Source organism: Mesorhizobium robiniae (assembly GCF_040545535.1).
Taxonomy (GTDB): Bacteria; Pseudomonadota; Alphaproteobacteria; order Rhizobiales; family Rhizobiaceae; genus Mesorhizobium; species Mesorhizobium robiniae.
This window is the reverse complement of the sequence record NZ_JBEPMC010000001.1, coordinates 395,069-506,974: the sequence shown is the minus strand read 5'-3', so window position 1 is coordinate 506,974 and position 111,906 is coordinate 395,069. Positions and strand designations below refer to the sequence as shown.

The 111,906-nt window shown below is 63.2% G+C and carries 109 protein-coding genes, 1 pseudogene and 1 riboswitch (2 of these 111 only partly in view); of the genes and pseudogenes, 53 read left to right on the top strand and 57 right to left on the bottom strand.

Annotation, left to right across the window (positions count from 1 at the left end):
* The 13 genes from ABID19_RS02400 to ABID19_RS02340 form a co-directional block, all read right to left on the bottom strand.
* Positions 1–413: the beginning of a serine hydrolase gene (locus tag ABID19_RS02400; RefSeq protein ID WP_354487708.1), read on the bottom strand. It extends 1,144 nt beyond the left edge of the window; only the first 413 of its 1,557 coding nucleotides appear in the window; it begins with the start codon at positions 411–413; its stop codon lies off the left edge, out of view.
* Positions 414–539: 126 nt separating this feature from the next.
* Positions 540–1,298: an ABC transporter permease gene (locus ABID19_RS02395; protein WP_352937869.1), complete on the bottom strand. Its 759-nt coding sequence runs from the start codon at positions 1,296–1,298 to the stop codon at positions 540–542.
* Positions 1,295–2,071, bottom strand: coding sequence for an ABC transporter ATP-binding protein (locus ABID19_RS02390; RefSeq protein ID WP_435528675.1), 777 nt, complete (start codon positions 2,069–2,071; stop codon positions 1,295–1,297). Before ABID19_RS02390 ends, ABID19_RS02395 begins: the two co-directional genes overlap by 4 nt.
* Positions 2,071–3,117, bottom strand: coding sequence for an ABC transporter substrate-binding protein (locus ABID19_RS02385; RefSeq protein ID WP_354487705.1), 1,047 nt, complete (start codon positions 3,115–3,117; stop codon positions 2,071–2,073). The genes ABID19_RS02390 and ABID19_RS02385 overlap by 1 nt, the downstream gene beginning before the upstream one ends.
* A gap of 67 nt (positions 3,118–3,184) precedes the next feature.
* A complete protein-coding gene (locus ABID19_RS02380) occupies positions 3,185–3,421 on the bottom strand; it encodes a VOC family protein (RefSeq protein WP_354487703.1) in 237 nt (78 codons plus the stop codon).
* Positions 3,422–3,436: 15 nt separating this feature from the next.
* Positions 3,437–3,622, bottom strand: a complete 186-nt coding sequence (locus ABID19_RS02375; protein ID WP_354487702.1) for a VOC family protein — start codon at positions 3,620–3,622, stop codon at positions 3,437–3,439.
* A 2-nt stretch (positions 3,623–3,624) separates the two neighbouring features.
* Complete coding sequence (locus ABID19_RS02370) at positions 3,625–4,356, bottom strand: FadR/GntR family transcriptional regulator (RefSeq protein WP_354487700.1); 732 nt, start codon at positions 4,354–4,356, stop codon at positions 3,625–3,627.
* Positions 4,357–4,366: 10 nt separating this feature from the next.
* The gene (locus tag ABID19_RS02365) at positions 4,367–5,815 is read right to left on the bottom strand and encodes an FAD-binding oxidoreductase (RefSeq protein ID WP_354487699.1); all 1,449 of its coding nucleotides are present in this window, start codon (positions 5,813–5,815) and stop codon (positions 4,367–4,369) included.
* A gap of 271 nt (positions 5,816–6,086) precedes the next feature.
* Positions 6,087–7,076, bottom strand: coding sequence for a DUF2332 domain-containing protein (locus tag ABID19_RS02360; protein ID WP_354487697.1), 990 nt, complete (start codon positions 7,074–7,076; stop codon positions 6,087–6,089).
* 102 nt (positions 7,077–7,178) lie between these two features.
* Entirely contained in the window at positions 7,179–7,754 is a 576-nt protein-coding gene (locus tag ABID19_RS02355; protein WP_354487695.1) for a dihydrofolate reductase family protein, read from the bottom strand.
* Between the two features lie 127 nt (positions 7,755–7,881).
* Positions 7,882–8,406 (bottom strand): SRPBCC family protein, encoded by a 525-nt coding sequence (locus ABID19_RS02350; RefSeq protein WP_354488275.1) that lies wholly within the window; start codon positions 8,404–8,406, stop codon positions 7,882–7,884.
* Between the two features lie 5 nt (positions 8,407–8,411).
* Positions 8,412–8,801 carry an ArsR/SmtB family transcription factor gene (locus ABID19_RS02345; protein ID WP_354487693.1) on the bottom strand — a complete coding sequence of 130 codons (390 nt, stop codon included), beginning with the start codon at positions 8,799–8,801 and terminating at the stop codon, positions 8,412–8,414.
* Positions 8,802–8,904: 103 nt separating this feature from the next.
* A complete protein-coding gene (locus ABID19_RS02340) occupies positions 8,905–9,594 on the bottom strand; it encodes an ankyrin repeat domain-containing protein (RefSeq protein WP_354487691.1) in 690 nt (229 codons plus the stop codon).
* Between the two features lie 169 nt (positions 9,595–9,763).
* Between ABID19_RS02340 and ABID19_RS02335 the strand changes: the two genes are divergently transcribed.
* The 4 genes from ABID19_RS02335 (at position 9,764) to ABID19_RS02320 (ending at position 17,675) form a co-directional block, all read left to right on the top strand.
* Entirely contained in the window at positions 9,764–10,156 is a 393-nt protein-coding gene (locus ABID19_RS02335) for a VOC family protein (RefSeq protein WP_354487690.1), read from the top strand.
* A gap of 241 nt (positions 10,157–10,397) precedes the next feature.
* The gene (locus ABID19_RS02330; protein ID WP_354487688.1) at positions 10,398–11,423 is read left to right on the top strand and encodes an Lnb N-terminal periplasmic domain-containing protein; all 1,026 of its coding nucleotides are present in this window, start codon (positions 10,398–10,400) and stop codon (positions 11,421–11,423) included.
* Between the two features lie 116 nt (positions 11,424–11,539).
* Entirely contained in the window at positions 11,540–12,370 is an 831-nt protein-coding gene (locus ABID19_RS02325; protein ID WP_354487687.1) for an aldo/keto reductase, read from the top strand.
* Positions 12,371–12,737: 367 nt separating this feature from the next.
* Positions 12,738–17,675, top strand: coding sequence for a putative Ig domain-containing protein (locus tag ABID19_RS02320; RefSeq protein ID WP_354487685.1), 4,938 nt, complete (start codon positions 12,738–12,740; stop codon positions 17,673–17,675).
* A 40-nt stretch (positions 17,676–17,715) separates the two neighbouring features.
* Here the strand turns inward: ABID19_RS02320 and ABID19_RS02315 are convergent, their stop codons facing one another.
* The 3 genes from ABID19_RS02315 to ABID19_RS02305 all read right to left on the bottom strand — a co-directional run bounded on the left by ABID19_RS02315 (position 17,716) and on the right by ABID19_RS02305 (position 19,362).
* Positions 17,716–18,021, bottom strand: a complete 306-nt coding sequence (locus ABID19_RS02315; protein WP_023799134.1) for a hypothetical protein — start codon at positions 18,019–18,021, stop codon at positions 17,716–17,718.
* A 141-nt stretch (positions 18,022–18,162) separates the two neighbouring features.
* Positions 18,163–18,969 carry a class I SAM-dependent methyltransferase gene (locus ABID19_RS02310; RefSeq protein WP_354487682.1) on the bottom strand — a complete coding sequence of 269 codons (807 nt, stop codon included), beginning with the start codon at positions 18,967–18,969 and terminating at the stop codon, positions 18,163–18,165.
* Positions 18,970–19,173: 204 nt separating this feature from the next.
* Entirely contained in the window at positions 19,174–19,362 is a 189-nt protein-coding gene (locus tag ABID19_RS02305) for a hypothetical protein (protein WP_354487680.1), read from the bottom strand.
* A gap of 717 nt (positions 19,363–20,079) precedes the next feature.
* Between ABID19_RS02305 and ABID19_RS02300 the strand changes: the two genes are divergently transcribed.
* Complete coding sequence (locus ABID19_RS02300) at positions 20,080–22,278, top strand: sensor domain-containing diguanylate cyclase (protein ID WP_354487678.1); 2,199 nt, start codon at positions 20,080–20,082, stop codon at positions 22,276–22,278.
* 73 nt (positions 22,279–22,351) lie between these two features.
* Here ABID19_RS02300 and ABID19_RS02295 read toward each other — a convergent pair whose 3' ends face one another.
* From ABID19_RS02295 to ABID19_RS02270, 6 genes are all read right to left on the bottom strand, one after another.
* The gene (locus tag ABID19_RS02295; RefSeq protein WP_435528674.1) at positions 22,352–24,136 is read right to left on the bottom strand and encodes an ABC transporter ATP-binding protein; all 1,785 of its coding nucleotides are present in this window, start codon (positions 24,134–24,136) and stop codon (positions 22,352–22,354) included.
* The gene (locus ABID19_RS02290; RefSeq protein ID WP_354487676.1) at positions 24,136–25,242 is read right to left on the bottom strand and encodes a glycosyltransferase family 2 protein; all 1,107 of its coding nucleotides are present in this window, start codon (positions 25,240–25,242) and stop codon (positions 24,136–24,138) included. Before ABID19_RS02290 ends, ABID19_RS02295 begins: the two co-directional genes overlap by 1 nt.
* Before the next feature lies 1 nt (position 25,243).
* On the bottom strand, positions 25,244–26,347 hold the full coding sequence (locus ABID19_RS02285) for a glycosyltransferase family 2 protein (protein ID WP_354487674.1): 1,104 nt from the start codon (positions 26,345–26,347) through the stop codon (positions 25,244–25,246).
* Positions 26,348–26,349: 2 nt separating this feature from the next.
* Positions 26,350–27,546 (bottom strand): acyltransferase family protein, encoded by a 1,197-nt coding sequence (locus tag ABID19_RS02280; protein WP_354487672.1) that lies wholly within the window; start codon positions 27,544–27,546, stop codon positions 26,350–26,352.
* 549 nt (positions 27,547–28,095) lie between these two features.
* The gene (locus ABID19_RS02275) at positions 28,096–29,298 is read right to left on the bottom strand and encodes an MFS transporter (RefSeq protein ID WP_354487670.1); all 1,203 of its coding nucleotides are present in this window, start codon (positions 29,296–29,298) and stop codon (positions 28,096–28,098) included.
* Positions 29,299–29,467: 169 nt separating this feature from the next.
* Complete coding sequence (locus tag ABID19_RS02270; RefSeq protein ID WP_354487668.1) at positions 29,468–29,959, bottom strand: hypothetical protein; 492 nt, start codon at positions 29,957–29,959, stop codon at positions 29,468–29,470.
* A gap of 115 nt (positions 29,960–30,074) precedes the next feature.
* Here ABID19_RS02270 and ABID19_RS02265 point away from each other — a divergent pair, with 115 nt between their 5' ends.
* A complete protein-coding gene (locus ABID19_RS02265) occupies positions 30,075–30,506 on the top strand; it encodes a VOC family protein (RefSeq protein WP_354488271.1) in 432 nt (143 codons plus the stop codon).
* 69 nt (positions 30,507–30,575) lie between these two features.
* Here the strand turns inward: ABID19_RS02265 and ABID19_RS02260 are convergent, their stop codons facing one another.
* Positions 30,576–31,469: a LysR family transcriptional regulator gene (locus tag ABID19_RS02260; RefSeq protein WP_354487666.1), complete on the bottom strand. Its 894-nt coding sequence runs from the start codon at positions 31,467–31,469 to the stop codon at positions 30,576–30,578.
* Positions 31,470–31,566: 97 nt separating this feature from the next.
* Here ABID19_RS02260 and ABID19_RS02255 point away from each other — a divergent pair, with 97 nt between their 5' ends.
* Complete coding sequence (locus ABID19_RS02255) at positions 31,567–32,316, top strand: SDR family NAD(P)-dependent oxidoreductase (RefSeq protein WP_354487664.1); 750 nt, start codon at positions 31,567–31,569, stop codon at positions 32,314–32,316.
* 8 nt (positions 32,317–32,324) lie between these two features.
* Here ABID19_RS02255 and ABID19_RS02250 read toward each other — a convergent pair whose 3' ends face one another.
* Entirely contained in the window at positions 32,325–32,786 is a 462-nt protein-coding gene (locus ABID19_RS02250) for an Lrp/AsnC family transcriptional regulator (protein WP_354487663.1), read from the bottom strand.
* 158 nt (positions 32,787–32,944) lie between these two features.
* Here ABID19_RS02250 and ABID19_RS02245 point away from each other — a divergent pair, with 158 nt between their 5' ends.
* Positions 32,945–33,952 carry an ornithine cyclodeaminase family protein gene (locus ABID19_RS02245; RefSeq protein ID WP_354487661.1) on the top strand — a complete coding sequence of 336 codons (1,008 nt, stop codon included), beginning with the start codon at positions 32,945–32,947 and terminating at the stop codon, positions 33,950–33,952.
* Positions 33,953–34,081: 129 nt separating this feature from the next.
* Positions 34,082–34,540 carry a GNAT family N-acetyltransferase gene (locus ABID19_RS02240; RefSeq protein ID WP_354487660.1) on the top strand — a complete coding sequence of 153 codons (459 nt, stop codon included), beginning with the start codon at positions 34,082–34,084 and terminating at the stop codon, positions 34,538–34,540.
* A gap of 36 nt (positions 34,541–34,576) precedes the next feature.
* On the opposite strand, the gene ABID19_RS02235 is transcribed toward ABID19_RS02240, so the two are convergent.
* On the bottom strand, positions 34,577–35,509 hold the full coding sequence (locus ABID19_RS02235; RefSeq protein WP_354487658.1) for a dimethylarginine dimethylaminohydrolase family protein: 933 nt from the start codon (positions 35,507–35,509) through the stop codon (positions 34,577–34,579).
* Between the two features lie 21 nt (positions 35,510–35,530).
* Positions 35,531–37,126 carry a zinc-binding metallopeptidase family protein gene (locus tag ABID19_RS02230; protein WP_354487656.1) on the bottom strand — a complete coding sequence of 532 codons (1,596 nt, stop codon included), beginning with the start codon at positions 37,124–37,126 and terminating at the stop codon, positions 35,531–35,533.
* Positions 37,127–37,201: 75 nt separating this feature from the next.
* Here ABID19_RS02230 and ABID19_RS02225 point away from each other — a divergent pair, with 75 nt between their 5' ends.
* The 5 genes from ABID19_RS02225 to ABID19_RS02205 all read left to right on the top strand — a co-directional run bounded on the left by ABID19_RS02225 (position 37,202) and on the right by ABID19_RS02205 (position 42,315).
* Positions 37,202–38,089, top strand: coding sequence for a LysR substrate-binding domain-containing protein (locus tag ABID19_RS02225; protein WP_354487654.1), 888 nt, complete (start codon positions 37,202–37,204; stop codon positions 38,087–38,089).
* A gap of 277 nt (positions 38,090–38,366) precedes the next feature.
* Complete coding sequence (locus ABID19_RS02220; RefSeq protein ID WP_354487652.1) at positions 38,367–39,461, top strand: ABC transporter ATP-binding protein; 1,095 nt, start codon at positions 38,367–38,369, stop codon at positions 39,459–39,461.
* A 75-nt stretch (positions 39,462–39,536) separates the two neighbouring features.
* Positions 39,537–40,652, top strand: a complete 1,116-nt coding sequence (locus ABID19_RS02215) for an ABC transporter substrate-binding protein (RefSeq protein ID WP_354487650.1) — start codon at positions 39,537–39,539, stop codon at positions 40,650–40,652.
* A 23-nt stretch (positions 40,653–40,675) separates the two neighbouring features.
* Positions 40,676–41,509 (top strand): ABC transporter permease, encoded by an 834-nt coding sequence (locus ABID19_RS02210; RefSeq protein ID WP_354487649.1) that lies wholly within the window; start codon positions 40,676–40,678, stop codon positions 41,507–41,509.
* Complete coding sequence (locus tag ABID19_RS02205; RefSeq protein ID WP_354487647.1) at positions 41,509–42,315, top strand: ABC transporter permease; 807 nt, start codon at positions 41,509–41,511, stop codon at positions 42,313–42,315. The genes ABID19_RS02210 and ABID19_RS02205 overlap by 1 nt, the downstream gene beginning before the upstream one ends.
* Before the next feature lie 68 nt (positions 42,316–42,383).
* On the opposite strand, the gene ABID19_RS02200 is transcribed toward ABID19_RS02205, so the two are convergent.
* From ABID19_RS02200 to ABID19_RS02185, 4 genes are all read right to left on the bottom strand, one after another.
* Positions 42,384–42,692 (bottom strand): HigA family addiction module antitoxin, encoded by a 309-nt coding sequence (locus ABID19_RS02200; RefSeq protein WP_354487645.1) that lies wholly within the window; start codon positions 42,690–42,692, stop codon positions 42,384–42,386.
* Between the two features lie 25 nt (positions 42,693–42,717).
* Entirely contained in the window at positions 42,718–42,996 is a 279-nt protein-coding gene (locus ABID19_RS02195; RefSeq protein WP_354487643.1) for a type II toxin-antitoxin system RelE/ParE family toxin, read from the bottom strand.
* 194 nt (positions 42,997–43,190) lie between these two features.
* Positions 43,191–44,270 carry a glycosyltransferase family 2 protein gene (locus ABID19_RS02190; protein ID WP_354487641.1) on the bottom strand — a complete coding sequence of 360 codons (1,080 nt, stop codon included), beginning with the start codon at positions 44,268–44,270 and terminating at the stop codon, positions 43,191–43,193.
* 492 nt (positions 44,271–44,762) lie between these two features.
* Entirely contained in the window at positions 44,763–46,094 is a 1,332-nt protein-coding gene (locus ABID19_RS02185; protein ID WP_435528673.1) for a dicarboxylate/amino acid:cation symporter, read from the bottom strand.
* A gap of 238 nt (positions 46,095–46,332) precedes the next feature.
* Here ABID19_RS02185 and ABID19_RS02180 point away from each other — a divergent pair, with 238 nt between their 5' ends.
* Both ABID19_RS02180 and ABID19_RS02175 read left to right on the top strand, forming a co-directional pair.
* Positions 46,333–48,189: a sensor histidine kinase gene (locus ABID19_RS02180; protein WP_354487637.1), complete on the top strand. Its 1,857-nt coding sequence runs from the start codon at positions 46,333–46,335 to the stop codon at positions 48,187–48,189.
* A gap of 13 nt (positions 48,190–48,202) precedes the next feature.
* Positions 48,203–49,558 (top strand): sigma-54-dependent transcriptional regulator, encoded by a 1,356-nt coding sequence (locus ABID19_RS02175; protein ID WP_354487635.1) that lies wholly within the window; start codon positions 48,203–48,205, stop codon positions 49,556–49,558.
* Between the two features lie 30 nt (positions 49,559–49,588).
* Here ABID19_RS02175 and ABID19_RS02170 read toward each other — a convergent pair whose 3' ends face one another.
* Together ABID19_RS02170 and ABID19_RS02165 are read right to left on the bottom strand one after the other, a co-directional pair.
* Positions 49,589–50,116 (bottom strand): carboxymuconolactone decarboxylase family protein, encoded by a 528-nt coding sequence (locus ABID19_RS02170; RefSeq protein WP_354487634.1) that lies wholly within the window; start codon positions 50,114–50,116, stop codon positions 49,589–49,591.
* A gap of 251 nt (positions 50,117–50,367) precedes the next feature.
* The gene (locus ABID19_RS02165) at positions 50,368–50,799 is read right to left on the bottom strand and encodes an OsmC family protein (RefSeq protein ID WP_354487632.1); all 432 of its coding nucleotides are present in this window, start codon (positions 50,797–50,799) and stop codon (positions 50,368–50,370) included.
* Between the two features lie 310 nt (positions 50,800–51,109).
* Here ABID19_RS02165 and ABID19_RS02160 point away from each other — a divergent pair, with 310 nt between their 5' ends.
* Complete coding sequence (locus tag ABID19_RS02160) at positions 51,110–51,835, top strand: 3-keto-5-aminohexanoate cleavage protein (protein WP_354487630.1); 726 nt, start codon at positions 51,110–51,112, stop codon at positions 51,833–51,835.
* A 48-nt stretch (positions 51,836–51,883) separates the two neighbouring features.
* Here ABID19_RS02160 and ABID19_RS02155 read toward each other — a convergent pair whose 3' ends face one another.
* The gene (locus ABID19_RS02155) at positions 51,884–52,714 is read right to left on the bottom strand and encodes an NAD(P)H-dependent oxidoreductase (protein ID WP_354487627.1); all 831 of its coding nucleotides are present in this window, start codon (positions 52,712–52,714) and stop codon (positions 51,884–51,886) included.
* Positions 52,715–52,807: 93 nt separating this feature from the next.
* Here ABID19_RS02155 and ABID19_RS02150 point away from each other — a divergent pair, with 93 nt between their 5' ends.
* Positions 52,808–53,731, top strand: coding sequence for a LysR family transcriptional regulator (locus ABID19_RS02150; protein WP_354487625.1), 924 nt, complete (start codon positions 52,808–52,810; stop codon positions 53,729–53,731).
* Positions 53,732–53,819: 88 nt separating this feature from the next.
* On the opposite strand, the gene ABID19_RS02145 is transcribed toward ABID19_RS02150, so the two are convergent.
* Positions 53,820–54,548 carry a class I SAM-dependent methyltransferase gene (locus ABID19_RS02145; protein ID WP_354487623.1) on the bottom strand — a complete coding sequence of 243 codons (729 nt, stop codon included), beginning with the start codon at positions 54,546–54,548 and terminating at the stop codon, positions 53,820–53,822.
* 261 nt (positions 54,549–54,809) lie between these two features.
* On the opposite strand from ABID19_RS02145, the gene ABID19_RS02140 reads away from it, so the two are divergent.
* The 6 genes from ABID19_RS02140 to ABID19_RS02115 all read left to right on the top strand — a co-directional run bounded on the left by ABID19_RS02140 (position 54,810) and on the right by ABID19_RS02115 (position 59,571).
* Positions 54,810–55,346, top strand: coding sequence for an Lrp/AsnC family transcriptional regulator (locus ABID19_RS02140; RefSeq protein WP_127292998.1), 537 nt, complete (start codon positions 54,810–54,812; stop codon positions 55,344–55,346).
* Entirely contained in the window at positions 55,343–56,506 is a 1,164-nt protein-coding gene (locus ABID19_RS02135) for a saccharopine dehydrogenase family protein (RefSeq protein ID WP_354487621.1), read from the top strand. The genes ABID19_RS02140 and ABID19_RS02135 overlap by 4 nt, the downstream gene beginning before the upstream one ends.
* 107 nt (positions 56,507–56,613) lie before the next feature.
* Positions 56,614–57,402: an ABC transporter substrate-binding protein gene (locus ABID19_RS02130; RefSeq protein WP_354487619.1), complete on the top strand. Its 789-nt coding sequence runs from the start codon at positions 56,614–56,616 to the stop codon at positions 57,400–57,402.
* 68 nt (positions 57,403–57,470) lie between these two features.
* A complete protein-coding gene (locus ABID19_RS02125; RefSeq protein ID WP_354487618.1) occupies positions 57,471–58,142 on the top strand; it encodes an amino acid ABC transporter permease in 672 nt (223 codons plus the stop codon).
* Positions 58,139–58,813, top strand: a complete 675-nt coding sequence (locus tag ABID19_RS02120; protein WP_354487616.1) for an amino acid ABC transporter permease — start codon at positions 58,139–58,141, stop codon at positions 58,811–58,813. The genes ABID19_RS02125 and ABID19_RS02120 overlap by 4 nt, the downstream gene beginning before the upstream one ends.
* A gap of 29 nt (positions 58,814–58,842) precedes the next feature.
* Positions 58,843–59,571: an amino acid ABC transporter ATP-binding protein gene (locus ABID19_RS02115; RefSeq protein WP_354487615.1), complete on the top strand. Its 729-nt coding sequence runs from the start codon at positions 58,843–58,845 to the stop codon at positions 59,569–59,571.
* Positions 59,572–59,604: 33 nt separating this feature from the next.
* Here ABID19_RS02115 and ABID19_RS02110 read toward each other — a convergent pair.
* Positions 59,605–60,605: pseudogene (locus tag ABID19_RS02110) on the bottom strand (NADP-dependent oxidoreductase).
* Positions 60,606–60,721: 116 nt separating this feature from the next.
* Here ABID19_RS02110 and ABID19_RS02105 point away from each other — a divergent pair.
* Complete coding sequence (locus ABID19_RS02105; protein WP_354487613.1) at positions 60,722–61,324, top strand: TetR/AcrR family transcriptional regulator; 603 nt, start codon at positions 60,722–60,724, stop codon at positions 61,322–61,324.
* Complete coding sequence (locus ABID19_RS02100; protein ID WP_354487611.1) at positions 61,321–62,187, top strand: alpha/beta fold hydrolase; 867 nt, start codon at positions 61,321–61,323, stop codon at positions 62,185–62,187. The genes ABID19_RS02105 and ABID19_RS02100 overlap by 4 nt, the downstream gene beginning before the upstream one ends.
* A gap of 121 nt (positions 62,188–62,308) precedes the next feature.
* On the opposite strand, the gene ABID19_RS02095 is transcribed toward ABID19_RS02100, so the two are convergent.
* The 4 genes from ABID19_RS02095 to ABID19_RS02080 all read right to left on the bottom strand — a co-directional run bounded on the left by ABID19_RS02095 (position 62,309) and on the right by ABID19_RS02080 (position 66,353).
* The gene (locus ABID19_RS02095) at positions 62,309–62,710 is read right to left on the bottom strand and encodes a GFA family protein (RefSeq protein ID WP_354487609.1); all 402 of its coding nucleotides are present in this window, start codon (positions 62,708–62,710) and stop codon (positions 62,309–62,311) included.
* A 25-nt stretch (positions 62,711–62,735) separates the two neighbouring features.
* Positions 62,736–63,794: a Gfo/Idh/MocA family protein gene (locus ABID19_RS02090; RefSeq protein ID WP_354487608.1), complete on the bottom strand. Its 1,059-nt coding sequence runs from the start codon at positions 63,792–63,794 to the stop codon at positions 62,736–62,738.
* Between the two features lie 73 nt (positions 63,795–63,867).
* Positions 63,868–64,653, bottom strand: coding sequence for a ThuA domain-containing protein (locus ABID19_RS02085; protein WP_352931433.1), 786 nt, complete (start codon positions 64,651–64,653; stop codon positions 63,868–63,870).
* A gap of 233 nt (positions 64,654–64,886) precedes the next feature.
* Positions 64,887–66,353 (bottom strand): DUF2778 domain-containing protein, encoded by a 1,467-nt coding sequence (locus tag ABID19_RS02080; protein ID WP_354487606.1) that lies wholly within the window; start codon positions 66,351–66,353, stop codon positions 64,887–64,889.
* Positions 66,354–66,854: 501 nt separating this feature from the next.
* Between ABID19_RS02080 and ABID19_RS02075 the strand changes: the two genes are divergently transcribed.
* Positions 66,855–67,280: a hypothetical protein gene (locus tag ABID19_RS02075; RefSeq protein ID WP_354487604.1), complete on the top strand. Its 426-nt coding sequence runs from the start codon at positions 66,855–66,857 to the stop codon at positions 67,278–67,280.
* A gap of 149 nt (positions 67,281–67,429) precedes the next feature.
* Here the strand turns inward: ABID19_RS02075 and ABID19_RS02070 are convergent, their stop codons facing one another.
* Positions 67,430–68,869 carry an FAD-binding oxidoreductase gene (locus ABID19_RS02070; RefSeq protein WP_354487602.1) on the bottom strand — a complete coding sequence of 480 codons (1,440 nt, stop codon included), beginning with the start codon at positions 68,867–68,869 and terminating at the stop codon, positions 67,430–67,432.
* A 253-nt stretch (positions 68,870–69,122) separates the two neighbouring features.
* On the opposite strand from ABID19_RS02070, the gene ABID19_RS02065 reads away from it, so the two are divergent.
* On the top strand, positions 69,123–69,386 hold the full coding sequence (locus tag ABID19_RS02065) for a hypothetical protein (protein WP_352931426.1): 264 nt from the start codon (positions 69,123–69,125) through the stop codon (positions 69,384–69,386).
* 269 nt (positions 69,387–69,655) lie between these two features.
* Here ABID19_RS02065 and ABID19_RS02060 read toward each other — a convergent pair whose 3' ends face one another.
* The 3 genes from ABID19_RS02060 to ABID19_RS02050 are packed head-to-tail and all read right to left on the bottom strand — an operon-like array spanning position 69,656 to position 72,644.
* A complete protein-coding gene (locus ABID19_RS02060) occupies positions 69,656–70,870 on the bottom strand; it encodes an NAD(P)/FAD-dependent oxidoreductase (RefSeq protein WP_354487600.1) in 1,215 nt (404 codons plus the stop codon).
* Positions 70,867–71,580, bottom strand: coding sequence for a methyltransferase domain-containing protein (locus ABID19_RS02055; RefSeq protein ID WP_354487598.1), 714 nt, complete (start codon positions 71,578–71,580; stop codon positions 70,867–70,869). The genes ABID19_RS02060 and ABID19_RS02055 overlap by 4 nt, the downstream gene beginning before the upstream one ends.
* Positions 71,577–72,644: a type III polyketide synthase gene (locus ABID19_RS02050; protein ID WP_354487596.1), complete on the bottom strand. Its 1,068-nt coding sequence runs from the start codon at positions 72,642–72,644 to the stop codon at positions 71,577–71,579. The genes ABID19_RS02055 and ABID19_RS02050 overlap by 4 nt, the downstream gene beginning before the upstream one ends.
* 808 nt (positions 72,645–73,452) lie before the next feature.
* Between ABID19_RS02050 and cueR the strand changes: the two genes are divergently transcribed.
* The 3 genes from cueR (at position 73,453) to ABID19_RS02035 (ending at position 75,191) form a co-directional block, all read left to right on the top strand.
* A complete protein-coding gene (cueR, locus tag ABID19_RS02045; protein WP_354487594.1) occupies positions 73,453–73,851 on the top strand; it encodes a Cu(I)-responsive transcriptional regulator in 399 nt (132 codons plus the stop codon).
* Positions 73,848–74,399, top strand: coding sequence for a cytochrome c (locus ABID19_RS02040; RefSeq protein ID WP_354487592.1), 552 nt, complete (start codon positions 73,848–73,850; stop codon positions 74,397–74,399). The genes cueR and ABID19_RS02040 overlap by 4 nt, the downstream gene beginning before the upstream one ends.
* 123 nt (positions 74,400–74,522) lie before the next feature.
* Positions 74,523–75,191, top strand: a complete 669-nt coding sequence (locus ABID19_RS02035; protein ID WP_354487590.1) for a phytochelatin synthase family protein — start codon at positions 74,523–74,525, stop codon at positions 75,189–75,191.
* A gap of 38 nt (positions 75,192–75,229) precedes the next feature.
* Here the strand turns inward: ABID19_RS02035 and ABID19_RS02030 are convergent, their stop codons facing one another.
* Positions 75,230–76,120 carry an AraC family transcriptional regulator gene (locus tag ABID19_RS02030; RefSeq protein WP_354487588.1) on the bottom strand — a complete coding sequence of 297 codons (891 nt, stop codon included), beginning with the start codon at positions 76,118–76,120 and terminating at the stop codon, positions 75,230–75,232.
* A 138-nt stretch (positions 76,121–76,258) separates the two neighbouring features.
* Here ABID19_RS02030 and ABID19_RS02025 point away from each other — a divergent pair, with 138 nt between their 5' ends.
* The 12 genes from ABID19_RS02025 (at position 76,259) to ABID19_RS01970 (ending at position 90,493) form a co-directional block, all read left to right on the top strand.
* Positions 76,259–77,023 carry a phytanoyl-CoA dioxygenase family protein gene (locus tag ABID19_RS02025; protein ID WP_354487586.1) on the top strand — a complete coding sequence of 255 codons (765 nt, stop codon included), beginning with the start codon at positions 76,259–76,261 and terminating at the stop codon, positions 77,021–77,023.
* A 210-nt stretch (positions 77,024–77,233) separates the two neighbouring features.
* Positions 77,234–78,256, top strand: coding sequence for an ABC transporter permease (locus ABID19_RS02020; RefSeq protein WP_354487585.1), 1,023 nt, complete (start codon positions 77,234–77,236; stop codon positions 78,254–78,256).
* A gap of 59 nt (positions 78,257–78,315) precedes the next feature.
* Positions 78,316–79,281 (top strand): sugar ABC transporter substrate-binding protein, encoded by a 966-nt coding sequence (locus tag ABID19_RS02015; protein WP_354487584.1) that lies wholly within the window; start codon positions 78,316–78,318, stop codon positions 79,279–79,281.
* 62 nt (positions 79,282–79,343) lie between these two features.
* Positions 79,344–80,861: a sugar ABC transporter ATP-binding protein gene (locus tag ABID19_RS02010; RefSeq protein WP_354487582.1), complete on the top strand. Its 1,518-nt coding sequence runs from the start codon at positions 79,344–79,346 to the stop codon at positions 80,859–80,861.
* Between the two features lie 11 nt (positions 80,862–80,872).
* Positions 80,873–81,853, top strand: coding sequence for a ribokinase (locus ABID19_RS02005; RefSeq protein ID WP_354487580.1), 981 nt, complete (start codon positions 80,873–80,875; stop codon positions 81,851–81,853).
* Entirely contained in the window at positions 81,850–82,311 is a 462-nt protein-coding gene (gene rbsD / locus ABID19_RS02000; RefSeq protein WP_354487577.1) for a D-ribose pyranase, read from the top strand. Before ABID19_RS02005 ends, rbsD begins: the two co-directional genes overlap by 4 nt.
* A 1-nt stretch (position 82,312) precedes the next feature.
* Positions 82,313–83,143 (top strand): 3-methyl-2-oxobutanoate hydroxymethyltransferase, encoded by an 831-nt coding sequence (locus ABID19_RS01995; protein WP_354487575.1) that lies wholly within the window; start codon positions 82,313–82,315, stop codon positions 83,141–83,143.
* 117 nt (positions 83,144–83,260) lie between these two features.
* Entirely contained in the window at positions 83,261–84,163 is a 903-nt protein-coding gene (locus ABID19_RS01990; RefSeq protein WP_354487574.1) for a helix-turn-helix domain-containing protein, read from the top strand.
* 121 nt (positions 84,164–84,284) lie between these two features.
* The gene (locus ABID19_RS01985; protein ID WP_354487572.1) at positions 84,285–86,450 is read left to right on the top strand and encodes a TonB-dependent siderophore receptor; all 2,166 of its coding nucleotides are present in this window, start codon (positions 84,285–84,287) and stop codon (positions 86,448–86,450) included.
* Positions 86,451–86,528: 78 nt separating this feature from the next.
* Complete coding sequence (locus ABID19_RS01980) at positions 86,529–87,407, top strand: iron-siderophore ABC transporter substrate-binding protein (protein WP_354487571.1); 879 nt, start codon at positions 86,529–86,531, stop codon at positions 87,405–87,407.
* The gene (gene fhuB / locus ABID19_RS01975; RefSeq protein WP_354487569.1) at positions 87,400–89,400 is read left to right on the top strand and encodes a Fe(3+)-hydroxamate ABC transporter permease FhuB; all 2,001 of its coding nucleotides are present in this window, start codon (positions 87,400–87,402) and stop codon (positions 89,398–89,400) included. Before ABID19_RS01980 ends, fhuB begins: the two co-directional genes overlap by 8 nt.
* Complete coding sequence (locus ABID19_RS01970; protein ID WP_354487568.1) at positions 89,393–90,493, top strand: siderophore-interacting protein; 1,101 nt, start codon at positions 89,393–89,395, stop codon at positions 90,491–90,493. Before fhuB ends, ABID19_RS01970 begins: the two co-directional genes overlap by 8 nt.
* An 18-nt stretch (positions 90,494–90,511) precedes the next feature.
* Here ABID19_RS01970 and doeB read toward each other — a convergent pair whose 3' ends face one another.
* The 10 genes from doeB to ehuR form a co-directional block, all read right to left on the bottom strand.
* Positions 90,512–91,522, bottom strand: coding sequence for a N(2)-acetyl-L-2,4-diaminobutanoate deacetylase DoeB (gene doeB, locus ABID19_RS01965; RefSeq protein ID WP_354487566.1), 1,011 nt, complete (start codon positions 91,520–91,522; stop codon positions 90,512–90,514).
* Positions 91,519–92,697 (bottom strand): ectoine hydrolase DoeA, encoded by a 1,179-nt coding sequence (gene doeA / locus ABID19_RS01960; RefSeq protein WP_354487564.1) that lies wholly within the window; start codon positions 92,695–92,697, stop codon positions 91,519–91,521. Before doeA ends, doeB begins: the two co-directional genes overlap by 4 nt.
* 38 nt (positions 92,698–92,735) lie before the next feature.
* Positions 92,736–93,728, bottom strand: a complete 993-nt coding sequence (locus tag ABID19_RS01955) for a cyclodeaminase (RefSeq protein ID WP_354487562.1) — start codon at positions 93,726–93,728, stop codon at positions 92,736–92,738.
* A complete protein-coding gene (gene eutB / locus ABID19_RS01950; protein ID WP_354487561.1) occupies positions 93,725–94,723 on the bottom strand; it encodes a hydroxyectoine utilization dehydratase EutB in 999 nt (332 codons plus the stop codon). Before eutB ends, ABID19_RS01955 begins: the two co-directional genes overlap by 4 nt.
* 4 nt (positions 94,724–94,727) lie before the next feature.
* Positions 94,728–95,504: an ectoine utilization protein EutA gene (gene eutA / locus ABID19_RS01945; RefSeq protein WP_354487559.1), complete on the bottom strand. Its 777-nt coding sequence runs from the start codon at positions 95,502–95,504 to the stop codon at positions 94,728–94,730.
* 6 nt (positions 95,505–95,510) lie between these two features.
* The gene (gene ehuD, locus ABID19_RS01940; protein WP_352931375.1) at positions 95,511–96,170 is read right to left on the bottom strand and encodes an ectoine/hydroxyectoine ABC transporter permease subunit EhuD; all 660 of its coding nucleotides are present in this window, start codon (positions 96,168–96,170) and stop codon (positions 95,511–95,513) included.
* 16 nt (positions 96,171–96,186) lie between these two features.
* The gene (gene ehuC / locus ABID19_RS01935) at positions 96,187–96,846 is read right to left on the bottom strand and encodes an ectoine/hydroxyectoine ABC transporter permease subunit EhuC (protein ID WP_354487557.1); all 660 of its coding nucleotides are present in this window, start codon (positions 96,844–96,846) and stop codon (positions 96,187–96,189) included.
* Positions 96,847–97,087: 241 nt separating this feature from the next.
* A complete protein-coding gene (gene ehuB, locus ABID19_RS01930; RefSeq protein WP_354487555.1) occupies positions 97,088–97,939 on the bottom strand; it encodes an ectoine/hydroxyectoine ABC transporter substrate-binding protein EhuB in 852 nt (283 codons plus the stop codon).
* 115 nt (positions 97,940–98,054) lie between these two features.
* A complete protein-coding gene (gene ehuA, locus ABID19_RS01925) occupies positions 98,055–98,840 on the bottom strand; it encodes an ectoine/hydroxyectoine ABC transporter ATP-binding protein EhuA (RefSeq protein WP_292502755.1) in 786 nt (261 codons plus the stop codon).
* A 125-nt stretch (positions 98,841–98,965) separates the two neighbouring features.
* Entirely contained in the window at positions 98,966–100,351 is a 1,386-nt protein-coding gene (gene ehuR / locus ABID19_RS01920) for a MocR-like ectoine utilization transcription factor EhuR (RefSeq protein ID WP_354487553.1), read from the bottom strand.
* 92 nt (positions 100,352–100,443) lie between these two features.
* Between ehuR and ABID19_RS01915 the strand changes: the two genes are divergently transcribed.
* The 3 genes from ABID19_RS01915 to ABID19_RS01905 all read left to right on the top strand — a co-directional run bounded on the left by ABID19_RS01915 (position 100,444) and on the right by ABID19_RS01905 (position 103,964).
* A complete protein-coding gene (locus ABID19_RS01915) occupies positions 100,444–100,926 on the top strand; it encodes an Lrp/AsnC family transcriptional regulator (RefSeq protein WP_354488269.1) in 483 nt (160 codons plus the stop codon).
* Between the two features lie 129 nt (positions 100,927–101,055).
* Positions 101,056–102,549, top strand: a complete 1,494-nt coding sequence (locus ABID19_RS01910; RefSeq protein ID WP_354487551.1) for an NAD-dependent succinate-semialdehyde dehydrogenase — start codon at positions 101,056–101,058, stop codon at positions 102,547–102,549.
* A 35-nt stretch (positions 102,550–102,584) separates the two neighbouring features.
* Positions 102,585–103,964, top strand: coding sequence for an aspartate aminotransferase family protein (locus ABID19_RS01905; RefSeq protein WP_354487549.1), 1,380 nt, complete (start codon positions 102,585–102,587; stop codon positions 103,962–103,964).
* Between the two features lie 138 nt (positions 103,965–104,102).
* Here the strand turns inward: ABID19_RS01905 and ABID19_RS01900 are convergent, their stop codons facing one another.
* Complete coding sequence (locus tag ABID19_RS01900; protein ID WP_354487547.1) at positions 104,103–104,711, bottom strand: YkoF family thiamine/hydroxymethylpyrimidine-binding protein; 609 nt, start codon at positions 104,709–104,711, stop codon at positions 104,103–104,105.
* Positions 104,702–104,814: riboswitch (TPP riboswitch) on the bottom strand. It overlaps the preceding gene by 10 nt.
* Before the next feature lie 88 nt (positions 104,815–104,902).
* Positions 104,903–106,279 carry an aspartate aminotransferase family protein gene (locus ABID19_RS01895; protein ID WP_354487546.1) on the bottom strand — a complete coding sequence of 459 codons (1,377 nt, stop codon included), beginning with the start codon at positions 106,277–106,279 and terminating at the stop codon, positions 104,903–104,905.
* A gap of 135 nt (positions 106,280–106,414) precedes the next feature.
* Here ABID19_RS01895 and ABID19_RS01890 point away from each other — a divergent pair, with 135 nt between their 5' ends.
* The 7 genes from ABID19_RS01890 to ABID19_RS01860 all read left to right on the top strand — a co-directional run bounded on the left by ABID19_RS01890 (position 106,415) and on the right by ABID19_RS01860 (position 111,221).
* Positions 106,415–106,549, top strand: a complete 135-nt coding sequence (locus ABID19_RS01890; RefSeq protein ID WP_354487544.1) for a hypothetical protein — start codon at positions 106,415–106,417, stop codon at positions 106,547–106,549.
* Between the two features lie 303 nt (positions 106,550–106,852).
* Positions 106,853–107,725, top strand: coding sequence for a hypothetical protein (locus ABID19_RS01885; RefSeq protein WP_354487543.1), 873 nt, complete (start codon positions 106,853–106,855; stop codon positions 107,723–107,725).
* Positions 107,722–107,940 (top strand): hypothetical protein, encoded by a 219-nt coding sequence (locus tag ABID19_RS01880; protein ID WP_354487542.1) that lies wholly within the window; start codon positions 107,722–107,724, stop codon positions 107,938–107,940. The genes ABID19_RS01885 and ABID19_RS01880 overlap by 4 nt, the downstream gene beginning before the upstream one ends.
* Positions 107,941–108,085: 145 nt before the next feature.
* Complete coding sequence (locus tag ABID19_RS01875) at positions 108,086–108,934, top strand: hypothetical protein (protein WP_354487540.1); 849 nt, start codon at positions 108,086–108,088, stop codon at positions 108,932–108,934.
* A gap of 54 nt (positions 108,935–108,988) precedes the next feature.
* Complete coding sequence (locus ABID19_RS01870) at positions 108,989–109,348, top strand: YybH family protein (RefSeq protein ID WP_354487539.1); 360 nt, start codon at positions 108,989–108,991, stop codon at positions 109,346–109,348.
* Between the two features lie 99 nt (positions 109,349–109,447).
* Positions 109,448–109,945 (top strand): hypothetical protein, encoded by a 498-nt coding sequence (locus tag ABID19_RS01865; RefSeq protein WP_354487537.1) that lies wholly within the window; start codon positions 109,448–109,450, stop codon positions 109,943–109,945.
* 85 nt (positions 109,946–110,030) lie between these two features.
* On the top strand, positions 110,031–111,221 hold the full coding sequence (locus ABID19_RS01860) for an NADH-quinone oxidoreductase subunit D (RefSeq protein ID WP_354487535.1): 1,191 nt from the start codon (positions 110,031–110,033) through the stop codon (positions 111,219–111,221).
* Between the two features lie 124 nt (positions 111,222–111,345).
* Here the strand turns inward: ABID19_RS01860 and ABID19_RS01855 are convergent, their stop codons facing one another.
* A protein-coding gene (locus tag ABID19_RS01855; protein ID WP_354487533.1) for a metallophosphoesterase family protein crosses the window boundary here: on the bottom strand, positions 111,346–111,906 show its 3' portion. The gene runs 192 nt beyond the window's last position; the window shows 561 of its 753 coding nt (coding positions 193–753); the start codon falls outside the window, past its right edge — the gene reads right to left on this strand; its stop codon occupies positions 111,346–111,348.

Below are 111,906 nucleotides of genomic sequence, written 5' to 3'. Positions count from 1 at the left end.
TCGCTGGTCGGATAGGGCTCCGACAGCCGGAAGCCCGGATCGAGGTCGGCGATCTTCGCATCCCAGGAAACAATCTCGTCGCTGACCAGCGCCGCCACTATCGTGGCCGAGACCGGCTTGGAGAGCGAGGCGATCTGGAACACCGTGTCGACGTCGACGGCCTCCGGTTTGCCAGCCTCGCGATGCCCGAAACCCTTGAGGAAGATCACTTTGTCGTCATGGACGACCCCGATGGCGAGACCAGGCACCCCACCATCCGCGACGACGCCTTCGGCGAGCGCCTCGAGCTTCGACAGGGCGGCAGCGATGCGGTCGGGCGTAATGGTGTCGGCCGACGCCGCATGCGGCGAAAGCACCATGACGGCGATGAAGGCCCACATCCCCCAACGGCGGAGAGTCCGATCCAGTCGCACGCTCCAGTTCCTCCCCTGCATTTACCAGTTCATAGTACAGGGCCGCGCAGGAAAGGCCAATCCTCGCCTGAGCGGTAAAGCCAAGTCCGCTGCGCTGCCCCAAGCGCCGTCCCTGGAACCAGCCGGTCAACGGTATCGAACCGACCACCGCTCAGCGGCAACGACCGTCATGAAGAACCCGATCGACAACAGCGATGAGAGCACGATAGCGGCGTAGAGCCGGTCGGACTGATAGTTGAAGGTCGCCTGGATAATCAGCGCGCCGAGACCTTTGTCGGAGCCGATCCATTCGCCGACGATCGCGCCGATCACCGCGGTCGCCGAGGCGATCCGCAGCGAAGCGAAAAGCATGGGCAGTGCGCGCGGCAGGCGCAGGCGCCAGAATATTTCCCAGCGCGTTGCCGACAGCACCCGGAACAGCTCATGCTCGCTGGCGCTCGCCGATTCCAGACCCCGGATCATGTTGATGAGCGTCGGGAAGAAACAGATCACCGCCGCGATCACGATCTTGGGCAGCATGCCGAGGCCGAAAATGAGAATGACGACCGGGGCCAGCGCCAGGACCGGGATCGTATTGAAGAACAGCACGACCGGAAAATAGGCCGCCTGAAGCGTGCGGCTGTGAACGAAGACGATCGCCAGCAGCACTGCGGCGAGGTTGCCGAGGACGAAGCCGGAGAGCGCCTCAATGGCCGTCGGCCAGAGGTTCGACAGGAGAAGCGATCCGTTCCTGGCAAACACGCCCGCTATCGCGGTCGGCGTCGGAACGATGTATGCGGGCACGCCGGCGAGCGGCAGCAGAACCTGCCATGCAAGAATGAGCGAGCCGGCGCCGAGGATCGGCAGCACAGTCTGTGCGAACGGCGAAAGCGGGCCGCGATTCACGAGGCCGCTCCAAGGGCCGAGCGCATCGTGGCCATTGCCGCGACGATCGCCGGATCCTCGCGCGAGCATCTGTTGTCAGGCCCCTTCAGCGGACGAAGGTCGTGGTCGGCGACGATCCGTCCCGGATGGGCTGCAAGCACGATCACGCGCTGCCCGAGATAGACGGCTTCTGCAATGGAATGCGTGACGAAGAGCACGGTCGTTCCGGTCCGCCGCCAAAGGTTCAGCAGTTCGTCGTTGAGGCGATCGCGGGTGATTTCGTCAAGCGCGCCAAAGGGCTCGTCCATCAGAAGCAGACGCGGCTCGCCAAGCAGCGCCCGGGCGATCGCCAGCCTTTGGCGCTGTCCGCCGGAAAGCTGATGCGGCAGGCGCTCAGCGAGTGCCGACAGGCCGACGAGTTCGAGCAGCTCGTCGGCCCGGTCGTCAATCATGCGCGACAGGCTGCGGCGGCCCACCTGGATCGGCAGCCGCACATTCTCGCGCGCCGTGCGCCAAGGCAAAAGGGTCGAGTCCTGGAAGACGAAGCCCACGCCGCGGCCGGAGCGCACAGCCGACGGTGTTTCGCCCATCACGCGTATCGTGCCCGCGAGTGGCGCCAAAAGATCGGCGACAACCCGCAGAAACGTCGACTTTCCGCACCCCGAAGGCCCGAGGATCGACAGGAACGTTCCGGCCTCGACTGTCAGGTCGAGACCGGAGATCACCGTCACGGGCGAGTGCCGGCCGGGATAGCCGACGTCGAGCCCGGAGGTTTCGATAGCCGGCGCGGCCATCAAGAGGCGGGCGCGCCGAGCTTCGGCCGATCAGCCGCACTGAGTTCGAGCACCTTCGTCGTATAGACGTCCTCGGCCTTCGGCCTGCCGTTCGGATACTGGCCAATTTGGTCAAGCAGCGCGATCTGGCTCTCGATCGAGGCAGGATCGAACGTGCCCCAGCCATCCTTTTTCGTGTTGTCGTCGAACGACAATTTCAGCACCAGTGGGATCGTCTTCTTTTCCCAGCCCGCGTCGATCTCGGGATAGGCCGCGACAAGCTTGTCGACGGCCTGCTCGGGATTGGCGTGGACCCAGCCCCATCCCTTGGCGACCGCGCCGATGAATTTCGCCAGGGTCTCGGAATCGGATTCGATGGCGCTGTCGGTCGCGAAGTACACGTCGGCATAGGACGCCAGGCCCAGTTCCGACAACAGAAGATCGATGCGATCATCGCCGACGACGCTGAGCGCCTGCGTGTTGGTGATCCAGCCGCCGATCGCATCCACGTCGCCACGGACGAGCGGGGCCTTGTCGAACCCGACATTGACGATAGTGACCTCGGAAGGGTCGATCTTGTTCTTCGCGAGCATCGCGTCGATGGCGAAGCGCGCGGTCGGCTGCGTGCCGATCCGCATGCCCTTCAAATCCACCACCGACCGGATCGGCTTCGCCGGTTTCGACGTCAGCGCATAAGGCCCGGTGCGATAGCCGCAGGCGATGATCTTTATCGGAACGCCGCTCGCCCGCGCGGCATAGAGTTGAGGCGATTCCGAGAATTGGCCGAGCTGAGCGGCACCGGACACTACCGGTGGCACGGTGGCGGCGTTTGGTCCGCCGGGGCTGAACTCGACTTCGAGCCCGGCCTCTTTGAAGTAGCCATTGGCGATTGCTGCGACGTCGCCGATCTGGCCGTTCGACATCAGCCAGTCATATTGGACGACGAGCTTGGCAGCTGCCGAGGCGCTGGCGCCAAACAGCTGAAGTCCCGGCCCGAAAGCCGCCAGGCTAGCAGCGCCGGCCTTCAGGATCGATCTGCGATTCCACTGCGATGTGTTCCCACTCATCTTCTTGCTCCGTTGTTGGACTGTTTTGATGCGGCGCGGCCCTTCTTGCGAGGCCGTCGCGATCGGATCATCCTTGGGTGTCGTGATAGTCGCCCGGTCCCGCGCCGGTCCAGGCGTAGAGCTCCCACAGCGTCCCGTCCGGGTCGTGGAAATAGGCGCAGCGCGCGTTCCAGACATAGTCGCCGGGAGGCCCGACGAACGGAACTCCCTTGTCCGACAGTTCGGCGTAGAGCCGGTCGACCTCGCCGGCGCCGCGCCGAGGGATTTGTCGATTTTCATTCCGAGCGCGTGACGCTCGCCGCATGGGAATTGGATCACATCAATCGCCACTGCGGCGTCTCGAATGTCCGCTCTCCGAAGCAGGCGCATAAGGCGTGCGTTGCCATGGAGCTCGAAAGCGTCTGATCCGGTAGCCGAGCTTCTGCGTGTAGAAGTCGATGGTGCGGTCGATATCCTCCACAAGGAGGCAGATGTCGGTGATTGCCTTGGTCTGCCCGAGCGACATGGTCATTTGCCTCGATTGATCTTCGCGGTGAGTTCGACGCCTACGCGCGATGCCGCGCCATCGATGTGCCGGCGCATCGCCTCGCCGGCAGCCTGCGGATCATGCGCGGCGAGCGCGTCGTAGATCCGCACGTGCTCGGCGACGTTGACCTCGACCAGGTCGTGCAGCGGGTTGGTAAGGCGGGCATAGTGGATCGACTGGCGGATCTGCTCGCAGACGAAGGAAATGAAGGTGTAGATGTAGCTATTGCCCGTGGCCCGGGCGATCGCCCGATGGAAAAGGAGATCGGCCTCGATGCTGCCATCCTCCCAGCGCTCCTCGCCGCCCATGCGGTCCAGCGCAGCCTTGATTGCGTCAAGATCATCGGATGCGCAGCGCGCTGCGGCCAGCGTGGCGGATTCGGTCTCCAGAATGCTGCGCAGCTCAAAGAGCTGCTCCATGTTGCGCTGGTCTTTCAGCGCTTCGCGGTCGATCCGGATGGCTGTCCGCTGTTCCGGCGCCATCACGAATGCGCCTATGCCCTGACGCGCCTCGACCATGCCATCGGCGCGAAGCTGCGCGATCGCTTCCCTGACAACATTGCGGCTGACGCCGAATTTGTCGGCGAGCTGGCTTTCGGTGGGTAGCCGGGCTCCCGGGATGATATCGCCGCCCTCGATCTCGCGGCTCAGATGCGAGGCGACACGATGCGGAAGCGCCTCCACGCTGCCTATGATGGACGAACGCTGCTTCATGCGGCTTCCCCTACAAATCGCCTCGATCAGGCATGAGACATCCGGGATTGAACAGGCCTGCCGGATCGAAGGCTGCCTTGATCGCGGTATGTAGCTGCCGCTCGCGCTGGGACAGACCGGCCCAGAACACATGGCTGCGGCTGCGGCCGACGCCATGCTCGGCGCTGAACGAGCCGCCGAGCGCTCCGACCAGTTCATAAAGTTGGGTCAAAACCGCCTGGCCCACGTTCCTCGCTTCGCCGGGCTCGCAATCGATGGGAGGCAGCACGTTGAAATGGATGTTCCCATCGCCCGCGTGACCATAGGTTAGGGATGTCCAGCCTGGCCACTCGCGCACGATACACGCGCGTGCTTGCTCAATCAGCTTCGGCACCTCGCTGAGGCGAACCGAGAGGTCGGTGCGGACATGAAAGCCACGCCGCGCCTGACCCTCGACCAGGCCCTCGCGGATGGCCCAGAATGCGGCAGCCTGCGAGCGGCTTTGCGCGACGACGCCGTCCCTGATCAGGTCGGTCTCTAGGGCGCGCGCCAGCATCGTTTCAAGAAGTCCGCCGGCATCTATCCCTGGCCCGCAGGCGAGTTCGACGATCGCATGAACCGGGCACGCTTGCGTTAATGGCGAGCGCAGGTTCGGATCGATGAGATGGACCAGCGGCAGGCACTCCTCGCCGATGACCTCAAACGCGCTGAGAAGGTCGGAGCAGAGATGCCTCGCCATGCGGAAAAGCTCGCATGCCTGGCGGAAGCTGCCCAGTCCCACATAGGCGGTCTCGACCTGCGTCGGCCGGGGCGAGAGCCTTACCTCTACGCCCGTGACGATCCCGAGCGTTCCCTCCGAGCCGATCATCAATTGCTTCAGGCTGTAGCCGCGATTGTCCTTGCGCAGCCCATTCATGCCGTTCCACAGTGTGCCATCCGGCAGGACCGTCTCAAGCCCAAGCACCAGATCACGCGTCATGCCGTACCGCAGCACATTGATGCCGCCCGCATTGGTCGCAACATTGCCGCCGATCGTGCACGATCCCTGCGCGCCAAGCGCGAGAGGGAAGGTCATGTCGAATGCCTCAGCGGCGTCCTTGACGTCCTGCAGCACGGCACCGGCATCAGCTTGCAGCGTGAAGTCCAGCGGATCGACGGAGCGTATCCGGTTGAGACGCTCAAGCGACAGCACGGCATAATCCGAATTGTCGGGAATGGCGCCGCCGGCAAGTCCGGTGTTGCCGCCTTGCACGACGATGGCGACACCGCTCTGTGAGCACCATCTCACAAACGCCTGGACGTCTTCCACGGATGCTGGGCGCACGATGAAGCGGGCGCTTCCGCGCCTGTCGCGGCTCCAATCGATGAGGTAGCGTTCTGCCAGCGGCGACTGTCCGTCGACTAGCGCATCAGCCGCCAACTGCACAGGCAGTTCAATTGCCCCAGAAGCTTCGAGTTGAGATGGGCGATCCGCGATCATGGAGTCCCATCATACGGTCATCCTACAACTTGGCAAGCCTCCAATTCGCCTTGGTCATTGTGATATCCGGTAGCGTCAGTTTGAATTTCGGCTATGGGGTGAGCGGAAGCCCGAGGCTGGCACGAGGAACGGCCGCATTGCGGACTTTGCGGAAGTTCAAGGCGACGTCGGCTGACGTCCGCAGTCGGACGCAGAGCCGGACATCTAACTTATTCGGGAAGGGTCGGCCTTCAGCAAGCCTTGGCGCAAATGCTCCGCATCCGCCGGGTACTTAAGCGTCGTCAGCGATCCATTCGAGCGAGGCACCATGCGGGTCGGTCCAAGCGACAGGGGAGCCGTTCGCAGATAGGAGGAAGCGGCCAGGTGGCCAGCTTGTTCCAGCGCGTGTGGCGATGGACGGGAATACGCGAGGGAACTCGTTCGATAGCCAATACGGAGAAAGATGCATCACCTGCAAAGCGAAAGCCTCTCTATCTGCGAGGTCGGAGACATAGTCGAGGACGGCCGTGTGAAAGACGACGAGGGTAGCGTCCTTGGGCGCCTCGCTGCAGAGCCGCACGAGTTCGCTCCCACGCAGGTCGCCCTTCACCAACCGAGGCTTGACTGTGGCAGCGATCTTTAGAGCGGCCCGGAGATTGGCAAGTCGCGCCGTCTGCTCCGGCCAGACCAGTGTCTCAAGCCAAGCCACCTGCGAGGCGTCCGAAGCATCGATCGGGCTCAGGTCCAATCCTGCCCGCCAGACGACTTGCGGCGAGGTCGTCGGCAATGGCGTTGTCTCGCTGGCGGAGCATCGGAAGACAGGCGGCTCCGAGGCCATCGCGGGTGCGCGGATCACCTTGCCTCCGTAGTCGTAGCTATAGAGGTCGGGCATGAGGCACAGCCCTGCGGAAGTCCCGACCTCCAGGAGGGCCAGCGGCTGCGGCAGCCGCGCGAGGACGGGGAGTAATGTGGCGCACCTCCCCGGCTCGTTGGTTTGCGTCGAGCGCTCGAGCATGAGCGAGCGGATAGCGTCGGGATTAGCCTGAAGCGCCTGGCGAAACTCGCTCCACCCTGTCGGCGTGCCGAACAGGTGACGCACCGCAGCGAGCAGAAGATTCGGTTGCCGCTTCACGTCCGGGAGGGTCGAGAGGAAGCCGAGTGTTTCCCGGTCGCCTGCGACAGCACGAGCCAACTCCTCATAGAGCGGCGAGCGACCGCGAGCTTCCGTTTCGGCGAAGCGAATATATCGGGCCGCGATATCGGCCAAGCCCTCCTCGTCCATGCCCGCTGATCCTCGATCCGGCGTCTCGTCACGTCACAGTACACGATCCACGGATCTGATTGGAGCCAGGCACGGCGTTTTTACGGTGCCTTGCCTGCTCCGTCAGCCAATCCCATAGACCAGGCTCACGCGCCCATCCATGAGCTGCTCAACTTTCCGCAGTTCGAGCCCGCGACGATTTTGGATCGCTCCAAACAGCGCCTTCCCATCGCCGGCGAGCAGCGGATAGACGATCAGCCGGAGTTCATCCGCCAGCCCGGCATCGATGAGGCTCGCCGCAAGTTGGGCGCCGCCCATGAGATAGATGTCCTTGCCGGGCTGCTGCTTGAGGGCAGCGATGTCGTCGAAGGTCCGCACGAAGCGCGTCTTTGGCCAAAGCGCCGAAGTCATCGTGTTCGACAGCACATAATGCGGGGTCTGTTCGGCAAAGCGGGCCCATTCGAGCTCGGCCGGCGTCGGCAATTTGCCGGTCATCGGCAGCGGCTTGTCCGGCTCGTTCTGTATCGCGGTCCAATAGCGCTCGTAGCCGGCATACATGGCGCTGCCGAGTAGACAGGCGTCGATTTGCGGCATCAGGCCGTATTCCTCCGACCACGCATCGACCCAATCCGCGTATCCCTCGGGTCCCTCCATCTTGCCGTCGAGGGAAATCTTCATTCCGGTGATCAATTTGCGCATGACTTCCTCCATCGGGCTTGCGGAATGCAAGCACGTTTCATCGTCGGTTCGTTGCTGGTGTGCGAGCCTCCAGGGGCGATGCCGGTGGAAGCTGGGCGTGACTTAAGGGGTGGCCGACGCGATCGCGTCAGGCCGGCAGGCGGCGATCGTATTCTTCGCGCAGGCGGCTCCAGCCGTCCCAAAACGAGGTCGGCGTCTTGCCCGCGAGGCGTGCGGCCAGCATGTCGAGGTGCATGTGCCAGCCGGCGGTGACGTTGAGCTGGGTGTCGCGTTCCGGCAGCCGGCGATGGATGACGGTGAGCAGCACATCGTTACCCCTCGGCTCCAACGAGAAGGAAACACCGCCGGTGTTTCCCCAGGTAATGGCGAGCTTGCGCGGCGCATCGAACTCGGTAATGCGGCCCTCCATCCGATGCTCTTCGGGAAAACCTGCAGGGCGCTGGCCAGGCGGATCGGTCAGCTCGTCGTTACGCCAGACGAGCTCGAACGAGGTGCCGGCCTTCATGTCCATCTGACCCGCAGCCATCCACTGCCGGCGCAGGTCACTCTCGGTGAGATAAGCCCAGACGCGCTCGATGGGACCGGGCAAAAGGCGCTGGATGGTGAACGTGGCGGGCTCGCTCAGCTCGCCATAGGCTTCGATGCTTTTCATCTGGTTCACTGGTCGTCTCCTTCTTTTGAGTTGGGCGATTTCTTGGAATCATCCTGGGCTTTGCGCGCGTCCTCCTCGCGAAGGAGGCGTTCGAGAACGTCGAGACGGTTGGTCCAGAAGCGCTCGTAGAAGCCCAGCCACTGATGGGCGCTGGCCAGCGGTGCGGGTTCGAGCCGGCAGACATGCGTCCGGCCTCTCACCTCCCGGCGGATAAGCCCTGCGTTCTCCAGCGCCTTGATGTGCTTGGAGGCCGCCGCCAGCGACATGGCGAAGGGTTGCGCCAACTGGCTCACCGTTCGCTCGCCGCCGGCGAGATCGCGAAGCATGTGCCGGCGGGTGGCGTCGCCAAGCGCGTGAAAGACTGAGTCCATCTGGGGTGTCTCTAATTCAACCATGTAGTTGAATATAGGCCCGCGTCTTTAGATAGTCAACCGTTTGGTTGAATGATTTTGGAAGGAGACTCCACAGGCAGCCCGTAGCGGAAGCGGTGCGAAACCTTCACTTGCCTTCGAAGAAAGTATGAATCGAGGTCTCCAGCTTTTCGATGAGTTGAGGATTATGGCAGCTTCCAGCCCAGATCAGGGCGTTCAGTCTCATATCCTTGTTGAGAAAGTTCATTTTCCTGGAATCAAGCAGGTATCCCGCGACCTCGTAGTGCCGACCCTTGATAGCCTCGATAAGCGCGTTGTTTCTTCCGGTCTTGTCACTCAGATTCACGTCGGCGCCATTTTCGACAAGCAACTTAACGACGTCCAGATGCCCGTTCTTTGCTGCTTCGATAAGGGCCGTCCTGCCGTAGTAGTCGGCTCTTGCATTGATCTCTATTTCGGGATGTCTCACGAGAGCCAAAATCGATGCGTAGTGGCCCTTGGCCGAAGCAAGGCTCAAAGGCGTGCTCTTCCATTTGTTTCTGGAATTCACATCGATTGCTGGGTGTTCGATCAACGCCTCGACCGCCGCGGTGCGGGCGTTGAGGGCTGCGAGATGAAGTGCTGACCAGCCGCCGTCGTCCGCCTCGTTGATATTGGCGCCGGCCGCCAATTCCGCTCGAACAGCCTCCGCATCGCCCCTTTCTGCCGCGAGCAGCAGATTAGACCAACCTCTCGTCCCTTCGGCTTCCAAGCGGGTCAATGCAGTCGCCTCCCCGAATGCACCCGCAGGATACCATTGTTCCGGTTCGGCCGACATCCACCGAATGACCGGCTTTCAGCGAAAAGCCTTCTCATTCGACAGCGTCCGCAGGTCATCGGCATGTTGGCACGCCCGCTTGAGCAATATGGCCTTCGATCCCATCTCGTACGGATCGCTTCAGTCGTGAAAACAACGACGCGCGAGAATAGATCGAAGGAGTGATGGCATGGCTATCGATTTCAACCACACGATACTGTCGGCCCGCGACAGCGAGACGTCGGCAAAATTCCTGGCGGAAATGCTTGGTCTTCCAGCCCCGAGGCGCTGGGGACCTTTCCAGATGGTCACGACCGAAAACGGCGCCAACCTCGACTACATGGATACAGCCGGCGAAATCACGCCGCAGCATTATGCGTTCCTGGTCAGCGAAGCCGAGTTCGATGGGATCTTCGATAGGATTCGTGAACGGAACCTCCCGTACTGGGCTGACCCTGGCCGGACGCAGTTGGGGCAGATCAATCACCGCGACGGCGGCCGCGGTGTTTACTTCGAGGACCCGAACGGTCACCTTCTCGAGATCATTACCCGACAATACGGCAGCGGCGGATGGAACCCGTGATCGCTCGGTAACGTAGCCAGGCGGACGCACTAGGTCATCATTTGATCGAACGGCGGATGCCGAGCGCGCTCGTTTCGCGCAGGCACCTTGTCGCTCGCTCCATGCCTGCGAAATCCGCGGGCGACAGCTGGTATCAGGCCGATTGGTGCTTCAATATGGACATTAGAGTTGCCTTCGAATGTCCCGCGATGGCATCCAGCCAATGCCGGACCGCCGGAGAGCGGCGCATCAGGGGGAATGAATGCGTCGTATCGCTCGGATCTCGCTTGCCATCGTCCTTTCGCTAGCCGTTGCAATCTTGTCTGCCTGGGCCGGACTTGCCATGTGGTATCGTCTGCCCGTGGCTGAGCCTGGACGGGCTGTGGCCGGCCTCCTTTTCCTCCTGTTCGGCCTCGCTACCGTTATCGCGCTCTTCGGCCGGTTTCGAAACAGGGCGTTCGTCCTGTTTGCGGCTGCGTTTGCTGTGGTGCTGGTTTGGTGGAGCACCATCAGGCCTTTCGATCACGCGGACTGGGCGCCCGAAGTCGCCCGTCAGGTGACCGGCGTCCGCGACGGCAATCTGCTGACGCTGACTGACGTGCGAGACTTCGAATGGCGTAGCGGCACTGATTTCACCGAGCGCTGGACGATGCGGACCTACGACCTTTCCAGGGTCCAGACCGTCGACCTGTTCATGTCTTATTGGTCCGGGCCCAATATCGCCCATGTCATCCTAAGCTTCGGCTTTGCCGGAGGTGACTATCTTGCCTGGTCGATTGAGGTGCGGCGGCATGGAGGCGGCAAATTTTCACCCATCGCAGACCTGTTCAAGAGCAATCCGCTGGTCATTGTCGCGGCTGACGAGCGAGACGTCGTCGGCGTCAGGTCAAACGTTCGAGGAGAGGACGTCCAAATCTATCGGCTAAAAATGTCGCCGGACGCAGCCCGGGCGCTCTTGCTGGAATACGTTTCGGACGCAAATGCACTTTCCGCAACGCCTGAGTTCTATAATTCCATCACGACGAACTGCACGACGACGATCGTCAAGATGATGCGAGCCGTCGGTGACGTGGTCCCACTTGACTGGCGCCTCATCGTCAATGGCTATCTTCCCGAATATGCATATGCACGAGGTGCGCTCGACAGCCGCTTGCCAATGTCGGTTCTGAGGCAGTTAGCCCATATTGACGGCCGCGCGCGGGCGTCGGGCCTTTCGCCGGACTTTTCGAGGTTGATCCGGGTTAGCGTGCCATCCCCAAATCCAGGATCTCGCCCCGGCTTCGATTAGGACATTTATCGAGCCATCGACTCGCCCTGGCGAACATCGAGACTAGATAGACTGTGCGCCGAAGCAGAACGTTCCGCAGCGCCCCCTAGTAGTCCCCATTGTAAAAGGACCTGAATATGCCTGAACAGATATCATTGAACGATGGCTCCGCCATTCGCCAGATCGGCCTTGGCGTGTGGCAGGTCGATCCGGCCATTACGGCGCAGGTGGTGAGTTGGGGAATCGATGCCGGCTACAGATTGATCGATACCGCCGAAGGCTACCAGAACGAGGAAGGCGTCGGGCAAGCGATCCGCACGGCCGGCGTGCCGAGGAGCGAGTTGTTCATCACCTCGAAGCTGCGCAACGGCGCGCATCAGCGCGACGCCGCCCTTCGGGCTTTCGACGAGACGATGAACAAGCTCGGGATCGAACAGCTCGACCTGTTCCTGATCCACTGGCCAGTGCCCAGCCAGGATAAATACGTCGAAGCCTGGAAAACGCTGATCGAACTCAGGAATGGCGGCCGGATCAAGTCGATCGGGGTTTCGAATTTCAACCAGGACCATCTCGAGCGGATCATCGGCGAGACCGGGGTCGTTCCGGTCGTCAACCAGATCGAACTCCATCCCCGGTTCCAACAGCGCGACGCCAGAGATTTTCATAGCACGCACAACATCCGCATCGAAAGCTGGAGCCCGCTGGGCAGCGGCCGGCTGTTGAGCGACCCGACCCTTGAAGGCATCGCCGGAAAGCATGGCAAGTCCGTGGCGCAGGTGATCATCAGATGGCACCTCCAGGAAGGGCTGATCGTCATTCCAAAGTCGATCCACCAGAACCGGATCGCCGCCAACTTCGACGTCTTCGATTTCGAGCTGGACGCGGCAGACCTCGAGCTCATTCGAGGCATGGACTCATCAGACGGTCGCACCGGGCCGAACCCGGCCACGGCTGCATTCCTGTTCTGAGGGCGTGAAACGAACCGGCGGCGAAGCTGCCTCCCCCCAAGTGGGGAGATGCCACGTTTTGGCAAGCAGGGCAGGACAGAGGAGATCTGTCCTGCCTACCTATCAACCAATTGCATGTCTCACTACGTCATTTTCAGCTGGTCATACCCGGTGCGAATAGCCTGCCTTGGATAGTTCGGGAGCTTCGCTCATCCGAGCACCATCCTGGCTCCGGAGAACGGCAAGAAATCTTTCTGTCTATACCAAGGCAGCGACGGTTGTAGGCCGTTGACCCTACACGCGTTTGTGTTAGACAGGCGTACAGGCAATGCTATGGGCAACGGGTTCTTCTCGGCTGCTTGGCAATACCTGATCGGGGGGTTGGGGCATGTTTGGTTCGGCGCGTCTTGCGGCTGCAATACTGGTGCGCGTCGGCGCGCTCTTCGTCTTCATGGCCGCCTTAATCTTGCCCGCGGCTGCGGGCGTTACGATTACGGGGGCGACTCCCAGCACCTTCTCAGGCCCCGGCCAGACCATCACCTTCCATTTCCGGATCGACCAGGAGAACGCGATCATCAACTCGGTCGCCCTCACCATGAACCACCCGTTGGGGACGGTCAATTGCGCGCCCGCCCTTCCGCTCGCTCCATTCGAAACGACCAACTGCACGGCGACCTACGTAACCCAGCCGAGCAACAATTTCGACATCATCCAGTACGGAACGTATAATCTTACGACCAATGGAGGACCGCGCGGCGGGAACGTAGCTGGACAGGTTACCGTCGCCTACGTTCCGCAGGGCGTGCCATCGCTGACGTCGATCTCACCGACGAGCGGACCGGTGACCGGGGGCACCTCGGTCACGATCACAGGCGTAAACCTCAACGACGTCACAGGCGTGACCATCGGGGGCACCGCGCTCATCGGCACAACCGTCGTCAACTCCACGACAATCACCGGGACGACGCCGGCAAACACCGCCGGCAGCAGGAACGTCACAGTCACCACCCTGTCGGGTTCGAGCACGCTGACCGGCGGCTTCACCTATGTCGCGCCCACCATCACATTAAGCCCGACGAGCCTGCCTTCGGCGACGGCCAGCAACGCCTATTCACGGTCCGTTACCGCCACGGGCGGCACTGCGCCTTACAGCTTTACAGTCTCGGCAGGCGCCTTGCCTCAGGGTGTTTTACTGGCCGGCGGCGGCACGCTCACAGGCACACCGACAACCCCCGGCACCTACAATTTCACCGTGACGGCAACGGACGCGAACGGTTTCACAGGCGCCCGGGCTTATGCGATTTCCGTCGGTGCTCCGACGATCACGCTGGCACCTTCGGCCCTGCCCAGCGGCGTCGCCGGTGTCCCCTATGCGCAGACGTTTTCCGCCTCCGGCGGAGCAGCACCCTATGACTATATGGTTGGCGCCGGCGCATTGCCGCCAGGGCTGAGCCTGTCGGCCACAGGCGACCTGTCGGGCACCCCGACCACCGCAGGAACCTTCAATTTCACCGTGACGGCGACTGACGCGAACGGTTTCCCCGGCACGCAAGCCTATGCGCTGTCCATCGCTGCTCCGACAATCACGCTTGCACCTTCCACCCTGCCCGGCGGCACCGGCGGTACCGCTTATACGCAGGCTCTTGCCGCCTCCGGCGGAGCACCGCCCTATGGCTATGCGGTTACGGCCGGCGCACTGCCGCCGGGGCTGAACCTGTCGGCCGTGGGCGACCTGTCGGGAACACCGACCACCGCTGGAACCTTCAACTTCACTGTGACGGCAACGGACGCGAACGGTTTCACCGGCGCCCGGGCCTATGCAGTGTCCATCTCTGCTCCGGCGATCACGCTCGCGCCTTCCACGCTGACGGATGGCACCGCTGGTATGGCCTATGCTGAAGGGCTGTCGGCGACGGGCGGTACGGCTCCCTATGGCTTCGCGCTGACAGCCGGTACGCTACCCACCGGGCTGACGCTTGGCGCTGACGGGTCGCTCACAGGCACACCGACCACTGCTGGAAGCTTCAATTTCACCGTGACGGCGACGGACGCGAACGGCTTCACCGGAGTCCAGGCCTATGCGCTGTCCATCGCTGTTCCGACAATCACGCTGGCGCCTTCCACTCTGCCCGATGGCACCGGCAGTATCGCCTATGCGCAGGTGCTTTCCGCCTCCGGTGGAGCAGCGCCCTATGACTATATGGTTGGCGCCGGCGCATTACCGCCGGGGCTGAGCCTGTCGGCCACAGGCGACCTGTCGGGCACGCCGATCACCGCAGGAACCTTTAATTTCACCGTGACGGCAACTGACGCGAACGGTTTCCCCGGCACGCAAGCCTATGCGCTGTCCATCGCTGTTCCGACAATCACGCTTGCACCTTCCACCCTGCCCGATGGCACTGGCGGTATCGCTTATACACAGGCTCTTTCCGCCTCCGGCGGAGCAGCGCCCTATGGCTATGTGGTTACGGCCGGCGCGCTGCCGCCGGGGCTGAACCTGTCGGCCGCGGGCGACCTGACGGGAACCCCGACCACCGCTGGAGCCTTCAATTTCACCGTGACGGCAACGGACGCGAACGGGTTCACCGGCGTCCGGGTTTATGCACTGTCCATCGGTGCTCCGACGATCACACTGGCGCCTTCCACCTTGCCCGATGGCACCGGCAGTACCGCCTATGCGCAGGCGCTTTCCGCCTCCGGCGGGGTGGCGCCTTACGCTTACACGGTTACGGCCGGCACACTGCCGCCGGGGCTGAACCTGTCGGCCGCGGGCGACCTGACGGGAACCCCGACCACTGCTGGAAGCTTCAATTTCACCGTGACGGCAACTGACGCGAACGGGTTCACCGGCGCGCAGGCCTATGCACTTTCCGTCGGCGCTCCGGCGATTGCGCTTGCACCTTCCACCCTGCCCGGCGGCACCGGCGGTATCGCTTATACGCAGGCGCTTTCCGCCTCCGGCGGAGCAGCGCCCTATGGCTATGTAGTTACGGCCGGCGCACTGCCGCCGGGGCTGAACCTGTCGGCCACAGGCGACCTGACGGGAACCCCGACCGCCGCAGGAACCTTCAATTTCACCGTGACCGCGACTGACGTGAATGGCTTCACCGGCGTTCGGGCCTATGCGCTGTCCATCGGTGCTCCGGCGATCACGCTCGCACCTTCCACCTTGCCCGATGGCACCGGCGGTATCGCCTATGCTCAAGGACTGTCGGCGACAGGCGGCACGGCTCCCTATAGCTTCGCGCTGACGGCCGGTACGCTGCCCACCGGGCTGACGCTTGCCGCTGACGGGTCACTCGCAGGCACACCGACCGTCGCTGGAAATTTCAATTTCACCGTAACCGCGACTGACGTGAATGGCTTCACCGGCGTTCAGGCCTATGCGCTGTCCATCGGTGCTCCGGCGATCACGCTCGCGCCTTCCACTCTGCCCGATGGCACCGGCGGTATCGCTTATACACAAGCGCTTTCCGCCTCCGGCGGGGTAGCGCCCTATGCCTATATGATTACAGCAGGCACACTGCCGCCGGGGCTGAACCTGTCGGCCACCGGCGAACTGTCGGGAACACCGACCACCGCTGGAAACTCCAATTTCACCGTGACCGCGACGGACGCGAACGGGTTCACCGGCGTCCAGGCCTACGCACTTTCCATCGGCGCTCCGGCGATCGCGCTCACGCCTTCCTCCTTGCCTGGCGGCACCGGCGGTGTCGCCTATGCGCAAGGATTGTCGGCGACGGGCGGTACGGCTCCCTACGGCTTCGCACTGACATCGGGTACGCTGCCCGCGGGACTGACGCTTGCCGCAGACGGGTCGCTCACAGGCACACCGAGCGAGTCCGGGAGTTTTGCCGTCACCATCGAAGCCGCCGACGCCCTCGGCTTCACCGGCTCCGCCTCCTACACGCTCGTCATCGGTGCCCCAGTCCCCGTCGCTTCCAACCGCACGGTGGAGATCCTGGCAGGCACGACGGGCCGGGCGAGCCTGACTGAGGGTGCAACGGGTTCGCCCTTCACGGCAGCAGCGATCGTTTCTCATCCTCCGGCAGCCGCCGGCACCGCCAGCATCGAAGGCAGCGGCGGCAACTACGATCTGGTTTTTGCCGCCACGGAGACGGCGAGCGGCGCCGTCGCCATTACTTATACGCTGTCCAATGCCTGGGGCGTGTCGGCGCCGGCGACCATTACCTTCAGCGTGATGATACGGCCCGACCCCTCGGAAGATCCCGAGGTAATCGGTCTGCTGACGGCCCAGGTGGATTCGGCCCGCCGTCTCGCAGACGCCCAGATCGGGAATTTTAACGATCGGCTGGAGCGGTTGCATAACGAAAGCGATCGCCGTGCCGCATCGATCGATCTGCGGATCGGTCTGCAGCAAGAAGACGAGCCGCTGGCCTATGCGGGTGAAGAAGGCGGTGACGCTCGCGCGTTCGGCTTCCCTCTCGGCGGCCCCGGAGCACCGGCTAGCGGCAGCGGCGGAGCCGCTGCCGCTAGCAGGATGGCCTTCTGGGCCGGCGGCTTCGTCAATTTCGGCAGCCGCGAGGACGGTGCGATCGAGCTTGACCAGACACTTGTCGGCGTTAGCGCCGGCGTCGACTGGCGCTTCTCGCCGAAGTTTGTCGGCGGCATCGGCATCGGCTATGGACGCGACGCCGTTGACGTCGGAGACAACGGCACTGAAAGCGAGGCGCAGGCCTTCAGTGCCGCCCTCTATGGCAGCTATCAGCCGACGGCGGGGGTCTTCTTCGACGGGCTCCTTGGCTTTAGCCGGTTGGAGTTCGACAGCCACCGCTTCGTCACCGATACGGGCGGCTTCGCGGAAGGAGGGCGCGACGGGCACCAGTTCTTCGGCTCGCTCTCGGCAGGCTATGAGCATCGCAGGGACGGCCTGCTTCTGTCGCCCTATGCGCGGGTTGAGGCCTCCTGGTCTCGGCTTGACGCCTTCACCGAGACGGGTGCGGGACCCTACAACCTCGCCTTTGGCGACCAGGACGCGGAGATGGTGGCCGGCGTGCTGGGCCTTAGAATGGAATACCACATGCCGACAGACTGGGGCGCGCTGGTGCCGCGCGCCAGGCTGGAATACACCCATGATTTCGCGGGCTCGAGCCTTGCCAGCATTGGCTATGCCGACCTTTCGGGCGGACTGCCCTATGAGCTGGAGATCGATCCCATGAGCCGCGACTACCTGACCTTGCAGGCGGGCTTCGACGCCGAACTCGGCGACGACTGGCAGCTTGGGCTCGACTACCGCCTTAACCTGGGGCTCGACGGCGACGGCCACAGCCACGCGGTGGGCCTGAAGGTCGGAGCGAACTTCTAATCAGGAACGTCGAAGCGGATCAGACGATCGCGCGCCATCCTTATATCCCCGACCCGTCCAGCAGCGGGACATCCTCTTCGTCCCAGGGGCTGGGCAACGAACCCTTGCTCAGATTGGCTGTCGGCAGCGGCATCCAGCATTTCAGCTCGGGTTCGGCGTATTCAACCACGCGTCCAGGCGATGAGTCGGAAGCACGCCAGCCTTCACTGCCGAACTGGTCGGCTCGAGACCAGTAAGCCAGGTCGACTTCCGCCGGACCCTGTTCGGAGGGCCGAACCGTGACAAGGATTCGACTGCCATCCCTTGGCGCGCTCGACATATGACGCCACCGATCGGGCTCGTCCATCGTATCTTCCTCCTGACGCCGGCATGACGATCTCGGCCGGACGAATAGTCGCTTTGCGTACACGGCCGGTCAACCCGAACTTTGCGCAGGACAGCCCATCGTTGGCGGCCTGCCGGTTGGCGCGCCGCGGGCTCGCGGGTATCAGCGAACCTTGGCCTTGACTGCCCAGGCTCTGGTCTTCAGGGGAATGGACCCGCCCTCGCCGCGCGGCAGACTATCGCGGAGCCTCTCCATCAATCTCTGGCGAGCTGCGGGCTCGAGACTCATGCAATAGCCGGGCGCCGGCCCCGCGCCCAGGGTGAAGGGATACCAGTAGTCGTCAAAGTCCTTGAACACAGCCGGCATTTCAATCCGGGTGGAGTCGATGGAAACCAAGTCGGCCTTCTCCGCGAGATCGGTCAATCCGTCTTGGGTGCAGAACGGAAAGCGCCTGTCCTCGGTAAGGTCGACAGCGCCGGGATCAAGAGCAGTCGCAGCGGTCCAGAAGGCCCGCATGAATTCCACGCCGCCGCCGGGATAATCCCACACATAGAACCCAATCGTCGCTCCACGGCGGGCCACCCGCCGCATCTCGGCGAGTGCCTTTTCCTTGTCGGGGATGAAGTTGAGAACAAGCGCCGACACGACCATGTCCTTGCTGCTCGGTTCGACAGACAACGCCTGCGCATCGCCCGCGAGAAACTCGACGCGTTCGTCACGCACGTTTGCCCGCGCCTTGGCGAGAAAACCTTCCGATGGGTCTATGGACACCAGGCTCCCGGGATTGCAGCGCGCCAGGATGGCTGCCGACAGCGCCCCGGTTCCGCAACCTACCTCAAGCCAATCCAGCCCCTCCGCCGGATCGATCCAGTCCAGGAACAGTGGAGCTATCTGACGGCTCCATCGCCCCATATAGAGGTCGTAGCTATCTCCGGCCTGCCAAGCGTCGTGACGCGTTGCCTCAGCCATCGCCATCTCCTCCCCGAGATAAGTTCAGACCATTCGTCCGCGCAAGAATACGCCCGTCTCAATCGCAGGAACAGAGGCATAGGAGTGCGCCCAAGCTGGAAATGCAGAGGAGGATCAGACGCCGGTCCTCTCCCGAGGGGAATCGCCTGCTAACGCAGGCGATCTGCCGGTTGGATTCGTGCGAGCCCCGGGGCCGCCTCTCGACTATTGCCGCTTTGCCGTTCTGGGAAATTCCACGATGTCTGCGGGCGGACGCTTGTACTGGGCCGCGACGATTGCATCGATCAGAATATCCAGAGCCGCACGAGCCATGCTGCTCGTCTCGTCATCGCCGCGCAAATAGTGGCAGGCTCGTTCGAGATGGAGATGGGCGGCGGCAAAGTCGCTAATCATGGATTTCTCCTTTTGCCCGCCGTCCGACAAGGATGGCAATCTCGATTTACCCAAAGACAAATATCCACAGGCGGATTTGAATCAAATCTGGCCGGTTAACCAGATCTTCAGCATATCGAGACGACCTTGCTGTCGCGGACATGTGTTGAGTTCCGCCTCAGGCAACAGACCCGCTCCGGAGACCGGGGCGGGTTTTGCTTGAATGCTGCTTCGGGTCGGTGCTGACGTCTGCAACTGGCGCAGGCCGGCGTCAGTTTGGACCCCGCCCCCGTCAGGCAGCTCTACGCCGGGATTTCCATGTCTCGTGGTGCTCGCCCCAGGCCGACATGACTGTCACAGCATCGTTCAGGCTAAAGCCGAGCGGCGTGAGGACCCGAAATTCCCGCCCCCGACAATGCCCCATTGGCCTCATGAATGTCTGGAAGGCCTGCTCGAAGTAGCCGCCTCTTGAGGAGTGGATCGCCCGGAGCAGAGCGACACTCGGCTTGCGGCAGCGTGGATAACTGCCGCGGGCGACTGCGACCCGAAGCTCCCTTTTGCGCTCCGGCTGTGCGCGGCCGCACCATGATGGAGACGTTAAGCCGAAGCGGCAAAAGAGCGCCGCCTGATTGGCTTATCGTTAGTACGTTAATAAGCATTTGGTAATAAAATATTCAGTGTGAAATGTTGGCTCGATCGGGGCATGTACGATGCCGTCGTCCTCAGCAGGCCCGTGACGTGCGCATCAAGAGCCAAATCATTCTCAGCATGGTGGCCGCATCGGCTTTGATCGGGTTGGTAGGCGGCGTTGCGATTTTTACGCAGATGGCCGCGATCAGGTCGTTGGGGTTGACTGAGGCGGCCAATGTCGCGCGGGAATTGGCCAACACGGTCGTCTTCAAGTCATCCGATGGGGCACCTTCGCTGCTCGATCGACCCGACGCGCTGCGAGAGTTTCTGGAGCATCAGCACCACGATTCGCGCAGAGATTTCCTCGTCGTCGACCGCAACAAGATCCTCCTGGCCCACGCTTCCGACGAAGACCACACTATCGGCGACAAGTTCGATCATGACCCCGGCAATGAAGTCGGCAAGACGCTGGAGGATGGCGTCCCACGCAGGTTTAATGATCCTCACGAGATCAACGACTTATTGGTCGTTCCGATCGAGCATCCCGAGGACACGATCATCGGCGCCGTGCTCTTGGAATACGACCCTTTGCTAGGCGATGCCGAAAGGCGCACCAGCAACATGCTTTGGTTGATTGGCCTCAGCGCGGCGGCCGCCATGCTGGTTGCGGCGGGATTCGCGGCGGCGCTACTGCGCCGCTTCGGCGCCGGGCTTTCTGATCTGACGAAAGGCATGGAAGCGCTGGCAAAAGGCAATGCCACGACGCGTGTAATTCACAATCGCAAGGATGAGTTCGGCCAGCTGGCGCATGGCTTCAACACGATGGCGGCCGAGCTTGAATCGGCGCGAGCCCATATCGAGGATATCGTCGACACGGCGGCCGAAGGCATTGCCGTCCTCGACGGTGATGGCCGGATTGCCAGCGTCAATCCCGCGGCGGTCTCGATGATTGGGCGGCGCGCCGACAAGATCGTCGGCCAGGAATGGCGCTCGGTCATGACGATGCGTGATCCGAGAGGCGGCGAGTTCGCGGCCGGGACGTCTCCGGTCGAGTTGGCCTTGACCTCGGGCCGCCAGCACCAGAGCGAAGTGCGCTTGACCAAATTGGATGGCTCGCATTTGCCGGTGATCGCGAGCTGCAGTCCCCTCAGCAAGTCCGACGGAGGTCTCGTCCTCACGCTCAATGACATCAGCGAACTGCGCCGCGCGGAAGGTGTTGTGAACGAGCGTGCCGATCAGCTTGCTGTGCTAAACCGCGAATTGCACGAGAAGTCGGAAACCACCACCCGCCTTGTGAAGCTCGGGGAACTGCTCCAGGCCTGCGTTACGTTTCCTGAAGCGTTTTCAGTGGTCGGCACCGCCATGGCCGAGTTCCTCGGTGGCTTGAGCGGGACCGTCCACCTGACCAGCGCCTCGCGCAACCTGGTGGAAGAGGTGGCGCATTGGGGCTCCGTTCGGTCGAGCGCTACCCAATTTGCGCCGGAAGACTGCTGGGCGTTGCGACGCGGCCAGGAGCATGTCGCCGGCCCGGGCATGCTGTCGCCACGCTGCGCCCATATCACCGAGAATGGCGGCAAGGGCTACGTCTGCATGCCTCTGGCGGCACAAGGCGAAACACTGGGTATTCTCCATTTGTGTGAACCGAATGCGGCTGACAAACCGCAGTGGTTGTCTGAGAGGCAGCAGATCCTGCGCGGCGTCGTCGACACGCTGGCATTGGCACTCGCCAATCTGCGCCTGCGCGAGACGCTGCGGCAGCAATCGATCCGCGATCCAAACACCGGTCTGTTCAACAGGCGATATCTCGAGGAAACCAGCAGCCGTGAACTGCGCCGGATGGAGCGGTCGGCTCAGCCGCTGGTGATCATGATGCTCGACGTCGACCATTTCAAACAGTTCAACGACACGTTCGGCCACGAGGCCGGCGACTTGGTATTGAAGCAGGTCGCCGCCACTTTGATCGAGCATGCCAGGGATAGCGATGTCGTATCGCGCTACGGCGGTGAGGAATTCGCCCTCGTGATGCCGGGATGCTCGCTTGAAGAAGGCGCTGAGCGGGCGGAAGCGCTGCGCCAGGCAATCAGGCAGCTTCACTTGGCGCATCGCGGGCGGACGCTGGGCACTGTTACGGTTTCGTTCGGGATCGCCGCTTATCCGGAGCATGGAGCGGGCTGGGCCGAACTCACGAATGCCGCGGATCACGCGCTCTACGAGGCCAAGGGTGAGGGGCGTGATCGAGTCGTTATCGCGCGCAGCAGCGCCCCGGGCGAGCGACAAATCCAGTTGGTAACAGCGCCCAAAAAATAGACGGGACGCCCGTCTGGCCTTGATCGCTAAAGTGTGACGCTCGCCACGACCCGGAATGCGCACGCAGTCCCGGTCACTCCAGCGGCTCATGCTGATAAAGTTCATCCATGCTGAGCGATGCCAGAGCGGCGAAAGGCGCCTGCTTTTTCACACGCCCGTTGCTCAGGATCACCACATCATCGCAGAACGAGATGGTGCTGTGGTGATGACTGATGACGATGGTGGTGCGGCGGCCGGCCCTCGACTTCAGGGTTTCGACGATTGCCGCTTCCGACAGCCCGTCCACCGCATTGGTGGCTTCGTCCAGGATGAGGATGTCGGGATCGCGCACCAGGGCTCTCGCCAGTGCGATACGCTGCCGCTGTCCCGCTGAAAGATTGACGCCCCTGTAGCCGACGATCGTCTTGTAGCCCTGGGGCAGATGTTCAATGAATTCATGCGCTTCGGCTAGTCTTGCCGCGCGTTCGGCGTCGGCGGCCGAGGCCGTATCCTGCCCGTAGACTATGTTGTCGAAGATGGTGCCGTCCACCAGCTCCAGGTCCTGGCTGGCAAGTGCGATATGCCTTCGCCATTGGCTGGGGTCGATCTGGTCGAGGGGTGATCCATCGACGAGAATTCTACCGGTATCAGGCTCGACAAAGCGGCACAGGAGATTGACGATCGTCGTCTTGCCCGCGCCGGAGCGGCCGATGAGTGCCGTCGAGCGGCCGCTGCGGATTTCGAAAGCCGCCGAATGCAGCACCACAGCACGCCGGTCCGAACCGGAATAGGTGAAGGTCACGTCATCGAACTTGATGGCCTGGCCCAAGCCGCGAAAAGGTCCGCTGCCTTGCGGAGGCTCGGGCTTGTCGGATGGGTCCAACAACCAGACCACCTCTTCAAGCGATCCGCTCAAGCCCTGCAGCTGGCTCCAGGCCATTTGCAAGGCTCGCATATAGGGCTGCAGCCTGTAGAGCAGAATGACGAATGCGACGATCAACGGGAAACTCACGCCCACGAACCAGGCGCCGATCACCACCGCCAGAAACAGCATCGCGTGGAGGACCTCGGTCAGCGGCGGCAATGCGCCCTGTCGCGTAAGCAGGACGAACGCAGCCCGGCGAACCCCATCCGATGCCCGATCGAATACCGCCTTCTCGCGGCTCTCCTGTCCGAAAATGCGGATCAGACGCCCGGCATGCACGAGGTGGAGCATCTGCGAGGCGAGATCGCTGTTGCGCGAGGCGACGCTGCGGCTGGGCGCCTTCAAATTGGCTGACAGCACGGCGTGCACGATCTGAACGAGGACCAGTCCGAGTGTGACCAGCAGCGTCATCTGCCATGAAAGCAGGAGCAGAAAGACCAGCAGGATGATTGCAGCCGAGGCGTTGACGATCGCCGCCAGCATGATCTGGATCGCATCCGACGCCCGCCAGGATTCGTTGGAGATGATGTTGAGCAGCCGTCCGGGGCTTTGCTGCAGGAAGAACGGATAACCAACCCGCAGCAGCTGCTCCGACAGCGCGCTGCGGATCGAATGACTTGCCTTGCCATAGATGAAGGTCGTCAGCAGCGTGTTGGCGAAGGCGAAGATGTTCTTCAGGATGATCGAGCCGAGAATGGCGGCCGAAATGACGATCAGCCGGTCGGCCTCGCTCAAATCAGATCCGAAGTGCTGGAACACGGCCGAGAAACCGGCCATTCCAGCTTGATCCCCCTGCCCCATGATGATGCCCAGCAACGGGATGATCAGGCCGATGCCAAAGCCTTCGAGGGCCGCGCTGACGAGGCCCAGCACCACCACGGCGGGAAGCAGGCGCAACTGCTTCCTTCCAAGCGCGCGGCGCAGCATCGGCAGGCTCGGCGGTACCAGTCGCATTATGGCGTATTCACCCTCGCCTCGGCATTTGCCTGTTGATCCTGGCGATCCTGTGTCTGTCGATCCTGTGCTTGTTGGTCCCGCCGCACTTGCGGCGCCTCCGGCGATCTCGCCAACACAAGCATCGCGAATTTGGCTGCACCGAGCATGTTCATGGCGACGATCGGCCAGTGCGACAGCTTGAGTTCGCAATCGAACGCAGGACCCTTCACCAGTTCCCGGAAAGCCGATCTGACTGCCCAGTAGAAATGGCGAAGCAGCCAGGGCGCATGGCGAACATGTTTCAGGCAAAGCCCGCCATTGCCCAGGCTGTAGTCGCGGTGGAGCCTGTCGATGGCTTTGCGATCTCGTCGGCCATGATGGTGGAAAATCGTCATGTCGGGCACATATTCGACCGGGATGCCGAGCAGCACCGCTCGCACGAGGTAATCCGTATCTTCCGCGGAGCGCAGCGGGCCGCCTGCGCCGAACCGCTCGTCGAAAAGCCCGATGCGGGCCGCAACGTCGCGGTGCATCGTCATGTTGCAGCCGAGCACAAAGCCGCCGGGATGAACATCCGATGTAAGCCGCTCGCGGACCGGCGATCGCTTGATGGTGAATGGCAGATCCCTGGCGTCGCCGATCTCGACGCGGCCTCCCCTGACGACCCGTTCCCCGGACGCATAGTGTCGCTGCAAATCACTGAGGTAGTCACCATGGACCTGGCAATCATCATCGACGAAGACCAAAACACGGCCCCGCGCGCGTGCCAGGCCGGCGTTGCGGGCCGCCGCCAATCCGCGTCGTGGCTCGCAAACAGCGGTCAATGGAATGTCCGACAGCTCGGCGATGCTGGCCAGGCGCTCTGCCGTGCGGTCGGTCGAGCCGTTGTCGACAACCACCAGTTCGGCCGCGAACGCAGGATGGGCACGGCACGCGGCCTGGATCGACCTGATGCAGGGCTCGAGCACCGCGACGCGGTTGCGCGTGCAGACGATGAAGCTCACCTCCGGTGCCGGGCCGTGCTGCGGCCGGGGATCGACCGCGATGGGCGCAAGCCTGCTCAAGCGACTTTCAAGCCTGCTCAAGCGACCGTGCTGCAGAGGCTGATGGGATTTGACTGTCATTCTAGCTCAACCGGTAAGAAGGCAAAACCGCCGCGGCCGGCGCGGACTGCAAGTATCGCGACAAGGCGTCGACCTGCCTGGTAGCCGACATCGAGACCAGACTGAACCACGGCGCGCGAACGCCGGCGCGCAGCCCGTAACGCTCGCGGCGCCGAATAAGGTCCCATTTTGCCGTTCGTGTCAGGAATTCATGCGTCAGCGGCGGTTGCATCTCGTCCGATATGAGCTGGTAAAGGAAATAGAAAAGGTTCAGCGCGCCGGCCGCATAGCTCGGCCTCGTTTCCGCCGGCAGGCCCGAAATTCTCGCTTCCAGTGCCACAAGCCACTCGGCGGCACGGCGGACCGTGTCCGTCGAGACTGCGTCGCCAACGTCGCAGAGGTCTCGCGTGTTGACCACGAGACCTTCCCGCTCAAGGGTTTTGGCCACGATTTTCAAATGCGTCCTGCGCATTTCCCGCTTGTGCCGGTTCGTCACGCTGCCGCCATGGATACGATAGGCGATCAGGTTTTCGGGGATCATCGCCGCCGGATAACGGTTGGTAAGCCGTCTGAAGAGGTCGAAATCTTCTGCGTGCTTGTAGCTACTATCATAATACAGATCGTCGTCCATTATGATATTTCTGTTGTAAACGACCGTAGGATGCATGAACACCGTAAAGAACATTGACAATATACGCAGCATATTTTCCTGGAGAACCGGATCAGGCAGGCCCTTGATGATACGGTTGCCAAGCAGAAAATCGACGCCTGCGCCACACAGAGCAAGGTCGGGTCGCTCATTGAAGAGTGCGACCTGACGCGACAGGCGCCCGGGATAGGCGATATCGTCGGCATCCATCCTGGCGATCAGATCACCTCGAGCCACAGCCAGCCCTTCATTCAGGGTTGCGATGAGGCCGCGGTTTTCGCGTGAGATGATGGAGACGCGATCGTCAGTTTCGCGGTAATTCTGCAGGATCGTCAGCGAATTGTCCGTCGATCCGTCATCGATCGCGATGATCTCCAGGCGATCGTAGTCCTGCCGCAGGATGCTGCCGAGCGCGGCAGCCAGATAAGGCCCGGCATTGTAGACCGGCAGCAGAACGGACACCAAGGGAGCCGCCATGATCAGCTCCGATCCGTTCGCGCGAGGTTGCGTGCCAGGGATGATGTGCGACCATCGAGCGGGCCATTGAAACGGGCTCCTGCTGTCCTGCCACGCCACCCGGCATCCTGTGTTTTGACGCCTGCCGGGATGACGGCGCCGGCTGTCGGCGCAACATAGGGGAAATGGCGCTTGAGGCTGTTGAGCGGCTTTTCGAAAAACAGCCACGAGACAGAAGCCACGATCAACGTCGCCGTTCCCGCAACCAGGAACCGCCCCGGCCCTTGCTCCGAGACGTTGAGTGGAACCCAGGGCTGCGACATGACCACGAGCGACAGGACGATCGGATGGTACAGGTAGACGCCATAGCTGACGCGGCCAAGCGCCAGCAGCGGCGGCAGTTCGAGAAACCTGCCCCGATAACCGCCGATGCCGGACGAACAGCTCGCAACGACCACCACAAGCGGCGCGAGAGGCAGCACTTCCAGCAGCAGCCATCGGCCCCATTCCTGCACGGGATTTGCCGGCGTCGGCGCAAGCCACTGCAGGATGAAAAACGCGGCCGCGAGCGTTGGCCAGCCAAGTCGCAGCCACTGCGGCAAGACAGCGGTTCTGGTTCGGTAGACTGCAAGCAGCGCACCCGACGCCAGCGCGTCCATCGATGCCGGCGGCAGCAGGTCGCGCGCGAGGTCCGGACTTCCAGCGATCGGCCAGTAAAACCGATACGACAACGACAGCAGGATGACGCCGATGCAGATCGATTGAAGGCGCCGGAGCGGCGCCAGCAAGACGATCAGTGGCCATACGATATAGAACTGCTCCTCGATGCTCAGACTCCAGAGATGAGCGAGGACCCAAGGTGTCCATTCGTTGCGCAGTGCGAACCAGAAATTCGACAGATAAAGCGCATGCCAGACCAGCGACCCCCGGGACTGCTCCAGGTTAACCAGCCAAACGAAACCAAGCACGGCAAAGTAGGGAGGAAATATCCGCAGCGCCCGCCTGATATAGAAGGATCTGAGTGCGGGTGCGGTTTCGAATTCAGCGGCCGAGCGCGCTTCCAGAAGAAGGCGGGTGATCAGAAAACCGCTCAGCACGAAGAACAATCGCACGCCGATGTGGCCCCAGAACGACGAGCCCCCCGCCGCAAAGAAATGCGAATACATCACCATCGTCACGGCGATGGCCCTTAGCGCGTCCAATTGGATGTCGCGCCTCATCGGCGGGGTCCGCCGGTTGGATGTCTTAGGCGGCATTGCCAGCCGGTCCTCTTTGGGCGAGGCCGACGAGAGGCAACAGCATGATTGGAAATGGACGGCTGGCGGCCGGCCAGGGGGCCTACCAAATTGCAGATTGCGTCAACTCCACGCTTCACCGGGCCTCCAGCGAGAATTGCCAAGGAGAGTCTCTTCACGCGATCGAATGCCCCAAGGCGAGGATAGGAAAAAAATGTTGCGTCGCAACACAAAATGTTAACGCGCTTGAAATAGTCGCGTGAGGCGCGGCCTGTGAATGCGCGAAAACCGCCTGAATTGCCGATTTTTGGCAGTTTTGCGTCCGAATTCCGGACTTATCCACGCTTCGTACCGGCATAAGCACGCTGCATTGCAGCATGATCGATTGCTAATCAAGAAGGAATCGGGTCCTGCACGGACCCGATATGACAGAGCACGAACTCGGTCGTTGCCGATGGACGTCTCAAAACGAGGGGTCAAAAGCTGACTTAGTTTATGCGCACTTTCGACCCCTGTGTCCTCGCTCCGCCAAGCCTAAGCCGGTTGCAACTCCCTGCGCGGCAGCCGCGGGAAGGCGATCGCCACCGCCACCGCCCCGAGCCCGACAAGGGCCGATCCGATGAACAGCCAAGAATAGCTGGCATAGGCATCGAACACCATGCCGCCGGCGAGCGGGCCGAAGGCCATGCCAATGCTGGACAGCATGGTCACCGCACCAAACACGGTGCCAAGGATGCGCTGGCCGAAATATTCGCGCGCCAGCACCGCATAGAGCGGCATCACGCCGCCATAGGTGGCGCCGAAGATGATGGCGAGCGTGTAGAATTGACCAAGCTCGCTGACGGCAAGATAGGCTGCGATCACCACAGCCTGTATCGCCAGACCGGTAATCAGAACCGGCTTGACCCCCAGCCTGTCGGCAAGCACGCCATAGAGAAGCCTGCCGCCTAAGCCGGCCAAGCCTTCGATGCTATAGATGCTGACCGCCGCCATCGGCGCTATGCCGCACAGCATGGCATAGCTGACCATGTGAAAGATCGGTCCGGAATGCGCCGCGCAGCAGGCAAAGAAGGTCAGCGCCAGAACGATGAATTGCGGCGAGCGCAGCGCCTGTGGAACCGACATGCCGGTATCGTTGGCGGCAACATCGGCGGCGGCGCCGTCGGCGGCAGGCTTGGGCGGCTGGCGCACCAGCAATGCGGCCGGCACCAGCAGCGCCCATGCCGCGACGCCGATGACGAACATGGCGGTGCGCCAGTCATAGGCCGTGATCAGCCATTGCGCAAAGGGCGAGATCGTCATCGGCGCCACGCCCATGCCCGCCGAGACCAGGGAAACGGCCAAGCTGCGATTGGTGTCGAACCAAGCGGCAGTCAGCGCGATCATCGGCGCGAAGAAGGCGCTTGCCGCGAGGCCGACGAGCACGCCATAGGTGATCTGGAAGACAAGCAGCGAGCCGGTGCGGCTGGCCAGCACTAGCGCCAGCCCGAGCAGCAACGCACCTGTCATCACAACTATGCGAGCGCCATAGCGATCGTAAATGGCGCCCCAGGCGAAGCCGCCGAGGCCCATCACCAGGAAGTTCAGCGTCATCGCGCTCGATATGCCGGCGCGCGACCAATCTGTGTCGAGCGTCATCGGCTCGAGGAAGATCGCCAGCGAGAACATCGCCCCGAGGGCGACACAGGTCATCAGGGCGCCAGCCGCGACAATGACCCACCGATAGGAAAGGCTCATGTTTTTCTCCCGAGATCGTTTGGACACGGCGCGACTTTCTTTCGAGCTTCGTCACGCCGCTTGCGTCCGAAGGACGATGGCGGCATTTCGAATCCTACAATCCGGTTGCAATTTTTATCCAGTCGGTACGCCCCATAGCTGCAGGTTCGGCGAGTCGACAGGCCCCGGCTTAATGCATGGGGAACTCTTCTCTATCCCAGTCGAACGGACCTCGCCGCATGAACACATCTAGGGCCTTCTCGGCGGCGATCCTGAGCCGCTCCCACGATTCCGTGCCTATCAACTCCTCAAGCGATGGCAGTCGCTGCGGGGTGTCGTCGGACGCGCTGTTCCAGACATCTCGAAACGCACGAAGCGCCTCTTGCTCGTCTTTGGAAAAGACCGGTTCGACATAGTGGTCGAGGATGCGATCGGACGCGTAGTCCTCCCACTGATTGAAAGCCTCGTGCGGTATATGAACCAGGGGGACGGTGGCCTGATATTCACGCTGTTCCTGAAATGAGGACACCCACGAGAAATAGCCGATGAGATGATTGCGGTATCTCTGGTTGAGAAGGATCGCGGAGATAGGCTCTTCGGTGTCTTCCACGGCGTCGGTCATCGGCAGGTCCACTTCGAAACGAGACAGCACTTCCATCTTGTCATGAAGCGACGACGGCATCCACTCTGGCGCAGCCGTGCCCGGAGGTCCCGGTTTGCGCGGCTACGCCATAAAAATGCGCTGCGGAATTGACGAGGCGCTTTTCGACGATAGGTTTCCGATCGTGAATCCGGAGATAACAGTAATGGAACTTCATCGCGGCCGTCTCATCGACCACGTCCAGCTGGTGGTCAGGGATCTCAAGGCCAGCCGCCGCTTCTACGAGGCGGTTTTCAAGGTGCTCGATATTCCAATCGGCGGCAGCGCCGAGGATTATTTCTGGGCCGACGAACTGTTCGTTTCCAGCATCGACAGCCGGGCCGCCCAGGGAAAGCTGACCGGACGCCACCACCTTGCCTTCCAGGCAAAGGACCGCGCGATGGTCGACGCCTTCTACAAGGCCGGCCTCGACGGCGGCGGCACGGACAATGGCGCACCGGGCGAGCGGCAGCACTACCATCCCGGCTACTATGCCGCCTTCCTGCTCGATCCCGACGGCAACAACATCGAGGCCGTCTTTCACGGGCCAGCCAACCGCAGCGCCGCTTCGGTGGAGATTACGTTCTGATCACCGGGTGACGACGGCAGGATCTTGCTTGCGATGGCGTCGGATCGACTGCGGACGCCATCCGCCTGCCTATCGCGTCAGCGCCGCCATTTGGCCCGCCAGGAAGTCGACGAACAGCCGGGCGCGGACCGGTAGCTGTCGCCCATACGCATGGACGATGTGCACCGGCATGGTCGGCATCGCCACCTCGGGCAGAATGCGGACCAGACGGCCGGTGTCGAGATCGTCCTGCACGGCAAACTGCATCAGATGCGCAATGCCGGCTCCGGCAAGCGCCGCTTGCCGGATGCCGCCACCGTCATCGGTATCGAGCCGACCGTTCGGCACGATCACAGCGCCGTCGGCAAATGTGACGGGATAAGGCCGGCCGGCCATCTGGTAACGGACGAAGTCGTGGCTCTGCAAATCCTCGATCGATGCCGGCCGGCTGCGCCGTTCGATATAGGCTGGCGACGCCACCAGCACGATCGGCAGATTGGCGATTTTACGCGCGATGAACCCGGTGTCCGACAGCGTCCCCATGCGCACCGCGACGTCATAGCCTTCGCGGATCAAGTCGGCGTGGCGGTCGGTGACGCTGAGCTCGAGCTTCACCTCGTCGTGCTGAGCCAGGAACGCTTGCGCCCATGCGGCGATCAGGCCGCGCCCGAGTTCGACGGATGCCGTGACGCGCAGCAGGCCCCGCGCCGTGTCGGCCATCTGGACGATGTCCTCGGCATCGTCGAGCGCTCTCAGCAAAGGCGCGACCCGCTCGTAATAGGCAAGGCCTTCGCTGGTCAGTGCCAGCCGGCGCGTCGAGCGCTGGATCAGCCTGACGCCCAGCCGCCGCTCGAGCCGCGCTACGCTTTTCGACACCGCCGACGGGCTGGAGCCGACCAGCCGGCTGGCGGCATGGAACGAGCCGGCGTCGACCGTGCGCACGAAGGCGACGAGACCGGCGGTCTTTTCAAGGATGGTGGTCATTCAAGAATTCCAGGCACGAAAGAACCGATCGAGGCGATCCTAATACGCTATCCGATCACTATTAAATACCGCTCATCGTCAACGAAGGAGAGATTTGATGAGCAAGCTGAACGGCAAGGTGGCCATCGTCACCGGCGCCTCTAAGGGTATCGGCGCCGGCATCGCCAAGGGTCTTGCGGCGGCCGGTGCCGCCGTGGTCGTCAACTATGCTTCGTCGCGGGAAGGTGCGGACCGCGTCGTTGCCGCGATCAAGGCCGCAGGCGGCCGAGCCATTGCCGTCCACGGTGACGTGTCGCAAGCGGCCGACGTGCGCCGCCTGTTCGAGGCCGCCAAATCGTCGTTCGGCGCGGTGGACATCCTGGTCAACAACGCCGGCGTCTTCGCATTCGAGCCGCTGGAAGCGGTGACCGAGGCCGAATTCCACCGTGAGTTCGGCACCAATGTGCTGGGCACCATCCTGACCATCCGGGAAGCGGTGAACCATTTCGGCGCCGGAGGCGGCAGCGTCATCAACATAAGCTCGGTCGCCAGCCTCAACCCGCAGCCGAACTCGCTGGTCTACGCCGCCACCAAGGGCGCAGTGGATTCGATCACGCTCTCCATGTCGAGAGAACTGGGCGCCCGCAACATCCGCGTCAACGCCATTGCGCCCGGCGGCGTCAACACCGAAGGCCTGCAGCGCATCGGCATCGTCGGCAGCGAGTTCGAGAAGCAGGTCATCGCCATGACCCCGCTCGGCCGCTTCGGCCAGCCCGACGACATCGCCCGCATCGCAGTGTTCCTCGCCTCCGACGACGCGTCCTGGCTGACCGGAGAACGCATTACCGCCTCGGGGGGCTGGCGCTAGGCATCTGCTCACACCGGCAAGAGAGCGTTCGGCTTGACATCGGCGATGGAGGCGAAAGTGTGCGTTTCGCGCACGCCGGGCAGTGGCAGGATGACCCGCTGCAGGAAATCCTGGAAAACCGCCATATCCGCGATCCGCGCCTTGACCAGATAATCGAAACCGCCAACCACCATATGGCACTCCAGAACCTCCGGAGCTTTCGCCACGGCTTCGGCGAAGCGGTCAAAGACATGCGGCGCCGTGTGATCAAGCCGGACCTCGATGAACACCAGCGTTCCCCGGCCGACCTTGCGCGGGTCGAGCACGGCCCTGACCGCGGTGATGAACCCGTCGCGGAACAGGCGCTTCACCCGCTGGCTGGTTCCGGTCGGCGACAGCCCGACACGGCCGGCCAGATCGAGCGTCGTCCGGCGCCCGTCTTCCTGCAGCAACCGAAGCAGGCTGCGGTCTATCTGGTCGAGGTTGCTCATTTCACTATCCACGCTATCTCAGGGATTTTCGTGCCGATTTCACGCATGGATGCCGAAATCAACGTATTTCATCGCATAAAACCCCGCAATAGCCTGCGCTTCTCACCCACTCAAGCAAACGTGGGTGAGCCAATCTCGACAAGCAAAAGGAGTGCAGGATGACCAAGGAAGCGTTCAGCCCAGCCGGCAAGAGTGCGGCGGAAATCAGCAAGGGAGCGACCGAGATCCTGATGCTGAGCGAAACCGACGTGAGAGAATGCATCGACCTCAGACAGCTTCTCGATGTTTTGGAAGACGGCTTCAAGGCGCTGTCACAAGGCAAGGTCGTCAATCCACCCCGACCGCAACTCGACATCCCCGCCGCCGGCTACAGCCTCGCCATGCCAGCGTGGATGGATGGCATGAACCTGACCGTCAAGATCGTCAATGTCTTCGAAGGCAATTTGGCCAAGAACCTGCCCAGCCACCTCGCCACCATCAGCCTGTTCGATCCGCTGTCCGGCCTGCCGGTCTGTATTATGGACGGCACCTTCATAACCGCAGTGCGAACCTCCGGCTCCGCCGTGCTGTCGGTGCGCGCGCTTGCGCGCCAAGATGTCAGGATAGCGACCGTGGTCGGCGCCGGCGTGCAGGCCAACCAGCACCTGCATCTGTTGCCGCTGGTGCGCGACTTTGCCGAAATCCGTGTCGCTTCAAAGAGTTTCGACGATGCGGCAGCGCTTGCCCGGCTGCATCCGTCGGTGGTGGCGGTCGCCGACCTCGAGGCGGCAGTACGCAGTTCCGACGTGGTGTGCCTGGCGACGCATTCCTACGAGCCGGTGATCAAGGCAAGCTGGGTCCAGCCGGGCACGCATGTCTCGTCGGTCGGGGTGGCGCCTCCCGGCGGCGAAATGCCGATCGAACTCATCGGCAAATCCAGTCTTTTTGTCGAAACCAAAGATGCGTTCAAACCGACCCCGGTCGGTTCTTGCGAGCTTGCCGGCTTCGACCCGGATTTCGGCACCGAGCTTGGCGCCATGCTGCTCGACCGCGCGCCGGGTCGCGTTTCGGATCGAGAGATCACCACCTACAAGGCGATGGGCATTGCGATGGAAGACATGGTCGCCGCCGACCTCGCCTATCGTTGCGCCCGGCGTCTGCGCAAGGGAAAGCTCATCGTGCTGTAGGCGCGTGCCGCCAGCCATGCGGGATCGACGTTGCTGACAAGTGGCGCTTTCACGGAGGTGGCTGGCGCTGATCGAGCCGGCATTTGCGTTGACCATCCCTGCCCTATGTTGCGGCAATGGAGGAGCGCCATGCGATACCGAAACGACAGCGCGGGATGGACCGTCCGGCTGACGCATGCAACGGACCTCCGGGCACCGGACCTCGAGGCAAAGGAACGGGCCGCCGCTGCTCTCTACCGCTACAATATCGAAAAGACCGGGATCGACGACAGAATGCCGATCGGCGCAGAGCTTTGTAGCTCTTCGGGAGAGGTATTGGGCGGCCTTTGGGGCCGGACCGAGCTTGGGCTGTTGTTTCTCGATATGTTTTTCCTGCCGGAGCACGTGCGCGGGAAATCGCAAGGTGCACGGCTTCTCGCGGCGGTAGAGGAGGAAGCGAGAAGCCGCGGCTGCAAGCGCGCCGTCGTCGAGACAAGCAGCTTCCAGGCTCCGGATTTCTACCTCCGGCACGGCTACGACGAATTTGGCCGGGTTGAATTCGGCGACGACCGTCACGCCCGCATTTTCTTGCGCAAGACGCTGGAATAAGGCGCCGCTGTCAGGCCCGGCTTCGCACCTGTCCCCTCACGCCGGCTCGCGCTTCAGCGCCTGTGCCATGCAGTGGATGCCGCCGCCGGTCTTCGAGATCTCGCTCATGTCGACCGCCGCGACCTCAAAGCCGCGCGCCTTGAGCTGACCGATCAGCGTCTGGCTCGAGGTCGGCGCGATCACCCGGTCCTTGCCCAGCGACATGAAGTTGCAGCCGAGCGCCATCGTGTCCTGGAACGGCACGTCGATGATCTCATGGCCCTTGCCCTTCAGCCAGTCGACGATGCCCGGCTCCGTGCAGGCGAGGCAGACGGCCGTCAGTTTTTCGGCGATCGGCACCACCATCAAGTCGATATGGACGTAGTACTCGTCGATGAAGGCGATGCGGGTCTCCCAGCCTTCCTTATCGAACCAGGCCTGAACCTGGCGGGCGCCTTCTTCTCGAGTGCGGGCGCCGCCGCAGCCGATCAGCACCACACCGTCCTCGATGACGTTGAAGTCGCCGCCTTCGAAAGTGCCGGCGGTGACCATGTCGTAGATCGGGATGCCGAGCTTCTCATAGGTGCGGATCGCCGCATAATTCTCGCCGCGCCGCCACCAGTTGGCCATCGCGGTGATGATGACGCCGTACGGCGTCATAACGCTGGAATCGCGGGAGTAGACCTGCATCGGCAGTTCCGGCGTCGGCTCGTGCCAGTGGATATTGACGCCGAAATGCTCGTAGGCGGCAACCAGGTCCTTGTGCTGCGCCTGCGCGATCTGGACGTTGCACGGCGCCTCGCGCAGATGCTTGCGCGACAGCGAGCTGGTCGAGAGGTGGCGCAGGAAATTGGGCGAGCCGAGCAGCACGTCGGTCAGGACGTCGGTTTCGTTGGCAAAGCCCCAGGTGGTCAGCGGCTTGGTGCCGCCGGCCGGGTTGCGGCGCTGCAAGGAAAACGGTTCTGCGACGATGCGGTCATGAACGGTCATGGGATTCTCCTGGCTTGGGGATCACGCGGGTTGCGGGTTGCTTGGTATCCACCAGTCCCGTCCGCGCGGGGTGGTGACATATTCCGGCCAGCGGAAATGGATCGGCGGGTCATAGTCGCAGAGCGGCGCGATCCAGTTCGAGCCGCCGATGCCGCCGCCGGTGCGGGCGACGAATTCGTCCATCGCCGCATCGCGGGCGGACTTGTCTTCCAGCAGGCGAAGTGCTGTCAGCGCGATCGTCTTCGCGGCACAGGTGACCATCGGATCGATCGTCGCAGAAATGCCGCCCAGCGCGTTCATCGCCCAGGACGGATAGGCGTGGCCACTCCCAGAACGCAGCGCCGGGCGGGCGACGTAGAACCGTGCCGTTGGCGCATGCCACGACATGTCGGTGTAATCGTCTGAGGTCGAGTTGATTTGCGATGGCGGCAGGTCGCGGCGCAGGATTGCCTCTGCATCCTGCGGCGCAATCAGCTGCTCGATCTCGGCGATGAACGGCTCCTCGCTCGCCGTGCCACCCGCATTGACCTGGATTTCGCGGGCGATTGCCTTGGCCGCCTCGTCCCAGCGCGGCGGCCCGACTGTCGACAGCGCTCCATAGGCAATATCAGCCATGGCGTGATTGGCGAGGCCCGGCCGCGACTTCGACACCCAGTGCCGCTCATGGCGGCAGCCGCTCATTTTCGCGGCGGCTTCCGCATTGCGGTCGAGCACGGCGGTCACCTGCTCGGCCATAGCAAGCGTCGGCGCGCGGATCATGTATTGGATCTCCGCCAGCCCGGCCGGCAGATTGTCGGCGGTCGCCTGCCCTGCCGTCAGGATCGCCTCGCTGATTGACCAGCCGCCCTGATGCGGCAGCATGGAATCGCGAAGCGCCTTGGACGCCATGTACATCATCATGAGCGCGTCGTTGGCGCCTGGCGCCCTGACCGCCGAATGCGCCTGCGGGATCGGTGCGCCATCGCTTGCGCGAACCCAATTTTCGGGCTCGTCGCAGACGAAACGGTAGATCATCGCATAGGCCGCGCCGCAATGCGTGTCCCAGCGTACCGTGTTGCAGAGCGGCAGCATGTAGAACGGATGGAAGGAGATCATGCCGGCGAGGCCATCGTAGTAGCCCTTCGCCGCATGGATCGGCTTCGAGCCCCGCACCTTCTCCGCCGGCTCGCCGGTGAAGCGCAGCGTGCCCGATATGCCGTGGCGCTGCATCGCCGCCTTGGCCGCCAAAAGCCCGCCCAGGCTGGCAATGCCGAGCCCGGAATGCGGATCGGTGTGGCCGCCGGCCTGTTCGCCGAGGCCAGGACGCGCTCGCTTGACGGTCGCCGCATCCTGGCAATTGCCGGGCACCGCGTCATACTCGGCATACATGCCGATTGTCGGCCCGGCGCCGTTGGTCCAGTGCGCGCAGAAGGCTGTGGGCATGCCGCCAGAGCCTTCCTCGACGGAAAAACCTTCATATTTCAGCCGCTCGACATACCACGCGGCCGACTGGTATTCGCGCCAGGCGGTCTCGCCGAAGTCGAAGATGGTCCTCGTCCACGCCGACAGCGACGGCTGGATGTCGTCCAGACAAGCAAGCGCGGTCGCTTGGGCCGAGTTCGTCACCGGTTCCTCCATCGATCAAAGAAAGCAGTGAAGCGCCTCGCCAAAAAGTGATATGTTTTTCCGGCTCATGCAAATTTGGTTCACCTCTTGAGAATTCCCTCGACGCAGGCGCTGCGCGCCCTCGACAGTTTTGCCCGCCACGGCAGCGTCTGGCGCGCCGCCGACGAACTGCACCTGACCCGTAGCGCGGTTAGCCACCAGCTTCGCCTGCTCGAACGCGATCTCGGCTTCGATCTGCTCGAGCGCATCGGCAAGGGCGTGGCGCTCACCCCGCGCGGCCAGCGCTACGCCAGCGACGTGCGCAAAGCGTTGACGGTGCTGGGCGACGCGGTAACGCGCCATGCCGGCACCGGCGTCGGCGGCTCGTTCAGCGTCAGCTGCACGCCGGGCTTCGCCTCGCTGTTCCTGTGTACTCACATAGGCGAATTCCGGCAGATGTACCCCGATGTCGCGCTGCGCATCCTGACGCCGCGGCGGCTGGACGATGTCAGCAATGCCGAGGCCGACGCCTTCATCGCCTTCGGCGTCGGCAATTGGCCGAACCGGGCGGTCGAGCTGTTGTGCGAGATCTCGTTCACGCCGCTGTGCAGCCCGACGCTGCTCAACAAGATCGGCGGCTTTTCCAAGCCCGCCGACGTGCTGCGCGCCAATCTCCTGCATCTCGGCGACACCGAGGACTGGGCGCGCTGGCTGGCGCTGTCCAAGGTCGAGAACCCAGATACCGAGGGCGGCATCTTCTTTTCCGACATGAACCTGGTTTTCTCGGCGGCGATCGCCGGTCAGGGCATCGCCATGGGCGACGAACTGACCAGCCGCCGGGCGCTGAGCGAAGGCCGGCTTGTGCGCCCCTTCGACATCGCGATCAAATCGCCACGCTCCTATTTTCTCGTGTCAGAGCATGCGAAGGCGGCGCATCCGGTGCTGGAGGCGTTCGCGGGGTGGCTGAGGTCGAAACTGTCGGAGAACCAGCGCTAATCTCCCCCCTTGAGGGGGAGATGGCCGCGAAGCGGCCAGAGGGGGTCGGTTCGACTGGACTCGGCCAAGTCTGGCTTTCCTCAAAGAAAGAGAGAAGTCGCACTCCACGCGCAGCGACTCCCTCTGTCGCCTTCGGCGACATCTCCCCCTCGAGGAGGGAGATCAGCAGCGCCACCCCCATAGATGAATCAAATTTGCCGGTCCGGCGAAAACTATTCGGTTGCGGTGAGCCGCCGCCCTGCCCTACGATTTACCTCAGCGTGAGGACAAAGGCAGGATGCAGCAACCCGGCCGGGCCGCAGAGATCAAGGCAATCGGGATCGGCAAGAGCTTCGGCTCATTCCGTGCGCTGGACGATCTGACGCTCGATATCGGCCGCGGCGAGTTCCTGACCCTGCTCGGGCCATCAGGTTCGGGCAAAACCACTTTCCTGATGATCCTTGCCGGTTTCGTGCAGCCGACCGACGGCCGCCTTTACAGCGACGGCGTCGATATCACCGAGCGGCCGGCCGAGCAGCGCGCCGCCGGCATGGTGTTCCAGGGCTACGCGCTGTTCCCGCATATGTCGGTCGAAGCCAACATCGCCTTCCCGCTCAAGGTGCGCAAGAAATCGTCGGCCGAGATCAAGCGACGCGTCGGCGAGATGATCGAGCGCGTCGGGCTGAAGGGCCACGAGAAGAAACTGCCGTCGCAGCTTTCCGGCGGCCAGCAGCAGCGCGTGGCGCTAGCTCGTGCCTTGGTGTTCGAGCCTGGTGTGCTTTTGCTCGACGAGCCGTTCTCGGCGCTCGACAAGGGCCTGCGCGGCCAGATGCAGGCCGAGATGAAGCGGCTGCACCAGGAGACCGGCACCACCTTCGTCTTCGTCACCCACGACCAGAGCGAGGCGCTGGCGCTGTCGTCGCGCGTCGCCATCTTCAACCATGGCAAATTGCTGCAGGTAGGCAGGCCTGACGAGGTTTACGACCGGCCGGCCAACCGCTTCGTCGCCGAGTTCCTCGGCGAGATCAACATGCTGCCGCTGAAGGGCGTGCGCAACGCCGACAATGGCGCGACCGGCCTGTGCGAAGACCGCACCATCAGCCTGCGCGGCAATGCCAACGCGGTCGGCAGCAATGCCATCCTGGCGATCCGGCCAGAGTACATGTCGATCGCTCCCGAAGCGGCAGCTGGCGAGAACGGCATCGCCGCGACGGCGGTCGCCTCGACCTATCTTGGTGCTGCGACGCGGCTCGATCTGACGACACGCCAAGGCGCCAAGGTGACGGTTTCGGTGCCGAACGAGGTCGCCGCCTCGGCACTCAGCAAGGGCAATTCCGTGTGGCTGACATGGCCGGCGGAAAAGGGTTTCCTCCTTCCGGACGGAGGACAATGACGATCGGCATGGCGAAGCTGAAATTCGCCAGGCCAACTTTCGGGAAATATCAACGACAAGAAAAGGGGAACTGACATGACGAACAAAACCAAGAAACACTCCATCGAGACGCTGTCCGCCAGGGCCGTGCGCGGCGAGATCTCGCGCCGGCAGTTCACGCAGCTGGCAGCACTCGTGCTGGCCGGCACACCGATGCTGCTGCGCTCGACCGATGCCTTCGCGCAAGCCAAGCAACTGGTGCTGGTCAACTGGGGCGGCGACGCCATCACCGCCTATGATGCGGCCTATGGCCAGGCCTTCACCAAGGAGACCGGCATCACCGTCAAGATGGATGGCTCCGGCCCGACCGAAGGCGCGATCGCCGCACAGTTCAAGAGCGGCGCGCCGACCTGGGACCTGGTCGATGTCGACCCGTTCTCGGCCATCACGCTGGGCAGCCAAGGCATGCTGGAGCCGATCGACTATTCGATCGTCGACAAGAAGAAGATGCGCGAAGGCTTCGGCTGGGAACACGCCGCCTCGACCTATTTCTTCTCCTATGTCATCGCCTATGACGCCGAAAAGTTTGGCAGCCAGGCGCCGACCGGCATGGCCGATTTCTTCGACGTAGCGAAATTCCCTGGCAAGCGCTCGCTCTACAAATGGGGCGTGTCGAGTTGGGAAGCCGCACTGCTCGCCGACGGCGTCGCGCCAGCCTCGCTCTACCCGCTCGACCTCAAGCGCGCGCATGACAAGATCGCTGCCTTCAAGGAGAATGTCGTCGCCTATTGGGGCGGCGGCGCCGAAAGCCAGAGCGTGCTGCTCGACGGCGAGGCCTCGATGGCCATCGTCTGGTCGACGCGGGCCTCGCTGATCGAGCAGGATTCCGGCGGTAAGATCAAGTTCATCTGGGACCAGGGCCTGATCTCGCCCGGCGCGCTCGCCGTGCTGAAGGGCAATCCCGGCGGCAAGGACGCGGCGATGAAATTCATCGCCAGCGCCCAGGATCCTGAAAAGCAGCTGATCATGTTCGACAAGCTCGGCCAGGGCCCGGCCAATCCGGCGGCCGACGCGCTGATCCCCGCCGACAAGAAGCGCATCAACCCGGTCGACCCCGAAAACATGAAGAAGCAGATCGCGCTCGACATGGAGTGGTACGCCAAGAACTACGGTGCCGCACTCGACGAATACACGAAGATCATCTCCGCCTGATAGACCGGGATAACCGGGCCGAGATGAAAGCATATCTCTCCGACAGGATGGGCGCGGCGCTGTTGATGGCGCCGCTGCTCCTGTTCCTCGTGCTGGCCTATGCCTGGCCATTCCTGGGCGTCGTCAACTGGAGCTTCACCCTGCCCGAGCCGGGGCTCGGGCAGTATGGCACACTGCTAAGCGACCCGCTGGTTCAGTCGGTGTTCATCCGCACGCTGCGCATCGCCGCAATCGTCACGATTGTTTCGGTTGCCGCTGCCTACGCCATCACCGTGGTGTGGGTGCGCGGCACACCGGCGCAGCGTGTGGTCGCCGAGTTCTGCATCCTGGTGCCGTTCTGGATCTCGGTGCTGACGCGCGCCTTCGGCTGGGTGGCGCTGCTGTCCAACCGCGGCCTGATCAACACCTGGCTGCAAGCGATCGGCTTTATCTCGGAACCGCTGACGCTGGTGCGCAACGAGTTCGGCGTCATCGTCGGCATGACGCATTTCCTCATTCCTTTCGCGGTGTTTCCGCTGGCATCTTCGATGCGCAGCCTCGACGACCGTGTGCTGCTGGCGGCCCGCGGCCTCGGCTCCAGCCGCATGCGTACCTTCTGGTCCGTCTTCGTGCCGATGACCCGCTCCGGCATCATCGGCTCGGCGCTCATCGTCTTCGTCTTTTCGCTCGGCTTCTTCGTCACGCCGGCGATTCTCGGCGGCGGCCGCAGCGTGATGATCGCCGAGCTGATCTATCTCCGCATTTTCCAAAGCCCGGATTGGGGCCTGGGTGCGGCGATCAGCGTGGTGCTGGTGCTGTTCGTCGGCGTGCTGATGGCGCTGCTGTTCCGCTATATCAGACCGAAGCAGATGATCTGATGCCGACCTACCGCCCCGGCCCCGTCTCGCTGATCCTCGCCGCCCTGGTTGCGCTGTTCCTGCTGTTGCCGCTGCTTGCCGTCATCCCGGTGTCGCTGACACCGACCCGCATGCTGGCGATGCCATCAGGCGAATTGTCGCTGCGCCACTACCGGGCGCTGATCGAGGATCCGCGCTGGCTCAACTCGATCCTGCTCTCGATCAGGATCGGCGTTGTCAGCAGCGCCTTCTCGACCGTGCTGGCGCTGTGCTTCAGCCTTGGCGTCTGGATGTTCCAGCCGCGCTTTACCGCCGCACTCGTCGGCTTCGTGCTGCTGCCGATGGTGGTGCCGCCGGTGGTCTCGGCGATCACGCTCTATTTCCTTTTGACCTCGATTTCCGGCGCCAGCTCGTTCTTCGGCTACGACACCTGGCTCGGTGTCGCCATGGCGCATGCGGTGATGACGGTGCCCTTTGCCACGGTGCTGATCCTGGTCTCGCTCAGCCAGCTCGACCGGCGCATCGACCTTGCCGCGCGCGGCCTTGGCGCCACGGTGTGGGAGCGCGCTACCCGCATCATCATGCCCAACATCAAATTCGGCATCATCACCGCCGCCCTTTTGTCCTTCGTGCTCTCCTGGGAAGAGATCGGCGTCACCCTGTTCATCACCTCGGTCAACGCCATCACGCTGCCCAGGCTGATGTGGATGGGCCTGCGCGACAACATCGACCCGGCAATCGCGGCACTGTCGGTGATCCTGATCATCATCACAGTGCTGGTGCTTGTGGTGCGCAGTGTTGTGGTCAGGCTGCGCGGGGCGCAGTAGCGCAGGCAGGCCGGCCGCTACGCACCATCTCGAAGGCATCCTGCTGATGCGCTCGGGCTTGTTGTGTCTTAGGCAGCGTGCAGCCTTGGGATGGCGCTGACATCCACTTCGCGCTCCGCATGCCACGCATCATAAGCGGCCTGCATCCTGAGCCAGATCGCGGCGCCGTCGCCGAACATCTTTCCAAGACGGGCGGCGACAGCCGGCGACACCGGCTTCCTCTCACGGATGATGTCGTAAAGCTGCTGGCGCGAGATTCCGAGTAGGTTGGCGATTTCCACCTTGGTCTTTCCGGTTGCCGGGATAATGTCGTCAAGCAGCGCCCCAGGGTGGGATGGGCAGCGCTCCATCGGACGCATCGGCTCATACACGCTCATCTCCGACTTCTCCAATCTGGCCGCCTCAATGGTACTGTTCGAAATCGACGCGGGCGGCATCATTGGCGTCGAATTCGAATGTGATGCACCACGGCCCGTTGACATGCACTGTGTAGCGGGTCGGGTTGAAACCCTTCAAAGGGTGGAAGTCAAAACCGGGCAGGTCCATGTCTTCAGGCCTTTCCGAGACTTCCAAACGGTCAAGCCGAGCAAGAATGCGCTTATGCATCTTGGCGTCGATCTTCCCGGTCTTTCCCGTTTGAAAGAGTTCCGCCAGCGCCTTGTGCTTGAACGATTTGATCATGCAACATGTAAGCATGTTGCTTACGCAGGTCAACCAGATGTAAGCAAATAATTTACAGGCGATCCGAACTGTCGGAGGCGATGATCGCACCCGATCCAGAATGGACTTTGAATAGCGGCGCAGTTTCGAACGCGTCAGCGACCACGACGCTTGGCGCGGACCGGCCGGCTTGGCGGAGCTATGTCACAGCATCGCTACCCCATGGCGTGGCGGATAGTCTTGGACAGACGACTGAGGAATGCCGGTCTCGACGATGCGTCGAGCTTCCACGACAGCACTGCCGTCGCCATTTTCCGTGGCAACACCCCGACCGACAGGAACCAGGCGGCAAGAACGGCGCGCCGGCGCAGCGACGCTGACATTTCGAGGCTGGCGACGGCGCCGGCGGCCCCGAGCGCCAGCCGGGAATCGTCGGCTACGGGGTGCTGGCGCCTGTCTGCGCAGAGCGACGCCAGCCGCTCTTCCAGGTGAACCGGATCGTGGCGGACAGCTTCTGACGGCACGATGGTCAGGCCTATCCCGGAGGCCTGGTCCGACAGCGCCTGCATGCGGCGGAAATCGTGGGTTACCCTCCAGCGTGCCCGCTCGGCGAGCTTTTCACCGAACACCGAATGGTTGGCGCCGTGGATCCGGTAGGCGCCTAAGCATTCGTCGATGGACTGGACGTGCCCGTACATGGGCGCCAGCGTTGCAAGATAGCCATCGGCGCCCTGGCGGAACTCCAGCTCCGGAATCGGCATAATCGATTCCAGGGTTGCGCGGTCAAAGGCCAGCCCGCTGGTCACGGTTGTCTGATAGCGGCCCTTGTGCAGCAATTTCGGCATGACGTCGCCGCTATCGAAGGGCAGTTCGGGCGGCGGAAAGACATCCTTGATGCCTTCTTGCTTGGTGCCTTGTCGTTCGTCGACGATATGCAGCCTGGATTGCACCTGGGCGGTTGCCGCGTCCCAGGTGTCCACAATCGTCGAGACGGCGGTTGGATACAGATAATCGTCGGCGTCGAGGAAGAGGACTATCTTGCCCGAACTCGCCGCAAAGCCGGTGTTGAAGGCGGCGGCATGCCCGCCATTTTTCTGCCGCGGGCAGGCAAGAATCCTGTCGCCATAGGATTTCATGATTGTCGTCGAATTGTCCCGCGATGCATCATCGACGACGATGACTTCGACATCCGCGTAGTCCTGCTCCAGCGCACTATCGATGCTGCGTTTGAGGAACCGCGCGTAATTGTAGTTCGGGATGATGATGGATACCGGAATCATCGGTACAGACTGCATCGCGTTTGACCTCCGCATCTTGCTTTGGTTTCGGCAAAGCCCGCTCGCGGGCCTGCGTCCTCTTCAAGCGCCCCCTCTTCAAGTGCCCGACGAGTTCCTGAGAGGAAAGTCTGCGCTTCCATCAGGAGACGGGTCACGTCTCTTGCGACTTCGTACCGAGGCCGCCATGCCTTCGAGGGCTGCCGCTTGGTCAGATCGGCGGCAGCAAAAGCTCCGACGGTTTCGGCCGGTCGCAACCGGGCCCGACGGAAATGTCTCGCCTTCGGTCGCGATCAGGTCGGGACCGAAGCGGACAGGCGCCTTGAAGGCATGGCGGATACTGGCCTTCAAATACGGCTGGAACAAGCCCCGCGCCAAGAACAAGGCTCACAAGCCTGTTACATCTGACGCGGCGCGCAGCGGCGTGGCCTGTTGATAATCGCAGATGTTGGAGATTGGCGGCGGCTGGTCCGAAGCCGGCGGCAAGCCGGCTTCGGACCATGCAGCCAACAGTCAGGCGGGCTGCAGCCCTGGCAGCGACAGGTCGACTTCCTCCGGCAGGTCGCCGGCCATCGCGGCGGCGAACTTTGTCTGGTCGAGTTCCCCTTCCCAGCGCGCCACGACCACGGTCGCCACTGCGTTGCCGATGAAGTTGGTCAGTGCCCGGCACTCCGACATGAAGCGGTCGACGCCGAGGATCAGCGCCATGCCGGCGACCGGCACGGTGGGAACCACCGAGAGCGTCGCGGCAAGCGTGATGAACCCGGCGCCGGTGATGCCGGCGGCACCCTTGGAGCTCAGCATGGCGACGGCGAGCAGCAGGATCTGGTCGCCGAAGGTGAGCGGCGTGTCGGTCGCCTGCGCGATGAACAGCGCGGCCAGCGTCATGTAGATGTTGGTGCCGTCGAGGTTGAAGGAATAGCCGGTCGGGATGACCAGCCCGACCACCGAGCGGTTGCAGCCGGCACGCTCCATCTTGGCCATCAGGCCCGGCAATGCCGCTTCTGAGGACGAGGTGCCGAGAACCAGCAGCAGCTCCTCCTTGATGTAGCGGATCAGCGCCAGGACCGAGAAGCCGTTGTAGCGGGCAACTGCGCCAAGCACCACCAGCACGAACAGCAGCGCGGTGAGGTAGAATGTGCCGATCAGCATGGCGAGGTTAGCGATCGAGCCGATGCCGTATTTGCCGATGGTGAAGGCCATGGCGCCGAAGGCGCCGATGGGTGCCGCCTTCATCAGGATGGCGACGAGGCGGAAGATCGGCGTGGTCAGCGCCTGCAGGAAATCGACGACCGGACGGCCGCGATCGCCGACCATGGCCAAGGCAACGCCGAACAGCACCGAGAAGAACAGAACCTGCAGTATGTCGCCCTTCGCGAAAGCGCCGGTGATCGTGTCAGGGATGATGTTCATCAGGAAACCGACGATGCTGGTGTCGTGCGCCTTTTCGGCGTAGGTCGCCACCTTTGTAGCGTCGAGCGTGGCCGGATTGATGTGCATGCCGGCGCCGGGCTGGACGACATTAGAGACGACGAGGCCAACGACAAGCGCCAGCGTCGAGAATGTCAGGAAATAGATCATCGCCTTGCCGGCGACGCGGCCCACCTTCTGCAGGTCGGAAACGCCGGCGATGCCGGTCGCCACCGTCAGGAAGATCACCGGCGCGATCACCATCTTCACCAGCTTGATGAAGGCGTCGCCGAACGGCTTCATCGCCTCACCGGTTTCGGGATAGAAATGGCCGAGAAGCACGCCGGCGGCGATCGCCGCCAGCACCTGCACATAGAGATGCCGGTAGAAGGGAAGTTTGCCGCGCGGCTCGGCGGCAGCGAATGCTGTCTGCATGACGTCCTCCATTGAGCTCCGATCGAAAGCTCGACCTCCCGGAGCAATTGCATTGACCCCCAGCAGCCTCGCGACCGCCGAATTCGTGTGTGCAACTGCCGTGCCAAGCGCGCGGGAGAGAGCCTCCCCTTTGATTTTATTGAGTATTCCAGAACTCACGAGATCGCTTTGCACTCAGAAAGTGCGGATATTCGCATAGTCGAATTGTGCTTTGTGCGAAATCATGCACAAATGGGTGATGCTGCAACGCCCCGCCGCTGCCTTGTCGACGCCCGAGCAACTCGGCAGGCGGGCGCGCCGTGCGTGGCTGCTGTTTGCGATCGTCGCCCTTGCGATCGCCACGGCCGCACTTTACGGCGCCGGTCTCTATGGCCGCGCAACGGAGCTTGGGACACTGGCGGCGCAAGGCCGCACCGATGCCAATCTGAAGATCGCGCTGCTGCGCGCCGTGCTGGAAAGCCCCCGCGCCCTGCCCCTGCTTTTGTCGGAAGACCAGCAGGTGCGCGACGCGCTGGCACAGAAAAGCACTGCGGCGGTCGATGTGCTGAACCGCAAGCTCGACGGGCTGGTCTCCGGCACCAAGGCGTCGGTGCTCTATGTCATCGGCACCGACGGGCTGGCGATCGCATCCAGCAACTGGCGCGAGCCGATCAGCTTCGTCGGCAACGACTACCGGTTCCGCGATTATTTCTCCGGCGCGATGCAGGCCGGAACTGCCGAATATTTCGCGCTCGGCAATGTCAGCAAGCGCCCTGGCCTCTACATCTCGCGCCGCGTTGGCGATGCTGCCGCCCCGCTTGGCGTCGTCGTCGTCAAGGCGGAGTTCGATCAGCTCGAGGCCGACTGGCACGAGGCAAACCGCCCGGCCTATGTCAGCGACGAGAAGGGCATCGTCCTGATCACCAGCGTGCCATCCTGGCGCTTTATGACGACCGGGCGGCTGGCCGGGCCCGATCTTGCCGCGATCCGGGGCAGCCAGCAGTTCGGCGACGCACCGCTGATGCCGTTGCCGATCACGCGCCCCCAGGCACTCAGCCCTGATATGTCGATCGTCCACGCGGTGACGCCCGGCGGCAGCGACGCGGAATATCTAAGGCTTTCCACGCCAGTCCCTTCGACCCCCTGGCGGCTCGACTATCTCGTTCCGGCTGAAGCGCCGATCGCCGCCGCGGTCCGTGAAATGCGGCTGCTGGCGCTCGGCGTCATCGTTCCGTTGCTCGGCTTTGCCGCGTATCTGTTGTGGCGTCGCCAGTCGGGGCAAATACGGATCGCCGCCGAACAGGCGGCGCGCACCGAGCTCGAACGCCGCGTCGTCGAACGCACCGAGGATCTGAGCCGCGCCCGCGACCGGCTGCAGGCCGAGATATCAGGTCACCGCAGCACCGAAGCCAAGCTGCAGGTGGTGCAGCAGGATCTGGTCCAGGCCAACCGCCTCGCCATCCTCGGCCAGGTCGCCGCCGGCGTCGCCCATGAGATCAACCAGCCGGTCGCCACCATACGCGCCTATGCCGACAACGCCCGCACCTTCCTCGACCGCAAGCAGACAGCGCCTGCCGAGCAAAACCTCGGCGCCATCGCCGCGCTGACGGAGCGCATCGGCACCATCACCGAGGAGCTGAAGGCCTTTGCCCGCAAGGGCCGCACCGCCGCCGAGCCGGTGGAATTGCGCGGCATCATCGAAGGCGCCGTCGTGCTGTTGAGAAGCCGCTTTGCCGGCAGGCTCGACGCACTGGCCATCGACCTGCCGCCGCCGAGCCTCAAAGTCATGGGCAATCAGGTCCGGCTCGAACAGGTGCTGATCAACCTCTTCCAGAACGCGCTTGAAGCGCTGGACGGCCGCGACGACGCTCATGTTAGGGTTTCGGTCGAGGAGACTGCCGACGGCGTGGCCATGAGCGTGTCCGACAATGGACCGGGCATTTCGCCCGCGATCCTCAAGTCGCTATTCACGCCGTTCAACACATCCAAGGAAAAAGGTCTCGGCCTTGGCCTCGTCATCTCGAAGGACATCGTCGCCGATTATGGCGGTCGCATCGAGGTTTCGAGCGACGACAGCGGCACCCGCTTCACCATCCATCTCTTGAAAGCAGCGTAGTGGCCAAGGCAGCATGACCAACGACGACGCAGCGCCGGTCATCCTGATCGATGACGACAGCGATCTCCTCAAGGCCACGGCGCAGACGCTGGAGCTTGCCGGTTTTTCGGTATCGGCTTTTTCGGTGGCGGCCGAAGCGCTGGCTAAACTCGACGCTGGTTTTGCCGGCGTGGTGGTGTCGGATATCCGGATGCCGGAGATTGACGGGTTGCTGCTTTTCGACCGCGTCCTGCGGCTGGACGTGGACATTCCGGTCATCCTCGTCACTGGGCATGGCGACATTGCCATGGCGGTTAAGGCGATCAAGGACGGCGCCTACGACTTCATCACAAAACCCTTCGCCGCCGACCGGCTGGTGCAAAGCGTGCGCCGCGCGGCGGAAAAACGCCGCCTGGTGATGGAAAACCGCGCCTTGCGCGAGGCGGCCGGAGAAGCGCAGGACGGCCTGCCGCTGATCGGCCAGACGCCGGCGATGGAAAGGCTGCGCCGGACGCTGCGCCAGATCGCCGACACCGATGTCGATGTGCTGGTGACCGGCGAAACTGGTTCCGGCAAGGAGGTGGTGGCCAGCCTTCTGCATTGCTGGAGCCGCCGCGCCAGGGGCAATTTCGTTGCGCTGAATTGCGGCACGCTGCCGGAGACGGTCATCGAGAGCGAATTGTTCGGCCATGAGGCGGGCGCCTTCACCGGCGCGCAGAAGAAGCGGATCGGCCGCATCGAACATGCCAGCGGCGGCACGCTGTTCCTCGACGAGATCGAAAGCATGCCGGTCTCGACGCAGGTGCAGATGCTGCGCGTGCTGGAAATGCGCGAGGTCACGCCGCTCGGCACCAATGAAATGCGGCCGGTCGACCTGCGCGTGGTTGCGGCCGCCAAGGTCGACCTCGGCGATCCGCGCCAGCGCGGCACGTTCCGCGAGGACCTCTACTACCGGCTCAACGTGGTGACGATCTCCATCCCGCCGCTGCGCGAGCGCCGCGACGACGTCGCCCTGCTGTTCTTCTATTTCGCCGAGCGCGCCGCCGCCCGCTTCCGGCGCCCGGTGCCGACTGTCCCGGCCGCGGTGCACCGCCGTCTCAGGGAGCATGACTGGCCGGGCAATGTGCGCGAACTGGCGCATTTCGCCGAACGCTTTGTCCTTGGGCTGGAAGAAGGCGCTGGAGCGCCATCCCTTGCCCCAGCCCAGCCGGACGCCGCCATGAAACTGCCGGAGCGGCTGGAACGCTACGAGGCCGACATCATCCGCGAGACTCTTGGCCGCAACGAGGGCGACGTCAGGCGCACGATCGAAGCGCTGGGGATCCCGCGCAAGACCTTCTACGACAAGCTCCAGCGCCACGGCATCGTGCGCAGCGAGTTTTCCAGATAGAGGTCGCCCAGCGCGGCGGTTTCGCTGGCCTCAGGCCTTCTTGCGGTAAGCCTCGAGCTCCGGATCGAGGTCGACGCTCACCGCATTGGTGAACACGGTCGTCGCCACCATGATGCCGGCGAAAGCGACCAGATTGACGAGCAGCGGCTCATGGTATCGGGCTTTCAGTTCGGCCCAGATCTCATCGGGAATAGCATTGGCGTCAGTCGCGATGGCCTTGCCGAAGGCAATCAGCAGCGCTTCATCGGCCGTCGGCTCGATGCTCTCCGGTTCGAGCCCCATATCGATCAGCGCGCTGCGAAAGAAGGTCACCGGCACCTCGGCCCGGCACACTGCGGAAATCGTCAGCGAAAACAGCCAGATGGCGCGATCGTCGAGATCAGACCGCAGCAGGTCGCGCAAGGTGAACCACTCGGCATAGATGCGATGGGCAGCGGGCGAATGCAGCAGGATGCGCTTCATGTTCGTCATCCTGCCGCGCAAGCGCAGTTCCTCGTCGTGCGCCGCGCGGATTTCAGGCGAGGCGGTGTCATAGTCGATCGGGGAAATGCGTGCCATGGAATGGTCCTTGGTTGGTGTCGAACTATCCGGACGAGGAGAAGCCTGCCCAGAGGGCACAGACGCTACAGAACCTGGGTTCCTCGCCCCCACAAAGTGGGGGAGAGGTGGCGAGGCGAAGCCTCGACGGAGAGGGGGATTGGCGCGACCATACCCCTCAGTCGAAGAAGGTCTTTGCTTACGAAGGCCCCCTCTCCGGCCGCTTCGCGGCCACCTCTCCCCCGCCTTGCGGGGGCGAGGAACCCAAGCTTTCAAAGGCCCCCAGTAAGCACAGTGACAAGCTTCGGTGTCGTTCGCAGCGTATTGCTGACCGTACAGATGCTCTCGGCGTCCTCGACGATCCGCCTTTTCGTGGCCTCGTCGAGATCGCCCGATATGTCGAGTGTGATCGTGACGCGGCCGATGCGGGAAACGTCGCCCGCCGCCTTTTCGCCGCTCACATCGGCGCGGACGTCGCCGAGGCTGGCGGCGACACCCATACGCGCGGCAGCGATCCGCGCGCTCAGCACCATGCAGGCGGCCACGGAGGCATAGAGAAGGTCGAGCGGATTGAAGCCCGGCGCGCTGGCCCCGGTCACGACGTCGACCATGCCCCCGGTCGGCGTGGTGACGACCGGCAAGCTGCCCGGCGACAGCACGGCAACCGCGCCGGTGGTTCGCGTCCTGACCTTGAGCTCACTCATTCTCAAATATCCTTTCGGCCGGCCGGGCATGGCGTTGCTCCTGGCGTGCTCAGGGCCGGATACCGCAGCATCCGCCGACGATCGTCAAGGTAGCTGGTCCAGCAGTGCAGCTTGCGCTCCCTAATATGCGTCAAATACCCATATCTCGCCTGCCAACAAGATCGTGACTGAACAAGGCGATAGAGGTGCATCCTGCCGGATTGCATCGGGTCAGGCCGCACCCGTTTGTCAGGAATGCGCGCCGGAACCGATTCCGGTTTTCGGGGCCGTGCGCTAGACTTGTTGCAACCGCAACCGGGCCGCCACCTCCATGATCGTTCAGACCTGTATCAATGGCGCGCGCAGTGCCGACTTCCACCCGCAACTGCCGCTTGACGCGGACGCCATGGCGCGAGACGGCGCGGCCTGTGTGGCCGCAGGTGCCGCCGAGCTGCATGTCCATGCGCGCGGGCTCGATGGCCGCGAAAGCCTCGCGCCTGAGGCCATGGACCTGACTGTGCTCGCGTTGCGCCGTGCCTGCCCGGGAACGCTGATCGGCGTGTCGACCGGCGCCTGGATCGAGAACGACGACAAGCAGACGCTTGCCGCAATCGCCGGTTGGAACGAAATGCCGGACTATGCTTCGGTCAATCTGAGCGAGGAAGCCGCGCCCAAAGTTATGCAAAGCCTGCGGCAGCGCGGCATCGGCATTGAAGCCGGGCTCGCCTCCGTCGCTGACGCCGAGCGTCTAGTGAGCCTCGACCGTGGCAGTCAGGTGCTGCGCATCCTGATCGAGATCTCCGAGCAGGAGTTGGACCCTGCATGGGAGGTCAGCGACGGCATCGCGGCAGTTCTCGATCGCGCCGGGCTGCGTCGCGCCATCCTTTTGCATGGCGAAAACGCGACAGTTTGGCCATTCGTGCACCGGGCGGCGGAGCGCAACTGGTCGACGCGTGTCGGGTTGGAGGACGGCAAGCAGCTTCCGGACGGCACCACGGCATCAGGCAACGCGGCACTGACGGCTGCTGCCGTTGCGATCTTCCGGGCCGGCCGCTGATTCATCCCACAGGTTTCGCGCCTTGCCCGATCTTTTCGGGACCCTGCGTCAGGCCACATCGCGAAAAGTCGAACGCGGCGTTGCGGACTTTGCGTTGGCGCGATCCTCGTGAAGCGCGAAGCCCGTTGCCCCCGGATCGCCCAGTTCGGCGCGGAGCTGCATGCTCGGGATGTGATAGTCCCCGCCATTCTGCTGCCGATAGGGAATCGGCCGGGTTGTCTCGAGCGTCCGCATCCTTTCGCGCAGGCGTTCCGCGACAGGCTCGAAGTCGGCCTCCCCGAAACGGTCCACTCTGTAGACCACGAACGGCGGCAGCACGTCGTAGCCCGGATAGTAGAGGATCCCGTGATTGATCGGGAACAGCAGGTCGTCGATCGGGCCGTTGACGCCGCGGGCGGCATAATGCTCCTCCCAGCCACCGGCGGTCACGATCAGCATCGCGCGCTTGCCGGCAAGCGTTCCCTCGCCAAAGCGGTCACCCCACCGCTTGTCGCTGTGCTCGCCGACACCATAGGCGAAGCCGTAGGCGTACACCCGGTCGACCCAGCCCTTGAGGATCGCCGGCATGGCGTACCACCACAGCGGGAACTGGAGGATCAGCGTGTCGGCCCACAGCAGCTTGTCGATCTCCGCTTTAACGTCGTCGGTCAATGTATTGGTCGCAAAAGCTTTTTTGGAGGCCCCGGCCGGCAGGAAGCGTTCTTCGGGCGGCCACGACGGAAAGTCGGCACGGTCCACCGCGGCTTTCCAGCCATCGGCATAGAGGTCCGATATCTGCACCTCGTGGCCCTGGGCCTCGAGTTCTCTGACGGCGACGTCACGCAGTGCTCCGTTGAGCGAACGTGGTTCAGGATGGGCAAAAACAAGCAGGACTTTCATGGGTCAACTCCGAAGGAAGGACGATTGGTGCAAAGGTAGCCAGCCCCGGTCTGACCCGCTATATCAAGATAATGCATAAGATTATGCCGAATAATGGATAAATCCGACGTTACGCTCGAGCGCATGCGTACCTTCGTTCGCGTCGCCGAGCGCGGCAGCCTCTCGGCGGTGGCGCGCGAGCTCGGCGTTGGGCAGTCGACGGTCACACGGCATTTGCGCGAGCTCGAGGAGGCCATCGGCGTGCCCTTGCTCAGCAGGACCACCCGGCGTGTCACGATGACCGATGAAGGCAGCCGCTACTATTCCGACGCCGTCCAGATCCTGCGCCTCGTCGAGCAGGCTGGCGACGAGGCGCGGGGCACGCGCGGCGCGTCGGCCGGCACGATCCGGATATCCTGCACGGCGGCGCTCGGGGTCTTGCACGTCAGCCGACTGATCTTCGCCTTCCAGGACCGCTATCCCGACATCGGGATCGATCTCAGCCTCACCGACGAGCGCATCGACCTTGTGCGGGAGGGCGTCGACATCGCGCTTCGCCTAGGTCCGCTCACCGACAGCTCGATGAAACTGCGGGCGCTCGGGCAGTCCCGACGTCTGCTGGTGGCGGCGCCGACCTATCTGGCGGCGCGGGGCAGACCGGCTGTTCCGCAGGATCTGCCTGGCCATGAAGGCATCCGGATGTCGAACATCGCCGGAAGCGACACGCTCGCCCTGCGGGGACCGGCGGGCGAACGCCATGCGGTACCCTTTGGCGGCCGATTTCGGGTCGACCATGGGCTTGCCGCGCGCGAAGCCCTTATCGCTGGGCGCGGTATCGCACCTGCCCATCACTGGCTTGTCGACGATCTTCTGGCAGCCGGCCGGCTGGAAGTGGTCTTGCCAGACTATTCCCCGCCCCCCGTACCGCTGAGCATGCTGATCGTCCCGGAGCGCGCCGGCATTGCCCGGGTCCGGCTGCTGGTCGACTTTCTCGCCGAGCGGATCGGCGGCATTCCGGGGATCGAGAAGCTGCGTTAATGCCCTCGGTCGGCTGCGGCACCGGCAGAGCCCCCGTCTTCCGGGATACACCGTCCGGCCACCGTCGAGGCCGTCACCAAAACGGCGCTCAACGTTGCGCCGCGACAATCAGCATCATCGGCCGCTCCAGTTCGTCGGCAAGATCAGGAGACTGCGCGACCTGATCGGCCGTCGGACGCCATTCCTCGACCCGGCGTATGGTGAAACCCGTTTCGATCAGCGTGTTCAGCGTCGTAGCGAGCATGCGATGCTGCTTGAGTACGCCTTTGGCGAGCCAGTCGGTGGTGCGCGGACCTTCGACGCTATAGCGATTGACCGGCCACGTCTTGCGGCCGTCGGCATCGACCGACCAGCCTGGGTGAGACGGTGCCATGTAGATCGGGTGCTCGATGGTGAAGACGAAGTGCGCGCCTGGAAGGAGCGCATCATGCACTGTCTTCACCAGCCGGTCGAAATCCTCGATGTAGTGGAACGCGAGCGAGCTGTAGGCGAAGTCGAACGATGCCCTGGACAGTTCGAGGCGGTCGAGGTCGGCGATGACATAGTCGATATCCGGATCGCTGGTGTCGGCCCTGGCCCGCTCTATCATGTTGCGGGAAAGGTCCAGCCCAAGGACATGCCTTGCGCCATGCACCTTTGCCCAGCGGGCAAACCAGCCAAACCCACAACCGAGATCGACAACGCGCTTGCCGTCGAGATCGGGAAGCAGTGCGCGTATTGCCGGCCATTCCGGTGCGCCGTCCAAGCCGTGAACCGAGCGCGCCATCTGGCTGTAGCCGGCAAAGAATTCAGGCCTGTCATAGATATTCTGTGCCATTGAGCTTCCGTCTTGGGGGCTTGGAGACCACCCCTGATTTCAGGTTGATGCTTAGTGCCGATGGACGAGACGCCGCAAGGAAAAAAGCCCGTGCCTGTGCTTCGGCTATGCCCATTTGGCCCCCGCTTTCCAAGTTTCCGGCGATCGGACGTTGTTGACAAGCGGTCGAACGCTCTTGCAGTTTCGATAAATAGTCCCTAGGCTATTTTCATATCAGAAAGAAAACTCATCCAATAATTCCATTTTATGAAAGCCTGAACGCTGCGAGAACATCTCGATCAGACCGACCGGCGACTGGTCAAGCTGCTGTCGCAGGATGCGCAGCTTGGCGTCAATCGCCTCGCCGAGAAGATGGCGGTGTCGGTGCCGACGGTGCGCATGCGTTTGCGCAACCTGCTCGACCGCAACCTGCTCAAGATCGTCGGGCTGCTCAACCTGACCGAGCGCCCCGAACTGATCTCGGCCATCGTCGGCATTAATGCGCAGGGCCGCGGCCGCGCGCGGGAACTGGCGCAGCGTATCTGTGAGCTGCCTTTCGTGAACTCGGCCTCGGTGGTCACCGGGCGCTTCGACATCATCGTCGACGTGACCGTGGCCGGCGATGTCGCCGATCTCTACCGCGTCACCAGCGAGCTGATCCCCGGTGCCGGCGAGCCGGGCGAAGTCGTGCGCAGTGAGACCTTCGTTGTCATGGCCTCCTGCAACAAATGGGTCAGCCTGCCGGAAGGCTGCTGGTCGGACGAGAGCAAGCGCGACGAAACTGGCCGGCACGAAACCGGCCGAAAGGAAATGCCATGAAGATCGCGGTTCTCGGCGGCCTCGGCCTGCAAGGCCGGGCGGCAATCGCCGATCTCGTCGCCAGCGCCGATGTCGAAGAGGTCGTCTGCGTCGATACCGCTCCGGATGGGGCAGCCCGGCTTGGCGGCCTGGCCGACCTTGCCCGCGTGCGTTTTGTTGTGCCCGAAGGCGCGATCGCCACTGTATTGGCGGAGGTGCTGACGGGGGTCGACGCTGCCATCGACCTGTTGCCGCAGCCGCTGATGCGCGAGGCGGTGCAGGCAGCGATCGCGACGCGCACGCCGCTGGTCACCACCAATTACGGCAAGACGATCGCCGACCTTGCCCCGGCAGCGGAAAAAGCCGGCGTCTCGATCATGACTGAATGCGGGCTCGACCCCGGCATCGACCTTGTGCTCTACGCGCGCGCCGCGAAGCAGTTCGACGCCATCACCGCGATCGATTCCTATTGCGGCGGCATCCCCGAGCCGAAGGCGATGGCCAAGCCGCTGTGCTACAAGGTGAGCTGGAACTTCGACATGGTTCTGGTCAGCCAGAACCGCGACAGCGTGCTGGTCGAGGACGGCCAACGGGTCGAGGTGCCGGCCGGCCGCCAGCACGACAATCCGTTCATCCATCAGATTGAGGTCGAGGGGCTGGGCAGGTTAGAAGCCTTCCCCAATGGCGACGCGCCGCATTATGCCGGCATGCTTGCCGCCGCCAAGGGGTTGCAGCGCTCTGGCCGCTATTCGCTGCGCTGGCCTGGCTGGTCGGCGTTCTGGGCGCCGCTGAAGGAGCTTGGCTTCCTTTCCGAAGACAAGGTGCCCGGCGTTGGCGCCAGCCCACGCGAATTTCTCGGCCGGCTGCTCGGCCCGCAACTGCAATATGGCGCCGACGAAAAGGACCTTTGCGTGATGCGCAATGTCTTTACCGGCACCCAAGGCGGCCGCCGCAAGACGGTGACGTCGGACCTGATCATCGAACGCGATCTGGCCTCCGGCCTGTTCGGCATGAGCCTCGGCGTCGGCTATCCCGCCAGCATCGTGGCGCAGATGCTGGCGCGGGGCGAAATCACCGAGCCCGGCCTGCTCAACCCGCTGCTGCATGTGCCCGACGGCCGCTTCCTCGACGAACTGGCCCGGCGCGGTATACGGGTATCCGAAACGACCAGCTGGGATTGAAGGATTTTCGAACGGTGGCCGCCGCCGGCAACGGCGCTGCCGCTCAAAAAGCACCCCAAGGGGTGGAACAACAAAGTGGAACAACGACAACAAGGAGGAATGCCCCAATGAAGATTGCCAAGCTTTTCATCGCAGGCCTTGCGCTCGCTGGTCTCACAGCCGCGGCCAGTGCCGGAACGCTCGACGAGATCACCAAGCGCGGCGAATTGCGCGTTGCCGTGCAGACGCAGGGACCGCCCTTCTCGTTGGTCGGTGCTGCCGGCGAGCGCACCGGCAGCTCGGTCGAGCTTGCCGAACTGATGGCCAAAGAAATGGGCGTCAAGATCACCTTCCTCGATTTCGATTGGGACGGGCTGATCCCGGCGCTGCTGTCGGGCAAGGCCGATCTTCTGGTCGCCGACATGACGCCGACGCTGGCGCGGGCGATGAAGGTCGCCTTCACCAAGCCCTATATGTACACGGGCAGCACCGTCTTCACCAAGGCCGACGGCAAGTTCAAATCGACAGAGGACTGCAAGGCAAAGGGCACCAAGATCGCCGTGCTGCTCGGCGCGACCGGCGAGAAGGAGGCCAAGAAGGCCTTCCCCGACGCCGACATCAAGAGCTACAAGGGCGGCGGTCCGCTGCTGCTCGACGCCGTCAACAACGGCCAGGCCGATTGTGGCGTCAACGACGTCTCGGCGGTCAAGGGCCAGTCGACCGCCTATCCGGCCGGCAGCTTCACCATCATGCCGGAGATGCTGTCGAAGGAGCCGCTGGCCTTCGCCACACGCTATGACGAGCAGGACCTGCTGACCTGGATGAACCTGTTCCTCGACCAGGTCAGCCTCGACGGCCGCCTGCAGAAGAACCTCGACTACTGGGTCAATTCCGAAGACTGGAAGAAAGATCACTGAGTAGAGCGAATAGCGAGTAGGGAGTAGTAAAAGCGCTACTCGCTACTCGCTACTCGCCATTCACCGCCATGCTCGAAAATTTCAGCTTCCGCACCATCGTCGAATATCTGCCCCTCTTCGGGCAGGGCCTCGTCACGACCGTGTGGCTGTCTGTCCTCGCTTTTGCCGGGGCGCTCGCCGTCGGCATCGTGCTCGCCGCGATGAACCTGCAGCGCAGGCGGCTGTTCCGCATCCCGGCCAAAGTCTATATCGACGCGGTGCGCGCCACGCCCTTGCTGGCTCAGCTCTATTTCCTCTATTTCGGCCTGCCGCGGCTCGGCATCATCCTGCCTGAGCTCGTCGTCGGTATCCTCGCTTTGTCGCTGAACAGCGGCGCCTATGTCGCCGAGATCATCCGCGCCGGCATCCTGTCGATCCCGCGCGGCCAGGTCGAGGCCGGCGTCGCCTCGGGGATGACATATGTCCAGCGCATGCGCCTGGTCATCCTGCCGCAGGCGTTCAAAGTGACGATCCCGCCGCTGCTCGGCCAGGCGATCGTGCTGGTCAAGGATTCCGCTCTGCTGTCGCTGATTGCGGTCGCCGAACTGACGCGTGCCGGACAATTGCTCGCCTCTGACCGCTTCATGCCGGCGGAAGGTTTTATCACCATCGCCGCCTTCTACCTCCTGCTCTATTACGGGCTGAAGGGACTGGCGGCGCTGTCCGGGCGCTGGCTCGGCCTAGCGGGGGCACGGACATGATCTGGCAGCAACTGCAAAGCCTCGCCGGCAGCTACCCCCTCGCCCTGCGCGGCCTCGGCATGACCGTGCTGCTGTCGCTGATCAGCCTGGTGCTGGGCACGCTGATCGGCTTTGGCCTCGGCATCCTGCGGACCGGCGGCAACCGGCTGATCAGCGGCGCGATCGGCGCTTGGGTCGACCTGATCCGCGGCACGCCGTTCCTGGTGCAGATCTTCCTGATTTTCTTCATCCTGCCGGAGCTCGGTATCGAGCTCGACGCCTTTACCGCCGGCATCATCGCGCTGACCAATCTGGCCGCCTGCTTCATCTGCGAGATCGTTGTCGCCGGCATCCGCTCGGTGCCATCAGGCCAGGTCGAAGCGGCACTTGCATCCGGCCTGTCGCGTTGGCAGCGCATGCGCCAGGTGGTGCTGCCGCAGGCGATGCGCATCGTGCTGCCGCCACTGGTCGGGCAATATGTGCTGCTGATCAAGGATTCCTCTGTTGTTTCGGCCATCGGGCTCACCGACCTCACCCGCGTCGGCTGGCTGGTGGTGCAGCGTGTGCCCAACGGCCTCCTGGTCTTCTTCCTCGTCGGCCTCGGCTATTTTATCGTCTGCTATCCGCTGATCATGCTGGCCCGCCGGCTGGAACAGCGCATGGGTGCGGCCCATGGCGAGGTGCAGTTATGACGTCGAACCGTAGCAAAAATGGTACCGGCATGATCGAGTTTCGCGGCGTCAACAAATGGTTCGGCCAGCTCAACGTGCTGAAGGACATCACGCTCAGCGTCGAGCCGCGCGAAGTGGTCGTTGTCTGCGGCCCGAGCGGCTCGGGCAAGAGCACCTTGATCCGCTGCATCAACGGCCTGGAGACGATCCGTGATGGCGACCTTGTGGTCGACGGCCAGCGCCTTGGCGACCCCGCCACCAACATGACGCGGCTGCGCACCGAGATCGGCTTCGTCTTCCAGTCGTTCAACCTCTATCCCCACAAGACCGCACTTGAGAACGTGACGTTGGCGCCCATCCATGTGCGCAAGATCCCGCGCACTGAGGCCGAGAAGGCTGGGCGCGAGTTGCTTGCCAAGGTCGGCCTTGCCGACAAGGTGAACGCCTATCCCGCGCAACTGTCCGGCGGCCAGCAGCAGCGCGTGGCGATCGCGCGCTGCCTCGGCATGCGCCCCAAGATCATGCTGTTCGACGAGCCGACCTCGGCGCTCGACCCCGAGATGATCTCGGAAGTCCTCGACGTCATGGTCGCGGTGGCCGAGGAAGGCATGACCATGATGGTGGTGACCCACGAGATGGGCTTTGCCCGCAAGGTCGCGCAGCGCGTGGTGTTCATGGACGCCGGCGCCATAGTCGAGAGCGGCACGCCCGACGAGTTCTTCTCGCATCCCAAGACCGAGCGCAGCCGCGCCTTCCTGAGCAAGATCCTGCGGCATTAGGATTGCCGGAAACGAAAGCTCGTCGCCGCGAAGCTATTTCACCTTGATGACAACCTTGCCCTTGGCGCGGCCTTGCTCGATGTAGGCCAAGGCCTCATTGGTCACCTCAAACGGGAAGACGCGATCTATGACCGGGCGGATAACGCCCGACTCGATCAGAGACGTGATCTTGGTCAACTGCACCCCATTGGCGGCCATGAACAGGAACGAATATCGGACACCTGCGCGTTTGGCCCTGCTCCTGATGCCGGCGCTCAAAAGGCGTATAACCAGTCTCAGCACCATGTTCAGGCCCTTCTCCCTGGCAAACCCAGGATCGGGCGGACCGGAGATAGAAACGGCGAGGCCACCCGGCTTCAACACACGCAGCGACTTTTCGAGCGTCTTGTTGTCCTGGCTGTTCAGGACGAGATCGTAGCCCGAAAGGACCTTCTCGAAGTCATCCTTCTTGTAGTCGATGATGACGTCGGCGCCCAATTTCCTGACCATGTCCATGTTCGACGCGCTTGTCGTCGTGGCGACCGTCGCGCCGAGGTGCTTTGCCAACTGAATGGCGAATGTCCCCACCCCGCCTGAGCCGGCCTGAATGAAGACTTTCTGTCCTTTCTTCAGCTTCGCCCCTTCGATCAGCACCTGCCAGGCGGTCAGCCCCACCAGCGGAATGGATGCAGCCTCTTCCATGCTGAGGTTCTTCGGCTTCAGGGCCACGTCCGCATCATCAATGGCGATGTACTCGGCGAAAGCCCCATCCGACCGTCGCGCGGTCGCGCATAGACCTCGTCGCCCGGCTTGAACTGTCGGACCTTCGAGCCGACGCGAATGACCGTTCCGGCCACGTCATGGCCTGCAACGAAGGGCCGGCGATAGGGCAGGATGAGCTTGAATTCTCCGTCCCTGATCTTGGAGTCCAGCACATTGAGGCTGGCGGCATGGATCTGCACCAGCACGTCATTCTCCCCCACTTCCGGCTCTGGAACCTCTCCAAGCCGCAGGGGAGCGTTCTTTGCATATCGATCGACGATGAAGGCCTTCATTGCAGCTTTCCAAATTGAGGGACCCAGAGCGCCGTCTCCGACACGTCATCCTATTGCATTACGATCACTTAATGATAATATGATCGTAATGCAATAGCCGGTCAAAAGGAGAAACCATGCGCTACGAGAAGGGTAGAAAGGACGCATCGCGGCAGCGGATCATGGATGTGGCGGCCGAACGGTTTCGTTCCGACGGCATCGCTGCATCGGGCCTCGCCGGCATCATGGGCGAGGCGGGACTGACCAACGGAGCCTTCTATCCCCATTTCCCGTCCAAGGCGGCGCTTGTGCGTGAGAGCGTGGCGACCGCGCTGGAGGCTCAGGCGGCCCAGATTCAGGAGCTATTGGCCGCCGGCGGCCCGTCAATGGCCATCGACGCGTATCTCTCGGCGGAACACCGGGACAATCCTGGCAAAGGTTGCGCGTCAGCCGCGCTGTTGCCCGAAATTGCGCGTGAGCCGGCCGAGACGCGCCAGGTTTACGCCGAACACCTGCTCAAGCTCGTGCGCCAGGTGGCGGCCGAACTTACGCCCGACGCCCGCGACCCCGAAGATGTCGCGTTCGGCGTCTTCGCGACTCTGATCGGCACGCTTGAGCTGTCGCGCGCGGTGAACGGAACCGAACTGTCCGATCGCATTCTTGAGGCAGGCGCGGTGGCGGCGAAGGCGCTGCTCCAGCCCCGCGAGAACGACAAGCCAGCGGAAAGGAAATCCTCATGAACGTGCATCAGCTATCGCGACCTGCCGCGATCATCAAACACAGGGACGTGCCGACGAAAACGGTCGACGTCGACGGCACGAAGTTCGCCTACCGGGAGCTCGGCCCCAGGTCAGGGGTACCGGTGATCTTTCTCACCCATCTGAGTGCGGTTCTCGACAATTGGGATCCCCGGGTCGTCGATGGCATTGCCGCAAAGCGGCGTGTCATTACCTTCGATAACCGTGGTGTTGGTGCATCAGGCGGCTCCACTCCCAACACGGTGGAGGCAATGGCCCGCGACGCGATTGCCTTCATCCGGACCCTCGGTTTCAAGCAGGTCGATCTGCTCGGCCTATCTCTTGGCGGCTTCATCGCCCAGGCGATTGTTCAGTTGGAACCTGATCTGGTTCGCAAGATCATCCTCGCGGGAACCGGCCCAGCCGGGGGTACCGGCATCGACCGGGTGGCGTTCGTCACCATCTTCGACATGATCCGCGCCGCGCTGACCATCAAGGACCCAAAGAACTACCTCTTCTTCACCCAAAGCCCCAGGGGCAAGAAGGCGGCGCGCGAGTTTCTGCAGCGATTGAAGGAACGGACCAATGACCGCGACAGGCCCATCGCGCTCGGCGCCTTCAACCAGCAGCTCAAGGCAGTCTGTGCCTTTGGCCGGGAGCGCCCTGCCGACCTATCGCGTATCCGCCACCCGGTGCTCGTGGTGAATGGCGACCACGACAGAATGGTGCCCACCAGCAATTCCGTCGACCTGGCTCGGCGCATTCCCAATGCCGAGCTGGTTCTATACGAGGATGGCGGGCATACCGCCATTTTCCAGTATCACGGCGCCTTCGTGGAAAAGGCCCTGGATTTCCTCGAGGCCTAGCATCGGCCCAATCGGAATCGATTTCGGAAAGCACGATGCGCGGATTCGAAGTGCTAGAGCGTACTTTTGTGCGTTCAAGTGGACGCACGTCGCTCTCTCAGCCTGCCCGCGGCCGGCGTCATCAGTCGAACGTCGCCAGAGGCTCAGTGCGGACCTCGACCCACTGGCAGCGCCTGCTCTCGTGATAGAAGGACAGGAAGGGCGGCGGGAACGATGGGTCGGCGAAAGCGCCCGCCGGGATGGCGACCAGACCGGGCTGCGTGTCAATCCGGTAGTGGACGGAGGTGCCGCAATCCGGGCAGAAGCTGTAGATGACGCGGCCGCCCTCGTCGCCAAGGCGCGTGAACTCTGCCGAGCGTCCCTGGATCGACACATTATTCTCCGCAAACCGCGCGTTGAAGCTGAACGCGCTGCCCGTGCGCCGCTTGCAGGCCAGGCAATGGCAGACGGAGATGCGTACCGGCTCGCCCGAACAAGTGGCTGAAAGCTGACCGCAGGAACATTCGGCGCGGCGCGTGACCATGGCTGGACCCTTTTAGCGAACGACATCAATGGGTTTCGGCACGGGCCCTGAGCTCTGCCCGCTTCGCATCCGAGACGACGGCAAGGTCGAGCACCTTCTGCAATTCGGCGGCATGGCGGAACGACGGCTCGGCCTGAACGCCAGTGCGCACTGCATCGACAAAGCGCTGGTAGTTGGTCGGCACCGTTCCGGCATCGAGAACCTGCCATTTGGCGTCCTCGACATTCTCGCCCATGCACGCCTTCAGCTCCGAGCCGTTCAGATTGTGAACGACTTCGATGCCGCCCTTGTCGCCATAGATGCGCAGTCGCAGTTCGTTCAGATGACCGGTTGCCCAGCGGCTGGCATGGACGACGCCGAAAGCGCCGTTGCTGAAATCCAGCGCCATGGTGAAACTGTCATTGGCGTCGAGCTCGTACTCGCCGATCCGGTTGCCGGGCGCCTTGTCAAAGGACCTGAGGCGGCAGAACACATGGTCGACGTCGAGTGCGGCGCCATAGCTGGCGAAATCGAGGATGTGGATGCCGACATCCCCCAGCACGCCATTGGAGCCGTGGCCGCGCGACAGCCGCCACAGCCATTTCGGATCGGTGCGCCAGTCGCCCCAGAATTTGGATACCAGCCAGCTCTGCAGATAGGACGCTTCGACGTGCCTGACCTGGCCGATCTCACCGGCAAGCACCATGGCGCGCGCCTTCTGCAGTGCTGCAACGTTGCGGTAGGTCAGGTTGACCATGTTGATGATGCCGGCTTGCTCGGCGGCATCAGCCATTTCGCTGGCCCTCTGGTAATTTTCGGCCAGCGGTTTTTCGCACAGCACCGGCTTGCCCGCCGCGACCAGCGTCATGGTGGTCGGATGGTGGATGCGATCCGGCGTCACGTTCGCCACCGCGTCGAACTTGTCCCATGTGAGCGCGTCTTCCAGCGAGGTGAAGCGATTGGGAATGCCGTTGGTGTCCGAAAATTCGTCGAGACGCTTGCGGTCGACATCGACGGCGCCGACCAGTTCGACGCCCTCGATCTTACCGAACTGCCTGGCGTGCTCCTCCGCCATCCAGCCGGTGCCGAGTATCAACAGACGCATGATTCTTATCCTTAGGATGGAGCTTTATCTTGTTGTTCAACCATGGATTTTCCGACCGAAGGCACGGGATGGCCTAGCGATAGCCGGCTTCATCAGCGGCATGGAGTTTTCCGCCGCGCTCGACGATCGGCTCAAGCGCCTTTTCCACCGGCACGTTCGGCGCGTCGAGGATGGCTGGGTTTGACCCCTGCGGGTTGTGCGCCCATTTCACTGCATTGCGCAGCACCTTCTGCACGGTAGCGTCGTGATAGGTCGGATAGGTCTCGTGACCTGGCCTGAAATAGAAAATGTTGCCGGCACCCCGGCGATAGGTCAGCCCCGACCGGAACACTTCGCCACCCTGGAACCAGGAGATGAAAACCGTTTCCAGCGGCTCCGGCACGGCGAACTGCTCGCCATACATCTCCTCATTCTCGAGCTCGAAATACTCGCCGATCCCGGCAGCGATCGGGTGGTTGGGACTCGTCACCCAAAGCCGCTCGCGCTCGCCGGCCTCGCGCCATTTCAGCGTGCAGGGCGTGCCCATCAGCGTCTTGAATATCTTCGAGAAATGGCCGGAGTGGAGGACGATCAGCCCCATCCCTTCCCAGACGCGGCGCGCCACACGCTCGACGACCTCGTCGGCGACAGCACCATGGTCCTTGTGTCCCCACCACAGCAGGACGTCGGTTTGCGCCAGACGATCGGCCGGCAAGCCATGGTCCGGCTGCTCCAGCGTCGCCCATGACACGGAAATTTCGGGATCGAGCTTCAGCGCGTTGGCGATCGTTGCGTGCATGCCCTCGGGGTAGATCCCCGCGACCACCTCATTGGTCCGCTCGTGGATATTCTCGCCCCAAACGACAGCGCGTATAGTCATGACATCCTCTTTGATCGGTTGAAGCCGCCGCCCCGGCACCTCCAGTCATAGTATCCCTGGACAGGATTGAAAACCTTCGAGATTGGCCGAAATCTCTCCACAGCTTCGTCATCCCGGACCGGAGCAGGAGCGAAACGACGTCGCGAAGACCCTGGGATGAAGAAGCCATGAAGACAGCCGCCGCTACGACCTACGCGCCGCGCCTTGCGGCACGACCTGCATCAGCGGCTTCGTTAGCCGCGCACGACGAGACGCTTGACCTTGCCCTTCTTGAAGGCGGCGAGGAAGCGGGCATAGTCCTTGAAAACGACGCAGCCGCTCGATTCTCCGCGGCGGCCGCGCAGCAGGTAGGTGTGCGCAAGAAAGCCGTCCCGACCAAATTTGTTCTTGCCGTCGATAGGAGTGAGACGCAGCGCCTCGACGCCATGGAAGCGCGATTCACGCAGCCTCAGATCGTAGGTGTGGGGCGGCGTCGGGCCGGCATTCTTCCGGTTGGCGTAGCGCGGCTGGTCGGCCATCGCGCCCAGTCCCGAATGCGCCTCGAGCCGCGAACCATCAGGCATATAGACGGTTTTCGCCGAGATGTCGTAGACGGCGACGCCGCTGCCGACGCCGGGCTTGCTGAACAGGTTGCGGAAGGCCCCGCCGCCCGCCGGGCTGTCGGGTTTGGCATAGGCCAGCATATCTGCGGCCTTCGACCGCTTGGCCGGCTTGCCCTGCGTGCCCGAGCTGGCTTGCATGCTTGGCATCGCCGCCGGTGACGAACTCCTCGGTGACAAGGCCGGCGCCCGGGGCATCTCGACCTGCGGAGCGTCGGCGGTCTGCGCCTTGTTGGCTTTGGATGACTGAGACTGGGCCTTGGCGGCCTTCGAGGTCTGGACCTTGGGCGCTTTGGCCTTGGGTGTCTCGACCTCGGGTGTCTCGACCTCGGGCGCCTCGTCTGACTGATCGATTTCCGCCCGCGGGCGGAAGGTCGGCAAGGGAACGCTGTCGGGCATCTCGTCCTGCGGCGGCAGCGAGGCCATCTGCACCTCGCCCTCATGCGGCGCAGCAGGGTCGGCTGTCGCCACCTCCGGCAGCACGTCGATCATCTGTTCCGGCAATGCATTCGCAAGCGCCAGCGCCAGACGGGAAGATCGTTCGATCTCAGCGACCTCCGGCCCGAAGCGCACCGAGGCCGGGCCGTTCTGCTCGGGCAGGCGCACCGGCTCCTCGACGCGCCCGGCCGCCGGCAGGCTGGCAAGCATAGGAGGTGCTGCGTGGGCAAAGGCAGCAGCAAGCTTTTGCGGCGACAACGCCGCCTTCGCCACCACGGCGTCGAAGCGCGCTTGCGGAGAGATTTCTGCAACAAGCGGCACGGCAGCCGGCTGCGCCAACGGTTTGAGACGCGCCACCTTGCCCTCGTGCATGAAGCTCGCGGCGGCGTGCGCACAGCCGGCATCGCACCGGCTGAGCAGCGACGCCTGACGCTGCCGGCTTGCCAGTGACGGCGCCCAGGAATTGGCTGACGAATTGGTAAGCGCGCGCCGGTGATCGGCGAGCGCGATAGTGCGCGGCGAGAGCAGGCCTTGCGGAAGACTGCTGGAGGCAGCGGTGAGCGAAGTCCCCACCGAATAAAGGCCGGCCAGGGTCGCCACCGACCACAAAGCAATCGCAACGCCAACAACGGGAACCGCGACCCAGCGCAGGCCGGGCCTCATCGAAGTCAACCCAGAATCAGGATTGTCACCCCGGTTATTCAAACGCATAAACGCCATACAACCAACCTCAATCGGCCTTGCGGCATGCGGGACTCGCTGCCGTCATAATCGCAGTCGCCTGGTGCCCCCTGCACGCTTCGCGTCTGTTGCCGATTGATTCAAAGATGGACAAACTTGGTTAACCAATCCCTCAACCGATCGCCGATTGGGCGAAGGTCGATATCAAAAAAGCTCCCTCCCCGACTATGAAAACTGCGGAAATGCCCTCCATACCAGGCTTTGCTGCCCGTTTTTGCCGACCGAGTCAAGAAACCGAAAGGACTAGACCTTGCCTGGGTGGGCGACAGCTGAGGGCTGTTTCGGGATAAAAAGCGTCGCATCACCTGTGATCGTCTGCGCGCAGGTTGCGCTTCGGGCGCGGCCTTGCATACAGGTAGATGCGCCTGTGCTAATATACCTTGGTCATGCACATTTGTGCGTGACCAACAAAGGGAGGATGCGATGGAAGCCATGAATCGCAGGTCTGCAATTGCTCTCGGCGTCACCGCCGCCGCGGTAACGCCTCTATTCGCCTTGGCGACGCCTGCAAGGGCCGCCAAGCAATACGGCCCGACGGAGGGCAAGGAGGTTGCGCCCGGCATCAGAGTGGTAGAGGTCGGCACTGGCAACTCCGACATTCCCGCTTACAAGAGCATCTCAATCGTCGATATAGTCTTCCAGCCCGGAGCAGTCTTTCCTGAAACCGTGATGGACAACGACATGGTATGCACGATTGCTGCCGGCGAATTCACGATCAAGAAGGCGGGCAAGGAATTCAAACTTAAGGAAGGCGAGATGTACACTTGCGCCAAGGGCAAAACCGACGGTGCCACGAATACAAGTAGCGTGGTCGGCGTACATCGCATAGCGATCTTGATGCCTGCCTAGACCAGTTCCAGGAAAAGTATGCAGCGGTTTCTGCCCGGAAACTGCACAAAGAAATAGCCAGAGCGGTTCAGCGAACCGCTCTGGCCCATGACCGAAATGAGGTCCGCGACCTCCGCCGGAGGTGCGGGCCTTGTCATTGCGTGCGCACGCTATGCAGCGCGCAGGCCTTCCGCCGGGCGCAAATTCTGGTTCATGCGGAACAGGTTCAGCGGGTCGTAGCGCTGCTTGATTTCCAGAAGTCGCAGATAGTTGCCGCCATAGGCTGCCTCGACCCGGTCGACCTCGTCCTCGGGCATGAAGTTCACATAGGCCGTGCCGGCGGCATAGGGCCTGGCCGCCTCGTAGACACCGCGCGCCCAGTCGATGCAGGCGCGGTCCATTTCCGGTTCGCGCCAGCGGGCGTGAACATTCATCACGTAATGCGCGCTACGCTGCGGAAACGCTGTCGCATCCGCTGTCACGCGGCCCGCGGCACCGCCGACATGGCCGAAGAAGACTTCGCATTCGGGGCCGGGAAGCCTGGATATTGCCGCCGTGACGACCTCGACCGCACTGTCGGAAAGCGCGGTGAAGTCGTGGCTCTTCCAGTAATTGCGGGCACCGGGCGCCAGCAACGGATCGAAAGCCTGCTGCCAGCCGGTGAACGGATTTGGAGCCACGACATCGGCAATCGGTGTGCCGATGGTGCGAAGCCTTTGCGTCGCTTTCTCGCCCTCCTGGAGATCGCCACAATAGCACATGGCCAGAACCAGCACCTCCTTGCCATGCCATTCGGCCGGCAGGAACGGCAGCGGCGGCGCCTGCCGCATGACCACCCAGCAGGTCAGTTCGTCGGGGGCCGTATCGAGTGCTGCCCGGTACTCGCGCAGCACGTTTTCTGCGTCGGCGAAGGGATGAACGACAAGCCCCGACAGCACCTGCGGACCGACATGGTGGAGCTTGAACTCGAACGCCGTGACGATGCCGAAATTGCCGCCGCCGCCGCGCAGTGCCCAGAACAGGTCCGGATTTTCGGTCTGGCTGGCGCGCAGCAGCTTGCCGTCGGCGGTAACCACATCTGCGCAGAGAAGATTGTCGATGGTCAGGCCAAATTTCCGCGTGATCCAGCCGAAGCCGCCACCCAGTGTCAGACCCGATATGCCGGTGGTCGAGTTGATGCCGGTGGGCACAGCCAGTTCGAACGCCTGTGTTTCCGCATCTACGTCGGCGAGCGTCGCTCCAGGCTCCACCCATGCCCGCCGCGTCGCCGGATCGACCCGCACCGACTTCATCGAAGACAGATCGATCATCAGGCCGCCGTCGCAGACGGCACTGCCGGCGATGTTGTGGCCACCGCCGCGGACCGCGACAAGAAGCCGGTTTTCCCTGGCGAAATTCACCGAGGCGATGACGTCGGCAGCGCCGGCGCAGCGCACGATCAGCCCCGGTCGCCGGTCGATCATGGCATTCCAGATGCTGCGTGCGTCGTCATAGGCTGTGTCACCTTCCCTCAGCACGGTGCCGCGCAACTGCACCGAAAGCGCCTCCAGGGCCGCGGCATCAACTGTCGTCTTGCCGCGTTCAAGCGTGGTGAGGCTCATGCTGTTCATGGCTTTCCTCCCTATTGCTTTTTCTGAGCTGTTTCCCCTCCACCCGTTTTTGAAGTGTGCTCTTATATTAGATACCACGCAAGTTCAAAGCCGCTTGCTGGCCGGGTCTTGCGGCAAGTGTCGGTGGTTGGATGGCCGCGCCGGCGGGACAGCCGAGGGATGGACGCAAAATGGCCCTGCCGGCTCGGTCGAGGAACTACGCAGCGGGCCGCGGAGTTAGGCATGTGATCCACATAAGCAGAGGAGAGCTTCTATGGCACCGCGCAGAAAACCCGACGATCCGTCCGAAGGCCCGACAATCGAACAGCAGGATTGGGATGCGATCAAAGGCGGCAAAATTCTACCAGACAGCGTGCCGGGAAACGGCGACATCCGTTATGACCTTGAGAAAGAGGGTGAGTTGCCGGAGGAAGACGACGACAATCCGTACCAGGACAGCGACGAGGCGCTGCCGGACGACGAGGAGGAACGCGCTCTCGCACGTAATCCCTCGAAACAAGATATCGACGAGCCATGAACGGCAGCGCTCCACGGCCGCAGCTAGTTCCTCGACACAATGATTTTGACAGGTTGGGGCCGGTCGGTAGCGAATGTCCCAGTCTTCAGACAGGAAAAGACCCCGCGGGGAGGAAGCGCGGGGCCTTTGTCCGAGCCGTGCGAACGGCTCCATAGTCGCTGGAGTAGAACGACTGTGTTCCCAACCGCGACCGGCGGTTGTTGTTCCATCGAAACCGAAAAAAACGCGCCCATTTGCGGTTTGCGCCAGCATTGCCGTTTGAACCGCCATTAGACAAAGCCGGGAACCGGCTTTGTCTTTCCGCTTAGTTGCGCACCCCATGTCAGTGCCTGCGGGAAATTCCGGACAATTGTCGCCATCAAGCTGGCGCTACCGGGGCGAAGCGCAATTCCGGCGATAGCTGCAGCGGCGTGGACCCGGGTTGAAAACAGTCTTTTCCAGACCGCCTCGTAGCGTCTGCCGGCAGCCTCGCGCCCTGCACAACCCTTTGGCGCGCAGGCAAGTTCCGACGCCAGCAGCCAGCCTGACTGAAGAGCCATCGAGATGCCCTCGGCGATAACAGGATGAGACTCTCCGGCTGCATTGCCGACGCGAAAGATGTCCCGTTCGTAGCAGGAGCGAATTCCCGGCCGGATCGGACCTGCGGCAAGCCACGGACCGTCGGGGTGAGCCGACTCCAGGACATCCCTGACGCCCCGGCACGATTCCATCAGATGACGGCAGACCGCGTCGGCGGCCGACGCGTGGCTGTGGTGTTTGGGGCGACGCTGTTTGCGCAACCGCGCGAGCATGTCGCGTCGAATACAGCACGAGATCGACAGCCGGCCATGGTCCGCCGAGACCATGCCGCCATAACCGCCCGGAAACACCAGCAGAGGCATCAGATCAGGCGCCAGCGACGATCCGGTGAAATGCGCCTTGAAGCCGAGCAGGTCCGAAGGGCGGTTGCTCTTTCCGAGCTGGCTGGGCAGCGGTCCGGGTTCCCAGGAGCCATGTGCGGCCACAATAACCGGCGCATGCAATGTTGTCGTTTCGTCTCCGGCTTGAATTCGCACCGTTTGCATTTCGCCAGTCCGATCGATGGCGACGGCGCGGCAAGGCTGAAAGATTTCGATGCCCGCCGACCCCGCCGCCTGCAAAAGCAGACAGTCGAGAATGTCCCGGCCAAGCGCCCGGCCGAAGCCGGGCCTTGCAGAAACTCCATTCCTTGCGCGAGGCATCGGCGCCTCGACGCAGGTCTCGCCGGAAAAGAAGCCGACACGGTGGATTTCGGGGCCGGCACTGGCACGCCAGGCATCGCCTATCTCCAACTGGTCCAGAAGCGCAAGATTGCTTGCCGACATGTATTCGCCGCAGACCTTGCGCCGCGGGAACGCGCTCTTTTCCACAATGGCCACGGCCCATCCGCACCGGGCCAGCGTAAGCGCCACGGATGTGCCCGCCGGGCCGGCGCCTATGATGATCGCGTCATGGAACCGCGTCATGGGTCGTCACCCGCGCTGGCGCCGACGAAAATGTGGGAAAAAAGGCCGGCACGCCGTTCCTCGAGCGGTTTGCCGTTCACTGCCCGCCAGAGGCCGGAAAGCTCGCTGCCGCGAAAGCCGGCGCGCACGCTTTGAGCCGCGTCGTTTCTGGTGACGTCATTGGCGCCGATTGCCGGGAGAAGACGGGTTGCAGCCAGTGCCAGTTTCGTCCGCGACGGCTCAGCCGCCAACAGCAACGGGGCTTTCGGCGCCATCAGCGAAAACAGGCGCACGAGTTCGGCATCGTCGAAATGATGCAAAAACAGATTGACGGTGATCGCGTCGAACCGCGTGTCCTCATTCTTTCTGGCCCAGCCGAAGACATCGGCGGCGACGCCTTCGACCGCCCATCCCAGCCTGTCGAAATCACCACGCAATTGCGCGGTGATAAGGTCGACGCGGTCGAGCATTACCAGTTCGACCCCAGGCCATTGCCCAACCATGCGCCGCGCTACCGCCAGCATGAATTTGCCATCGCCGGCGCCGACCTCCAGAATGCGGCGTGGCGGCCTTGGCACAAATTTCCTGAGCAGCGACGCCATGATCTTCGTCTGAAACATCAGCGCGTTGATCCGACGGAGGTCGCGGCGTGCGGCAAGCGCTCGCGGATCGTCGGCCGCAAGCCCGTCGAGGATTTCCGGCTCAAGCTGGCGGTGCTCCAGGCCGCTCATGACACAGTTCGAAAAAGCATGGTTTCGGCCGTCAGCCCGGGTCCGAAAGACATGCCGCAGCCGAGCAGGCCCGGCAGCGCCTTCAACATTTCCTTCATCACGAACATGACGGTCGCGGACGACATGTTTCCGTACCGGCGCAGCATCTCACGCGATGGTTCCAGGGCGGCGGGCGCGAGCTTCAGCGCCCTCTCGACAGCGTCGAGAACCGAACGTCCACCGGGGTGCACGGCCCAAAGGCCAATCGCTTCCGTCGTCCGGCCACCGAGGATGGCGTCCCGGTTGGTCCGCAATGCCTCATGAATCGCTGCCGGGACCTGTCCGGAAAGAACCATGTCGAAGCCGTGGTCGCCAATGCTCCAGCTCATCAGATCCCGCTTTTCGTGGGCCACGACACAGTGAAAGCTGTCAAGCTCGATGCCGGGAGGCTCAGCGGTGACGAGTGCGGCCGCACAGCCGTCGCCCCAGAGGCAGAACGACAGCAGCTTCTCCAGCTCGGTGGTTTCGCGCAGATGCAGCGTGCAGAGTTCGATATTGACCAGGAGGACCTTGGCCTGCGGGTCGGAGCGGACGATGTGGCGGGCAAGCTTGAGGCCGTTGATCGCCGCGTAGCACCCCATGAAACCGATCATCGTGCGTTCGACCCTGTCCGACAGGCCGCATCGCGCAACCAGTTCCAGGTCGATGCCGGGCGCCGAAAAACCGGTGCAGGTGGTGACGATGAGATGGGTGATGCGGGAAGCGCCGTCACCAAGCCGCAAACCGTCGACGCATTTTTGCGCCAGAACAGGTGCGGCATGACAGAACATTGCCATTCTCTCGGCCGTTCCAGGAAAGGCGCCCCGGATAAAAGTCCCGGCAAGATCGGCAGTTAGTCCCTCGGGATCGCCGGCAGGTGCAAAACAGGAATAGCGGCGCTCGATGCCGGCAAGATCGGCCATGCGTTCGAAAATTCTTCGGCGATCGGCCGCAAGCATGGAAGCCGCGAAACGCAGATAGAATTGATGAACCTCATGCTCCGGCACCGCTGTCGCGATCCGGTTGATATAGGCTTTGGCCGGCATATTCTGTCTCCTCGGCGCGTGCACGGTGTAAAGTGCCGCCGGAGGTGTTGCTCATCGGCACCAGATGTTGGGCATCAGGTTTCGAGCGTTGTTCGACAAACGTTTCCGCAAATTGGTTTCATCCCGAAATCCCGCATGCACTGTTACCTGGCGATACTGCTGTGCGCCGCACTAGAAACATATGCCCCACCAGAGAGGTGTCCACCGGAGAGCCCTCAATTCCGGCAAGATGCGAGCACGGCCGAGGCGCCATGCGTCCGATCCTCACGGACTTTTTCTGCATGGGCGGAACATTAGCGCTTACTAACAGTTTTAGGATGACAGCGAATATCTCCCGGATATTGGCTGCTGGATCGGGGCCCGTACTCCGGTCGGCCCGCGCTCCTCCAGAGGCGCGGGCTTTCCCGATCCCAAGAACAGTTGCCGGCTTGAAGCGCCAGTTTTGGAACGAGAACGCCGTGAGGGCGTTCGCTATAAATTATGGCCAGCTGCCACAAGGCTCGCGGCAGAGACAAAGGAGAACTGTCATGAACAATATCATCTGGCTGGTTGGGGCCGTTGTTATCGTAATCGCGATACTCAGCTTCCTTGGCCTTCGCTAACACATTCGCTTTAGCGAAGATCCGCCGCGTGAGTAGATAGTACTTGGGTCGGCTCTGGAATTACTAACGGCGCGCTAACGACCCTCTCACGATACCGCGTCTCGTCATCCTCCTCCCGAACGGGCTGCAACGCGTGAAAATCACCCTGGCACTTGACCTTCCAGCTGCTGGAAGGTCTATTTTCTTTGCGAACGGAGATTTTCATCATGAACATTGGCATCGCTTCCGAAAGATCCGGCCTGCCGTCCAAGACGATACGCTATTACGAGGACATCGGGCTTTTGCGCCCGGCCCGGACGGAGAATGGCTATCGTGACTATTCGGCAGACGACATCCACCGCTTGCGGTTTCTGCAGCGCTCGCGCAGCCTGGGTTTTTCGGTCGACGAGTGCCGCCAGTTGCTTTCGCTGTACCAGGATAAGGACCGCGAGAGCGCCGACGTCAAAGCTATCGCCGGGGCCAAGCTGCAGGAGATCGACAGGAAGATCGCCGAACTGATGGGGTTGCGCGGCCTGTTGCATCATCTGGTCGAGCACTGCCATGGCGACGAGCGGCCGGACTGCCCGATCATCGACGAACTGGCGGGAGAAGGCATGGTTCAGTGAAATGGACCGCCGCCACCGCGATGCTCTTGCTTGCCTGTGCCTCTGCGGTGATGGCAGCCGCCGGACCTGACCCAATCATCGCCACGCGCCAGGCCTCGATGAAGGAGATGGCTGCGGCCGCGAAAACGATTGCCGGGATGTTCGATGGCAAGCTGGCCTATGACGCCGCGGCCTTCAGGGCGGCAGCCGGAACCATTCGCGCCCGCACCGGCCCTGCCCTCATTGCGGAATTTCCCAGCGCGACATTGGGCGCGCCTTCGGGCGCCAGATTGGAAATCGACCAAGCCCGTTCGGAATTCGAGGCGCTGGCCCGTCACATCGGGACGCTGGCGACCACGCTTGCCGCCAAGGCCGAGCGGGCGCCCGCCAACATTACCGACGACATGAGGATGGGTTCCAGCCCGGCGATGGGCGGCGGCAGCCTGCTTGGCAAGCGGCCGGCAGCGGCGCGAGCCGATCCTGCCAGCACTCCCGCCGAGCACCTCCTGCATCTTATCCTGCAGGATTGCTCAAGCTGTCATTCGAAGTTCCGGCAGAAGGTGCTGTGAAGGCCTGGCCGTTCCGAGGGTTCTGTGCCGGACCGAATGGTTGATTGGCGGGATGTGCCGCCTGATTGACGTTGCGGTGGCTTTTCTTCATTGTCCGATTGCTGCTTGCCGCGAGGTTCAGCAATGAAGCGCAGTTTCGCTTTCGGTGTGATTGTGATCGTCGTCGTCGGTCTGCTGGGCGGCGCTGCAATTTTGATTGCTGGTCAGTCCAGAGTTTCGCAAGACGCGATCCAGTCATCGGTTATCCGCACCCCTGAATTGATCGACAGCGCCTGGAAGCTGCCCGTGGCTGCCACCTTCAACGCCGACGTCACATGGCAATCGAACGGGTCGAGGTGCGGCCCGGCAAGTGTCGCAAACACATTCCGCTCCATCGGCGAGGAGGAGACGACCGAAGCCGAAGTCCTCGCGGGAACGGGAAAGTGCTGGACAGGCTTCTGCATCATCGGGCTCACGCTGGACGAACTTGCCGAGGTCGCTCGAACGAACACCAAGCGGAAGGTCTCCGTGCTTCGGGATCTGAGCGCCGATGCGTTTCGCGAGCACATGAACCGCGCCAACGATCCCGGCCGCCGCTACATCGTCAACTTTACCCGTGAGAAGATTTTCGGCGCTGGCGTTGGCCATTTTTCCCCGGTCGGAGGGTACCTGGAGGCCGAGGACATGGTCTTTGTGCTCGACGTAAACGAGGACTACAAGCCCTGGCTGATCGAGCGAGAGCGCCTGTTCTCAGCCATGGACACAATCGACAGCGACGGCGACAAAAAGCGCGGCTTGCTGCTTATCGAGTAGCACCGTTCGGAAAGCGGCAGGACGCCCACCGCGTCGCTCTAATGTCCCGGCCCGGCGCTCAACTCGCTGCGCCGCCAGGCGGCCGGCGAGATTCCCACCGAACGCTTGAACTCGCGCCCGAAATGATAGACGTCGCAGAAGCCGCAGGCTTCGGCGATCTCGGCCAGTTTTTGGTCGCTCTGCACCAGCAGCGATTGCGCCTGCATCAGCCGCTCGCGCATCAGCCATTGGTGCGGGCTTGTCCGCAGATATTTTTGGAACAGCCGCCGGATCTGTGAGGGTCCGAGTCCGGTAACAGCGATCAAGTCAGGTGCGGTCCAGGCAAATCCGGGTTCTGCGCGCATGGCGTCCAGGGCAGCGGCAAGCGGCTTCGGCAAATCATCGGTGCCGGTGCCGGCGAGCGCCCGGTCGACCAGAAGCACGAATTCGGCAACCAGCTGGTTGAGCCTGAGGTCAAGGCTGGCGTCTCGCCGCCGCAGCGCGGCAAACAGCCGCTCGAACCACGCAACCGGGCTCATGGCTTCCGTGAACACGACCCGCAAGGTCCCCTCGCCGAACAGCTTGCGCCGCAGGATTGCCGGATCCGGCCCGTCGAGCCTGAACCAGAGCAGGCTCCACGGATCGTGCTCGTCGGCGGCATGGACATGCGGCGCCTCGTTGGCCATCCACACCAATTGGCCCGGCCATACATCGAGCCGCTGCCCCAGCGTCTCCACGACGCCCCGGCCCGACAGGCAATAGAGGATGTCCTGGCCAGGATAGGCCGCGCGTTCTATCCGGTAATCCGGCGCCGCGGCGACCTTGCCGGCGCGCAGCACGCTGAACGCCGTGCGTGTCCATCCGGAGGCCGGCACATAGTGGAAACTCTCGAGAACCGACGTTCTTGCCCGCATGCGCGTTTTATACAAAAACTGCGCGATGCTGTCCATTTCGTTCCCTGCCAGGCGCCGCTATGGTCGTTCTCAAGAGGCAGGCGAGGCAGGCATTCGAGACCTCGCTCTTCCCAAGACCTTCAAGGCGCGTTGCGCCGCTGAGGGCCCGTTCGCGAAGACCAGGGAGGCAAGACGATGCTCGCGATGACCAAGGAAGAAACGGAACGTTACATCAGCGACGGGTACATTATCCGCAAGGGGCTGTTGAGCGTGGCCGAGGTGGACGATTTTCGCGACCACGCACGCAAGCAGTTGGAGGCCGAGACCAAGAGCGGCGCCGTCATGGCCAAGGGCGACAAGGAGGGCAAGACCACTCTCCTGAAGATGTGGACCAAGGCTGAGGACGACAAATACGGTCTATTGGCGCGCGACGAGCGCATGGTCGATCTCGCCGAGGATGCCGTCGGCAAACCGATCTATCTCTACAGCCACAAGATGACGATGAAGCAGCCCAATGAGGGCGGCGCCTGGGAATGGCACCAGGATTTCGGCTACTGGTATAATTACGGCTGCCTCGCGCCGGAGATGATGAGCATCTATGTCGCGCTCGACAAGGCGACCCGCGAAAATGGCTGCCTGCAGGTGCTCAAGGGTTCGCACAAGCTCGGCCGCCTCAACCACATCCGCGAGAACGATCAGACCAATGTCGAGCAGGAGCATCTGGAGGCCGCGCTGAAGCGCTACGAGCATATCTATGTCGAGATGGAAGCCGGCGACGCGCTGATCTTCGACGGCAATCTGCTGCACCGCTCGGATGCCAATCGCTCGGATACCTATCGCTGGGGCTATATCTGCTCCTACAACGCTGTCGAAAACGCGCCGTTCAAGAAGGTGCGCGAATACGGAAATTACGACGAGTTGCGCAAGGTGCCTGCCGGTTCGTTCCGCAAGGCGTCCTGACGTCAAAAGCGGGTGCGAGAAATCACGCCAACCATGATCGGAAAGATCGTGGAAAAGCAGGGAGATAGAGCCGCATCCTGATTCTGTTCGGGATGATTGGCTCTCATGCATCGGCCCGGCACGAGCTCGGTACGGGTCGATGATGGAACGGGAGAAGAGTGGCGGCGCCGGTCGTGACCGGCGGTTCGCCACGCACAGGGAGGATGCTGTATGGCCGATGCGGTCAGGACCGGCGCGCGCGCGCCAGCCACGGACCGATTGACGTTGGCGCGGCTGCTGCGGGCGCGCGAAGCGGGCGTGTTCATCGCGCTGCTCGTGCTGTGCCTGTTTTTGTCCTTCGCCACCGACGGGTTCCTGACATCGCTGAACCTGCTCAATGTCGGTCGCCAGATCTCGTTGCTCGGGATCATGGCGGTCGGCATGACATTCGTGCTGATCGCCGGCGAGGTCGACCTGTCGGTCGGTTCTACCTACGCATTCTCCGGCCTCGCCACCGGCATGCTGATCATCGCCGGCTGGGCGCTGCTGCCGGCGATAGGCGTCGGCCTGCTCACCGGCGTCGCCATAGGGCTCGTCAACGGCGTGCTTTCCACCTATGGCCGGCTGCCCTCGCTGATCGCGACGCTTGGCATGCTCTCCATCGTGCGCGGTGCCGCCCTCATCCTGACCAACGGCCAGCCGGTAACGGTGAACGCCCGCAACGGCGCCCTGCCCGAGGTCCTGCAGACCTTCGGCTTCATGGGCCAAGGCTATCTGTTCAGCATCATCCCGATGCAGCTGGTGTTTTTTGTCATCATCGCAGCACTTGCCTGGGTGGTGCTGTCCTTCTCCAATTTCGGTTTCCGCGTCTACGCCGTCGGCGGCAGCGCCAAGGCCGCGCGCGTCTCAGGCATTTCCGTCAATTCGGTCAAGATCTGCGCTTTCGTGCTGATGGGCGTGCTGGCCGCCTTCGCCGGCATTTTGAGCCTGGCTTTCCTGCCGAGCGGTCAGGCCGGGCGCACCGGACTCGGACTGGAGCTCGACGTCATCGCTGCGACCATCGTCGGCGGCGCCTCGCTGTCGGGTGGCGAAGGCACGATCCTCGGCACCATTCTCGGCGTGTTGATCATCGGCGTCATGCGCAACGGGCTGGTGCTGATGGGCGTGTCGCCCTTCGTCCAGGAACTGATGATCGGTCTGGTCATCATCATAGCGGTCGGCATCGACAAATGGAGCACGCGCCGGCCGAGCTGAAAGCAGGAAAACCAAAGCAACAGGCCAGTCAAAAGGCCAAACAACAGGGAGGACTATCCATGAAACTCAGACATGTCATTCTCGCAGCCGCACTCAGCCTGCTGCCGCTGTCGGCCCATGCCGGCGCCAAGCTGACCGATTTCGCGTTGGCCGAGCGTATCAAGGCCAAGATCGCCGCCGGCGAGCCGCTCGACATCTACGTCTCCTATCATGACGTCTCCAACGAATTCGCGCCGTTCATGAAGGCCGGCGTCGAGCGCGCCGCCAAGGAGGATAAGGTCAGCGCTCAATTCATCGGTCCCGTCGGCGCCGACGCCGACGGCCAGATCAGCGAGATCGAAACGCTGATGGGCAAGATGGATGGCCTGGCGATCTCCTCGGTCTCGACCGACGCGCTGGCGCCGCTGATCGACCGCGTCATCGCAGCCGGCATCCCGGTGGTGACCTTTAACACCGACAATCCGGAGAGCAAGCGCCTCGCCTTCGCCGGCCAGGATCTCGTCCAGTCGGGTCGTGAAGCCGGCAAGCTGATGGCCAAGGTGCTAGGCGACAAGGGCAAGGTGATGATCACCACGATCGACGCCGCCGCCCAGTGGTCGCTCGACCGCGAAAAGGGCGCGCGCGAGGCGCTTACCGCCGAGCCCGGCATCGAGGTGGTCTCGACGCTCAACACCGGGACCGACCCGCAGAAGATCTATGCCGCGATCGAGAACGCCATGCTGGCCAATCCGGCGATCTCGGGCGTGCTGTCGCTCGAATGCTGCTCGACGCCGGCCGCCGGCACCTGGGTCGAGCGCAACAACGCCGCCGACAAGGTCAAGGTGGTCGGCTTCGACCTGCTCGACCAGACGGTGCAGCTTGTCCAGGACGGCAATGTCGAAGCCACGATCGACCAGGCGCCGGAGAAGCAGGGCTTTGCCGCGGTCGATCTGATCGTCCAGTTCCTGAAAGGTCAGACGATCGAAAATCTCGACACCGGCGTCGGCGTCTACACCAAGGAAAACATCGCCGAGGTCGCCAAATAGTAACATGCCAGCGTGACGGGAGCTGCCGGCCTTGGGTCGGCGGCTCTTCGTTCAGCCAGCCAATGACAGAGCAACAGTCCCCTACCCCCATCGTCGAAATCTCCGGACTGACCAAGCGGTTCCCCGGGGTGCTGGCGCTCGACCGCATTTCCGTCGATTTCCGTGCCGGCGAGGTGCATGCCGTGATCGGCGAAAACGGCGCCGGCAAGTCGACCTTGATGAACATCCTTGCCGGCGACCTGCAGCCGGACGGCGGCGAAATCCGCATCGACGGCAAGCAAGCCACCATCGCCTCGCCGCTGGCCAGCCGGGCCGCCGGCATCACCGTGGTGTATCAGGAACTGGCGCTCTGCCCGACGCTGACCGTCGCCGACAACATCATGATGTCTGAGATGGCGGCGCGCTCGGCCGTATCATTCGTGCCGCGCGAGGAGATGCGGCGCGAGGCGCGGGCCGCCTTGACCCGGCTCGGCATGGGCAGGCTCGATCCGGACACGAGGGTTGGCCGGCTTTCCGTCGCCGAAATGCAATTGGTCGAGATCGCCGGCGCCATCCGCCAGCGTGCCCGCCTGCTTGTCCTCGACGAGCCCAATTCGGCGCTTTCCAAACGCGAGAGCGAGCGGCTGTTCGACATTATCAGGCAATTGCGCAGCGAAGGCGTCAGCGTCATCTATGTCTCGCATCATCTGAAGGAAGTGCTCGATCTTGCCGACCGCATCACCGTAATGCGCGACGGCCGCACCATCGAGACGCTGGACAATGACGGCCTGTCGGAAGACCGGCTGATCCGCGCCATGGTCGGCCGCGATCTCGACACGGCGGCGCAGTGGTCGCTGCAGTCCGAAGCGCGGTCGGATGCCGCGCCAGTCGTACTCTCCGTTGAGAAGCTGACCGCACCGGGGCTGGATGAGCTGAGTTTTAGCGCCCGCGCGGGCGAAATCCTCGGCATTGGCGGCCTGCCGGATTCCGGCAAGGACACGCTCGGCGAGGCCTTGTTCGGCCTGTGCAGCCGCAGCGGCCGCATCACAATCGACGGCAAGGAACTGCGCGCCGCCGACCCGCATGCCTCGATCCGCAACGGCATGGCGCTGGTCCCGGCGGACCGGCGCGGCGCCGGCGCGCTTTTGTCGATGAGCGTGGCCAACAATGTCGTCTCGGCGTCGCTGCCGCGCTTTTCGCTCGCCGGCTTCATGCGGCGCGGCGCAGTCCGCCGCGAAGCCCGCGCGCAGGTCGCCCGGCTCGACGCGCGCATTTCACATCTCGGCCAGAAACTGGCGACATTGTCGGGCGGTAACCAGCAGAAGATCATCCTCGGGCGCAGCCTCGTTACGAATCCGCGCGTGCTGGTCCTGCACGAGCCGACGCGCGGCGTCGATGTCGGCGCCAAGGCCGAGATCTACGCCATCCTGCGCGGTATTGCCGGCGAAGGCGTGGCGGTGGTGATGATCTCGTCGGAGATTCCGGAACTGATCATGAACGCCGAGCGCGTGCTGGTGCTGCGCAACGGCCGGATCTCGGGTGAACTGACCGGCGCCGGCATCAACGAGGAAGCGATCCTGGCGCGCGCCATGGCGTCCTGAACGAGGCATTGATGACCACACCCAAGATCACGCCCAAAATCACAATCGTCGGCAGTTTTGCGGTCGGGTTGACCATGCGGGCGCCAAAACTGCCGATCTTCGGCGAGACGATGCTCGGCACCGATTTCGACATGGGACCGGGCGGCAAGGGTTCGAACCAGGCCGTCGCCACTGCAAGGCTGGGCGCCGCTTCGTCGCTGCTCGCCATCATCGGCACCGACAAGCTGGCCGGCATCGCCACCGATCTCTACGCCGCCGAAGGGGTGGATTCGAGCCTGGTCACGGCGCGCGCCGAGCGCGCCACCGGCGTCGGCTTCATCATCCTCAACGACAAGGGCGAGAACTTCATCATCCTCGACATGGGCGCCAACGAGCTGATGAATGCCGCGACTGTCGATACGGCGGACCAGCGCATCGCGCAAAGCGACGTCGTCATGACCGTGCTCGAAGTGCCGATCGCTGCTGCCGCCCGCGCGATGGAGCTCGGCCGCAAGCATGGCGCCCGCACCATCCTCAATCCCGCACCGGCACGCCAGCTTCCCGACGCGATCTTCGCCTCCGTCGACTATCTGACGCCGAACGAGAGCGAGCTGCGCATTCTGCTCGGTCTGCCGGCCGACGATCCGCGCTCCTCGCGCGCGCTCGCCGGCGAGTTGCGCCGCCGCGGCGTCCGCAATGTGGTGGTGACGCTCGGCCGCAGCGGCGCGCTGATCCTGACCGATGAGCTCGACGTCATGGTGCCGGCGGTGCCGGTCAGCGTGGTCGACACGACGGGCGCCGGCGATGCGTTCAACTCTGGCTTCGCGGTGGCGCTTGCCGAAGGCCGCGACATCGTCGATGCGGTCCGCTTCGGCGTCGTCTGCGGCGCGATCGCCTGCACCGAACTCGGCGTTATTCCCGGCCTGCCTCAGCGGGCCAAGGCAGACGCGCTCTATGCTGAGGCCCTGAAGACAACATGGCCCCTAAGGACAACAAAGAAGGAAACGACATGAACCGAAACCGGCTGCTCAATGCCGAACTGGCGCACGCCATCGCCTCGATGGGCCATGGCGACCTGATGATCGTCTGCGATGCGGGTTTTCCGATTCCGTCAAGCGCCTGGCGCATCGATCTCGCCATCTCGCCTGACGTGCCGGACCTCGAAACCGTGCTGGCGCCGATCGCGTCCAATTACATCGCCGAGCGCGTCGGCTATGCCGACACGCTGCCGGTGCACAATGCGCCGCTGCTGGCCAAGCTGAAGCGGCTGTTCCCCGACGCCGATTTCGAAACCACGAAGCACGAGACCATCCTCGGCGAGATGGCGGCCAAGGCCAAGGTCATCGTGCGCACCGGCGCCTTCGATCCGTGGGGCAACATCCTGCTCTATTCCGGCGTCGACGTACCGGCCTGGTTCTCCAAGCCTGGCGTGGTGGCGCCGGACTACTACGCCAAGAAGCTGAAAGGCTGAGATGCCGCGCATCTTCGATTTCGGCGGCCGCGAGGTCGAGCGCAGCGTAACCGTTGCGGGCCTGCGCGCGCTCAAGGGCACCGGGCAGCATGCCGCCCAGGTGACGGCGGAGACGGCCGATGAGGCGGCCGCCGCCGAGGCCGCCGGTGTCGAGATGGTCGTCTGCCGCGCCGCCAACGTTTTGCGCGTGCGCGAAGGGTCGCGGCGCGTTTTCGTGACAGCTGCCCTCGGCTTCGCCGACGCCATCACCGGCGACGAGATCCTGCGCACGGCGTTTGGCGCCGTCACCTCAGGCGCCGATGCAGTGATCACCGGGCGCGGCCATGACAGTGTCCGGCTGCTCGCCAACGAACAGATCCCTGTCATGGGGCATCTCGGCTTCGTGCCGCGCAAATCCACTTGGGTCGGCGGCATCAGATCGGTCGGCAAGACCGCCGTAGAGGCGCTGGAATTGTGGGACCGCTTCCGGCGGCTCGAGGATGCCGGCGCCTTCGCCGTCGAATGCGAAATCATCGCGGCCGAGGTGATGGCGGAGATCAACCGCCGCACCTCGCTGGTCACCGTATCGCTCGGCTCAGGCGCCGAGGCGGACGTCATCTTCCTGTTCACCTCGGACATTTGCGGCGAGAGCGCTCGCCTGCCCCGCCACGCCCGCGCCTGGGGCAATCTGGCCGCCTTGCACCAAGCCGTCAGGGACGCGCGGGTCGAGGCGCTGTCGGGCTTCCGCAAGGAGGTAGCCGGCGGGAGCTATCCAGGCGAGACCGAAGTCGCAGCCATCGCCGAAGCGGAGCTCGAGGAATTTCGCGCGCGTCTCGAAGCAGCGCGAAATTAGAGTCCCAATTCGCCAAACCTCGGACCGCTTGCCCGCTGCTGTCTCTATAAAACTTGATAATTTTCATCATGAAATATATCAAGGCCGAGAGATCATGCAATCACAGGGAAACGGGAAGTGGCCTTCGCACCACGCATGGAAAGTCGCATCCAGGGTTTTTCCGTCATTGGCGGCCTGAAAGGGCATGTCTGGGACGGCGTCGTCGCCGACCTCTGGGACGTTTCGTGCGGAGCGAATGCGGGAGGCCACTATGTCTCTCCCGACCCCCGGCTCTTTGTCACGCTGGATGTCGATGGCGACGGCGCCTTTTTCGTCGAGGGTTCGCAGGGCGAATTGCGCCGTCACGACCGGGCATTTTCGATGGCCTACATAGCGGCCGGGGTCCCCATCAGAGGCAGGGTCGAGGGCCTGCGCCGCATCAAGCATCTCGATCTGCATTTTGACGAGGCAGCGCTGACGCGCCGCTTCGGCGGGAGCCTGGACCGCGACGCCTTGCATGTGTCGCGGTTTCAGTTTCGCGACGACCGGATCGCCATGCTTGCCGGCCTGATCGCGGCCGAATGCAACAGCGGCCAGCCGATGCACGATCTCTACGGCGAGGGCTTGCTCAACGCATTGTTCGCCGGACTTTTCGAGATCGGCCAACCGGACGGACAGCGGCGCCGCACGCCGCTGTCTCGTCGAAAACTGCGCCTGGTCACCGACTACATCGACGCGCATTGCCTGGGCAAGATCCGTCTCGCCGATCTGGCCGCGCTGACCGGCCTGTCGGAAACCGCAACTAGCCACGCGTTCAAGGCGGCTACGGGTATACCGCCGCACCGTTGGCAGATGCAGGCACGGGTTCGAAAAATTCAGACAATGATGGCGCATGAATCCGCCTCACTCGGCGATATCGCGGAAGCAACCGGCTTTTTCGATCAGGCCCATCTGACGCGGGTGTTCAAATCCGTCGTCGGATTGACGCCTGGTGCGTGGATGAAGAGTGCCGGCAGGCGCAGCAAGATTTCCGCGACATGAAATCGCAATATCGGCCTTTTGGGACAAAAACCGACAAACCGCGCAAATCCATCCAATGATCCCGACATAAGCTGAGGTAAACAGTCAGGTATATGCGTTCGAGAACCCTGGGGTTTGCTTAATGAACAGAATCTGCCGGATGAAGCCGCTGTTGGCGGGCGCCGCCCTCGCTTTGATCCCGTCCGTGAGCGCGTTCGCCCAGCAAAACAACACCCAGCTCGAGCCTGTGGTGGTCGAGGGCGAGGCCGGCGACAGCGCGACCGGACCTGTCGACGGCGTCGTCGCCAAGGAGACAAAGACCGGGTCTAAGACCGCGACCAAACTCACCGAGATCCCGCAATCCGTCTCGGTGATCGGACGGCAAGAAATCGACGATCAGGGAGCGCAGAAGATCGACGAGTCGCTGCGATATACGGCCGGCGTTTTCACGCAGCCCTTCGGTCCCGACAGCGATACCAACTGGATTTTCATCCGTGGCTTCCAGGCGACGGACACCGGCATCTACATGGATGGCCTGCAGCTGTTCAGCTACGGCTTCGGCGGATTTTACATCGATTCCTTCGGGGTCGAGCGCATCGAAGTGCTGAAAGGTCCGGCCTCGGTGCTCTATGGCGGCAGCAATCCGGGCGGCATCGTCAACTATGTCAGCAAGCGTCCCGACGGCAGGCAGCGCTATGTCGAAACCGGCATCAACGACGCCGGTAGGGCCTATCTCGGCTTCGACGTCGGCGACGTGGCCAGCGACGGCGTGGTCAGCTATCGCGTCAACGGCCGCGTCGCCGGCGGCGACACCTATAGCGATCTGCAGGACGGCTGGCGCGGCTTCATCTCGCCAAGCATCACCTGGCAGCCCGACGATCAGACCCGGCTGACGGTGCTCGCGAATTTCAGCCATATCGACGAGAACCACAATGGCGGCAACTTCCTGCCTTATGATGGAACGGTGGTGGATCACATAGTCGGCGGCGTCAACTACGGACGCATCGATCCCGACGCCAACTTCACAGAACCGTCCATCGATCTCTACAAGCGCGAACAGGGCTCGATCGGCTACGAGTTCGAGCACACCTTCGACAATGACTGGACAGTGCGTTCCAACACGCGCTTCGGCGCGGCATCCATCGACGAGGTCAGCGTCTACCCCAACGGCTGGGCGAGCGCGACGGAACTGGATCGCATCAATTTCGGCCACGATACCGACGTCATGACATTTCTGTCGGACTTCCAGATCGAAGGCAAATTTGAGACCGGCGCGATCGAACATACGGCGCTGGCCGGTATCGACTACAAATATTACAACATCGACCAGGTGCAGTCGTCGGCCCTATTTGGGACGACTCCACCGATCGATGCATTCGACCCCGTCTATGGTTCGCCGCTAACGCCTCGCGTCAGCTATCTCAACCAGGACCTGACGCAGAAACAGCTCGGCTTCTATGCGCAGGACCAGCTCCGCTTCGGAGACGGCTGGCTGGTGACGCTGAACGGCCGCTACGACTGGGGTTGGCTTAGCGCCGATAACGGCCCGACCTACTACTCGGCGACTTCCAGCTCACAGAGCAGCAACGTTGGCGATTTCTCCGGCCGCGCTGGTCTCGCCTATGTGTTCGACAACGGCATCACCCCTTATGCCAGCGTCGCCACATTCTTCAATCCGATCATCGGAACCGATGCGAATGGCGATCTGTTCAAACCTGAAGAGGGCGTGCAATACGAGGTTGGCGTCAAATATGAGCCGACCTTCGTCGATGGCCTGTTCACGCTGTCGGTGTTTGACCTCACCCGTCAGAACGTGGCCGTCGCAAGTCCGGACAATCCCTTTGCTCAGGTTCAGAGGGGCGAGGTGCGCTCGCGCGGCGTGGAGCTCGAGGGCAAGGTAAATATCACCGAGGATTTGCGGGTGACGGGTGCTTTCACCGCCTATGACCTCGAGATCACCAAGGACACCAACCCGGCGCTGATCGGCAAGACACCTTTCATCGTGCCCGAACTCATGGTCTCCGCATCCGTCGACTATACTTTCCGCGGCGACTGGTATGACGGCGTCTCGATTGGCGCCGGCGTGCGTCACCTCGGCTCCTCATGGGCAGACAACGAGAACACGGCGAAGGTGCCGGCCGTCACGCTGGCCGATTTGAAGCTCGGCTACGAGAAGGAGAACTGGGGCGTCGACCTCAACATCACCAATCTCTTCGACAAGACATACGTGGCAAGCTGCCAGACGACCCTGACCTGTTCCTATGGCGAAGGCCGGTCGTTCAAGCTGAAGGCCCACACGACTTGGTAGTCATGTGCTGTAGACCATGACCCCGAAACGTGGAGACCGGTTTTCGGAAAAGATCATGGTCAAACAAAAAGGTAGACCTTGGCGATAATCCCCTTCCCCAACCGGCGGCGGGTGCTCGCGCTTGGCATGGCGGCCATGCTGCCGCCGATCGCCGCCAGAGCTGCGCCGCTGCGCGTGGCGGCGATTGACTGGGGCATGCTGGAAACCGTGATCGCGCTTGGCATCGAGCCGGTCGCGGCGACCGAACTGATCCAGTTCCGCAAGCTGGCGGTGGAACCCGAAGTGCCGCGATCGGTAACCGATCTCGGGCTGCGCGGCACGCCCAATTACGAACTGCTGCACGTCGTCTCGCCGGATCTTGTCGCCATCTCCAGTTTCTACGAATACCAGCGCCCGATGCTCGAGCGCATCGCGCCGGTCTTTGCGCAAACGGTCTACGCGCCTGGCGTGCCGCCATACCCGCTCGCCGAAGCGGCGACGCTGGCGCTGGGCGAAAAGCTCGGACGACAGGCCGAGGCGAAACGCTACGTCGACGAGACATCAGTCGAAATCACGCGATTGCGCGCTACTCTGCCGGCTGACTCCAGGCGGCCGGTCTTCGTTATCAGCCTGGGCGATTCACGCCATTTCCGCGCCTTTGGCCGGGATTCCATGTTTGGCGACGTGCTGCTGCGTCTCAGCTTGGAGAATGCCTGGGCCGACGAGACGAGTTACAGCGCCGCCGCTCCGGTCGGGCTGGAGGCGCTGGCGCGCGTTCCCGACGCCTCGATCCTGGTCGTTTCGCCGCTGCCGGCCGATGTCGGCCGCGCGCTTCCCGAGAACGCGCTGTGGAATGCCCTGCCGGCTGTCCGCGAGGGCCGTGTCGCCCTGCTTGAGCCCATCAATCACTTCGGCTGCCTGCCCTCGGCACGCCGCTTCGCATGGCTGGCGACGGCGGCCCTGGCCGGTCATGGCTGACCGCGCCATGACCGAGCGCCCCACGGCTGGCCGTGCGCTGTCGCCGATCGCGCTCTGGGGCCTCCTCGCGGCGGTGGCGGCGCTGCTGTTCGCATGGCGCATCAGCACGCAGTGGCCGACCGCGCCGACGAGCGACGGCGTCAACCTCGATCATGTCATCCTTTTCTACAGCACGCTGCCGCGCGCGGCAGTGGCGGTGCTGGCCGGCGCCGTTCTCGGCCTGTCCGGCCTTTTGCTGCAGCGTGTGCTGCGCAACCCGCTGGCCGAACCGTCGACGCTCGGCATTTCGGCCGGCGCGCAACTCGCCATGACGGCCGCCTCCGTCTACGCGCCGTTCCTGATGGAACGGTCACAAGGGCCGGTCGCCTTTGCCGGCGGCATCGCCGCGGTGCTGCTGGTTCTGTCGCTGACCTGGCGGCGCGGGTTGGAGCCCGTCTCCGTCGTGCTTGCCGGAATGATGGTGGCGCTCACCGCGAGCGCCATCAGCGCCGCCCTGATCCTGGCCAATGGCGACTATCTGTTCTCGCTGTTCATCTGGGGCGGCGGATCGCTGGTCCAGCAGGATTGGGACCCGACCATCGCCCTGTCGACCAGGCTGGCGCTCGGCGCCGGCGCCGCCCTGCTGCTGCTCAGGCCACTGACGATCCTTGGCCTTGACGACGCCTCGGCACGCAGTCTCGGCATAGCGCGTCACACCAGCCGCTTCCTCGTCATTGCGCTTGCCGTGTGGATGGCGACCACGGTGGCCGCCGAGGTCGGCGTCATCGGCTTCGTCGGCCTTGCAGCACCCGCGCTCGCCACGCTTTCAGGCGCGCGTTCGCTAGGGCAAAAGCTGCTGGCCGCGCCGTTGATCGGTGCCATCCTGCTGTGGCTGACGGATGGGCTGGTACAGCTGGCGGCTGGCGCCGGTGGCGAACGCATTCCGACCGGCGCCGGCACCGCGCTTCTCGGCGGCCCGGTTCTGCTCTGGCTGCTGCCGAGGCTGCGCTTGCTCGAATGGCCGAACCTCGGCACATCAGGCACATCTCCGCGCAAGGCCGGCCGGTTCATCATCCTGCTGCTGCTTCTGCTGACCCTTGTTGCGGCGGTGGTGGCGCTTGTCGTCGGGCGCGGTCCGGCGGGCTGGTCGATCGCCGGCGGCGAGATGCTTTCCGACCTCGCCGCCTGGCGCGTACCGCGGATCGGCGTGGCGGCAGCCGCCGGCGCCATGCTTGCGGCGGCGGGCGTCGTTATCCAGCGGATCACCGGCAATCCATTGGCAAGCCCCGAGGTGCTGGGAGTCGGCACCGGAGCCGGCGCCGGCCTGACAGCGGTGTTGATGGTCAGCGCGACGGCGAGCCCCGGCTGGCAGCTCGCCGGCTCCGTTTTCGGTTCGCTGGCGGTGCTGATCGCCATGCTGGCAATCGCCGCATGGGCGAAATTCGGCTCCGAGCGGTTGCTGCTTGCCGGCATCGCCATGAGCGCGCTGTGCAGCGCCGTGATCACTGCCACGATCGCCATGGGAAACGCGCAGTCCTATGTCCTATTGCGCTGGCTCAGCGGTTCGACCAGCCAGGCGACCGGCGTCGATGCCTGGGTCATGGTCGTTTGCCTGATGCTGTTGACATTGCCGCTGTTTCTAGCCGCCCGCTGGCTCGATATCCTGCCGCTCGGCGAAGATACCGCACGCGGGCTCGGCCTGCCAATTGCGGGCGGTCGGCTGACGCTGATCGTTCTCGCCGCAGTCCTGACCGCGCTTGCCGCAATGTTCGTCGGGCCGCTGAGCTTCGTCGGTCTCATCGCGCCGCACCTCGCGCGGCTGATCGGCTTTGCCCGCGCCCGCCTTCACCTCGCCGGCGCGGTCCTGTTCGGGGCGTTGCTGATGATCGTGTCGGATTGGCTGTCGCGCATGGTGGCCTTTCCATACGAACTGCCCGTCGGCCTGTTCGCCTCATTGCTTGGCGGACCTTATCTCGTCCATCTGCTCGCTAAAGGAGTGCCGCGCCATGGTTGAAATGCCGAGGAACCTCAAGGCATCCGCCGAAATCGTGCTGTCTTATCCGCACGCCATCATGACGCGGCTTTGCGCGCATTTTGCCGATCACGGCGATGTCGCCGTCGACGGCGCTTGCAGCCGCATCGACACGGCCTTCGGCTCGGCCAGCATGGAGGCCTACCAACGCTGCCTGAAGGTTTTTGCCGAAGGCAGGGACGAGACGTCCCTGGCCTATGTGAAGCTCTCCATCGCCGAGCATCTGCTGCATTTCGCAGCGGCGGAGAGCCCCAGCATCGTTTGGCAGGGCGATGGAGCGGCGGGCCAGCCGCTACCCTATTTCCGCGAGATGCGCGTTGTGCAGACCGCCAATGTAACGCCACATATGCGGCGGTTGACCCTGGCCGGAAATGACCTGCGGCGCTTCGCGACCGGCGGACTTCATGTCCGTCTGCTGCTTCCCAGGGATGGCGCCGCACCTGCCTGGCCGATCACCGGCGTGGACGGCCGTCCGGTATGGCCCGAAGCGGAACGACGGCCTGATGTACGTGTCTACACGATCCGCCGTATCGACGTCGAAAAGGGCGAGGTCGACATCGACTTTGTACTGCATGAGGGCGATGGCATGCCCGGCGCGCGCTTTGCAGCCAACGCACGCATCGGCGACATCGTCGGGATGACCGGGCCGGGTGGCGGCGACATCCCCCAGGCCGACTGGTGCCTGCTTGCCGGCGACGAGACCGCCCTGCCCGCGATCGGCCGCATAGTGGAGGCGCTGCCGGCAGGCGTGCACGCCGTCGTCCGCATCGAAGTCGCTGATGGCGACGAGGAGCAAAAGCTGCTTTCGCAGGCCGCGCTTGATATAAAATGGCTGCATAGGAATGGCGTCGCGCCAGGCAATCCGACTTTGCTTCAGGACGCGGTCCGGGACGTGCCCTGGCCCGAAGACGACCGCAGCGTCTTCGCCTGGGTCGGTTGCGAGCACAAGAGCTTCCGCGCCATCCGGTCCTACCTCAGGCAGGACCGGAAGTTGGCGCGCGATGCGCATCTCGTGGTCGCCTATTGGCGTTACGGCTTCGAGGGCGATACCGCGCGGCAGAACGACCGAACCTGAGTTTGGCTGGTTCCGCCTTCAATCGACGAGTACGGCGACCACTGCGGTGCAGTCGCCCGCCTTGACCAGTCCGGGGAAATGCCGCGCGGCCAGAAGGCCGGACATTCTTGCCCTGATCTCTTGAGGTGCGGCCCCGGTGCGGCCGATGGAGTGGATGCGCGCCAGGACCTGGCCCTCTTCGACGGGTTCGCCGAGATCGATCATCGTTTCGATCATCCCGTCGTCCTCGGCGAACGAGAAGCAATCGCCTGACGGCATGTCGAGCCAGCGGGTCGGCTGCATCTCGACCGCACCAGCGACAATGCCGGCATGGCGCAGCACATTGAGCACGCCGCGACGCGCGATCCGCACCGTCTCCGCGCGGGAAGTTCCGCCCCCGCCAAGCTCGGTGGTGATGAACAGCTTGCCCATCTCCTCGGCGGCAGTGTCGAACATGCCGACCGCGTCGATCTCCAGCATCTTCATCGACCAGGGCGCCGAGAACGCCTCGACCGCGGCGAAGCCCTTCGCCTCCAGCACCTTGTCGGGCCGGATATGGGCGGCGCAGAACGGCACGAAGTCGAGTGTCTTGCCGCCGGAATGGAAATCGAGCGCGATGTCCGTGCGGGGGAGCAACTCACGTTGAAAATAGTCGGCGATCTTCTCGGTCACCGTGCCGTCGGGGCGGCCGGGAAAGCTGCGGTTCAGATTGCCCTTGTCGATCGGCGAGGTGCGGGTGCCGGCACGGAACGCCGGATAGTTCATCGCCGGCACGATGATCACCGTGCCGCTAACGTGCCTCGGATCGAGCGTGCGGGCGAGATCGTAAAGCGCCAGCGGCCCCTCATATTCGTCGCCATGATTGCCGCCGGTGAGCAATGCGCTCGGTCCGTTGCCGTTGCGGATCACGCAGATCGGGATCATCACCGATCCCCAGGCCGAATCGTCACGGCTGTAGGGCAGGCGCAGGAAACCGTGCTGGACGCCGTCGCGTTCGAAATCCACCGTCGGCGTGATCGGCGATGGGCGAAGGTGGGGGACCGTGCTCAATTCTTCACCACCAGCTTGCGCGGCACATTGGCCAGGCACTCGACGCCTGTCTCGGTGATCAGGATGGATTCGGTGATCTCGAGCCCCATCGTCTCCAGCCACAGGCCGGTCATGAAATGGAAGGTCATGCCCGGTTTCAGCTCGGTGCGGTCGCCGGGACGCAGGCTCATCGTGCGCTCGCCCCAATCCGGCGGATAGGAAAGCCCGATCGGATAGCCGGTGCGGTTGTCCTTGACGATGCCGTATTTCTTCAGCACCGCGAAGAAGGCGTTGGCGATGTCCTCACAAGTGTTGCCAGGCTTTGCCGCGGCAAGCCCGGCCTCCATGCCTTCCAGCGTCGCCTTTTCGGCATCGAGGAATTCTTGCGTCGGGTTACCGAGGAACACAGTCCGGGAAAGAGGACAATGGTAGCGGTTATAGCAGCCGGCGATCTCGAAGAAGGTACCCTCGCCTGACTTCATCGGCCTGTCGTCCCAGGTCAGATGCGGCGCTGAAGCATCGGCGCCCGACGGCAGCAGCGGCACGATCGCCGGGTAGTCGCCGCCGATGCCGTCGACACCGCGCGTGCCGGCATCATAGATCTCGGCGACCAGATCGCATTTGCGCATGCCGACTTCGATCTTGTCGACGATACGCTGGTGCATCGCTTCAACGATGCGGGCGGCCTTGCGCATATAGTCGATCTCGGTCGGGCTCTTCACCGCGCGCTGCCAGTTGACGAGCGCCGTGGCGTCGATGAAGCGGGCATTGGGCAGATGTTTCTGCAGCGACGCGAAGGCGGCGGCGGAGAACCAGTAATTGTCCATCTCGACGCCGATGGCGAGCTTGCCCCAGCCGCGATCGGCCAGCAACTGCGATAGAAAATCCATCGGGTGGCGCTCGGTCGACTGCACATAGTGGTCGGCATAGCCAACGATGTTGTCGTGCGCGAGATAGGCGGTGCGCTTGGCGCCATTGGCGTCCTGACCGCGGCCATACCACACCGGTTCGCCCGACGGCGGCACGATGACGGCCTGGTGCACGTAGAACGACCAGCCGTCATAACCGGTCAGCCAGGCCATGTTGGACGGATCGCTGACAATAAGCAGATCGACGCCCTTGGCTTCCATGGCCTTGCGTGTCTTGGCGAGGCGGTCCGCATATTCGCCGCGCGAGAATTTGAGATTAGGCTGCATTGTTCTTGGTCCTCGTTTGTTGGGCCTTGCGGCCAGCATCAGCTTTCGAAAATCGTACCGGTGTTGGCCGCCCGGGCACGGTCGCGGGCGAGCGTAGCGATCGCCGTGTCCTGCACGCCGGTGCCGGTGAGGTCGGCGATGGTGATGTCGCTGTCCGAACGCCGGCCGTGCTTTTCGCCGGCGATGATCTGGCCGAGCTCGGTAACCTCGGCATCGGCCGCCATCACGCCCGTCGCGATGGCATGATGCAGTTCGCCCAGGCGCTGTGTCTGTTTCGCGCTGTCGGCAACATAGAGATCGGCCATGCGCAGGATCGCCGGCGCGATCTCGTTCTTGTGCTCGGCATCCGAGCCCATCGCAGTGATGTGTTGGCCGGCGGAGACGAAGCCGGCCTTGATCAGCGGTTCGGTCGACGGCGTCGTGGTGACGATGATGTCGGCGCCGGCCGCCGCCGTTGCCGCATCGGGCTCCGCATGCACGACGATGCCCAGCCTTTCGCGCAGCGCGTCCGCCGAAGCTTCGGCCTTGGCTGCATCCCTGGCCCAGATGCGGGCCTCGGCGATCGGCCGCACCAGCCTAAGCGCCTCGAGCTGCAGCCCGGCCTGGACGCCGGCGCCGAAGATCGCAGCGATCGAGGAATCCGGCCGCGAAAGGTGCTTCGCCGCGACCGCCCCGGCAGCCGCCGTGCGGATGTCGGTCAGATAGCCATTGTCGAGCAGCAGCGCCTCGACCAGTCCGGTCTTGGCCGACAGCAGCACCATCATGCCGTTGACGCTGGGCAGGCCGAGCTTCGGATTGTCGAAGAAGCCGGGGCTGATCTTGATGGCGAAACCGTCGATCCCAGGCACATAGGCGGTCTTGACGTCGACCTCGCCGCGATGCTCGGGAATGTCGAGCCGCAGGATTGGTGGCATCGCCACCGGCAAGGTGGCAAGCGCGCGGAACGCATTTTCGACGCAGCCGACGGCATCGAGGTCGAGCTTCACGATCGCCCGCAATTCGGCTTCGGTGAGTATCGTCATCCGGCTCATAAGGCGCTCTCCTCATTCGCTTCGCCGCAAACGACTTTCCTGTGCAGTGTCATATCGATGTTGCGACCGGACAGGATGAGCACTGTCGGGCCATTCGCCCTGACCTTGCCGGCAAGCACGGCCGCTATGCAAACTGCGCCGGCGCCTTCGACGATCTCGCGCTCCTGCTCATAGGTATGGCGGATGCCGGCGGCGATCTCGCCCTCGCTGAGCAAGATCACGTCGTCGAGCAGGTCGCGGCACATCGAGAAGGTCAGCCGGTTGTCGAGACCGATGCCGCCGCCGAGCGAATCCGCCAGCGTCGGCAGTTCCTCGACCAAAACTGGATGTCCGGCATCGAGGCTCGCCTTCATCGCCGCACCCCGCGTCATCGACACGCCGATGACCTTCGTGCTCGGGCTTACACCCTTCACGGCAGCGGCGACACCCGCCGCCAGTCCGCCGCCGGACAGCGGCACCAGCACCAGGGCAGCGTCCGCAACCTGCTCGATGATCTCCAGCCCGAGCGTGCCTTGCCCGGCGATGATATCAGGATGGTCGAAGGGCGGCAGCATGACCAGTCCATCTTCCGCGACCAGCCGTTCGACCTCCTGCTGCGCGTCGTCCTGGCTGTTGCCGACGATGCGGATCTCGGCGCCGAGCCGGCGGATTTCGTCGAGCTTATTCTGCGGCACCAATCGCGACATGCAGATCGTCGCGCGCATGCCTTCGAGCTTCGCCGCATGGGCCAGCGCCCGCCCGTGATTGCCTGTCGAGGCGGCGACCCCGCCACGCGCCTTCTCCTCGGTGTTCAGCGACGCGATGGCGTTCGAGGCGCCGCGCAGCTTGAAGCTGCCGGTGGTCTGCCGATGTTCGAGCTTGAGATAAACAGGCGCGCCCAAGTGCCCGGAAAGACTCGGGGAAGGCACGGTCGGCGTACGCTCGACCTTGCCTGCGATGCGCTCGCGCGCAGCGCGGATGTCCTGAAGGGTCACAGAGGGCACCATAACGGACATCGCCTTATTGTCCCAAAGGCAGCGTCATCAGGCGGCCGAATTCGGCGCGCGGCTCATCGTCGCCGCAAAGCCGCAGGCAGTTCCAGGCTGTCGCCTGGTTGCTGGTAACGACCGGACGGCCGATCGCCTCTTCCATGCCGACCACGGCAAGTGCTGCCCGCAACGCCGTGCAGGAGACGAACAGCGCGTCGGCTTTTTCGTCCATCGCTTCGCGGGCGAGATCGACCAGCGATGCCGGCGCAATGCGCGCCATCTCGCGGTCGTCCTCGAAGCCGAGGCAGGTGAAGCTGGCGATCTCGAACCCGTGCGCCGCGAAATAGGCCGCCATCGGCCGGCTGGTCTCGACCGTGTAGGGAGTGAGGACGCTGATCGTCCTGGCGCCCAGCGCCTTCAAGCCACGCACCCCCGCCATCGGCGGTGTGACCACGGGCACGCCGGGTTTGCCGGCCTGCACCGCCGCCTCGATCTCGGCATCGCCGATGACGACGGAGGCCGAGGTGCAGGAATAGCAGATCGCGTCGAGCGGCTCATCGGGCAGGATAAGCGCCGCGCCCGCCATCAGCGATGGCTGCATCTTGCGCAAATTCTCCGGCGTCGTCGGATTGGCATAGGGGATGCGCGCGACATAGACGCCGATCCGGTCGCTTGCCACCATGCGGCGAAAATCCGGTTCGGTCGTGTGGTCGGTGGCAAGGATGATCAGGCCGACGCGCTTTTCCAGCGGACGCGCGTCGAGCGCTGGCCGTGTCGGCGTCAATCTGATTTCGGGCACGTGTTTCATGAGAGACTACCTCTCGATCTTGCCGTAGCGGCGTTCCAGCCAGCGCAGCAGCACGACCGAGAATAGGCTGATGACGAGGAAGAAGGCGCCGACTAACGTCATCGGCTCGACATAGCGGTAATAGGTGTTGGCGACGCTCTTGGCCTGGTTCATCAGTTCCAGCACGGTGATCGCCGACAGCAGCGGCGTCTCCTTGAACATGGCGATGAAGTAGTTGGCAAGCGCCGGGATCATCGGCGGAATCGCCTGCGGCATGATGATGTGGGTCCAGGTCTGCCGGGCGTTCAGATTGCAGGCTTTGGCGGCTTCCCATTGGCCGCGCGGCACATTGTCGATGCCGGCGCGATAGACCTCGGCCGTGTAGGTGCCATAGTGCAGGCCGAGGCCGATGACACCCGCCACCAGCGGCGGCAGCAGGATACCGATATCCGGCAGCACGTAGAAGATGAAGTAGAGCTGCACCAAAAGCGGCGTACCGCGGATGAATTCGGCGAGGAAACCGACGGTCCGCGACAGGCTCCTGTTCGGCGAGCGCCGCGCCAGCGCGATGGCCAGCCCGACGATCGCGGCCAGAACCGAGCCGAGCAGCGTCGCCAGGATGGTGATCTTCACGCCCTGGATCAGCGTCGGCATGATCTCCCAGACGAAATTCCAATCCCACTCCATTATGAGGCCCGATCCATCATACGCGCACCCCGTCGAGGCCGCGCGCCATGCGGCGTTCCAGCGAACGCACACCCCAAGAAATGATCAGCGCAAGGCCAAAATAGATGATGAGGATGGTGGTGAACGGTACCAGCGTGTTGCCGGTCTGCGAGCGCACCACCTGCGCCTGGAAGGTCAGGTCGGCGAGCGAGATCAGCGAAACAACGGCGGTGGCCTTGAGCAATTCGATGGCGTTGTTGCCGAAGGTCGGCAGCATAACCAGCAGCGCCTGCGGCAGGATGATGTGGCGCATGGCTTGCCAGCGGCCAAGGTTGAGCGCGGTGCAGGCTTCGTACTGCTCGCGGCCGATCGACTGGATCGCGCCGCGCACCACCTCCGCCGCATAGGCGCCGACATTGAGGCCGAGCGCCAGCACGCCGGCCTGCAGCGGCGTCAGCGAAATGCCGATGAAGGGCAGCACGAAATAGGCCCAAAACAGCTGCACGAAAATCGAGGTGCCGCGGAAGAATTCGATATAGGCGGTGGCCAGCGCCCGAATGGCGAAAAAACGCGATAGCCGTCCCAGCCCGGCGAGAAAGGCCATGACCAGGGCCAGCACCGACCCCATCAGCGTCAGCTCGATGGTAACAAGTGCTCCCTGCAATATCAGGCCGAAATAGCCGGACCATTGGGTCATTGCGGTTCAAAATTTCCTATCGTTTGCGGTTATGCAAGACTGCCGCGACAGCCCCTTCTCCCCGTTCACGGGGAAAAGATGCCGGCGGGCAGATGAGGGGCGGCGCGAACCAACGAAAGTATGGCGCTGCCCCTCATCCGGCCTTGTTTGTGCATGTCGTTATCCCAAAACCGCTGCGCACTTTTGGGCGACATGCATTCGGGCCACCTTCTCCCCGTGAACGGGGAGAAGGAAAAGGTGCCTACTTTGCCGAGCAGAGCTTATCGCGCGTCGTCGACATCGCCGCCGCTGCCGAGAAGCCGTAGGGCTCGATGATCTTGGCGAATTCGCCTGATTCCTTCAGCTTGGCCAGCTCGACGTCAAAGGCGTCGCGCAGCGCTTCGTCGCCCTTCTTGAACGCCGCGCCGTCACAATAGACCGGCGCGCCGACCACCGGAGCGACGACTTCTAGGTTCGGATCGTTGGCCTTCTTGACCAGATCGTTGATCGACAGCACCGGCAGAGAATAGGCGTCGATGCGGCCGTCCTGCAGCATCTTCAGGCCACTCTGGCCGTCCGGCACGACGATGACGCGGTCTCGCGGCACGCCGGCAGTGAGCGCCAGCTTCTCCTCGGTGCCGCCGCCTGGCGCACCGATCGTCGCGCTCGCGTCCTTGGCGACATCCTCGTAGCTCTTCAAGCCCTTCGGATTGCCCTTCTTGACCAGCATCGCCTCGGCGTCGCACAGCACCGGCTCCGAATAGACGACCGCCGCGCAGCGCTCCGGCTTCATGAACAGGCCGGCGGTGACGACGTCGAAACGGCCGGCCTGCAAGCCGGGGATCATCGCGCCATACTCCGAGATCGAGGCGACGATGTCGGCGACGCCGAGGCGCTTGAAAATCTCACGCGCCACATCGGGCGCCGCGCCCGAAACCTTGCCGTCGGCCGCAACCGCCGTGTAGGGCGGCTCATTGGCGATGGCGACGCGGGCGAAGCCTTGTGCCTTGAGCTCTTCGAGCTTGCCGTCGTCGGCCGATCCCGCGGTCGAGGCGGCCAGAATCGCGGTCAGTGCAACACCGGCCATGCCGGCCAGAATGCCAAGTTTTTTCATCGTTCCCAACTCCTTGTTTCTCTTCTTGGTTTGCTTTGGTTCGAAACGGCTTCGCCACTCTTAGAGAACGGCGCCGCCTCTTGAGGACGGCGTTGCCGCCGCCTCGGCATGGCGGTCAGACGCGATGTCCGGCCGCGATGATCTTCTTCAGGAAGCCTTGCGTACGCTCCTGCTTGGGATTGCGGAAAATCTCGTCGGGCTTGCCTTCCTCGACTATCTTGCCGCGATCGAAGAACAGAACCCGGTCGGCGAAATCATGGGCAAAACCCATCTCGTGGGTGACCAGCAGCATGGTCATGTCGGTCTCGGAGCAGAGCCGCCACAACACGTTCAGCACCTCCTCGACCAATTCCGGATCGAGCGCCGATGTCACCTCGTCGAACAGCATGATCCTGGGCTGCAGCGCCAGCGCCCGGGCGATCGCCACGCGCTGCTTCTGCCCACCGGAGAGCTGTGCCGGCATCGCTTTGGCCTTGTCGGCCATGCCGACCATGTCGAGCAGCTCCATCGCCCGTTTTTCGGCAGCGGCGCGCGGCATGCCCTTGGTCAAGATCGGCGCCAGCGTGACGTTGTCGATGACGCTCTTGTGCGGAAACAGGTTGAACAGCTGGAAAACCATGCCGATCTTCTGGCGCATTCTTGCCAGATGCCGTTCGTCGGCCGCCAGCAGCTGGCCGTTGCGCTCCATGTGGTAAAGCTGCTCGCCGTCGATCTGGATATGGCCGCTGTCGATCCTCTCCAGCGTCATCAGAATGCGCAGGATCGTTGTCTTGCCCGAGCCGGATGGGCCGATAAGCGCCAGCTTCTCGCGCGGCATGACCTGCATCGACAGGCCGTCCAGCACCTTGAAGGTGCCGAAGCTTTTCGAAATGGCGTCGATCTTGATGATGGGCGCGGACAATGAACTTCCCCGTGCTGGAGAACTTTGATGCCTTCAACGATGCGGAACGCGCCAAATCATGTCAATCAGGAAAATAATATCATGACAATGTTTCTGACTCCGCACGATTTCGCGGCAATGTCTGCCTAGATCGCCAGCAGGAGATGCTCCGGATCGCCGAGCAGAAGTTTGGTGACAACGCTCAGGCCGGCGCGCAGTTCCCCCTCAGTGGTCGAGCCCAGCGAGATACGAACCGCCGGCTGCCAGGGCGCCGCCGAGATGCGGAACGATGTGCCTGGTGCGATCGCCACGCCCTGCAGGCGAGCCTGTGAGACGAAACTCTCCTCGGCGCGATCGCCCGGCAGTTGCAGCCACAGATGCAATCCGTCGCGATGGACGCGATAGTCGACCCCGGCAAGCACTTCCGCGGCGATCTCCTGCCGCCGCCGCAGTGCTAAACGCTGCCAGCGGACGAGCTCCATCGCGGTGCCGTCGGCCACCCATTTTGTCGCGATCTCTGCCACCATCGGCGTCGCCATCCAGTTGGAGACGAGATGCCGGTTGGCGACGGCGGCGACATAGCGATCGGGCGCCGCCAGATAGCCGATGCGCAGGCCCGGCACCACGATCTTGGTGAAGGAGGTGACGTAGAGCGTGCGCTCTGGCGCGAAGGCGGCAACCGGCGGCGGCCGGTCCTCGAGCAGTGGGCCGAGCACGTCGTTCTCGATGATGGCGATGTCGTGCTTGCGCGCCACCGCGGCGATCTGCTCACGCCGCGCGGCGTCCATCAGCGTCGCGGTCGGGTTGATCACCGAGGGCTGCACGAACACGGCACGGATGTCGGAAAGCCGGCACGCCTCGTCCAGCGCCTCCGGGATCAGGCCATTGTCGTCGATCGGCAGTCCTTCGAGGTTGAAGCCGAGATAGCGCGCCAGCGGGATCAGCGTGTGATGGCCGATCGCCTCGGTGGCGACGGTCGAACCCGGCGGCGCCACGCTCATCAGCGCCACCGTCATCCCGGCCGTGGCGCCGTTGGTCAGGCTGACATTCTGCGCGGACACATCGAGACCGCAGAACCGCAGCCAGTCGACCGCCACGGCGCGGTGACGCGGAAACACCATGTTCGGCCGAAACGACAGCGCCGAGCTCGACGGCAGGTTCTCGGCAAGCCAGCCCAGCGCCTGCTTCAGCCGTTCCAGATGCATCGGCTCGCAGACCGGCTTCAGGATGGAAAGGTCGATCACCTCGCCAAGGCGTTCCGGCAGATAGGGCGGCTCCGGCTCGCGGCGCTGCGTCTGGACGAAGCTGCCGCGGCCGATCTCGCCGGAAACCAGGCCCCGGCGGATCAGTTCCTCGTAGGCGCGACTGACCGTCTGCACCGAAAGTTTCAGGTCGTCGGCCAGCCGACGGTGCGTCGGCAGCCGCGCTCCGTTGGCCAGGCGGCCGTCATGAATGGCGCGCGCGAACTGGTCGGCGAGCGATTGATAGGCCGGCCGCCGGATGAGCGCGGGATCTGGACGCCACAATGTCATGACTTATTAGAGATCGAAATCAGTGCAATTGACAATCGAAATAATGCGCCGTCATGGTGTCGGGTGCGAAAAAGTGGACACTCATGGCCGCATTGAAACTCGATCAGATCGACCTCAAAATCCTCGACGCGGTCCAGCGCGACGGGCGCATCACCAAGCTGGCGCTCGCCGACAAGGTCGGCCTGTCGCCGACGCCGTGCTGGATGCGGCTGCGCAAGCTGGAGAAGGCGGGCATCGTTTCCGGCTATCACGCCAAGGTCGCGGTGCGCGCCGTAGCGCCCGTCGCCACCGTGCTGATGGAAGTGACGCTGGCCAGCCACCGCCAGGCCGATTTCGACCGCTTCGAGCGCGTCATCCGCGACGTCCCCGAAATCGTCGCCTGCTGGTCGGTGGGCGGCGGCGTCGACTATCTGCTGAAAGTGATGGCACGCGACATCGACGCCTATCAGCGGCTGGTCGACGCCCTGCTCGAACGCGAGATAGGCATCGACCGCTATTTCACCTACATCGTAACCAAGACTGTGAAGGAGGAGGTCGCCTTGCCGGTGGCCGATCTGTTTCCGGTGTCATCGTAACACCAGAGAGATCGTCTGCCCGGGCGATGCAATAGAGACAATCTCTCTACGCGTGGGCGCCGAAACAGCCTCTCTGTCTGCACCAAGCGCATAGTCTCTCCGTATTACTTCGAACCGGGAGACATCGAAATGTCTGCGCATTTTGCCCGCTCACAACGCCATGAAGCGCTTGACCGCCTCGCCGACCGCCGGCTGCTGCGCGAACTCGCCTATGTCGACGGCCACTGGACGGCGAGCGAAGCCGCCGAAAGCTTCGAGGTGACCGATCCTGCGACAGGCGCCACCGTCGCCTTCGTCGCCGCCCTCAACGCCGGACAGACGAGCAGGGCGATCGACGCGGCATTCCGCGCCTTTCCCGCCTGGCGGGGACTATTGCCGCAGGAACGCGCGAAGATCCTGCGAAAATGGTTCGATCTGATCGTCGCCGCCAAGGATGACCTGGCGCTCCTGATGACACTGGAACAGGGCAAGCCGCTCAAAGAATCGCTTGGCGAGATCGACTACGCCGCCTCCTTCGTCGAATGGTATGCCGAGGAGGCCAAGCGCCTCAACGCTGAAAGCGTCACCAGTCATCTGCCGAATGCCGAGATGCTGGTGCGGCGCGAACCGCTTGGTGTCGTCGGCGTCGTCACGCCGTGGAATTTTCCCGCGGCCATGCTGACCCGCAAGGCGGCGGCCGCCCTTGCCGCTGGCTGCACCATCGTCGCGCATCCTTCGTCGGAAACGCCGCTGTCGGCGCTGGCGCTGGCCGAACTCGGCGAACGCGCCGGCCTGCCGGCAGGCGTGTTCAACGTTCTCACCGGCAAGGCTTCGACCATCGTCGGGCGGATGTGCGAAGACGCTCGCATCCGCGCCATGAGCTTCACCGGCTCGACCGAGATCGGCAGGCTGATCGCCGCGCAAAGTGCGCCGACGATGAAGCGGCTGGTGATGGAGCTTGGCGGCCATGCGCCGCTGATCGTCTTTGCCGACGCCGATCTCGACAAGGCTGTGACCATCGCAGTCGATGCCAAATTCGCCACCTCCGGCCAGGATTGCCTCGCCGCCAACCGCATCTATGTCCAGCGCCCGATCTACGATCGTTTCTGCATCGCCTTCGCCAGGCGCATCGAGGCGTTGCGGACAGGCAATGGCTTGGCCGGTGACACCGACATCGGGCCTTTGATGCACGAGCGCGGCGTCAAGAAGGTCGAGGAGCAGGTCGCCGATGCGCTCGCCCACGGCGCACGCTGCCTCACCGGCGGCGGTCGCCATGCAGCAGGGCCGCTGTTCTACCAGCCGACCCTGCTGGCCGACGTCACCGACGACGCGCTGATCATGCGCGAGGAAACCTTTGGTCCGGTCGCCGCCGTGACGCCCTTCGACAGCGAAGACGAGGTCATCGCCCGCGCCAATGCCACCGAATACGGCCTCGTCGCCTATGTCGTCACCGAGAACGGCGGCCGCCAATTGCGCATGGGCCGCGCGCTCGACTACGGCATGGTCGCCATCAACCGCGTGAAGATCACCGGCGCGCCGATCCCGTTCGGCGGTGTCAAACAGTCCGGTATCGGCCGCGAGGGCTCGCGCCACGGGCTCGAAGCCTTTACCGATCTCAAATATCTCTGCTTGGATGTGGCCTAAGCCGCGCCCGACACGTTTTCCTTAGGAGTAGAAAAATGCTCGACCAGTCTAACGAACTCGCCGCCTGGGACCGCGACCACTTCTTCCATCCCTCGACCCATATGGGCACCCACGCGCGCGGCGAGAGCCCGACCCGGGTGATGGCCGGGGGCGAAGGCGTCACCGTCTGGGACAACAATGGCAAGAAGAGCATCGATGCCTTCGCCGGGCTCTACTGCGTCAATGTCGGCTATGGCCGCCAGAAGATATCAGATGCCATCGCCGCGCAAGCCAAGAACCTCGCCTATTACCACGCCTATGTCGGCCACGGCACCGAGGCGTCGATCACGCTTTCCAAGATGATCATCGACCGGGCGCCGCAAGGCATGTCGAGAGTCTATTTCGGCCTCTCCGGTTCCGACGCCAACGAAACCAACATCAAGCTGATCTGGTACTACAACAACGTGCTCGGCCGGCCGGAGAAGAAGAAGATCATCTCGCGCTGGCGCGGCTATCACGGCTCCGGCGTCATGACCGGATCGCTAACCGGGCTCGACCTGTTCCACAACGCCTTCGACCTGCCGCGTGCGCCGATCCTGCACACCGAGGCGCCCTACTATTTCCGCCGCGCCGACCGCTCGATGAGCGAGGAGCAGTTCTCGCAATACTGCGCCGACAAGCTCGAAGAGATGATCCTGGCCGAAGGCCCGGACACGGTCGCCGCCTTCATCGGCGAGCCGATCCTCGGCACCGGCGGCATCGTGCCGCCGCCCGCCCTCTATTGGGAAAAAATCCAGGCGGTTCTGAAGAAATACGACGTGCTGCTCGTCGCCGACGAAGTGGTCACCGGCTTCGGCCGGCTGGGCACCATGTTCGGCTCCGACCATTACGGCATCAAGCCCGACCTGATCACCATCGCCAAGGGCCTAACCTCGGCCTATGCGCCGCTGTCGGGCGTCATCGTCGCGGACAAGGTCTGGCAGGTGCTGGTGCAGGGCTCCGACAAGCTCGGCTCGCTCGGCCACGGCTGGACCTATTCGGCGCACCCGATCTGCGTTGCCGCTGGTGTCGCCAACCTTGAGCTGATCGACGAGATGGACCTGGTGACCAACGCCGGCGAGACCGGCGCCTATTTCCGTGCCGAACTGGCGAAAGCCGTCGGCGGCCACAAAAACGTCGGCGAGGTACGCGGCGACGGCATGCTGGCGGCAATCGAGTTCGTCGCCGACAGGGACGACCGCGTATTCTTCGACGCCTCGCAGAAGATCGGGCCGCAGGTCGCGACCGCTCTTGCCACAAGCGGCGTCATCGGTCGCGCCATGCCGCAGGGCGACATTCTGGGCTTCGCGCCGCCGCTCTGCCTGACGCGTGAAGAGGCCGACATCGTCGTCTCCAAGACGGCCGATGCGGTGAAAAGCGTGTTTGCGGCGCTTTAGTTACTGTCAATCGGCGCTGCCCTCATCCGCCCGTCGGCACCTTCTCCCCGTGAAAAGCGGGGAGAAGATATGGGTCAGGGCAGCGCGAACTTGCATTGTCTGGAAACGGCCGTTTACGGGCCGGCTGAATATCGACACCTACCGAGGGCTCGGGCTGTTCGCCGACACGGTGAGATCGAGCGCGACATGGCCTTGCGGCGCGCCGAAGCGAAGGAAGGCTTCCGACAGCGTCGCGAACACCGGCCCGGCATCGCCCCTCAGCTTGGTGCAGAAATTCTTCGACCTGTCGAAGACGCCCGAAGTCTTGAGAAACTCGATGCAGTCGTAGATCTCGTCCATGTGATGGCCCTCGCCGAGCGGATAGAGCGAGAACTGCGCGGCGACTTCTTGTCCGAGCTTTTTTGCACTGTCGACATGTGCCCGCGCCGCGTCGATGCGCTCGGCCAGGGACAAATTATGGCTGCTGCCGGAAATCGGCGTACAGATCGGATCGTCGGGCTCGCCCGGACAGCCACGCGACACCGCTGCCGACAACACGCAGTGCACGCCGCTCGCCGCTGCCGATGCGAACAGATCGCGCATGGCCGGGAAAAGCTGGTCGGGCGGGCCGACGATCAGCGTCGAGATGTCGTCGGTCTCGATGCGGAAATTCGGCCGATAAGGATCCATCGCCGAAATAGCTTTGAGGATGACGCCGACGAAATCGTCGCACATCGGATAGAGAGAAATCTGTGCACCTGAAAACATGGTCGCCTCGCTCCGCTGGCATTACCCAGATCAGCTTGAGGGACCGAAGGCTTGACACCTTCCATCTCAGCCCCGGCAATACGGAGCGCCCCTGTCGATATCGGTGGACGTAACACCGGCGCAAAGGATGTTCAAGTACGATCCAGTGCCAATCGCAACGCCCGTTCAGCCTCTGCCTTCGGGTGGCCTGTTCAGCCCTGTGACCCGACCTGTTCGGCGGCGGCTTCGAGCGATCTTTCGAATGCGTCGACCATCTGATCGACCTGAGGCTCGGTGATGATCAGCGGCGGGCAGAAGGCCAGCGCGTCGCCCATGTTGCGCGAGATGACGCCGTTCTGCTGCAGGAAGCCATTGACGAGCCCGCCCAGCGCGCCGGCGGTCTGCCACGGGGTCTTGTTCGCCTTATCGCCGACCAGTTCGACTGCCGCGATCAGGCCGACGCCGCGTACCTCGCCGACAAGCGGGTGCGAAGCGAGGTTGCGCAACCGTTTCTGCATATGCGCGCCGACCGTGCGCGCATTGCCGACAAGATCGCGCTCCTCGATCAGCTTCAGGTTTTCGAACGCGACCGCCGCTGCGACGGGATGGCCGCCGCCGGTGAAGCCGTGGCCGAAGGTGCCGATGCGATTGCTTTCGTCGGCAATCGGCTCAAAAATCTTTTCGTTGATCAGCAGGGCCGAGATCGGCAGGTACGACGAAGAAATCTGCTTCGACAGCACCATGATATCGGGCCTGATGCCGAAGGTCTGCGAGCCGAACATCTCGCCGGTTCGGCCAAAGCCGCAGATCACCTCGTCGGCGACGAGCAGGATGTCGTATTTCGACAGGACCGTCTGGATCTTCTCCCAATAGCCCGCCGGCGGAACGATGACGCCGCCGGCGCCCATGATCGGTTCGCCGAAGAAGGCAGCGATGGTGTCCGGTCCCTCGGCCAGGATCAGCCTTTCCAGATCGTCGGCAAGCCGGCTTGAAAACTGCTCTTCGCTTTCGCCCGGCAGCGCCTCGCGCCAATGGTGCGGCGTCGACGTGTGCAGCACATTGGCGATCGGCAGGTCGAAGGAAGTGTGGTTGTTGGGCAGGCCGGTCAGGCTCGCTGAAGCAATGGTGACGCCGTGATAGCCGCGATTGCGGCTGATGATCTTCTTGCGCGCCGGCTGGCCGAGCGCATTCGACCGGTACCAGATCATCTTCATGGCCGTATCGTTGGCCTCGGAACCGGAATTGGTGAAATACGCCTTGCTCATCGGCACCGGCGCCATCTGCACCAGTCTCTCGGCGAGATCGATCAGCGGCGAATGCGATTTGGAGCCGAAGTCGTGGTAGTAAGGCAGCTTGGACATCTGGCGCACCGCCGCATCGACCAGCCGCTTTTCCGAAAAGCCGACAGCGACGCTCCAAAGCCCGGCCATCGCCTCGATGTAGCGGTTGCCGGCGAGATCCTCGACATAGATGCCGTCGCCCTTCTCGATGACGAGCGGCCCTGCCTCCGCATGCTTGCGGGCATTGGTGTAGCCGTGCATGTGGTAACTGATGTCGCGAGCTTCGGGAGAATTCGGTCGAGCGTCCATGATGCCTCCTGTCCTGCATGCCGGGACGTAGGTCCTGCCGCCTTCGGAGCATCGGCAGGTATGCCCCTCTTGCATTATGCTGTTTGATGCAGCTGTTTCCTGTAGGGGTGTCAAGCCCTTTCCAAGGATTGCCGGATGGACGCAGACATGCAGAATTTCAGCTTCGAAGCCGCAGAACGCGAGAACCTGCGCGAAGCCGTCCACGCGCGTCGCCGGCACATGACCCCCGAACGGCTTATCAGGCATAACAACAAGACTGAGGTGGCCTGATCATGGACCATGTCGATTACATCGTCGCCGGCGCCGGCGTCAGGAGCCTAATCAATTGTTCGGCATCGAGAGCCCCGGGCTGATCTCAAGCCTAACGATTGCCGACCACGTGGCGCAGCGCCTCGTGCCGAAGGCAAGCTAGCTGAGGCGACATCGTGCGAGCGCGCCCGCTGCTAAAGCGTGGTCAAAAACGCCCGTAAGCTATCCGTAAGCTGGGGTCGCAGAACCTGGGTCCGTCGATCAAAGCCGATTACCGGAGGGTTCGAGCTCTCCGGAACCGTCGGCTTCATGACGGAGGATCCGATGCGACTCGATAACGATCACGCGCCATTCCGCCGGGACGACGCGCTATCCGAATGGCACACAGCCTCGGCGCTCGCCGATCTCTTGTCCTTCGAGCCGTCGAGTCTTGACGCAAGACCGAAGACTGCGGGCTCTGGCCGGACCGCGGAGGCGCTTTCACGATTTGCGGCGGCGGTCCGGGCGCGTATGGCCGGTCCTGGCGGCTACTACAATCTTGGCAATGCACTCGGGCTGGTGATGGGCGTCACGATCCAGCTCACCGCCCGTCAGGGATCCGGCGGCGCCGCCGCGCTGTTCGACTATTTCGCCGGCAGCAGCAGTGCGGTGGCGCTGACGCTGGCGACGTTGGTCTTCTTCTGCAGCGGCGAAGTCTATCATCGCGCGTGGACCGGGCGCGATGTGCCCGATCCCACGCTTAACCGCCTCGCCGATTTCCTGTCGGGGATCGGCGCGATCGGACTGGGCGTAGCATTGTTCCTGCTGGGCCAGCCGGTGCTGGCGGCGACCGCCGGATTGCTGCATGCGCTCGGCAAGTTCGGCAGCGCCGCCTTCGGGCCCGGCGTGCCCGGGTGGCCGACTGGGTGGCCCGATCCGTTCCGCAGCGCGGTGCTGGCCAGCCGCCTGCCGGGGATGCTTGCGGCGACGCTGTCGATGTGCGCCGCCTTGCCCGATGTGTGGTTGGGCGGCTCCCCTGCCCTTGTTGCGGCGCCGCTGACATTGCTTGCCTGTTACCTGCTGTGGGCAAGGGCCGACCTTCTCCTGTTTGCCGACAGCGCCGGCGAAAGCGCGCCCGCCGCCACGGCATGGCCCAGGCGCCTGCCCTGGCATCCTCGACCGCCCAAGGCAACCAAGCGACCGGAGCCATCGATATGAAGAACCGTTTCGAAGCCATACCGAACCCAAGCTGCCGGTTCGAGATCTGGGACAATGAGAACGGCGAACCCGTCCTCCACCACGATCGGCTGCTGACCTTTGCCTCGGCAAAGTCGGCTGCAAGGATCGCCGACTTCCTCAACGACGGCCGCAGCCACCTGCACGGCGCCGGCAAATGGCGCATTGCGGACCGCGATGTCGACCGAAGAGAATGATCGCCAGGCCGCTCCATCTCGCGAGGGCGGCAGCTCGTCTTGCAACGAAATTTAACGAAGAACAGAACGCTTTGGTACAGAATATCAATTGATAGTAGCGTCATAGCGAGGATCATTTGCCGCAACGTGAAGGTGAAGGACCAAAGTGCGCATGGTCAAGCGAACAATCTTGGGAGCGATTCAGATCGTTCTAATGTCGGCGGCGACGATCGCTTCCGCTGTCGAGGCTCCAATGCTGCCGGCCGATCTGTCGAAGAACTCCAACGACCTGCAACGCGCCGTATGGGCCTGCGAGGGTGGAGCGACATCTTTCCAGGAAGGTTCGGGGCAAAAAGGCTCGGGTCGGGCTCGATTCTTTCTGGGCACGGTCGATGCCAGCGCCAGCAGAAGCGAACCGCCGCTCACGCTGCAAGACAACCGCTTGTCGGGTCTGGGCAGCCTCTCGAACGACAACGGCTGGTCCAATATCCGCTTCGATTGCACGCTTTCGCCAGACCTGCGAAAGCCGACGGCATTCAAATTCGAGGTGGTCTCCCCGACACCGAACGACAGCTCCTCGCCAGACGACTCCAATGCGGCGAAGACAGTGAGTACCGGCAAGAGCTGGTATGTGGACACCAGCGGTCCGATCGTTCTGACGCATGGCGTCAAGGAAACCGACGATCGGGATTTCATCGCCAGCTGCGTCAAATCATCAGGGGAAATCCAGGTTTCCCTGACCCAGACCCTGAAATGGCTGAAGGACGGCAACTATGTGACGGTCGGCATCTCAGGCGGTCCGGGCTCGGGGCTTTATGTCGGCCGGGGCGTCACCGATGACAGTCTTGGCGTCGCAACGCCGGTATTCAGGACCAGCGCCAAGGATCCTCTGCTGGGCTGGATCGCATCCGGAAGTAGCCTTCACATCAACCTCGGCGGCGAATCCACCTACGACGTATCCCTCAAGGGCAGCGCGCAGGCGGCCAAGACCTTTGCGGCAGCCTGTAACTCATGAGACCCTGCAGTTCGTAGGAACCCGCAGTTCATGAGAGCCCCGGAGGAGCGTGCCATGACAGATGAATCACGCCGTGAGCCGGCGCGTGATCCCCAGGATTTGGAGCGCCTGCTGATTTCCCGGCAGTGGTTGGGAGACATCGACGGCATGGCCGCGCTTTTTGAGCCGCACGCCGTCGTCGACAGCGGTGAAGCGCAGCTGACGGTTGGCCGGGAAGCGATCCGGGCGCTCTTCGCCGACATCGCCGCAACCGGCCGAAAATTTGCTGCCGGAAACCAGGCCCCGGCTGTTGTCAGCGGAGACCTGGCACTCACGTCGACCCGTCTGCCCGACGGCACCGTAACTGCCGAGGTCGCCCGTCGCCAAGGCGACGGGACATGGCTGTGGGTCATCGATCGATTCTCCGTTGCGTAGCGTCGACCCATCTTTCAACCAAGCGCCACAGGTTCAGACAGCCATCGCTCCAGGAACAGCTGTTCCGTTGTGACCGGGAACCATAATCCGGCACAGCGGTTGAGTGGTGATCAGGTGATCCTCCCTCGAGCAAAACGGAAAACGGAAGGAACGATCATGCGCATGTTGACGACAATTGCCGCTCTTTCGGGGTTGGCGCTGGCGCAGCCGATCTACGCGCAATCCACCGACCCGCAGCTTCCCCAGATCGCACCCTCGGCCCCGGAAGCCCAGCCCGATCCAAGCCTGCCTGACCAAACACCGCCCGACCAAGCGCTACCGGATCAAGCTCTGCCGGATCAGGGTTTCACCGACCAGAACTTTACTGGCATTGCGATCGTCGCCCTCGAGGATCTGCCTCCGGAACTCAAGACACAGGCTGAGGCCGTGATCACCCAAACCAGCGTGGAAGATCTGCTTACGTTGCAGAACTCGATCGATGAGTCGCCACAGGCAGCCACCGCGCTGGCGGCGAACGGACTTGATTCGTCGCAGGTTGTCGCTGCCAACATCGATGGCGATGGCACGCTGACGCTGATCATCCAGACAACCACCTGATCGGCGGGCACCTGATCGGCGGTCCGGACGGCCGATCAGGGTATCTGGCTTCGGCCGTAAGAACCCAGCACAGCGGAGCACCGTCATGGTCGAAGCCGCAGTTCGCAACTTCACCCTCAACTTCGGGCCGCAGCATCCCTCTGCTCACGGCGTCCTGCGGCTGGTGCTGGAACTGGACGGCGAGGTCGTCGACCGCGCCGATCCTCATATCGGGCTGCTCCACCGCGGCACGGAAAAGCTCATCGAGTACAAGAACTATCTGCAGGCCCTGCCCTATTTCGACCGGCTCGACTATGTCGCGCCGATGAACCAGGAGCATGCGTTCTGCCTCGCCGCCGAAAAGCTGCTCGAAATATCGGTGCCGAAGCGCGGACAGCTCATCCGTGTCCTCTTTTGCGAAATCGGCCGGCTTTTGTCGCATCTCCTCAACGTCACGACTCAGGCGATGGACATCGGCGCGCTGACCCCGCCGCTTTGGGGTTTCGCGGAGCGCGAGAAGCTGATGGTCTTTTACGAGCGCGCCTCCGGCGCCCGCATGCATGCGAATTATTTCAGGGTCGGCGGCGTGCACCAGGACTTGCCTCCAAAACTCCTGGACGACATCTGGGCTTTCTGCGACCCGTTCCTCAAGGTCTGCGACAACCTTGACGAATTGCTCACCGGCAACCGCATCTTCAAGCAGCGCAATGTCGATGTCGGTGCGATCAGCCAGGACGACGCCTGGGCCTGGGGCTTCTCCGGTGTGATGGTGCGCGGGTCGGGTGCGCAGTGGGATCTGCGCAAGGCGCAGCCATATGAATGCTACCCCGAGATGGATTTCGACATTCCAATCGGCAAGAACGGCGACTGCTATGACCGCTATCTCGTCCGCATGGAGGAAATGCGCCAATCGGTGCGGATCATGAAACAATGCCTGGAGAAATTGAGATCGCCGGAAGGCCAAGGGCCGGTGGCAATTCCGAACCAGAAGATCACGCCGCCGCGGCGGGCGACGATGAAACGCTCGATGGAAGCGACGATCCATCATTTCAAGCTCTACACGGAGGGTATTCGTGTGCCCGAAGGAGAGGTCTATGCCGCGGTGGAGGCGCCGAAGGGCGAGTTCGGCGTCTATCTGGTTTCGAACGGGAGCAATACACCGTATCGATGCAAGATCCGGGCGCCATCCTTCGCCCATCTCCAGGCTATGGATTTTCTGTCGCGAGGGCACATGATCGCCGATGTCGCCGCGATTATCGGGTCGCTCGATATCGTGTTCGGCGAGATCGACCGCTAAAGCATTGTGCGCCCAAGTGGAATCATATTCCGCCGCAGAAATACTGCTTAAACAAATAGATAGAGCAGGATACCCTAATTCAACTTGAACGCGTCCCGCTGCTCTAACGACGCGCAGGGTGTTTTTAGATTTCGAGCAAGGCGTAGGGACGGCCGGTCGGCTTCGTCACGTGCATGGCGACGTTATACACCGGGGCACCGCCGGGCGTGCGACCTTCATAGACGCCGCGATGCGCGTGGCCATGCACCACGGCGCTGACCTTGAACCGATCGATGGTCTCGGCCAGGCGCGACGAGCCCAGGAACGGAAAAATCTCCAAGGGCTCGCCGGCCACCGTTTCGGCTATCGGAGCGTAGTGCAGGACGACAAGCGTGCGATTGGTGCGGACCTGCCGCATCGCGTTTTCGAGCCGCATCGACTCGCTGACGCTTTCAGCAACCATCGCCTTGATCGCCGGCTCGCCGAAGGAGCCGAGCATACGCGATCCGAAACCGCCGACGAAGCCCTTCACGCCGACAAAGCCGACCTCCTTGATTTCCGTCGTTTGGCCGTCGAGAAGATGGACCCCTGCCTGCCGAAGGATGTTGGTGACGTCCTCGACCGCGCCGGACTCATAGTCGTGGTTGCCGAGCACGGCGACGACCGGGATCGCGCAGGCGCGCAAATCCTCGGCAAGGATTTCGGC

Bases quoted from the DNA above. Each gene is read 5' to 3' on its own strand.
- ABID19_RS02390 (WP_435528675.1), bottom strand. From the start codon at position 2,071: ATGGCCGCGCCGGCTATCGAAACCTCCGGGCTCGACGTCGGCTATCCC.
- ABID19_RS02385 (WP_354487705.1), bottom strand. From the start codon at position 3,117: ATGAGTGGGAACACATCGCAGTGGAATCGCAGATCGATCCTGAAGGCC.
- ABID19_RS02380 (WP_354487703.1), bottom strand. From the start codon at position 3,421: ATGCGGCGAGCGTCACGCGCTCGGAATGAAAATCGACAAATCCCTCGG.
- ABID19_RS02375 (WP_354487702.1), bottom strand. From the start codon at position 3,622: ATGTCGCTCGGGCAGACCAAGGCAATCACCGACATCTGCCTCCTTGTG.
- ABID19_RS02370 (WP_354487700.1), bottom strand. From the start codon at position 4,356: ATGAAGCAGCGTTCGTCCATCATAGGCAGCGTGGAGGCGCTTCCGCAT.
- ABID19_RS02365 (WP_354487699.1), bottom strand. From the start codon at position 5,815: ATGATCGCGGATCGCCCATCTCAACTCGAAGCTTCTGGGGCAATTGAA.
- ABID19_RS02360 (WP_354487697.1), bottom strand. From the start codon at position 7,076: ATGGACGAGGAGGGCTTGGCCGATATCGCGGCCCGATATATTCGCTTC.
- ABID19_RS02355 (WP_354487695.1), bottom strand. From the start codon at position 7,754: ATGCGCAAATTGATCACCGGAATGAAGATTTCCCTCGACGGCAAGATG.
- ABID19_RS02350 (WP_354488275.1), bottom strand. From the start codon at position 8,406: ATGAAAAGCATCGAAGCCTATGGCGAGCTGAGCGAGCCCGCCACGTTC.
- ABID19_RS02345 (WP_354487693.1), bottom strand. From the start codon at position 8,801: ATGGTTGAATTAGAGACACCCCAGATGGACTCAGTCTTTCACGCGCTT.
- ABID19_RS02340 (WP_354487691.1), bottom strand. From the start codon at position 9,594: ATGTCGGCCGAACCGGAACAATGGTATCCTGCGGGTGCATTCGGGGAG.
- ABID19_RS02335 (WP_354487690.1), top strand. From the start codon at position 9,764: ATGGCTATCGATTTCAACCACACGATACTGTCGGCCCGCGACAGCGAG.
- ABID19_RS02330 (WP_354487688.1), top strand. From the start codon at position 10,398: ATGCGTCGTATCGCTCGGATCTCGCTTGCCATCGTCCTTTCGCTAGCC.
- ABID19_RS02325 (WP_354487687.1), top strand. From the start codon at position 11,540: ATGCCTGAACAGATATCATTGAACGATGGCTCCGCCATTCGCCAGATC.
- ABID19_RS02320 (WP_354487685.1), top strand. From the start codon at position 12,738: ATGTTTGGTTCGGCGCGTCTTGCGGCTGCAATACTGGTGCGCGTCGGC.
- ABID19_RS02315 (WP_023799134.1), bottom strand. From the start codon at position 18,021: ATGGACGAGCCCGATCGGTGGCGTCATATGTCGAGCGCGCCAAGGGAT.
- ABID19_RS02310 (WP_354487682.1), bottom strand. From the start codon at position 18,969: ATGGCTGAGGCAACGCGTCACGACGCTTGGCAGGCCGGAGATAGCTAC.
- ABID19_RS02305 (WP_354487680.1), bottom strand. From the start codon at position 19,362: ATGATTAGCGACTTTGCCGCCGCCCATCTCCATCTCGAACGAGCCTGC.
- ABID19_RS02295 (WP_435528674.1), bottom strand. From the start codon at position 24,136: ATGCGACTGGTACCGCCGAGCCTGCCGATGCTGCGCCGCGCGCTTGGA.
- ABID19_RS02290 (WP_354487676.1), bottom strand. From the start codon at position 25,242: ATGACAGTCAAATCCCATCAGCCTCTGCAGCACGGTCGCTTGAGCAGG.
- ABID19_RS02285 (WP_354487674.1), bottom strand. From the start codon at position 26,347: ATGGCGGCTCCCTTGGTGTCCGTTCTGCTGCCGGTCTACAATGCCGGG.
- ABID19_RS02280 (WP_354487672.1), bottom strand. From the start codon at position 27,546: ATGAGGCGCGACATCCAATTGGACGCGCTAAGGGCCATCGCCGTGACG.
- ABID19_RS02275 (WP_354487670.1), bottom strand. From the start codon at position 29,298: ATGAGCCTTTCCTATCGGTGGGTCATTGTCGCGGCTGGCGCCCTGATG.
- ABID19_RS02270 (WP_354487668.1), bottom strand. From the start codon at position 29,959: ATGCCGTCGTCGCTTCATGACAAGATGGAAGTGCTGTCTCGTTTCGAA.
- ABID19_RS02260 (WP_354487666.1), bottom strand. From the start codon at position 31,469: ATGACCACCATCCTTGAAAAGACCGCCGGTCTCGTCGCCTTCGTGCGC.
- ABID19_RS02255 (WP_354487664.1), top strand. From the start codon at position 31,567: ATGAGCAAGCTGAACGGCAAGGTGGCCATCGTCACCGGCGCCTCTAAG.
- ABID19_RS02250 (WP_354487663.1), bottom strand. From the start codon at position 32,786: ATGAGCAACCTCGACCAGATAGACCGCAGCCTGCTTCGGTTGCTGCAG.
- ABID19_RS02245 (WP_354487661.1), top strand. From the start codon at position 32,945: ATGACCAAGGAAGCGTTCAGCCCAGCCGGCAAGAGTGCGGCGGAAATC.
- ABID19_RS02240 (WP_354487660.1), top strand. From the start codon at position 34,082: ATGCGATACCGAAACGACAGCGCGGGATGGACCGTCCGGCTGACGCAT.
- ABID19_RS02235 (WP_354487658.1), bottom strand. From the start codon at position 35,509: ATGACCGTTCATGACCGCATCGTCGCAGAACCGTTTTCCTTGCAGCGC.
- ABID19_RS02230 (WP_354487656.1), bottom strand. From the start codon at position 37,126: ATGGAGGAACCGGTGACGAACTCGGCCCAAGCGACCGCGCTTGCTTGT.
- ABID19_RS02220 (WP_354487652.1), top strand. From the start codon at position 38,367: ATGCAGCAACCCGGCCGGGCCGCAGAGATCAAGGCAATCGGGATCGGC.
- ABID19_RS02215 (WP_354487650.1), top strand. From the start codon at position 39,537: ATGACGAACAAAACCAAGAAACACTCCATCGAGACGCTGTCCGCCAGG.
- ABID19_RS02210 (WP_354487649.1), top strand. From the start codon at position 40,676: ATGAAAGCATATCTCTCCGACAGGATGGGCGCGGCGCTGTTGATGGCG.
- ABID19_RS02205 (WP_354487647.1), top strand. From the start codon at position 41,509: ATGCCGACCTACCGCCCCGGCCCCGTCTCGCTGATCCTCGCCGCCCTG.
- ABID19_RS02200 (WP_354487645.1), bottom strand. From the start codon at position 42,692: ATGAGCGTGTATGAGCCGATGCGTCCGATGGAGCGCTGCCCATCCCAC.
- ABID19_RS02195 (WP_354487643.1), bottom strand. From the start codon at position 42,996: ATGATCAAATCGTTCAAGCACAAGGCGCTGGCGGAACTCTTTCAAACG.
- ABID19_RS02190 (WP_354487641.1), bottom strand. From the start codon at position 44,270: ATGCAGTCTGTACCGATGATTCCGGTATCCATCATCATCCCGAACTAC.
- ABID19_RS02185 (WP_435528673.1), bottom strand. From the start codon at position 46,094: ATGCAGACAGCATTCGCTGCCGCCGAGCCGCGCGGCAAACTTCCCTTC.
- ABID19_RS02180 (WP_354487637.1), top strand. From the start codon at position 46,333: ATGCTGCAACGCCCCGCCGCTGCCTTGTCGACGCCCGAGCAACTCGGC.
- ABID19_RS02175 (WP_354487635.1), top strand. From the start codon at position 48,203: ATGACCAACGACGACGCAGCGCCGGTCATCCTGATCGATGACGACAGC.
- ABID19_RS02170 (WP_354487634.1), bottom strand. From the start codon at position 50,116: ATGGCACGCATTTCCCCGATCGACTATGACACCGCCTCGCCTGAAATC.
- ABID19_RS02165 (WP_354487632.1), bottom strand. From the start codon at position 50,799: ATGAGTGAGCTCAAGGTCAGGACGCGAACCACCGGCGCGGTTGCCGTG.
- ABID19_RS02160 (WP_354487630.1), top strand. From the start codon at position 51,110: ATGATCGTTCAGACCTGTATCAATGGCGCGCGCAGTGCCGACTTCCAC.
- ABID19_RS02155 (WP_354487627.1), bottom strand. From the start codon at position 52,714: ATGAAAGTCCTGCTTGTTTTTGCCCATCCTGAACCACGTTCGCTCAAC.
- ABID19_RS02150 (WP_354487625.1), top strand. From the start codon at position 52,808: ATGGATAAATCCGACGTTACGCTCGAGCGCATGCGTACCTTCGTTCGC.
- ABID19_RS02145 (WP_354487623.1), bottom strand. From the start codon at position 54,548: ATGGCACAGAATATCTATGACAGGCCTGAATTCTTTGCCGGCTACAGC.
- ABID19_RS02135 (WP_354487621.1), top strand. From the start codon at position 55,343: ATGAAGATCGCGGTTCTCGGCGGCCTCGGCCTGCAAGGCCGGGCGGCA.
- ABID19_RS02130 (WP_354487619.1), top strand. From the start codon at position 56,614: ATGAAGATTGCCAAGCTTTTCATCGCAGGCCTTGCGCTCGCTGGTCTC.
- ABID19_RS02125 (WP_354487618.1), top strand. From the start codon at position 57,471: ATGCTCGAAAATTTCAGCTTCCGCACCATCGTCGAATATCTGCCCCTC.
- ABID19_RS02120 (WP_354487616.1), top strand. From the start codon at position 58,139: ATGATCTGGCAGCAACTGCAAAGCCTCGCCGGCAGCTACCCCCTCGCC.
- ABID19_RS02115 (WP_354487615.1), top strand. From the start codon at position 58,843: ATGATCGAGTTTCGCGGCGTCAACAAATGGTTCGGCCAGCTCAACGTG.
- ABID19_RS02105 (WP_354487613.1), top strand. From the start codon at position 60,722: ATGCGCTACGAGAAGGGTAGAAAGGACGCATCGCGGCAGCGGATCATG.
- ABID19_RS02100 (WP_354487611.1), top strand. From the start codon at position 61,321: ATGAACGTGCATCAGCTATCGCGACCTGCCGCGATCATCAAACACAGG.
- ABID19_RS02095 (WP_354487609.1), bottom strand. From the start codon at position 62,710: ATGGTCACGCGCCGCGCCGAATGTTCCTGCGGTCAGCTTTCAGCCACT.
- ABID19_RS02090 (WP_354487608.1), bottom strand. From the start codon at position 63,794: ATGCGTCTGTTGATACTCGGCACCGGCTGGATGGCGGAGGAGCACGCC.
- ABID19_RS02085 (WP_352931433.1), bottom strand. From the start codon at position 64,653: ATGACTATACGCGCTGTCGTTTGGGGCGAGAATATCCACGAGCGGACC.
- ABID19_RS02080 (WP_354487606.1), bottom strand. From the start codon at position 66,353: ATGAGGCCCGGCCTGCGCTGGGTCGCGGTTCCCGTTGTTGGCGTTGCG.
- ABID19_RS02075 (WP_354487604.1), top strand. From the start codon at position 66,855: ATGGAAGCCATGAATCGCAGGTCTGCAATTGCTCTCGGCGTCACCGCC.
- ABID19_RS02070 (WP_354487602.1), bottom strand. From the start codon at position 68,869: ATGAACAGCATGAGCCTCACCACGCTTGAACGCGGCAAGACGACAGTT.
- ABID19_RS02065 (WP_352931426.1), top strand. From the start codon at position 69,123: ATGGCACCGCGCAGAAAACCCGACGATCCGTCCGAAGGCCCGACAATC.
- ABID19_RS02060 (WP_354487600.1), bottom strand. From the start codon at position 70,870: ATGACGCGGTTCCATGACGCGATCATCATAGGCGCCGGCCCGGCGGGC.
- ABID19_RS02055 (WP_354487598.1), bottom strand. From the start codon at position 71,580: ATGAGCGGCCTGGAGCACCGCCAGCTTGAGCCGGAAATCCTCGACGGG.
- ABID19_RS02050 (WP_354487596.1), bottom strand. From the start codon at position 72,644: ATGCCGGCCAAAGCCTATATCAACCGGATCGCGACAGCGGTGCCGGAG.
- cueR (WP_354487594.1), top strand. From the start codon at position 73,453: ATGAACATTGGCATCGCTTCCGAAAGATCCGGCCTGCCGTCCAAGACG.
- ABID19_RS02035 (WP_354487590.1), top strand. From the start codon at position 74,523: ATGAAGCGCAGTTTCGCTTTCGGTGTGATTGTGATCGTCGTCGTCGGT.
- ABID19_RS02030 (WP_354487588.1), bottom strand. From the start codon at position 76,120: ATGGACAGCATCGCGCAGTTTTTGTATAAAACGCGCATGCGGGCAAGA.
- ABID19_RS02025 (WP_354487586.1), top strand. From the start codon at position 76,259: ATGCTCGCGATGACCAAGGAAGAAACGGAACGTTACATCAGCGACGGG.
- ABID19_RS02020 (WP_354487585.1), top strand. From the start codon at position 77,234: ATGGCCGATGCGGTCAGGACCGGCGCGCGCGCGCCAGCCACGGACCGA.
- ABID19_RS02015 (WP_354487584.1), top strand. From the start codon at position 78,316: ATGAAACTCAGACATGTCATTCTCGCAGCCGCACTCAGCCTGCTGCCG.
- ABID19_RS02010 (WP_354487582.1), top strand. From the start codon at position 79,344: ATGACAGAGCAACAGTCCCCTACCCCCATCGTCGAAATCTCCGGACTG.
- ABID19_RS02005 (WP_354487580.1), top strand. From the start codon at position 80,873: ATGACCACACCCAAGATCACGCCCAAAATCACAATCGTCGGCAGTTTT.
- rbsD (WP_354487577.1), top strand. From the start codon at position 81,850: ATGAACCGAAACCGGCTGCTCAATGCCGAACTGGCGCACGCCATCGCC.
- ABID19_RS01995 (WP_354487575.1), top strand. From the start codon at position 82,313: ATGCCGCGCATCTTCGATTTCGGCGGCCGCGAGGTCGAGCGCAGCGTA.
- ABID19_RS01985 (WP_354487572.1), top strand. From the start codon at position 84,285: ATGAACAGAATCTGCCGGATGAAGCCGCTGTTGGCGGGCGCCGCCCTC.
- fhuB (WP_354487569.1), top strand. From the start codon at position 87,400: ATGGCTGACCGCGCCATGACCGAGCGCCCCACGGCTGGCCGTGCGCTG.
- ABID19_RS01970 (WP_354487568.1), top strand. From the start codon at position 89,393: ATGGTTGAAATGCCGAGGAACCTCAAGGCATCCGCCGAAATCGTGCTG.
- doeA (WP_354487564.1), bottom strand. From the start codon at position 92,697: ATGCAGCCTAATCTCAAATTCTCGCGCGGCGAATATGCGGACCGCCTC.
- ABID19_RS01955 (WP_354487562.1), bottom strand. From the start codon at position 93,728: ATGAGCCGGATGACGATACTCACCGAAGCCGAATTGCGGGCGATCGTG.
- eutB (WP_354487561.1), bottom strand. From the start codon at position 94,723: ATGTCCGTTATGGTGCCCTCTGTGACCCTTCAGGACATCCGCGCTGCG.
- eutA (WP_354487559.1), bottom strand. From the start codon at position 95,504: ATGAAACACGTGCCCGAAATCAGATTGACGCCGACACGGCCAGCGCTC.
- ehuD (WP_352931375.1), bottom strand. From the start codon at position 96,170: ATGGAGTGGGATTGGAATTTCGTCTGGGAGATCATGCCGACGCTGATC.
- ehuC (WP_354487557.1), bottom strand. From the start codon at position 96,846: ATGACCCAATGGTCCGGCTATTTCGGCCTGATATTGCAGGGAGCACTT.
- ehuB (WP_354487555.1), bottom strand. From the start codon at position 97,939: ATGAAAAAACTTGGCATTCTGGCCGGCATGGCCGGTGTTGCACTGACC.
- ehuR (WP_354487553.1), bottom strand. From the start codon at position 100,351: ATGACATTGTGGCGTCCAGATCCCGCGCTCATCCGGCGGCCGGCCTAT.
- ABID19_RS01910 (WP_354487551.1), top strand. From the start codon at position 101,056: ATGTCTGCGCATTTTGCCCGCTCACAACGCCATGAAGCGCTTGACCGC.
- ABID19_RS01905 (WP_354487549.1), top strand. From the start codon at position 102,585: ATGCTCGACCAGTCTAACGAACTCGCCGCCTGGGACCGCGACCACTTC.
- ABID19_RS01900 (WP_354487547.1), bottom strand. From the start codon at position 104,711: ATGTTTTCAGGTGCACAGATTTCTCTCTATCCGATGTGCGACGATTTC.
- ABID19_RS01895 (WP_354487546.1), bottom strand. From the start codon at position 106,279: ATGGACGCTCGACCGAATTCTCCCGAAGCTCGCGACATCAGTTACCAC.
- ABID19_RS01890 (WP_354487544.1), top strand. From the start codon at position 106,415: ATGGACGCAGACATGCAGAATTTCAGCTTCGAAGCCGCAGAACGCGAG.
- ABID19_RS01885 (WP_354487543.1), top strand. From the start codon at position 106,853: ATGCGACTCGATAACGATCACGCGCCATTCCGCCGGGACGACGCGCTA.
- ABID19_RS01880 (WP_354487542.1), top strand. From the start codon at position 107,722: ATGAAGAACCGTTTCGAAGCCATACCGAACCCAAGCTGCCGGTTCGAG.
- ABID19_RS01870 (WP_354487539.1), top strand. From the start codon at position 108,989: ATGACAGATGAATCACGCCGTGAGCCGGCGCGTGATCCCCAGGATTTG.
- ABID19_RS01860 (WP_354487535.1), top strand. From the start codon at position 110,031: ATGGTCGAAGCCGCAGTTCGCAACTTCACCCTCAACTTCGGGCCGCAG.